The organism is Flavobacterium sufflavum (assembly GCF_004016525.1).
GTDB classification, from domain to species: domain Bacteria; phylum Bacteroidota; class Bacteroidia; order Flavobacteriales; family Flavobacteriaceae; genus Flavobacterium; species Flavobacterium sufflavum.
In genome coordinates, this window is sequence record NZ_SACJ01000012.1 from 1 (window position 1) to 115,343 (window position 115,343).

Annotated in this window: 112 protein-coding genes, 1 other RNA gene and 1 pseudogene (1 of these 114 running past the window's edge); 50 read left to right on the forward strand and 64 right to left on the reverse strand. The window is 33.1% G+C overall.

What is annotated here, in order from left to right; translation table 11 throughout:
• The 4 genes and pseudogenes from EOD40_RS18390 to EOD40_RS15090 form a co-directional block, all read left to right on the forward strand.
• Window positions 1-102, forward strand: a pseudogene (locus tag EOD40_RS18390) (IS982 family transposase); the annotation flags it as partial.
• A gap of 380 nt (window positions 103-482) precedes the next feature.
• The gene (locus EOD40_RS15080; RefSeq protein WP_128196936.1) at window positions 483-1,364 is read left to right on the forward strand and encodes a DUF4238 domain-containing protein; all 882 of its coding nucleotides are present in this window, start codon (window positions 483-485) and stop codon (window positions 1,362-1,364) included.
• Window positions 1,365-1,477: 113 nt separating this feature from the next.
• Window positions 1,478-1,831, forward strand: coding sequence for a lysozyme inhibitor LprI family protein (locus EOD40_RS15085; protein ID WP_128196938.1), 354 nt, complete (start codon window positions 1,478-1,480; stop codon window positions 1,829-1,831).
• Window positions 1,832-1,891: 60 nt separating this feature from the next.
• On the forward strand, window positions 1,892-2,293 hold the full coding sequence (locus tag EOD40_RS15090) for a hypothetical protein (RefSeq protein ID WP_128196940.1): 402 nt from the start codon (window positions 1,892-1,894) through the stop codon (window positions 2,291-2,293).
• A gap of 130 nt (window positions 2,294-2,423) precedes the next feature.
• On the opposite strand, the gene EOD40_RS15095 is transcribed toward EOD40_RS15090, so the two are convergent.
• Entirely contained in the window at window positions 2,424-3,296 is an 873-nt protein-coding gene (locus tag EOD40_RS15095) for an aldo/keto reductase (protein ID WP_128196942.1), read from the reverse strand.
• 237 nt (window positions 3,297-3,533) lie between these two features.
• Here EOD40_RS15095 and EOD40_RS15100 point away from each other — a divergent pair, with 237 nt between their 5' ends.
• On the forward strand, window positions 3,534-4,001 hold the full coding sequence (locus EOD40_RS15100; protein ID WP_128196944.1) for a hypothetical protein: 468 nt from the start codon (window positions 3,534-3,536) through the stop codon (window positions 3,999-4,001).
• Between the two features lie 21 nt (window positions 4,002-4,022).
• A complete protein-coding gene (locus tag EOD40_RS15105; protein ID WP_128196945.1) occupies window positions 4,023-4,559 on the forward strand; it encodes a dihydrofolate reductase family protein in 537 nt (178 codons plus the stop codon).
• Between the two features lie 76 nt (window positions 4,560-4,635).
• Here EOD40_RS15105 and EOD40_RS15110 read toward each other — a convergent pair whose 3' ends face one another.
• Window positions 4,636-5,325, reverse strand: coding sequence for a hypothetical protein (locus EOD40_RS15110; RefSeq protein WP_128196947.1), 690 nt, complete (start codon window positions 5,323-5,325; stop codon window positions 4,636-4,638).
• A 342-nt stretch (window positions 5,326-5,667) separates the two neighbouring features.
• On the opposite strand from EOD40_RS15110, the gene acs reads away from it, so the two are divergent.
• The 8 genes from acs to EOD40_RS15150 all read left to right on the forward strand — a co-directional run bounded on the left by acs (window position 5,668) and on the right by EOD40_RS15150 (window position 13,564).
• The gene (gene acs, locus EOD40_RS15115) at window positions 5,668-7,575 is read left to right on the forward strand and encodes an acetate--CoA ligase (protein WP_128196948.1); all 1,908 of its coding nucleotides are present in this window, start codon (window positions 5,668-5,670) and stop codon (window positions 7,573-7,575) included.
• A 109-nt stretch (window positions 7,576-7,684) separates the two neighbouring features.
• Window positions 7,685-8,824: an NAD(P)/FAD-dependent oxidoreductase gene (locus tag EOD40_RS15120; RefSeq protein WP_128196950.1), complete on the forward strand. Its 1,140-nt coding sequence runs from the start codon at window positions 7,685-7,687 to the stop codon at window positions 8,822-8,824.
• The gene (locus tag EOD40_RS15125) at window positions 8,818-9,531 is read left to right on the forward strand and encodes a methyltransferase domain-containing protein (RefSeq protein ID WP_128196952.1); all 714 of its coding nucleotides are present in this window, start codon (window positions 8,818-8,820) and stop codon (window positions 9,529-9,531) included. Before EOD40_RS15120 ends, EOD40_RS15125 begins: the two co-directional genes overlap by 7 nt.
• A complete protein-coding gene (locus tag EOD40_RS15130) occupies window positions 9,528-10,580 on the forward strand; it encodes a type III polyketide synthase (protein ID WP_128196953.1) in 1,053 nt (350 codons plus the stop codon). The genes EOD40_RS15125 and EOD40_RS15130 overlap by 4 nt, the downstream gene beginning before the upstream one ends.
• A 15-nt stretch (window positions 10,581-10,595) precedes the next feature.
• Window positions 10,596-11,024, forward strand: a complete 429-nt coding sequence (locus tag EOD40_RS15135) for a 3-hydroxyacyl-ACP dehydratase FabZ family protein (RefSeq protein WP_128196955.1) — start codon at window positions 10,596-10,598, stop codon at window positions 11,022-11,024.
• A 37-nt stretch (window positions 11,025-11,061) separates the two neighbouring features.
• The gene (locus EOD40_RS15140) at window positions 11,062-12,336 is read left to right on the forward strand and encodes a beta-ketoacyl-[acyl-carrier-protein] synthase family protein (protein WP_128196957.1); all 1,275 of its coding nucleotides are present in this window, start codon (window positions 11,062-11,064) and stop codon (window positions 12,334-12,336) included.
• A 15-nt stretch (window positions 12,337-12,351) separates the two neighbouring features.
• Entirely contained in the window at window positions 12,352-12,606 is a 255-nt protein-coding gene (locus EOD40_RS15145) for an acyl carrier protein (protein WP_128196959.1), read from the forward strand.
• A 472-nt stretch (window positions 12,607-13,078) separates the two neighbouring features.
• The gene (locus EOD40_RS15150) at window positions 13,079-13,564 is read left to right on the forward strand and encodes a 4'-phosphopantetheinyl transferase family protein (protein WP_128196961.1); all 486 of its coding nucleotides are present in this window, start codon (window positions 13,079-13,081) and stop codon (window positions 13,562-13,564) included.
• Window positions 13,565-13,580: 16 nt separating this feature from the next.
• Here EOD40_RS15150 and EOD40_RS15155 read toward each other — a convergent pair whose 3' ends face one another.
• The 6 genes from EOD40_RS15155 to EOD40_RS15180 all read right to left on the reverse strand — a co-directional run bounded on the left by EOD40_RS15155 (window position 13,581) and on the right by EOD40_RS15180 (window position 21,141).
• Complete coding sequence (locus EOD40_RS15155; protein ID WP_128196963.1) at window positions 13,581-14,180, reverse strand: 3'-5' exonuclease; 600 nt, start codon at window positions 14,178-14,180, stop codon at window positions 13,581-13,583.
• Window positions 14,181-14,184: 4 nt separating this feature from the next.
• The gene (locus tag EOD40_RS15160; protein WP_128196964.1) at window positions 14,185-16,089 is read right to left on the reverse strand and encodes a DUF294 nucleotidyltransferase-like domain-containing protein; all 1,905 of its coding nucleotides are present in this window, start codon (window positions 16,087-16,089) and stop codon (window positions 14,185-14,187) included.
• A gap of 359 nt (window positions 16,090-16,448) precedes the next feature.
• Complete coding sequence (gene fucP, locus EOD40_RS15165; protein WP_128196966.1) at window positions 16,449-17,804, reverse strand: L-fucose:H+ symporter permease; 1,356 nt, start codon at window positions 17,802-17,804, stop codon at window positions 16,449-16,451.
• 34 nt (window positions 17,805-17,838) lie between these two features.
• Window positions 17,839-18,762 carry a carbohydrate kinase family protein gene (locus EOD40_RS15170; RefSeq protein ID WP_128196968.1) on the reverse strand — a complete coding sequence of 308 codons (924 nt, stop codon included), beginning with the start codon at window positions 18,760-18,762 and terminating at the stop codon, window positions 17,839-17,841.
• Between the two features lie 24 nt (window positions 18,763-18,786).
• On the reverse strand, window positions 18,787-19,650 hold the full coding sequence (locus EOD40_RS15175; RefSeq protein WP_196781457.1) for a sugar phosphate isomerase/epimerase family protein: 864 nt from the start codon (window positions 19,648-19,650) through the stop codon (window positions 18,787-18,789).
• 78 nt (window positions 19,651-19,728) lie between these two features.
• Window positions 19,729-21,141 (reverse strand): carbohydrate porin, encoded by a 1,413-nt coding sequence (locus tag EOD40_RS15180; protein WP_128196972.1) that lies wholly within the window; start codon window positions 21,139-21,141, stop codon window positions 19,729-19,731.
• Between the two features lie 365 nt (window positions 21,142-21,506).
• Between EOD40_RS15180 and EOD40_RS15185 the strand changes: the two genes are divergently transcribed.
• Together EOD40_RS15185 and EOD40_RS17985 are read left to right on the forward strand one after the other, a co-directional pair.
• Window positions 21,507-22,241, forward strand: coding sequence for an NUDIX hydrolase (locus tag EOD40_RS15185; protein WP_128196974.1), 735 nt, complete (start codon window positions 21,507-21,509; stop codon window positions 22,239-22,241).
• 306 nt (window positions 22,242-22,547) lie between these two features.
• The gene (locus tag EOD40_RS17985) at window positions 22,548-22,691 is read left to right on the forward strand and encodes a hypothetical protein (RefSeq protein ID WP_164905490.1); all 144 of its coding nucleotides are present in this window, start codon (window positions 22,548-22,550) and stop codon (window positions 22,689-22,691) included.
• Here EOD40_RS17985 and EOD40_RS15190 read toward each other — a convergent pair.
• Window positions 22,681-23,133, reverse strand: coding sequence for a hypothetical protein (locus EOD40_RS15190; RefSeq protein WP_128196975.1), 453 nt, complete (start codon window positions 23,131-23,133; stop codon window positions 22,681-22,683). The two genes, EOD40_RS17985 and EOD40_RS15190, sit on opposite strands and share 11 nt — an antisense overlap.
• Window positions 23,134-23,171: 38 nt before the next feature.
• Here EOD40_RS15190 and EOD40_RS15195 point away from each other — a divergent pair, with 38 nt between their 5' ends.
• Window positions 23,172-24,059, forward strand: coding sequence for a hypothetical protein (locus EOD40_RS15195; protein WP_128196977.1), 888 nt, complete (start codon window positions 23,172-23,174; stop codon window positions 24,057-24,059).
• Window positions 24,060-24,404: 345 nt separating this feature from the next.
• Here EOD40_RS15195 and EOD40_RS15200 read toward each other — a convergent pair whose 3' ends face one another.
• The 5 genes from EOD40_RS15200 to EOD40_RS15220 all read right to left on the reverse strand — a co-directional run bounded on the left by EOD40_RS15200 (window position 24,405) and on the right by EOD40_RS15220 (window position 30,211).
• On the reverse strand, window positions 24,405-25,040 hold the full coding sequence (locus EOD40_RS15200) for an RDD family protein (RefSeq protein ID WP_128196979.1): 636 nt from the start codon (window positions 25,038-25,040) through the stop codon (window positions 24,405-24,407).
• A gap of 185 nt (window positions 25,041-25,225) precedes the next feature.
• Entirely contained in the window at window positions 25,226-26,494 is a 1,269-nt protein-coding gene (locus EOD40_RS15205) for an NAD(P)/FAD-dependent oxidoreductase (RefSeq protein WP_128196981.1), read from the reverse strand.
• Between the two features lie 59 nt (window positions 26,495-26,553).
• Window positions 26,554-27,894, reverse strand: coding sequence for a DEAD/DEAH box helicase (locus EOD40_RS15210; protein WP_128196982.1), 1,341 nt, complete (start codon window positions 27,892-27,894; stop codon window positions 26,554-26,556).
• Between the two features lie 136 nt (window positions 27,895-28,030).
• Window positions 28,031-29,578: a DEAD/DEAH box helicase gene (locus tag EOD40_RS15215; RefSeq protein ID WP_128196984.1), complete on the reverse strand. Its 1,548-nt coding sequence runs from the start codon at window positions 29,576-29,578 to the stop codon at window positions 28,031-28,033.
• Between the two features lie 105 nt (window positions 29,579-29,683).
• Window positions 29,684-30,211 carry a DUF6155 family protein gene (locus tag EOD40_RS15220; RefSeq protein ID WP_128196986.1) on the reverse strand — a complete coding sequence of 176 codons (528 nt, stop codon included), beginning with the start codon at window positions 30,209-30,211 and terminating at the stop codon, window positions 29,684-29,686.
• A 104-nt stretch (window positions 30,212-30,315) separates the two neighbouring features.
• Between EOD40_RS15220 and EOD40_RS15225 the strand changes: the two genes are divergently transcribed.
• The gene (locus EOD40_RS15225; protein WP_128196988.1) at window positions 30,316-30,612 is read left to right on the forward strand and encodes a DUF3817 domain-containing protein; all 297 of its coding nucleotides are present in this window, start codon (window positions 30,316-30,318) and stop codon (window positions 30,610-30,612) included.
• Between the two features lie 87 nt (window positions 30,613-30,699).
• Here the strand turns inward: EOD40_RS15225 and EOD40_RS15230 are convergent, their stop codons facing one another.
• The gene (locus EOD40_RS15230; protein WP_128196990.1) at window positions 30,700-31,086 is read right to left on the reverse strand and encodes an acyl-CoA thioesterase; all 387 of its coding nucleotides are present in this window, start codon (window positions 31,084-31,086) and stop codon (window positions 30,700-30,702) included.
• A 68-nt stretch (window positions 31,087-31,154) separates the two neighbouring features.
• Here EOD40_RS15230 and EOD40_RS15235 point away from each other — a divergent pair, with 68 nt between their 5' ends.
• The 6 genes from EOD40_RS15235 (at window position 31,155) to EOD40_RS15260 (ending at window position 36,905) form a co-directional block, all read left to right on the forward strand.
• On the forward strand, window positions 31,155-31,559 hold the full coding sequence (locus EOD40_RS15235; protein WP_128196992.1) for a glyoxalase: 405 nt from the start codon (window positions 31,155-31,157) through the stop codon (window positions 31,557-31,559).
• A gap of 299 nt (window positions 31,560-31,858) precedes the next feature.
• Window positions 31,859-32,572 carry an alpha/beta fold hydrolase gene (locus tag EOD40_RS15240; RefSeq protein WP_128196994.1) on the forward strand — a complete coding sequence of 238 codons (714 nt, stop codon included), beginning with the start codon at window positions 31,859-31,861 and terminating at the stop codon, window positions 32,570-32,572.
• A gap of 45 nt (window positions 32,573-32,617) precedes the next feature.
• Window positions 32,618-33,565, forward strand: a complete 948-nt coding sequence (locus EOD40_RS15245) for an ATP-grasp domain-containing protein (RefSeq protein ID WP_128196995.1) — start codon at window positions 32,618-32,620, stop codon at window positions 33,563-33,565.
• Window positions 33,566-33,583: 18 nt separating this feature from the next.
• Complete coding sequence (locus EOD40_RS15250) at window positions 33,584-34,690, forward strand: carboxylate-amine ligase (protein WP_128196997.1); 1,107 nt, start codon at window positions 33,584-33,586, stop codon at window positions 34,688-34,690.
• A gap of 44 nt (window positions 34,691-34,734) precedes the next feature.
• Window positions 34,735-35,565: a type 1 glutamine amidotransferase gene (locus EOD40_RS15255; protein WP_128196999.1), complete on the forward strand. Its 831-nt coding sequence runs from the start codon at window positions 34,735-34,737 to the stop codon at window positions 35,563-35,565.
• A 149-nt stretch (window positions 35,566-35,714) separates the two neighbouring features.
• Entirely contained in the window at window positions 35,715-36,905 is a 1,191-nt protein-coding gene (locus EOD40_RS15260; RefSeq protein WP_128197000.1) for a hypothetical protein, read from the forward strand.
• 111 nt (window positions 36,906-37,016) lie between these two features.
• Here EOD40_RS15260 and EOD40_RS15265 read toward each other — a convergent pair whose 3' ends face one another.
• From EOD40_RS15265 to EOD40_RS15350, 18 genes are all read right to left on the reverse strand, one after another.
• Window positions 37,017-37,952 (reverse strand): TlpA family protein disulfide reductase, encoded by a 936-nt coding sequence (locus EOD40_RS15265; RefSeq protein WP_128197002.1) that lies wholly within the window; start codon window positions 37,950-37,952, stop codon window positions 37,017-37,019.
• A 236-nt stretch (window positions 37,953-38,188) separates the two neighbouring features.
• Window positions 38,189-39,055 carry a carboxypeptidase-like regulatory domain-containing protein gene (locus EOD40_RS15270; protein ID WP_128197004.1) on the reverse strand — a complete coding sequence of 289 codons (867 nt, stop codon included), beginning with the start codon at window positions 39,053-39,055 and terminating at the stop codon, window positions 38,189-38,191.
• A 115-nt stretch (window positions 39,056-39,170) separates the two neighbouring features.
• Window positions 39,171-39,467: a hypothetical protein gene (locus EOD40_RS15275; RefSeq protein ID WP_128197005.1), complete on the reverse strand. Its 297-nt coding sequence runs from the start codon at window positions 39,465-39,467 to the stop codon at window positions 39,171-39,173.
• A 428-nt stretch (window positions 39,468-39,895) separates the two neighbouring features.
• Window positions 39,896-40,594: a DUF4240 domain-containing protein gene (locus EOD40_RS15280; protein ID WP_128197007.1), complete on the reverse strand. Its 699-nt coding sequence runs from the start codon at window positions 40,592-40,594 to the stop codon at window positions 39,896-39,898.
• 55 nt (window positions 40,595-40,649) lie between these two features.
• Window positions 40,650-42,305 carry a M1 family metallopeptidase gene (locus tag EOD40_RS15285; protein ID WP_128197009.1) on the reverse strand — a complete coding sequence of 552 codons (1,656 nt, stop codon included), beginning with the start codon at window positions 42,303-42,305 and terminating at the stop codon, window positions 40,650-40,652.
• Between the two features lie 49 nt (window positions 42,306-42,354).
• Window positions 42,355-43,569 carry an ATP-grasp domain-containing protein gene (locus tag EOD40_RS15290; protein WP_128197010.1) on the reverse strand — a complete coding sequence of 405 codons (1,215 nt, stop codon included), beginning with the start codon at window positions 43,567-43,569 and terminating at the stop codon, window positions 42,355-42,357.
• A gap of 4 nt (window positions 43,570-43,573) precedes the next feature.
• Complete coding sequence (locus EOD40_RS15295; protein WP_128197012.1) at window positions 43,574-45,004, reverse strand: leucyl aminopeptidase family protein; 1,431 nt, start codon at window positions 45,002-45,004, stop codon at window positions 43,574-43,576.
• Window positions 45,005-46,138, reverse strand: a complete 1,134-nt coding sequence (locus tag EOD40_RS15300; RefSeq protein ID WP_128197013.1) for an alpha/beta hydrolase — start codon at window positions 46,136-46,138, stop codon at window positions 45,005-45,007.
• Window positions 46,139-46,274: 136 nt separating this feature from the next.
• Window positions 46,275-46,874, reverse strand: coding sequence for a bifunctional phosphoribosyl-AMP cyclohydrolase/phosphoribosyl-ATP diphosphatase HisIE (hisIE, locus tag EOD40_RS15305; protein WP_128197015.1), 600 nt, complete (start codon window positions 46,872-46,874; stop codon window positions 46,275-46,277).
• A gap of 27 nt (window positions 46,875-46,901) precedes the next feature.
• Window positions 46,902-47,657: an imidazole glycerol phosphate synthase subunit HisF gene (hisF, locus tag EOD40_RS15310; protein WP_128197017.1), complete on the reverse strand. Its 756-nt coding sequence runs from the start codon at window positions 47,655-47,657 to the stop codon at window positions 46,902-46,904.
• A gap of 50 nt (window positions 47,658-47,707) precedes the next feature.
• On the reverse strand, window positions 47,708-48,433 hold the full coding sequence (hisA, locus tag EOD40_RS15315) for a 1-(5-phosphoribosyl)-5-[(5-phosphoribosylamino)methylideneamino]imidazole-4-carboxamide isomerase (RefSeq protein WP_128197018.1): 726 nt from the start codon (window positions 48,431-48,433) through the stop codon (window positions 47,708-47,710).
• 85 nt (window positions 48,434-48,518) lie between these two features.
• Complete coding sequence (gene hisH / locus EOD40_RS15320; protein WP_128197020.1) at window positions 48,519-49,100, reverse strand: imidazole glycerol phosphate synthase subunit HisH; 582 nt, start codon at window positions 49,098-49,100, stop codon at window positions 48,519-48,521.
• Between the two features lie 72 nt (window positions 49,101-49,172).
• Window positions 49,173-50,309: a bifunctional histidinol-phosphatase/imidazoleglycerol-phosphate dehydratase HisB gene (hisB, locus tag EOD40_RS15325; protein WP_128197022.1), complete on the reverse strand. Its 1,137-nt coding sequence runs from the start codon at window positions 50,307-50,309 to the stop codon at window positions 49,173-49,175.
• A 31-nt stretch (window positions 50,310-50,340) separates the two neighbouring features.
• The gene (locus EOD40_RS15330) at window positions 50,341-50,763 is read right to left on the reverse strand and encodes a DUF2846 domain-containing protein (RefSeq protein ID WP_128197025.1); all 423 of its coding nucleotides are present in this window, start codon (window positions 50,761-50,763) and stop codon (window positions 50,341-50,343) included.
• A 17-nt stretch (window positions 50,764-50,780) separates the two neighbouring features.
• A complete protein-coding gene (gene hisC / locus EOD40_RS15335; protein WP_128197027.1) occupies window positions 50,781-51,830 on the reverse strand; it encodes a histidinol-phosphate transaminase in 1,050 nt (349 codons plus the stop codon).
• A 110-nt stretch (window positions 51,831-51,940) separates the two neighbouring features.
• Window positions 51,941-53,230, reverse strand: coding sequence for a histidinol dehydrogenase (gene hisD, locus EOD40_RS15340; RefSeq protein WP_128197029.1), 1,290 nt, complete (start codon window positions 53,228-53,230; stop codon window positions 51,941-51,943).
• A 73-nt stretch (window positions 53,231-53,303) separates the two neighbouring features.
• A complete protein-coding gene (hisG, locus tag EOD40_RS15345) occupies window positions 53,304-54,161 on the reverse strand; it encodes an ATP phosphoribosyltransferase (protein WP_128197031.1) in 858 nt (285 codons plus the stop codon).
• 282 nt (window positions 54,162-54,443) lie between these two features.
• Window positions 54,444-54,941 (reverse strand): hypothetical protein, encoded by a 498-nt coding sequence (locus EOD40_RS15350; protein ID WP_128197032.1) that lies wholly within the window; start codon window positions 54,939-54,941, stop codon window positions 54,444-54,446.
• A 211-nt stretch (window positions 54,942-55,152) separates the two neighbouring features.
• Here EOD40_RS15350 and EOD40_RS15355 point away from each other — a divergent pair, with 211 nt between their 5' ends.
• Window positions 55,153-57,249 carry an LTA synthase family protein gene (locus EOD40_RS15355; RefSeq protein ID WP_128197034.1) on the forward strand — a complete coding sequence of 699 codons (2,097 nt, stop codon included), beginning with the start codon at window positions 55,153-55,155 and terminating at the stop codon, window positions 57,247-57,249.
• A 1-nt stretch (window position 57,250) separates the two neighbouring features.
• On the opposite strand, the gene EOD40_RS15360 is transcribed toward EOD40_RS15355, so the two are convergent.
• The 12 genes from EOD40_RS15360 to EOD40_RS15415 all read right to left on the reverse strand — a co-directional run bounded on the left by EOD40_RS15360 (window position 57,251) and on the right by EOD40_RS15415 (window position 70,148).
• Entirely contained in the window at window positions 57,251-58,192 is a 942-nt protein-coding gene (locus tag EOD40_RS15360; RefSeq protein ID WP_196781458.1) for a YeiH family protein, read from the reverse strand.
• 67 nt (window positions 58,193-58,259) lie between these two features.
• Window positions 58,260-60,287 carry a hypothetical protein gene (locus tag EOD40_RS15365; RefSeq protein WP_128197036.1) on the reverse strand — a complete coding sequence of 676 codons (2,028 nt, stop codon included), beginning with the start codon at window positions 60,285-60,287 and terminating at the stop codon, window positions 58,260-58,262.
• Between the two features lie 105 nt (window positions 60,288-60,392).
• Window positions 60,393-61,139, reverse strand: coding sequence for a 3-oxoacyl-[acyl-carrier-protein] reductase (gene fabG / locus EOD40_RS15370; protein WP_128197037.1), 747 nt, complete (start codon window positions 61,137-61,139; stop codon window positions 60,393-60,395).
• A 136-nt stretch (window positions 61,140-61,275) separates the two neighbouring features.
• Window positions 61,276-61,698, reverse strand: coding sequence for a hypothetical protein (locus tag EOD40_RS15375; RefSeq protein ID WP_128197039.1), 423 nt, complete (start codon window positions 61,696-61,698; stop codon window positions 61,276-61,278).
• Between the two features lie 203 nt (window positions 61,699-61,901).
• A complete protein-coding gene (sucD, locus tag EOD40_RS15380; protein WP_128197041.1) occupies window positions 61,902-62,774 on the reverse strand; it encodes a succinate--CoA ligase subunit alpha in 873 nt (290 codons plus the stop codon).
• A 168-nt stretch (window positions 62,775-62,942) separates the two neighbouring features.
• Window positions 62,943-63,875 (reverse strand): UDP-3-O-(3-hydroxymyristoyl)glucosamine N-acyltransferase, encoded by a 933-nt coding sequence (locus EOD40_RS15385; protein WP_128197043.1) that lies wholly within the window; start codon window positions 63,873-63,875, stop codon window positions 62,943-62,945.
• 91 nt (window positions 63,876-63,966) lie between these two features.
• Window positions 63,967-64,533 (reverse strand): elongation factor P, encoded by a 567-nt coding sequence (gene efp, locus EOD40_RS15390; protein WP_128197044.1) that lies wholly within the window; start codon window positions 64,531-64,533, stop codon window positions 63,967-63,969.
• Between the two features lie 128 nt (window positions 64,534-64,661).
• Complete coding sequence (lpxA, locus tag EOD40_RS15395) at window positions 64,662-65,447, reverse strand: acyl-ACP--UDP-N-acetylglucosamine O-acyltransferase (protein ID WP_128197046.1); 786 nt, start codon at window positions 65,445-65,447, stop codon at window positions 64,662-64,664.
• An 81-nt stretch (window positions 65,448-65,528) separates the two neighbouring features.
• A complete protein-coding gene (locus EOD40_RS15400) occupies window positions 65,529-66,920 on the reverse strand; it encodes a bifunctional UDP-3-O-[3-hydroxymyristoyl] N-acetylglucosamine deacetylase/3-hydroxyacyl-ACP dehydratase (RefSeq protein WP_128197048.1) in 1,392 nt (463 codons plus the stop codon).
• Window positions 66,913-67,959 carry a UDP-3-O-(3-hydroxymyristoyl)glucosamine N-acyltransferase gene (lpxD, locus tag EOD40_RS15405; protein ID WP_128197050.1) on the reverse strand — a complete coding sequence of 349 codons (1,047 nt, stop codon included), beginning with the start codon at window positions 67,957-67,959 and terminating at the stop codon, window positions 66,913-66,915. The genes EOD40_RS15400 and lpxD overlap by 8 nt, the downstream gene beginning before the upstream one ends.
• Window positions 67,960-67,986: 27 nt before the next feature.
• Window positions 67,987-69,228 (reverse strand): HD domain-containing protein, encoded by a 1,242-nt coding sequence (locus EOD40_RS15410; RefSeq protein ID WP_128197052.1) that lies wholly within the window; start codon window positions 69,226-69,228, stop codon window positions 67,987-67,989.
• Window positions 69,229-69,353: 125 nt separating this feature from the next.
• On the reverse strand, window positions 69,354-70,148 hold the full coding sequence (locus EOD40_RS15415; RefSeq protein WP_128197054.1) for a 3-keto-disaccharide hydrolase: 795 nt from the start codon (window positions 70,146-70,148) through the stop codon (window positions 69,354-69,356).
• Window positions 70,149-70,375: 227 nt separating this feature from the next.
• Between EOD40_RS15415 and EOD40_RS15420 the strand changes: the two genes are divergently transcribed.
• From EOD40_RS15420 to EOD40_RS15435, 4 genes are read left to right on the forward strand one after another with little or no spacing between them, the layout of a single operon-like run.
• On the forward strand, window positions 70,376-70,870 hold the full coding sequence (locus EOD40_RS15420) for a GbsR/MarR family transcriptional regulator (protein ID WP_128197056.1): 495 nt from the start codon (window positions 70,376-70,378) through the stop codon (window positions 70,868-70,870).
• Window positions 70,871-70,879: 9 nt separating this feature from the next.
• A complete protein-coding gene (locus EOD40_RS15425) occupies window positions 70,880-71,989 on the forward strand; it encodes an efflux RND transporter periplasmic adaptor subunit (RefSeq protein WP_128197058.1) in 1,110 nt (369 codons plus the stop codon).
• 21 nt (window positions 71,990-72,010) lie between these two features.
• Complete coding sequence (locus EOD40_RS15430; RefSeq protein WP_128197060.1) at window positions 72,011-75,178, forward strand: efflux RND transporter permease subunit; 3,168 nt, start codon at window positions 72,011-72,013, stop codon at window positions 75,176-75,178.
• Window positions 75,168-76,568, forward strand: coding sequence for an efflux transporter outer membrane subunit (locus EOD40_RS15435; protein ID WP_128197062.1), 1,401 nt, complete (start codon window positions 75,168-75,170; stop codon window positions 76,566-76,568). The genes EOD40_RS15430 and EOD40_RS15435 overlap by 11 nt, the downstream gene beginning before the upstream one ends.
• A gap of 92 nt (window positions 76,569-76,660) precedes the next feature.
• On the opposite strand, the gene EOD40_RS15440 is transcribed toward EOD40_RS15435, so the two are convergent.
• The 5 genes from EOD40_RS15440 to EOD40_RS15460 all read right to left on the reverse strand — a co-directional run bounded on the left by EOD40_RS15440 (window position 76,661) and on the right by EOD40_RS15460 (window position 80,461).
• Window positions 76,661-77,704, reverse strand: a complete 1,044-nt coding sequence (locus EOD40_RS15440) for a methyltransferase (protein WP_128197064.1) — start codon at window positions 77,702-77,704, stop codon at window positions 76,661-76,663.
• A gap of 124 nt (window positions 77,705-77,828) precedes the next feature.
• Window positions 77,829-78,956, reverse strand: a complete 1,128-nt coding sequence (gene chrA, locus EOD40_RS15445; protein ID WP_128197066.1) for a chromate efflux transporter — start codon at window positions 78,954-78,956, stop codon at window positions 77,829-77,831.
• Between the two features lie 145 nt (window positions 78,957-79,101).
• The gene (locus EOD40_RS15450) at window positions 79,102-79,581 is read right to left on the reverse strand and encodes a GyrI-like domain-containing protein (RefSeq protein ID WP_128197068.1); all 480 of its coding nucleotides are present in this window, start codon (window positions 79,579-79,581) and stop codon (window positions 79,102-79,104) included.
• A 67-nt stretch (window positions 79,582-79,648) separates the two neighbouring features.
• Entirely contained in the window at window positions 79,649-79,930 is a 282-nt protein-coding gene (locus EOD40_RS15455) for an antibiotic biosynthesis monooxygenase (RefSeq protein WP_128197070.1), read from the reverse strand.
• A gap of 3 nt (window positions 79,931-79,933) precedes the next feature.
• Window positions 79,934-80,461, reverse strand: a complete 528-nt coding sequence (locus tag EOD40_RS15460) for a hypothetical protein (RefSeq protein WP_128197071.1) — start codon at window positions 80,459-80,461, stop codon at window positions 79,934-79,936.
• Between the two features lie 349 nt (window positions 80,462-80,810).
• On the opposite strand from EOD40_RS15460, the gene porX reads away from it, so the two are divergent.
• The 5 genes from porX to EOD40_RS15485 all read left to right on the forward strand — a co-directional run bounded on the left by porX (window position 80,811) and on the right by EOD40_RS15485 (window position 85,496).
• On the forward strand, window positions 80,811-82,364 hold the full coding sequence (gene porX / locus EOD40_RS15465; RefSeq protein ID WP_128197073.1) for a T9SS response regulator signal transducer PorX: 1,554 nt from the start codon (window positions 80,811-80,813) through the stop codon (window positions 82,362-82,364).
• Window positions 82,365-82,446: 82 nt separating this feature from the next.
• The gene (gene tsaE / locus EOD40_RS15470) at window positions 82,447-82,854 is read left to right on the forward strand and encodes a tRNA (adenosine(37)-N6)-threonylcarbamoyltransferase complex ATPase subunit type 1 TsaE (protein ID WP_128197075.1); all 408 of its coding nucleotides are present in this window, start codon (window positions 82,447-82,449) and stop codon (window positions 82,852-82,854) included.
• 217 nt (window positions 82,855-83,071) lie between these two features.
• On the forward strand, window positions 83,072-84,271 hold the full coding sequence (locus tag EOD40_RS15475) for an alanine dehydrogenase (RefSeq protein WP_164905491.1): 1,200 nt from the start codon (window positions 83,072-83,074) through the stop codon (window positions 84,269-84,271).
• A gap of 37 nt (window positions 84,272-84,308) precedes the next feature.
• Complete coding sequence (locus EOD40_RS15480; protein ID WP_128197076.1) at window positions 84,309-84,686, forward strand: DUF4258 domain-containing protein; 378 nt, start codon at window positions 84,309-84,311, stop codon at window positions 84,684-84,686.
• A 210-nt stretch (window positions 84,687-84,896) separates the two neighbouring features.
• Window positions 84,897-85,496 (forward strand): hypothetical protein, encoded by a 600-nt coding sequence (locus EOD40_RS15485; protein ID WP_128197078.1) that lies wholly within the window; start codon window positions 84,897-84,899, stop codon window positions 85,494-85,496.
• Window positions 85,497-85,519: 23 nt separating this feature from the next.
• Here EOD40_RS15485 and ung read toward each other — a convergent pair whose 3' ends face one another.
• Window positions 85,520-86,194, reverse strand: coding sequence for a uracil-DNA glycosylase (gene ung, locus EOD40_RS15490; RefSeq protein WP_128197079.1), 675 nt, complete (start codon window positions 86,192-86,194; stop codon window positions 85,520-85,522).
• A gap of 169 nt (window positions 86,195-86,363) precedes the next feature.
• On the opposite strand from ung, the gene EOD40_RS15495 reads away from it, so the two are divergent.
• Together EOD40_RS15495 and EOD40_RS15500 are read left to right on the forward strand one after the other, a co-directional pair.
• A complete protein-coding gene (locus tag EOD40_RS15495; RefSeq protein WP_128197080.1) occupies window positions 86,364-88,529 on the forward strand; it encodes an endonuclease MutS2 in 2,166 nt (721 codons plus the stop codon).
• A gap of 235 nt (window positions 88,530-88,764) precedes the next feature.
• The gene (locus EOD40_RS15500) at window positions 88,765-89,166 is read left to right on the forward strand and encodes a thiol-disulfide oxidoreductase DCC family protein (protein ID WP_128197081.1); all 402 of its coding nucleotides are present in this window, start codon (window positions 88,765-88,767) and stop codon (window positions 89,164-89,166) included.
• Here the strand turns inward: EOD40_RS15500 and EOD40_RS15505 are convergent.
• Window positions 89,163-90,338: a proline dehydrogenase family protein gene (locus EOD40_RS15505; RefSeq protein WP_128197082.1), complete on the reverse strand. Its 1,176-nt coding sequence runs from the start codon at window positions 90,336-90,338 to the stop codon at window positions 89,163-89,165. The genes EOD40_RS15500 and EOD40_RS15505 overlap by 4 nt on opposite strands.
• Window positions 90,339-90,429: 91 nt before the next feature.
• On the opposite strand from EOD40_RS15505, the gene aroB reads away from it, so the two are divergent.
• The 6 genes from aroB (at window position 90,430) to EOD40_RS15535 (ending at window position 97,356) form a co-directional block, all read left to right on the forward strand.
• Window positions 90,430-91,497, forward strand: a complete 1,068-nt coding sequence (gene aroB, locus EOD40_RS15510; protein WP_128197083.1) for a 3-dehydroquinate synthase — start codon at window positions 90,430-90,432, stop codon at window positions 91,495-91,497.
• Between the two features lie 294 nt (window positions 91,498-91,791).
• Complete coding sequence (locus tag EOD40_RS15515) at window positions 91,792-93,186, forward strand: type III PLP-dependent enzyme domain-containing protein (RefSeq protein ID WP_128197085.1); 1,395 nt, start codon at window positions 91,792-91,794, stop codon at window positions 93,184-93,186.
• 106 nt (window positions 93,187-93,292) lie between these two features.
• Complete coding sequence (locus EOD40_RS15520; protein WP_035657553.1) at window positions 93,293-94,264, forward strand: deoxyhypusine synthase family protein; 972 nt, start codon at window positions 93,293-93,295, stop codon at window positions 94,262-94,264.
• Window positions 94,265-94,274: 10 nt separating this feature from the next.
• Window positions 94,275-94,679: a DNA primase gene (locus tag EOD40_RS17990; RefSeq protein WP_164905492.1), complete on the forward strand. Its 405-nt coding sequence runs from the start codon at window positions 94,275-94,277 to the stop codon at window positions 94,677-94,679.
• 81 nt (window positions 94,680-94,760) lie between these two features.
• Window positions 94,761-96,875 (forward strand): DNA helicase RecQ, encoded by a 2,115-nt coding sequence (gene recQ, locus EOD40_RS15530; protein ID WP_128197087.1) that lies wholly within the window; start codon window positions 94,761-94,763, stop codon window positions 96,873-96,875.
• A gap of 4 nt (window positions 96,876-96,879) precedes the next feature.
• On the forward strand, window positions 96,880-97,356 hold the full coding sequence (locus tag EOD40_RS15535) for a DNA-deoxyinosine glycosylase (RefSeq protein WP_128197089.1): 477 nt from the start codon (window positions 96,880-96,882) through the stop codon (window positions 97,354-97,356).
• Between the two features lies 1 nt (window position 97,357).
• Here the strand turns inward: EOD40_RS15535 and EOD40_RS15540 are convergent, their stop codons facing one another.
• From EOD40_RS15540 to EOD40_RS15555, 4 genes are all read right to left on the reverse strand, one after another.
• Window positions 97,358-97,873 carry a DinB family protein gene (locus tag EOD40_RS15540; RefSeq protein WP_128197090.1) on the reverse strand — a complete coding sequence of 172 codons (516 nt, stop codon included), beginning with the start codon at window positions 97,871-97,873 and terminating at the stop codon, window positions 97,358-97,360.
• Between the two features lie 9 nt (window positions 97,874-97,882).
• The gene (locus tag EOD40_RS15545) at window positions 97,883-100,465 is read right to left on the reverse strand and encodes a phosphoenolpyruvate carboxylase (protein ID WP_128197092.1); all 2,583 of its coding nucleotides are present in this window, start codon (window positions 100,463-100,465) and stop codon (window positions 97,883-97,885) included.
• A 112-nt stretch (window positions 100,466-100,577) separates the two neighbouring features.
• Window positions 100,578-101,057: an Lrp/AsnC family transcriptional regulator gene (locus tag EOD40_RS15550; protein ID WP_007139244.1), complete on the reverse strand. Its 480-nt coding sequence runs from the start codon at window positions 101,055-101,057 to the stop codon at window positions 100,578-100,580.
• Between the two features lie 76 nt (window positions 101,058-101,133).
• Window positions 101,134-102,288 (reverse strand): M14 family metallopeptidase, encoded by a 1,155-nt coding sequence (locus EOD40_RS15555; protein ID WP_128197094.1) that lies wholly within the window; start codon window positions 102,286-102,288, stop codon window positions 101,134-101,136.
• A gap of 314 nt (window positions 102,289-102,602) precedes the next feature.
• Here EOD40_RS15555 and EOD40_RS15560 point away from each other — a divergent pair, with 314 nt between their 5' ends.
• Window positions 102,603-103,073, forward strand: coding sequence for a helix-turn-helix domain-containing protein (locus EOD40_RS15560; protein WP_128197095.1), 471 nt, complete (start codon window positions 102,603-102,605; stop codon window positions 103,071-103,073).
• Between the two features lie 55 nt (window positions 103,074-103,128).
• Here the strand turns inward: EOD40_RS15560 and EOD40_RS15565 are convergent, their stop codons facing one another.
• Window positions 103,129-104,130 carry a hypothetical protein gene (locus EOD40_RS15565; protein WP_128197097.1) on the reverse strand — a complete coding sequence of 334 codons (1,002 nt, stop codon included), beginning with the start codon at window positions 104,128-104,130 and terminating at the stop codon, window positions 103,129-103,131.
• Window positions 104,131-104,297: 167 nt separating this feature from the next.
• Between EOD40_RS15565 and EOD40_RS15570 the strand changes: the two genes are divergently transcribed.
• Complete coding sequence (locus EOD40_RS15570) at window positions 104,298-104,963, forward strand: spermidine synthase (RefSeq protein WP_128197099.1); 666 nt, start codon at window positions 104,298-104,300, stop codon at window positions 104,961-104,963.
• Window positions 104,964-104,966: 3 nt separating this feature from the next.
• Here EOD40_RS15570 and kdsB read toward each other — a convergent pair whose 3' ends face one another.
• From kdsB to EOD40_RS15590, 4 genes are all read right to left on the reverse strand, one after another.
• Window positions 104,967-105,692: a 3-deoxy-manno-octulosonate cytidylyltransferase gene (kdsB, locus tag EOD40_RS15575; protein ID WP_128197101.1), complete on the reverse strand. Its 726-nt coding sequence runs from the start codon at window positions 105,690-105,692 to the stop codon at window positions 104,967-104,969.
• A 156-nt stretch (window positions 105,693-105,848) separates the two neighbouring features.
• Window positions 105,849-106,313, reverse strand: a complete 465-nt coding sequence (locus EOD40_RS15580; RefSeq protein ID WP_128197103.1) for a hypothetical protein — start codon at window positions 106,311-106,313, stop codon at window positions 105,849-105,851.
• A 34-nt stretch (window positions 106,314-106,347) separates the two neighbouring features.
• A complete protein-coding gene (ygiD, locus tag EOD40_RS15585) occupies window positions 106,348-107,178 on the reverse strand; it encodes a 4,5-DOPA-extradiol-dioxygenase (protein WP_128197105.1) in 831 nt (276 codons plus the stop codon).
• Window positions 107,179-107,292: 114 nt separating this feature from the next.
• Complete coding sequence (locus EOD40_RS15590) at window positions 107,293-108,168, reverse strand: SDR family oxidoreductase (RefSeq protein WP_128197106.1); 876 nt, start codon at window positions 108,166-108,168, stop codon at window positions 107,293-107,295.
• Window positions 108,169-108,289: 121 nt separating this feature from the next.
• On the opposite strand from EOD40_RS15590, the gene EOD40_RS15595 reads away from it, so the two are divergent.
• Window positions 108,290-108,652, forward strand: coding sequence for a winged helix-turn-helix transcriptional regulator (locus EOD40_RS15595; RefSeq protein WP_128197108.1), 363 nt, complete (start codon window positions 108,290-108,292; stop codon window positions 108,650-108,652).
• On the opposite strand, the gene EOD40_RS15600 is transcribed toward EOD40_RS15595, so the two are convergent.
• Window positions 108,649-110,070 (reverse strand): ATP-dependent DNA helicase, encoded by a 1,422-nt coding sequence (locus tag EOD40_RS15600; RefSeq protein ID WP_128197110.1) that lies wholly within the window; start codon window positions 110,068-110,070, stop codon window positions 108,649-108,651. The two genes, EOD40_RS15595 and EOD40_RS15600, sit on opposite strands and share 4 nt — an antisense overlap.
• A gap of 333 nt (window positions 110,071-110,403) precedes the next feature.
• Here EOD40_RS15600 and EOD40_RS15605 point away from each other — a divergent pair, with 333 nt between their 5' ends.
• Window positions 110,404-111,210 (forward strand): DUF3822 family protein, encoded by an 807-nt coding sequence (locus tag EOD40_RS15605; RefSeq protein WP_128197111.1) that lies wholly within the window; start codon window positions 110,404-110,406, stop codon window positions 111,208-111,210.
• Window positions 111,207-111,797, forward strand: coding sequence for an RsmD family RNA methyltransferase (locus tag EOD40_RS15610; RefSeq protein WP_128197113.1), 591 nt, complete (start codon window positions 111,207-111,209; stop codon window positions 111,795-111,797). The genes EOD40_RS15605 and EOD40_RS15610 overlap by 4 nt, the downstream gene beginning before the upstream one ends.
• Here the strand turns inward: EOD40_RS15610 and EOD40_RS15615 are convergent, their stop codons facing one another.
• Together EOD40_RS15615 and rnpB are read right to left on the reverse strand one after the other, a co-directional pair.
• Window positions 111,798-112,730 (reverse strand): ketopantoate reductase family protein, encoded by a 933-nt coding sequence (locus EOD40_RS15615; protein WP_128197115.1) that lies wholly within the window; start codon window positions 112,728-112,730, stop codon window positions 111,798-111,800.
• Window positions 112,731-112,831: 101 nt separating this feature from the next.
• An RNA gene (rnpB, locus tag EOD40_RS15620) (RNase P RNA component class A) lies at window positions 112,832-113,169 on the reverse strand.
• A 126-nt stretch (window positions 113,170-113,295) separates the two neighbouring features.
• Between rnpB and EOD40_RS15625 the strand changes: the two genes are divergently transcribed.
• The 3 genes from EOD40_RS15625 to EOD40_RS15635 all read left to right on the forward strand — a co-directional run.
• Window positions 113,296-113,595 carry a hypothetical protein gene (locus EOD40_RS15625; protein WP_128197116.1) on the forward strand — a complete coding sequence of 100 codons (300 nt, stop codon included), beginning with the start codon at window positions 113,296-113,298 and terminating at the stop codon, window positions 113,593-113,595.
• A gap of 87 nt (window positions 113,596-113,682) precedes the next feature.
• Entirely contained in the window at window positions 113,683-114,768 is a 1,086-nt protein-coding gene (dnaX, locus tag EOD40_RS15630; protein ID WP_128197118.1) for a DNA polymerase III subunit gamma/tau, read from the forward strand.
• A gap of 242 nt (window positions 114,769-115,010) precedes the next feature.
• Window positions 115,011-115,343, forward strand: the 5' portion of a protein-coding gene (locus EOD40_RS15635; protein ID WP_231129642.1) for a DNA polymerase III. Its footprint extends 42 nt past the window's final position; 333 of the gene's 375 nt are visible here — the first part of the coding sequence; its start codon is at window positions 115,011-115,013; its stop codon lies beyond the right edge, outside the window.

Below are 115,343 nucleotides of genomic sequence, written 5' to 3' on the forward strand. Positions count from 1 at the left end.
AATAATATTTTTTCCGCTCTGATTGCTTACAACTTTGCAGACAAAAAACCGTCTTTGAAAAATAATTTCCTAGACACAAAACAATTAGTACTTTTTCAATAAGTTTATATCGAACTCACGTTAATTAGAATTAGGAGCAGCACGATTGGATTTTCAAGAACGAATCCTCCTGCTGTCCGCTATATCTTTTTATTTTGTTCCCTGAACTTGTCGAAGGGAACAAAATAAAAAGGATGCCGCTACCATCAGGGCTAGTAATCACGAGTCATTTTCATAACAACAACCCCACATCATTCAGTCATTGCGAGGAACGAAGCAATCACATTAGCTAGGAAATAATTATTTATAAGATAAATTTTATATATTTGAGTAATTATAAATTAGTTAAAATTGAAACCATCTATACATATTGAGAGATAAACTCAATGACTGAGGGCAAAACTGAGCATATAAAGAACATATGAAGAAGTTGTAATTATATTATGAAAAATCCTAAAAAACAAAATCAGCATAAATTACCACAAGTTTATTTGAGGGAATTTGGTTATGATTTTAAAGGTCAAAAAAAAGTTTCAGTATTAAAGGTTGGAGAGAAATTTACAAGACAAAAAAGTATTGAAAGTTTTTTATCAGAAACTAATGTTTTTAAAATAAAGAGTATAAATCCTGAACTTGAAAACATTTTTGAAGAACTAAATGGATTACTTGAAAATGAATACTTAAATTTCATATCAGACTTAGATAATAATCACAGTTTGTCTGATAAATCATACGCTGTACTTCTACAATTAATCCCAAACTTACTTTGTAGAACTGATGAAATACGTGACTTAATATCTTATTTATTAAATTCAGATGCGAAAATAAATTTTTTAAAAATAATATGTATACATAGAGCTCAAAATATAGAAGATTTAATTGAAAAAGATTTCTATAAAATAATGGTAGTGCAATCCGTTAATGATAATGTGATTAATAGAGCACTAATTTTTCTAATGGAGCATATTTTCAGACGTATTGCACATTATGATATTGTTATTCTACAATCACAGGAAGACAAACCTTGGTTTACGACAGATAACCCAATAATTTTTGAAAATAGAATGGAAAATTTTGAAATTATGCTAAATGAAAGTGAAATTTATTTCCCCTTAAGTCCAAAATATTTAATTTATCTGCATCACAGAGAATCTAAAGACAAAGTAAATGAATTACGACAGCTAGAAAAAAACAAAATTCATCTTGTTAATGACAAACAAAATGTCAATTTACAATATAAGATTATGAAAAATGCAATTGAGTATGTCATAATTGAAGGAGAATTTAAGTATACTATTGGTGAAAATATAGATGATATAAAATAAATACGTTCAATTTGGTTCTCGTTTGTAACGAGAACCTACTTACTTTTAAAAACAAAATAGAGCGTTTGCAACGCGGCTAATTAAAAGAGAATTTTCAACCAAATTTTATCTAAATGAAAAACAAATATTATTTTATCGCTGCAATCCTGATATGTTTCAGTAATATTTCATTTGCACAAACGCAATCAGAAATGAATGTAACAGCAAATGCAAAATATAAAAAAGCTGATGCCGAACTGAATAAGGTTTACAAACAATTGATGGCAATTCTTGATCCAAATGAAAAGCCATTGCTGATTCAAGCTGAAAAAGATTGGGTTAAATATAGAGATTCGCATTGTAAGTTTGATACTTCACAATATGAAGGTGGAAGTATACAACCTTTAATATATTCAACTTGTTTAGAAGAACTAACAAGGAAAAGAATTGCAGAAATTAAAGCAAGTATAAAAGAGAGAAATTTATAATCTCAATCAGTTTCTCGTTTGCAACTCGATTTATTAAGAAAAGTAACTTAACCATATATTATGAAACCAAAATTTAAACTTTTTTGTATTTTAATCATTTCACTATGCTTTTACAATTGTTCAGCTAAACTGGAAAAACCCGAGTTTGTTGATAATGGAAAAACTGTTGACAGCTTAAAAAAAGCATATAATTGCGAAAACATTGATTTTGAGAATTGGGAAGACAAAAAAGTAACCGACTCCTGTTTGACTGTTCGTTTAATAAACAGCTCTAAAGTTCCATCAGCTGAATATTCGAACCCCGACAAAGAAAACTTGCCATTAAAAGAAATTGCTTCAGCAATAAAAAAATCATTAGTAAAACCACAAAACTACAAGTTATTTCATGTGATTTTTATCGAAAAGGTTGGTGATGTAGAAGCTTACTCTCTAGGTGAGGAAATACAAAGTAAAAATTTATAATTCCTCTGGTTCTCGTTTGCAACGAGAACCTACTTACTTTTGAAAACAAAATATAGCATTTGCAACCTATTAAAAAGAGCTCCTTGATGAAATTTTTTCTCCGTTAAGATGACAAGTTTGCGGAAATAGGTTAGGGAACATTTTTACCCATACTTTCAGTCCAGATGGCAAACCAGTCTTCTTTTTCCAATTCGAGTTCTACGGCTTTCATTAAAGACTGGATTCGGGCAATATTTACCGTTCCTGCAATAGGGATAGCTTTTGCAGGATGTTTTAAAATCCAGGAAAGCAGGATTGTATCGGAGCCTAAATGGTATTTGGAAACTAAAGTGGCCAATAATTTTTTCAAACGATGGGTTTGCGGAATGTCTTCCCTAAAGACACATCCCAATGGATTCCACGACATAGGACGTATGTTATGCATTTGCATATAGTCTAAACTTCCGTCCAGCATGGGTTCGAAATTAGTTGCCGAAAACTGAATTTGATTGTAGCTCACTTCTGTTTTTTGGCGAATCAATTCGGTTTGTGATGTTGTAAAGTTAGAAAGTCCAAAGTCAATAATTTTTCCTTCACTTTTCAACTTTGTAACTGCTTCGGCAATTTCGTCAGCTTGCATCAAAGGGCTGGGTCTGTGTAACAGAAAAACATCCAAATAATCGGTTTTTAAATTCTTTAATGATTGCTCGGCAGACTGTACGATATGTGATTTGGAATAATCATAATGCTTGATTTTATTTTGTCTGTTCTTTACAACCATCTGGATGCCACATTTAGAAATCAATTGCAGTTTTTCACGTGGGATTTTACTCGAGGCTAAAGCTTTTCCAAAATCAGCTTCGGTGGTATAATTGCCATAGATATCTGCGTGATCAAAAGTGGAGATTTTATTTTCTAAACAGATTTGAATCATGTTTTCCATTTCTTTCGTTACAAGGTTTTTACCCCAAACACCCCAGTTCATGGTACCGGCAATAATAGGTGATACGATTGTTTTACTCATGGCTATTTATATAGTGTTAAATTTTGTTATTCGTTAAATTCAGAATGTAATATTTAAAGTTCTTTAAAATATAAATACGATTACTATTTGTCCTTAAAATTAAGGGTTTTGTATAAGTTTTAATCATTTTTTTACATCGTTTCTTAAAAAATAATAAATTGCACTTCTCTCTGGTTCTGCTTATTTTTGAAAACAGGAGATAGCGTTTGCTACGCAGCTAATTGAAATCTAAATTCTATGGAAGCAAAATCGATTGATAAAAAGACCTTTCAATTAATTGAAAACGAACAATTGCTAGGAGAATTAGTTTATGCGGATTTATTTTATTCAAAAGCTGAAATTAAACTGCCCAATTCAGAAACATATCAAATCAAGCCTATTGGTATTTTTAGAACAACTACTGTAGTGACAAAAAAAGGAGCAGAAATAGCCAACCTAAAAATGAATTGGCGTGGACAAATGCTAATTGCTTTTCAAGACGGACAGGAATATGTGCTAAAAGGAAAAGGGATGTTTTATAGCAAATATGTCATTGTAAATAAAGAGCAGGAAATACTAATAGAATTCGATCCAAAGTTCAATTGGAAAAAGTTTCGTTATAATTACAATATCACATACAACAAAATACCAGAAGATATTTTATTGATTTTACTGGGTATTTATACTTCAAATTATATCATTAACGCTACATCAGCAACTATGTAGAAACGGTTTTAAAAAAGAATAATGCGAAAATTGATAATTTACATAGCAACAAGTTTAGACGGTTACATTGCAAAACCAAATGACGACCTTAGTTTTTTAAAATTAGTGGAAAAAGAAGGGGAAGACTATGGCTATGCTGAATTTACCGCTACTATTGATACTATAATTCTGGGTAGAAAAACATACGATTGGGTACTCAAAGAGATAGGTTCTTCTCATTATGACAATGGAGACCGGAATGTTTACGTTATCACAAGAACCCAAAAGGCAAGTGTTGGAAAAACAACATTCTATACAGGAGAATTAAACGAATTGGTACAACAATTAAAATCCCAAAACGGAAAAAATATTTATTGTGACGGTGGTGCCGAAATAATAAACGAACTTTTAAAAATGGACTTGATTGACGAGATGATAATTTCTGTTATTCCTGTACTGCTGGGCAACGGAACAAGATTATTCAAAGATGGCAGGCCTGAGCAATTGCTGGAACTACTAAGTACAAAAACATTTGAAACTGGTCTGATTCAAATGCATTTCAAGAGAAAGAAAGAATAAAGAAAAACCCTGAAATTGCTCAAAAAGAGTCAATTTCAGGGTTTGTTTCTTCTGATTTTTATAAAAAATAATTGTTTTATAATTTTCTGGTAGATGTCCAGGTTCCGGTTTCATGTTCTGTATTAACCCAGTTTCCTGAAACAGAATTTCCACTTACAGTACCTGTGATTGTAGCTTCTCCGGGAACTTCAGCTGTAATAATGTTGTTAGTTATTGTACCTACAATAAATGGTAAAACCTGACCATCTTTTGGAAGAACAACTCCTGTAACCTTATTTCCGTAAATAATTAAATTCCAGGTACCACCAATAGTACCACCTTCAGTAAAAGTACCCACATAGCAATAAACCTGAACATCAGACTCTTCTTTTCCAACACTAATTGTAGCATTTGGATGACCACTTATATGGACATTATAAATAGTAGGGCTAGTTCCATTGGCATTCACAGAAAAATCAAAATAATCATTGTTGTGATTAAACGTAATGTCTGTATTTGCACCTTCGGTCACAACATCTGTGGAAGTATAAACATAGGATACACCGTCAATTACCAAAGTTGCCGACAAGGTAGTTCCATTGTTTTTCAAATTGATCGTAACAGTTCCTGTTGATCCTACAAAAACACCTTTGTAAATCCCATAATTTTTGCTGTCGTAGCTAGCTGATGCAGTTGGGCTGTTTGACAAACTGTTGTCATCGTTGTCATCTTTAGAGCAAGAAAGAAGTAATGTACTTACAAGTAAGCTGAGTAATAGTTTTTTCATATTTTTCTCCTTTAATGATTAATAATTCTTACGAAGGTATATTTTTTGGAATAATTTAACAAGAAAAGTCGATGAACTGCAGCAAAATTTTAAAGCTACTGTTTTGTTGGATTTCCTGAAGCTTTTAGAATAGTTAATCAGAGTAAATCATTTTTTGGACAAAGACTGATTTCTAAATATTTGTGTTTTAGTGAAAAAGTGTTTTTAAAGGGGCTTTTTCAATAATTTGCATTTTTATTAGGTTTTTGTTTCGTTATTTTGATTAAATTGCGTCGATTTATGATTTATTTTTTCCAGAGAATAGATTGAGATTTAATATATTTATCAAAAATATAAAAAGGGATGAGCTACTATAAAATAGATAATTTAGAACAATATTTTAAGCATTACAATAAGTCAATTCGTGAACCAAGAAAATTTTGGGGAAAAATAGCCGAAGAAAATTTCACATGGTACCAACCATGGGATAAAGTGGTTGATTTTAACATGGCAGAAGCCAATGTTCAATGGTTTTCGGGTGCTAAAGTAAACATTGCCAAAAACTGTATTGACAGACACCTTAATAAAAGAGGAGATAAGACTGCTATTATTTTTGAACCAAATAATCCGGACGAAGAAGCATTACATATAACATATAATGAATTACACCAAAGAGTGTGTAAGATGGCTAATGTATTGCGTGAGCAAGGAGTTAAAAAAGGTGATCGTGTGTGTATCTATTTGCCAATGATTCCTGAATTGGCTGTATCTATTCTGGCTTGTGCCCGAATTGGAGCTATACACTCAGTAGTTTTTGCCGGATTTTCATCTAAAGCCTTAGCTACCAGAATTGTTGATAGCGAAAGTAAAATGGTGATTACTTCTGATGGAGGTTTCCGTGGAAATAAAACAATTGAACTAAAAGAAATTGTTGATGAAGCATTATTAAACTGTCCATCAGTAAGTACAGTTTTAGTTGCCAAAAGAACTAATACAGCTGTCAATATGAAAGAAGGTAGAGATATCTGGTTGCAACCTTTATTAGATGAAGCTTCTGATAATAGTGTGGCCGAGATAATGGATGCCGAAGACCCTTTGTTTATTCTTTACACTTCGGGTTCTACAGGGAATCCTAAAGGAATGGTGCATACTACAGCGGGTTATATGGTTTTTACAGCCTATACTTTCAAAAATGTTTTCAGCTATGAAGAGAATGATATTTTCTGGTGTACTGCCGATATTGGTTGGATAACAGGTCATTCTTATATTTTATATGGTCCTTTGTTAAATGGGGCTACCACTGTAATATTCGAAGGAATTCCTTCTTATCCTGATCACAGCCGTTTTTGGGAAGTAATTGAAAAACATAGAGTAAGTCAGTTTTATACGGCGCCAACAGCTATTAGAGCCTTGGCAAAAGAAAAATTGGAATATGTTCAAAAATTTCCTTTTAAAAGTTTAAAAGTAATCGGGTCAGTAGGGGAACCAATTAACGAAGAGGCTTGGCACTGGTTTAATGATCACGTGGGAGGTAAAAAATGTCCTCTTGTTGATACCTGGTGGCAAACAGAAACCGGAGGAATTATGATTTCGCCGTTGGCTTTCATCACACCTACAAAACCTACTTATGCTACTTTCCCATTACCTGGAATCCAGGCTGTTTTGATGGATGATAAAAGAAACGAAATCGAAGGCAATCAGGTAGTAGGAAGTTTGTGTATTAAGTTTCCTTGGCCGGGAATGGCAAGAACCATCTGGAACGATCACCAACGTTATGTAGATACTTATTTTTCTCAATATCCTGGAAAATTCTTTACAGGAGACGGTGCCTTACGTGACGAAGTAGGTTATTATAGAATCACAGGTCGTGTGGATGATGTTATCATTGTTTCAGGTCATAATTTAGGTACGGCTCCAATTGAAGATGCTATCAATGAGCATCCTGCAGTTGCGGAGAGTGCTATAGTAGGATTTCCACATGATGTAAAAGGAAATGCTTTGTATGGCTATGTGATATTGAAAGAAACAGGTGAAATTAGAAATAAAGAAAATCTTTTTATCGAAATCAACCAACACATAAGCGATCACGTAGGTCCAATTGCAAAATTAGACAAGATTCAATTTGTTTCGGGATTGCCAAAAACACGTTCCGGAAAAATTATGCGTAGAATTCTTAGAAAAATTGCTTCCGGAGATTTCTCTGATTATGGGGATACGACTACTTTGTTGAATCCGGAGATCATTGAAGAGATTCAAAACGAAAAGAAATAACACAAACTAAATATAAGTAACCAAACTGGAAAAGCTGTTTCATTATGAAGCAGCTTTTTTTGTATCAAAAAAGTTTTTTTTGAAAGAAATAGCCTAAATTAGTAATGCCATGAAAAAAGATAAAGCGATACTAATTGTAGGTGGAGGATTAGCGGGGCTTACCGCTGCTATTCATTTATCTAAAATTGGCTTGAAAGTTATTTTGATTGAAAAGAATGAATTCCCAAAACATAAGGTTTGTGGGGAATACATTTCAAATGAAGTACTATCGTATTTGAATTGGTTAAATGTAGATTGTGAAGATTTAAAACCGACACATTTTACTAGATTTCAATTTTCTTTTCTGGATGGGAAAACATTAGATAATAATTTACCTCTTGGAGGTTTTGGTGTCAGCAGGTATTTATTGGATGATTTTTTATGCAAAAAAGCAATAGAAAATGGATGCGAAATCATTCAGGATTCAGTTGAAAGTATTTCTTTTTCAGAAAATCAATTTACGCTGACTACTGCTGAAAATGCTGTTTTTAAATCTGAAATTCTAATTGGGGCTTTTGGTAAACGCTCTAATATTGATCAAAAGTTAGAAAGAGCTTTTATTCATAAAAAAGCGCCCTGGCTAGCGGTAAAAGCCCATTATTCAGGTGTTTTTCCAAATGATTTAGTGGGGCTTTATCATTTTGAAGGAGGTTATTGCGGGGTTTCTAAGGTAGAGAATGAAAGAATTAATATTTGTTATTTAGCTGATTATAAAACATTCAAACAGTATAAAAATATTGAAGAATATCAAATGAATGTAGTTTCAAAAAATCCTTATTTAAAGTCGATTTTGAATAATTGTGTACAACTATTTGAAAAACCTTTAACGATTAGCCAAATTTCTTTTGATAAAAAAAAAGCAGTAGAAAATCACATCCTGATGATTGGCGATACCGCTGGATTAATCCATCCGTTATGCGGTAATGGAATGGCAATGGCCATCCACAGTGCAAAAATAGTATCGGAATTGATTGGGAACTATTTTAATAACGAAATTAAATCGAGACAGGAATTAGAAACCAAATACCAAAAGGACTGGAATCGTAATTTTAAAAACAGATTAAGAATGGGACGCTTACTGGCTGCTGTTTTACAGAAGCAAAAATTAGCGGCTCTAATTATGCGAATCATAATTAAATTCCCGTTTTTATTAGCTGTAATAATAAGACAGACGCACGGCAAACCCATTTACATCGATCCAAAATGTTAATCAGCACTAAACATAGAACAGAGTTGCCTGAAATCATGGATGATTTTACCCTGGAAGGGGAAATTTTGCGTGATGCTTTGGATAAAATTGCCAAAATAAATCAACTTTTGGGAGGAAACAAGCTAACTTTACTAGGAGTCAAAACCTTGTTAAAAAATGTTGCTGTTGATACTGAAATTACAATTGTAGATGTAGGTTGCGGCAATGGCGATATGTTGAGAACTCTGGCTGATTACGGTTTTAAAAACAATTTTAAATTAAAACTTATTGGTATCGATGCTAATAGTTTTACGATAAATCATGCAGTTAATTTATCAAAAAAATATTCGAATATAAGCTATCGATGTGAGAACATATTTAATGAAGCTTTTACTGAATTAAAATACGATATTATACTGTCAACCTTGGTATTACATCATTTTAAAGAAGATGAAATTATTGAAATATTGACCGTGTTTTATACTAATGCACGCCTTGGAATTGTGATTAATGATTTACAAAGAAGTTTAATTGCTTATCGACTATTTCAGTTGATATGCTTTGTTTTCCAATTGAGTGAAATGACTAAAAAAGACGGATTAATTTCGATTCTAAGAGGTTTCAAAAAAGAGGATTTAATTCGGTTTTCTGAGAAATTAAATTTTAAAAAATATACCATTGAGTGGAAATGGGCTTTTCGTTACCAATGGATTATATCAAAAATATGAGCGTAAGAATACATACAGTTGCAAAACAACTACCTAAATTTTCAAGGACTACTGCTGAAATTATTCCATTTTTGGATATTTGGCTTCAGGGTCAGGAGGAACGTTTTATTCGAAAAGTAAAAAAAATATTTGAAGGGGCAGCGGTAGACAAACGCTATTCTATCATGGATCCAATTGAAGTGTTTACGAATACTTCTTTTGAAGAAAAGAACAACATTTATGTCCGTGAGGTCATTGATTTAGGTGAAAAAGTACTGGAAAAAGCATTGGCAAAATCCAAATGGAAACCGGAAGATTTGGATTATATCATAACCGTGAGCTGTACCGGGATTATGATTCCTTCGCTGGATGCTTATTTGATAAATAAATTGAATTTAAGACAGGATATTATACGACTTCCTGTAACCGAAATGGGCTGTGCAGCAGGAATTTCTGGAATTATTTATGCTAAAAATTTCTTGAAGGCTAATCCAGGGAAACGTGCAGCAGTAATTGCGGTTGAAAGCCCAACGGCGACCTTTCAATTGGATGATTTTTCGATGGCAAATATTATCAGTGCTGCCATATTTGGTGATGGTGCTGCCTGTGTTTTGCTTTCTTCACATGAAGACGATAACGGCCCGGAAATACTTGCCGAAGAAATGTATCATTTTTATGATAATGAGCACATGATGGGATTTAAACTGACTAATTCAGGCTTGCAAATGGTTTTAGATGTGGAAGTTCCTGATACAATTGCCTCTCATTTTCCTGATATTATTCATCCTTTTTTAGCAAAAAACAACTTAAAAATAGCCGATATAGACCATTTGATATTTCATCCCGGAGGAAAAAAAATAGTGCAAACCGTTGAAGATTTATTCTCGAATTTGGGTAAAAATATAGAGGATACAAAAGAAGTCTTGCGTTTATACGGAAATATGTCCAGCGCTACTGTATTGTATGTTTTAGAACGATTTATGGATTCTAATCCACAAAAAGATTCAATAGGACTAATGCTTAGTTTTGGCCCCGGATTTTCGGCTCAACGGGTTTTATTGCGGTTTTAAAATAAAAATAGAACAATGACGAATCAAAATATTTTATCCAAATTACCGTATTCCAAACCCTTTTTATTTGTTGATGAAATCATCCGTATTGATGAGAATGGAGTGGAAGGCAGTTACACTTTTGACGAAAATTTAGATTTTTACAAAGGTCATTTTAAAGACAAGCCTGTTACCCCGGGCGTAATTTTGACCGAAGTGATGGGGCAAATAGGAGTGGTGTGTCTGGGGATATTTTTGTTAAATGATACAATTAAAAAAGATACTGCAATAGCCTTAACATCAACAAATATTGAATTTTTAAAAGTGGTTTTACCTAACGAGAAAGTAACGGTGATTTCGGAAAAAATCTATTTCAGATTTGGAAAACTAAAATGCAAAGTGATGATGAAAAACACAAAAGAAGAAATAGTTTGCAGAGGTGAAATCGCAGGAATGATGATTTAATTAATTGATTATTGCCATTGAAATTGATATTGAATATATGAATAAACGTGTCGTAATAACAGGATTGGGCATTGTAGCTCCAAATGGAGTAGGACTTGATGCATTTACAAACGCCATTAAAAATGGAATTTCGGGTGTTAAAAAAGACGCTGAGTTAGAGCGATTACAGTTTTCCTGTCAAATTTCGGCCAAGCCTGAAGTTTCAACTGAATTAGCATTGCACTATTTTTCAGAATTAGAACTTAGAAATTTTAATTCCTCGGGAATTTTATATGGTGTTATTGCAGGAATGGATGCCTGGAAAGATGCGGGATTATCGATAGAAAACAATGATGAACCGGATTGGGATAGCGGAACTATTTTCGGAACGGGAACATCAGGAATTGATAAATTTCGCGAAAGCATTTATAAAATTGATGAATTACAAACACGCAAATTAGGCAGTACGGCTGTAGCTCAAACTATGAACAGCGGAATTAGCGCTTATCTGGGTGGAAAACTGGGATTAGGAAATCAAGTGACAACTAATTCATCGGCCTGTACCACTGGAACCGAAAGCATTTTGATGGCATACGACCGTATTAAATCAGGGCAGGCTAAAAGGATTCTGGCAGGAAGCACCAGTGATTCAGGGCCTTATATTTGGGCAGGATTTGACGCTATGCGGGTATGTACTTTTAAACACAATGAAACTCCCGAACAGGGTTCCCGACCTATGAGTGCCACTGCATCCGGATTTGTACCCGGAAGTGGAGCAGGAGCCATGGTACTGGAAGATTTAGAAACAGCCCTGGCTCGCGGAGCTAGAATTTATGCCGAAGTTTTAGGAGGAAATGTAAATTCAGGAGGACAACGCGGTGAAGGAAGTATGACCGCACCAAATCCAATTGCAGTAAAAAAATGCATTACGACTGCCATTGCAAATGCAAAAATCAGTGCTGATGATATCGATGCTATAAACGGTCATTTAACAGCTACTTCCAAAGACAGTTTGGAAATACAGAATTGGAGTGAAGCCTTGAATCGAAAAGGGAACAATTTTCCGTATATTAATTCGTTGAAATCTATGGTAGGACATTGTTTATCGGCTGCGGGCAGTGTTGAAAGTGTTGCTACGGTCTTGCAATTGCATCAGGGATTTATTTTCCCGAATACGAATTGTGAAGACTTACATCCGGAAATTAATAGTTTAATTGATGCGTCCAGAATTCCGCAACAATTAATTGAAACAGAATTAAATATTATTGCCAAAGCCAGTTTTGGTTTTGGAGATGTGAATGGATGTGTTATCTTTAAGAAATTTAAAGATTGAAATAAAAGACAAATTATGAATAAACAAGAAATAATTGGGCATTTAAAAGCTATTGTACAACCGTATATTCAGGATCAGACAGCCTTTGAATCATTGACGGAAGACACTGATTTTATCAACGATCTAAAGATAAATTCGGCCAATCTGGTGGATGTGATTCTAGATATTGAAGAAAAATTTGATATTATAATCGATAATCAAGCAATGGAAAAAATGATTAATGTTAAGGCTGCAATAGAAATTATTGAAATGCATTTGGCTGAAAAATAAGTATTGATTAATTTTTAGTCTGTTCGAGGTATATTTTTTATTCTAAAAAACAATATAAAATGACGTTTTATACTTGTATTCTATGTGTAAATTAAATATTGCTATTGTTTTGAGGTTTTAATGTCCTTAACTTCCGCAGTCGAGTGTCAAATGTTTGAAGAATGCGTAAAAAGAAAAGCTGTTTGAGCGTAGCGAGTTCTTTTCTTTTAGCATTCGAAAACTAATTTGACCGACGAGGAAGTGCAAGACTTGATTTTTTTGTTTCTTTTTTGATCAAGCAAAAAAGAAAATTAGTAAACCATAATTTCACATTTAATAAAAACGTCATTGGTTTGGATGGGACTATATCTAAAACAAGAAAAATTTCATTAAAAAAGGTTCTCGTTACAAATTTTCTGAAAAAGCTATTGCGTTTTCTGAAAATTCACTCGAACTGACGAGAAGTTGTAACGTCTTCGTAGCAAATTGAAAAATGATAGGAAACGATATCGTAGATTTGGCTTTAGCCCGAAAAGAAAGCAATTGGAAGCGAAAAGGTTTTTTGGATAAAATATTTAACCATGACGAACAATTGCTTGTCGCCAATACCGAAAACCCTGAAGTTATGGTTTGGAATTTATGGTCCAGAAAAGAAGCTGCTTATAAAGTTTACAATCGGGAAATAGGAATTCGGGGATTTATTCCGATGCAATTAATTTGTTTTTATGAAAATGAAATTAAAGGTACTGTTTCTTGTAATGGTCGTATTTATTATACGGAAACTATTGTTACAAAAGATTTTATCTACACTATCGCAACAGCCAAACCGGATCTTTTCAGTCAAATAAAAAAAATAAATTCAGATTGTAAAATCATTAAAACAAATGGAATTCCTTTTGTAATTGATGCTCAGACGGCTATTTTATCTCCCGTTTCCATTACGCATCATGGCCGATTTTGGGAGGGAATAACATTATAAAAATTCCTCTTATACTTTACTTTAATCCCAATTTAAACTTCAACTTTAAGAATAATAAAGCTATTTTGTATGCTTTTTCAGTGGCTGAATCAGCTGGTGTTTGTTTTATTTTATAATAATCAGTAAGTTCATCTAAAGACAATTCTTTATCATCGGTAATCTCATTCAATTTTCGATGCATAATGTCAATATCTAAAGCTTCGTTACGCAATTTTCCACACTCTAATCTTTCTAAAGTAGCGTTAATCATGGCAACACTTGATTCGATTTGATGCCCTACAAGGATTCCATTCCCCAAATATTCGATAAAAGTTTTTAAAGCCTCAGGTTCTGATAATTTGAGCAATCTGCTTTCGATAATGTATTCATTGGAAAGATGATTGTCATGTAAAAAGCGATATTGCAGCAATATGGTTTCAAAGCTGTCTTTAATCAAAATAGTGTCATTCACTACTGCAAAAGCGCTAATGTAAGTGATGACGTCCTTTTCAAGTGAATCCCCGGTGGCTTCAGTTGATAAAATCACATATCGGTTTGATTTTTTAGCAAATTTAGCCAAGTAATCTTTCCAGAAATCCGGATATTCTTTATTAATATGTTTTAGCCAGTCTAACATAGATTTATGAGAATTGAGTCAGTTGAAACTTATCTTTAATTAATTCTTCCAATTCTTTCATTGGATACAGGGCATTCTTCAATTTTTCCCTGTCATTTTTTGATAGCTCCTCTAAGTTAATATATTGTCCTGAATTTTCATTTTTTAAACCTTCCAAAGTTCTGATTCTGGTTAAAAATAAATAGGCTTCGGCGCAATTCAGATAAATTTCGGAATGCTTTGGATCGGCAATAGCCAATTGTTTAAATCGGGTATAAGTGTTGTTGATTCCTTTGATTTCATGACTCAAGGTAAAGAGTCTGGCGCCATCAATTAAAGGCATCAATGCTCTGGTTTTAATATCAAACTTGTCTTTGTGGATTCCTTCCTCTTCGACTATGAATTTTTTGAAAAAGCTTAAAGGAGAATTTTTTCTCAAGGCGTCATTTCCTAAGAAATCAAAAAACAAATTATTGTTATAGGCATTTTCAGAGATGATATTATTGATAGCGTTTTCAATTTTTAATTCTCCAATAACCAACTCACAATCAAAGAAAATACTACTTAGGTTATCTGAATTTTCTCTTGTAGCATTCATCCAGTTATTGTATTGTTTCAACCAGTCAGTCAGTGATTTACACCACATCATATTGCTACCCATGTGGCCGTTTGGACACAATTCATAACCTATTTTTTCCAGGGTTGCCGTTGTCTTTTTTCCAAGTTTCAAGAAGTAATCTTTTACCTCGATATATTTATCCTGAGCAACATCTTCAAAGACTAAAATGCTGTCCTGATCTGTTAGCAAAAGCTGCTCTTTACGGCCCTGACTACCTATACTCAACCAGGCAAAACGGGCAGGAGGGGAACCTAAATCTAAAATGGATAACTCAACTGCTCGTTTTAAAATTGCAAAATTAATTTCACTCGCAATATTAGTAATATGTGTTAACGGGATGTTTTTTTGAATCGAAGACTGGATTAAATTAGTCAATCGAGCACGAATTTCCTTAAGCTCATTTGAAGACAAGGAACGTTTTACCTCTTTGATTAACACTCCCGGATTACTTGCCTGAGCCGCAATTAAATCGTGTTCAGAAATAACTCCTTTAATAACCGATTTATCAGTTCCGTCAACCGTCACACATAAATGCGTAACATTGTTTTTAAGCATTAGCAATTGGGCTTCGGCCAAAGAAACATTTTCTAAAACAGTAACTACCGGAGAAGACATAATATTGCTTACCGGGATACTTACCGGATAACGACCTGTAGCTATTTTTGAAGCTAAATCAGCATGAGTTACAATTCCGATAGGGCCGTTTTTTTCAAAAATAATAACGTTATTCTTTAACGATTCAGCCATTAATTGGGCAACTTCCTGAGCTGTATTGTCAGAAGTAGCCAATAGTGGAGTAGTATTATACGCTAAAGTCTGGAAAAATTGTACTTCCGATTGTTTTTCGGTATAAAAACCGTCAGAGGCTATATTTCCTTGGGTTGAGCGGTCTTCGGGTAAATTGCTGGCGAAATTTTCCAAAAGAAAGTTCAAAACCTCTGAATTATTTGCCAATAAAGGTTTGAAAACAGCAATAGGAATGGCGTATACTAAACTTTCTTCTCTAGCTTTAGCCGTTGTTTTGTATTTGTTTTTGGCAAAAAACGGGCGTAAGCCAAAAATAGTTCCCTGATGACATTTATTAATGATACTTTCTTCGGCATCAGCAATCACTGAAATATTGATAACACCGGAAGCTACAACATAAAAACTGTCGTGTAAAGCATCATTAATTTTGAATAAAGTTTGCTTTTTTTCTAAATTAATCACACGAATATTGTTAGCAATTTCAGCTAATTGTTCAGATGTTAGCTGATTAAAAGGTGCGTAATTTTTTAAAAAATCTGCAATTTGTCCTGCAATTATATTCATGTGTTTTCAATAAATTAGTGCTGTAAAAATAATAAATAAATGAGTTAAAATTCATTTCATTTTTATCTAAAGTTGTTGTTTAACAAAAATGTTTTTTGTAGTATTTATTATAATTATACTTAAATTAAATAGAACAGTGGAATTTGATTAATATTATATGAAAAGGAGTCTTTTTCTACAAACGAAATATTCTATTTTACATAATATAAATTATAGTTCAAATTGTATAACTCGAAAAATATACTTTTGGTTATTTTCCAATGTCATTTCTTCTTTTTAAGTCAATCTTATAATAAACACAAAAACCGACACAAATCATTGATTTACATCGGTTTTTTAGCTGTTTTTAAAATATTAGTTTAATCAGTAACAAGTATATTTTTTGTTTTTTTATGTTTTACAGAAAGTTTATAAGTTGAATATCCATAATGAGTCACAACGGTCAAACAAATCAATGGCAAAATGAATGAAAAATTTACTTCGGGAATAAATCCTAAAATTTGTACATCTGAAAATCCTGATCCGCCCCAATCCAAAATACTTCCTTGTAGCACAGGCATTAACGCACCACCAACAATAGCCATCACCAATCCGGCAGAACCAATTTTAGCTTCGTCGCCCATGTCTTTCAATGCAATCCCGTAAATGGTTGGAAACATAATCGACATAAAAACAGAAATACTTATCAACGAAATCAATCCAGGCATCCCTTGAAATAAAATTGCGCCCAATGCACATAAAACACCTCCAATACCAAAAAACATCAATATTTTAGAAGGATTAACACTTTTCATCAAAGCGGTCCCAATCCATCTTCCTAATAAAAATAAAATCATGGCTGTGATATTGTAATAAGTCGCCGTTAATTCTAATCCGAATGTTTTATTGATATTATCCACGTATTGAAAAATAAATGTCCAGCACATAATTTGTGCACCAACATAAAAAGCCTGTGCAATAACACCATGTTTGTAATTTTTATTTGCTAATAATTTCTGGAAAGATTCTCCTATAGACATTTTGTCTTCATGAGCTGTTTTTGGCATTTTTGTCAAACAAATAATAACTAAAATAACCAATACAAAAAGCCCCAATCCGATATACGGAATACTGATAATTCCTAAGTCGTTTTCTCTAATACCGGCCAACTCATTTGAAGTTAAGGTTTTAAAAGCTTCCGGTGTATAATCGTCTGATTTTATTTCTTTGATAACTAAAAACTGAGCCATTACTAATCCTGTTATGGCACCAACCGGATTAAACGCCTGGGCTAAATTCAAACGTTGCGTAGCCGTTTCTTTATTCCCCAAAAATAAAATTAACGGATTAGAAGTTGTTTCTAAAAACGCTAATCCACAAGTGATTACCCATAAAGATACCAGAAAGAAATTATAACTTTGATAATGTGCCGCCGGATAAAACAAGAAAGCTCCCGTTGCATACAATAGTAATCCTAATATTATTCCTGATTTATAACTGTATTTTCTAATGAACAAAGCTGCCGGTAATGCCATAAAGAAATAACCAAAATAGAAAGCAAATTGTACCAATGAAGCTTGCATATTAGTGAGTTCAGGCATTACTTTTTTGAAAGTGGAAACCATTGGAGTCGTCAAATCATTGGCAATTCCCCACAATGCAAACAATATGGTGATGATAACAAACTGAAAAACGTATTCTTTACTGATTACGGGTATTTTTTTAGATAAATTCATGATTTTATTGGTTTTTGGTTATTTAATTAAGAACTTAAACGGTTTCATATTGAGACGATTTTTGACTAAAACCACACAAAAATTCGTCGATTTCTGATTGCGAAATGATTGGGTTTGCCCCTTCATTTTGTGCCACAATCGCCCCTATTGCACTGGCAAAATTGATGGCATATTGAGGATCTTCGCCACTAAGAAGCATTGTAATCAAGGAAGCCAAGAAAGAATCGCCTGAGCCTACCGTGTCCACAACATTTACTTTGAATCCACAATTGTGATAAAAAGTATCATTACAATAAAAAACTGCTCCATGAGACCCCAGAGTAACACAAACAATAGCAGTATTGGTTTCCTTGGCAATGAATTTTATATTTTGCTCTAATGACTTTTTATTCGAATGTAAATCTTCGCAAATTTCATTCAATTCATCATCATTGAATTTGATAAAATCGGCAGCATGTAATAATTCTAAAATATTTTTCTTTGTATAATGTGGCGATCTCAAATTCACATCAAATATTTTGTATTTGGCTACTTTCAAAAGTTCGTCCAGTGTATTTCTAGACACCGAATCTCTGGAAGACAAACTGCCATAAACAAAAAAATCAGCTTCTGCGACGATAGTAGTACTTATATTTGAAGGCTCAATTTTATCCCAGGCCGAAGGATAATGAATGTCATAAGAAGCATTTCCTTTTTCATTCAAAATAACATTGACTATTCCCGTTGGATAATTTTCTTTTACCTGAACGGCTGTAGTGTTTATCCCAACATCACTTAAATAATCAATCAATTTTACTCCATTGCTGTCGTTACCAATAGCACTAATCATGGCAACTTCAATACCTAGTGAACTCAATCTTGATGCAACATTTAGCGGCGCTCCTCCAATTTTTTTATGCTCCAGAAAAACATCAAAAAGGATTTCTCCAAAACACACTCCAGTTAGTTTCTTTTTCATTTTTTTATCTTTTTTAGTTAGGTTTTATTTGTATTCTGTTGGATTATCATACCATTTTGCGACCATCTTTTTCATAAATAACAAACTGCCTTTGGCCAATTCTTCCGAATTGTATTTAGAGGGTCTCCATAACGAAGTTGGTCCTATTAATTCGGTTATTTCAGATGAAAAATTCTCAAGAACCAATGGACCTTGGTAGTTAATTTCAGCTAAAGCTTTAAATAAATCATCCCAATGTACATTGCCTTCACCGGTCATTCCTCTATCGGATTCTGTAATATGCAGGTGATTTAAATTGTTTCCTGCCCGAATAATAGGATCATAAAAATTACGTTCTTCAATATTCATGTGAAAAGTGTCCAAATGCAATCCGATATTAGTCGTACCAATGCTTTCAATCATATTTAAAACTTCCTCAGCTGCTGTAAATACATAACTTTCGTAACGGTTAATGGGTTCGATTCCTAAGTTTATGTTTCGTTCTTTAGCATAAGCCGCAACTTCGGTAAATACTTGTTGGACAATTAATTTTTCATCCTTCGTACATGGATTTCCGGTAAATGTTCCAATAGCTGAATGTAAAACACCTCCCAAAAAATCACCATTCATTTCCGCCACTTTATCCAATGCCGATTTGATTATGGTTACAGCCTGTTCCGGATAAAAAGGAATGTGCGCATTTGCTGGTAAATTCAAGCTGCAACGTCCTGAAATACCGTATTGATCCAGTTGTTTTTGAGTGGTTTTAGCATCAAAATCCAATGAAGTTGGCAAGTTGATTTCGAGCATATCAAAACCATATTCTGCAGTTTTTTTTATAGCATATTCTCCTCCATCAGGAGTCCAGCCAGGTATAAATGATAAAATGGAAGTTCCGAAAATTGGCATAATTATTATTTATTTTAATTAAAGTGTGTTTTTAAGTAGTACTTATTAATCTTTTGTAAATTAGATTATAATGTGTTTTTAAAAAAGCCACCATTCTGTTTTTACCCCAATATAAGACCCCCAGCGTTTTTGATTAATTTGTAAAAAAGGAGAATAATTATGGCCTTTTGCGTAATCATTGTATCGGGCTACAGTGGCAACCAATCGAATATGAGGACGGCTCCACGGATCACGCTGCCCCAGCGGAACAATAGTTGGTGCTAAAGAGAATTTCCACATACTGGCTTCGGGATTGTCACCGTCTTTTCTAACGGCATAATGCACTTCCTGAATTAGGTGAAACCAATTGGTCACATAATAAAAGTTTCTTAAGCCAACAATAAAATCGGTTTTTCGATTATAGAGTTGGTTTCCATTGAAATATTCATCGGTGTTGGTACTTGATGATCCTCCTTTACTTTTGGTAAAAACTCCATAACCATTAATGCTAAATTTATTGGAGAGGTTCAATAAAAAATGCTCCACCATCGTAAAAGAATAGGCATTAGTGTATTTTCCATCGGCATCAGGCGCTCCATAAGTAGCCCAGGTAAAGGTGTTTCCGTTATCGCCACCATTAGCAATTCCAGAGCCGTAACGTGCTGAAATTTGGTTAAACGAACCTGGTTTCAATGTTTTAAACGGACTATTGTATTTGATTCCGGCTACCCATCCGTTGTCAGAAGGGAAGTTTTTAGAAGCTGCTGCCGAGTTTTTAGAAACATAATGAAACTCCCCTAAAAGTTTCATTACACTATTATTTTGAAAATAAATGCTGTGTTCACCTATCCAAACCATGCGTTGACGAATTGCTGGATTTGTTGCTCCGGCTACAGTAACCTGATAATTATATGGATAAACACCTGTAGAATCTGTTGAGGCAGGCATCAACATGGTTAATTCGGTGTTTTTATATTTCACCCCAAATCCTTGTGCCGAATGATCATCAAAGTAAAAATAATCACTAATATGAATGTCATCATATCTGCGAAAACGCGAACCCGCCCAGGCTGACCATTTGCTTCCCATGATATTTGTTGCTTCTACAAAAGCTTCCGGAAGGATAAAAGTTAATCCGTTATTAGAACGGCTGCTCACATTCCCTACAAACTGTCCGCTAGCCGAATACATTCCTAAACGGACTTGAAAAGTTACATTAGTGCTGTCTTTTCCAATTCTTTTAGGCATAAAATGAATTGCCGGTAATAAATCCACATAATCATTTTGCTCCATACGCCCACCTAAAGAACCTTGACCGGATAAATTCAACGGTTTCCACATATTTCCTTCCCCATTTGGCGAAAGCCCAACTCCTATTCTACCGGTTGTTCCTAAAGAAAAATTTGGATTTGTAATCACAACCTGGGCTTTTGTACTGATTGCAATACTGCACAATACTAAAATCCAAAGGGCTTTTTTATTTCTGTAATGGGAACCGAATTTATAAATCATTTTTATTCTTAGTGATTACTTTAGTAGGCATGATTATTAAGCGTCTTTTTGACTATTATTTTTCAAATGTATTGTTTTATTTTAATTAACAACAAAAAAAGAGTGATTTTTTTTCAGATAAAGCAGAATTAACTAAAATAAATTACGGATAAACAGCTATTTATACCAGATAAATATTGACTTTGGCTTAATTACTTAATAAAACGTTATAAATACGTTTAATTTTATTTTATAAAGTAATTTCGGTATGAAAGAATCGAAATTAATATTGTAATAGGCAACGTTTGGACTATATTTTATTTATGTTTGGGATAAATTGTTAAATTTGTTTGCTCCACAAAATCGATGGAATTAAACCCTAAAACATGAAAGCCGAAATAATTCCAAATATATCTGTAGACTGTGTCATTTTTGGATTTGACAATACCACAAAATCATTGAATGTATTATTAATCGAACGTGTTTTAAAACTGGAAAATGCTGCCCCTCCTGTCGTTAATGATTATGTACTCCGAGGATTCCATACTTATGAAAACGAGACCATAGACGACACGGCTAACAGGGTTTTGAAAGAGTTGACGGGTTTGGATAATTGGTACAAAAAACAATTCAAGGTTTTTGGTGATCCAAATCGTTTGAAAAATGAAAAAGACATAATTTGGGCCGAAAGCGAACATTTCAGTGAAAGAACCATCACCATTGCCTATTATATTTTATTACCAACGGATGTAGTCCAAAGAGCAAACAAATACAATCCGCAATGGTTTCCGGTAAATCAGCTGCCAGAATTGGGTTTTGACCATGAAAAAATCATTGCCGAAGCCTATGCCGATTTAAAAGAAGATGCCTTGTCTAAACCTATTGTTTTTGAATTACTTGCCGATAAGTTTACTATTAAAGACTTGCAGGATGCCTATGAGGCTATTTTGGGAGTTGAAATTGACAACAGGAATTTTAGACGAAAATTAATTACCAAAAAATACATCATTGCTTTGGATGAAAAACAAGTGGGGGTTTCTAAAAAACCGTCCCAATTGTATATGTTTAGCAAAGATGTGTATCAAAAAATCTATAAGGAGAGTTATTTGATTAATATTTAAATTTTCTTTTAGCCACAGACCTGTCTGCCGACAGGCAGGTTGCACGGATTTTCACGGATTACTTTTTTCCACAATCTTGTCATTGCGAGGAACGAAGCAATCTCAACAAGTTATTTTTAAATAAGCCGCATTACAAATGCTTTATTCTCTTTTAAAAAGTAAGCTGGTACTCGATGCAAACGAGCCCAGTTCGGGATGTTTACTCTATAAATATAGGAAAAATCTATAATTATATTATTTTATTTGTTAGATTTGAAAAGTAAAAAATTACTCATAGAACTGATTTATGACTAAATAAAAATAAAAATGGCAAAACAACAAACTCCTACGACCCCAAAACCTTCACAAAATCCACCATCAAGACCAACTATAAAACCGGGGCCAAGTTCGCCATCACCACGTAGAGGGCTAGAAGAACAAAAAGGAATGCCTAGACCTCCTAAAAAGTAATTGAAAAGTAAATAAGTAATAAGATTAACCCAAGAAACATAGCACCCATACTGAAATAATTCAAAATATTAGTAAGCTTAGAATATTTTTCAGAACAAATATCATATTGATTGGCTTCTTCTTTTAGAAGCTTTCTTTTACACTTTTTTAGGTTTTTATTATTTGCGTCAATTAATGATTCACACATTAAGTAATCCTGTTGATTGGATTTAAAACCAAAATGCTGAGAAAGAAAATTAAGAATGATACCCAACAGAAAAATTCCTCCTGCGATTTTAATCAAATAATCACAAGGCATTTTTTTTTCATTTAGAAATTTAATAGTTTCAAGGCAGACATATATCCCTGCTCCACAAAATGATACAATTAACAAATCAATTCGTTGAATACTATAAAACATTCCATCCCAAGATTGTTTTTTGCGTTCTATAATTTTTTCCATTAAATTTTTTTATAAAAATAAGATATTTTTAATAAACCATGACATTAGTAGATTTAATAAAAGATTGTCTAGACACAACCAAAGAGCGTCTTAAAACACCCATTTCAGGAGCTTTTTTGTGGTCGTTTTTAATATTTAATTGGCGACCTGTTTTTTTATTGCTGTTTTCAAATGAAACAATTGAGAATAAAATAATTGTAATTAATCATGAATATTGCACTTTTTGGGCACTGTTTTTTCCAGTTTTATTTGCAATTCTTTATACAATTTTAGTTCCTAAATTAATGTTAGAAATAGATAAGGATTTAGCTGAAACTAAGAAAAGTCGAATTGATAAAATATATGAGTCTAGGTCTCATACAATGGAAAAGAAAATTAAAATTGCGGAACAGGATTATACTTTAAAAAATGCTTTGTCAGGAAATAAAAAAATAGATGAACTTTTGGGACAAATTGACTCAATGAAAACCTCGAATGAAGTAATTAAGCAGGCAGACGAACTGAGAATAGTTGACTTAAGCTCAAAATTAAAAGAGGCTAATGATTTAAATGCTCAATTAAACGAAGATATAGCAAAATTGCAAACTAGAATTCAAAGTTCTTTTGAAGATAGGCAAAATTTTGTCGACTTAAGTGAAGACATTGAAGCAGGACTTTATAATTTGAATCCAGATTTACATAGTAAAATCGTAGATTTATCTCGATTATTAACTTTTGAGGATTATCAGTTAATGAGAGCAGTAAAAGTAGATACAAATGGGTTTATTAGTTTTGATTATAATTCAGTAATAGATAGTTTAAGTTTAAATCGTTTAATCGATTGTGAAATTTTAATTAATACCAAAGTAAAAAATAGAAATATTTTAAAATTCTCTGAAAACGGAAAAATTCTTTATAAAATAATTAATGGAAAACATGAAAATTAATTATTAATGCTAACTGATATAGATTACAAAAATCAATAAATTTTTAGGTAAATAATTCATAACTACAAATTTAAGGTACTAAGAAAGCCTTAATTTACAGTATGATAATTAATAATATAGTTATAAAATGGAAATTTGATTACAAAATGTGTCCGGAGGAACAGTAATTTTAAAAACAATACAAATCAGGTTTTAAATCAAGATTGACTAGATACTCTCTAAAGTATAAATTGAACAACTTTATTCAAAATAATCTATTTCTTATTCCTAAAAATATTAACATAAAAAAACCGATACATTTGCTCGTATCGGTTTTCTGTTTTCTAGAAATACAATAAAATAGTTTTAGTTTTCTATTGAGTTATCATTTTTTTCCGAATACATCACCTCGTTTATTTTGTTGATATAAACATTTCTAACAATCACAGTACCGGCAATAAAATCATGTGCAGCTCTTTTTCTGTCATTAGTCAGTAAAACGATGAATTCACCATAAATCCAAATATTGCTTGCCCATACATGTATCATAAAAGGAGTTTTAGCAAGAGACATTAAGTATTCTGATCGCTTAAGCCAATCCAAGCTTTTAAAAACAGTTTCATCTGCTTTCAATAAGCAGATAATCATTGTTATAATGCTGAAAATAGTTAGTGCTAATAAAACTGAATGCCTCAAAATAGCTTCTTTCCAACCAATTGGTTTGCCATTCATTTTTATAATTTTTATACCCGCAATTAATTTTCCAGGAGTTCCTCCATATTTCTTTGGAAGATAAATATTATACCAAATTCCAAATAATAAATTGGGGATTATTGTATAAAAATACATGTTTACTGAAAGTCCGTTTACATATAAAATTATAAAAATTATTGGCAACATAATTATTCCATCTAAAAGCATAGAACCTAATCTCACCCAAAATCCAGCATAAATGTTATTATCAATTCCCGGAATTGTAATAGGTATTTGTGTGTCGTTCATTTTGTTTAATTTTTGTTTATAGCTGAAGTTTGATTTTAAATCCTTCAGTTTTGGTTAAAAAGTCAGTTATTCTTTTCAAATATAACAACTTTATCTAAAGTAATCTATTTCCTATTCTAAAAAATAATTCCATAAAAAAACCGATACAATAGCTGTATCGGTTTCTATTAAGATTTGAAAAAATATTAACTCTCTTTTAATTTTTTATCAGGTCTGATAATCATTCGCAATGAATTGTCTTTAGAGAAATAAGCAATCATCCAGTTGTAGAATGTTTTTATTTTATTTCTATAAGTAATCAACGAAATCAGGTGAATGAACAACCAAATCATCCAGGCAAATGTCCCTTTAAAGTGCATTTTAGGTTTTGGTAAATCAACCACAGCCTTCGCTTTTCCAATGATTGCCATCGATCCTTTATCAACATATTTAAAAGGAACTAATGCTTTTTGTTGCATTTCGTTTTTAAAGTTTTTAGCTAAATTAATCCCTTGTTGAATAGCAACTTGTGCTACCTGAGGATGTCCATGAGGAAAACTTTCGTCATTAAACTGAATACAGGTATCTCCAATAGCATAGATATTTTCGGTGCGGTCAATTTTATTAAATGCATCTGTTGTCAATCGTTTTCCACGACCGTAACTTTCAGCAGGAATTCCTTTAAACTCACGTGCAGTGACTCCGGCTGCCCAAATTAAGTTTTTAGTTTGGATTGTTTCTCCATTGGAAAAATGAACCGTATCATCAACATAATCCACTACATTATTGTTCAATTTTACAACAACACCTAAATCGGTAAGCGCTTTATATGTATCTTCCTGAGATTCTTTACTCATAGGAGTCAGCAAAGCAGGTGCACCATCCACTAAATAAATATTACTTGCAGTAGTACCAAATTCAGGATACTCTTTTAAGAAGATATTTTTACGCATTTCGGCAAACATTCCTGAAATCTCCACTCCTGTAGGTCCTCCTCCGGCAACTACAATAGTCAATAGTTTTCTACGTTTACGGATGTCTTTTGTAATAGCCGCTTTTTCCAGGTTTTTAAGCAAAGTATTACGCATTACAATGGCATCGTTCAGCGTTTTCATTGGAATGGCGTTCTTTTTTACGTTTTCCATGCCAAAATAACTCGTCTCAGCTCCAGTTGCAAAAACAAGTTTGTCATATTGTAATTCGCCATTGCTTAAGATTACCTTGTTCTCAGCAGGCACTACTTCCATTAATTCTCCTAAACGAAATTGCAGATTCTTTTTCCCTGCGAAGAATTTTCTAAACGGATAACTAATACTTGATGGCTCTAAATAAGCCGTAGCTACCTGATAAATAAGTGGTGGAAAAAAATTGTAGTTGTTTTTATCAACCAGGGTTACGTGCACTCCGTCTTGATTCAATAATTCTTTTGCCAGATTCATTCCTGCAAAACCGCCTCCGATTATTACGATTTCCATATTTTACAATTTTAAAAAGTATCTCTTTTGTTAGTCACCAAAAGAGATTTTGAGTGTTTTTATTTTTTTTGTTTTAGTTTTTTTACTGGTTTTTCTACAACTTGGTTTTTATTTTGTAATAAATGGTTGGCTAGTATTTTTTCAATTAATTCATCCTTGGTTAAATGATGAAAAATGGTTTTTATCTTCGTTTTTAATTCGGCATCAACCTCATGGTTGGGCTTGGTTTTAAAAATTTGTTTTGCCCAAAGCAAGGTGTTATTGTCTTCAATACTGGCAACTGAAGGTTTTGCAAATAGTTTGAATTGGATACCTAATTCCTTTTCAAAATCAGCAATTTCTACTTCTTCTTCGGCTTGTAAAACGGTTAATGACAATCCGTTTGCCCCTGCCCTGGCGGTTCTACCACTTCTATGAACATAATTTTCATAAGTATCAGGCAAGTGATAATTGACTACATAAGCAATTTCTTTTACGTCAATTCCTCTGGCAGCCAAATCAGTAGCGACTAATATATTGATGTGTCCTTCGCGGAATTGTTCCATAATTCGGTCACGAATTCCCTGAGACAAACTTCCGTGCAATGCCCCGGACGAAAAACGATTGATAGCTAAGTTTTTAGCCAATTTATTTACAGCTGCTTTTGTTTTGCAAAAAATAATTCCACGTTGTCCTTCTCTGGAATTCAAAAAGTGCATTAAAACGTCTAATTTCTCAATAGGATCAACAATAATATATTGGTGATCAATACTTTGATTTCCTGAAGTTTCCATATTGGCACTTATTTGCACCACATTTTTATGCAAATAGTTCTGAATCAGCTGTTTTATAGTTCCTGGCATAGTAGCCGAAAACAAAAAAGTACGGTGATTTTTAGGCAATTCGGCAACAATTTCGTCTAAGCTTTCTTTTAGAATGCTTACCATTTCATCGGCTTCATCCAATACTAAAAATGAAGTTTCTTTTAGACTGATGGCTTTTCGTTGCAACAAATCAATTAAACGTCCCGGAGTCGCTACGACAACATGAGTGGGATTGCTTAATCGTTCGATTTGTGGTTTTATTGGAATTCCTCCGCAAACAGCAGCAATTGAAACTGCCGGTAGATTTTGAGCAAAAGCTTCTAAATTTTTAAAAACCTGTTGTCCTAATTCTCTGGTTGGAACTAGTATTACGGCTTGTACATTTGGCTTTGAGCTATCAATTAATTGTAAAATTGGCAGACCAAAAGCGGCAGTTTTTCCCGTTCCCGTTTTTGCTAATCCTACCAAATCGGTTTGATTTGCTAAAAGCAACGGAATCACTTGTTCTTGAATGGCTGTAGGCACAACAAGATTCAATTGGGTTAAGTTTTGTACTAAAGCTGTCGAAATTCCTAAATCTGAGAATTGTTTGGACATTGTTTTGTTTTATTATTTGTATGAAAAACAGTTTTCCTAGCCCCGATGGCAGTGAAAATCCTTTTACTTTTTTCTTTAAAAAGTAAAAGATTGCAACGAAAGCAGGTTCCGATAGCTATCGGAATAGCTCCTTATTTTAATCTTCATCATCAGGTTCGTTCATGATTCTTTCACGATACTTTTTCCCTAATAACAAGGTTAATTTTTGTTTGTAATCATCTACAAGCCATTCGCGGTAGTTTTTACTGCATTGGCTTAAGCATTTTGCGTAACGTTTGATACGGCATTCGATATCATCATCTAATTCTTTAGATAATAATTTGGCTTCTTGTAAAGTTTCGGTGTTGTACACACACATCGTAGCGTGCTGATCCAGCGATTTATCAAGAACAACCTTAGAACGTAAATTTTGTTTTATAGCCAATTTATGTTCTTCGTCAACATCAAAAGTAACATCTTCAGTATTGCTGAATTTAGCTCTTAATTCTGGCGGCATGGTGTATTTAAAATACAACTCAATTTCAGCATCGTCACGTAAATTTTCCAAATAAAATTCAGGTGATTTGAAGATGTGCTGCCAGTTTACAGGCTCACTCCAAAGTCCAAAACGCGCCGCATTATTACCTAAATCGATAACGGTAAACTCATCTTTATGAGGCAATTTTCTCGAACCACGTCCAATCATTTGATAATATAATGTCAATGATTTTGTGGCACGGTTTAATATAATGGTTTCTACTGTAGGTTCATCAAAACCAGTTGTCAAGATCCCTACCGAAGTAAGAATAGCGTCTTTAGTATGCTTGAACCAATGTAAAATTTCTTTTCTTTCTTCGTTGCTGCTGGTGTTGTCCAGATGGCGGATTTCATAACCTGCTTCTCTAAAGGTTTCATATACATATAAGGAAGTATTGATACCATTATTGAAAATCAAGGTCTTTTTACCTAAAGATCTTTCGGTGTAGGCATGCAATAATTTTTCCTGCATTAATGTATTGGTATACAAATCATCGGATGATTTTACGGTATAATCTCCGTTGATACCCACCTTAAGCGAAGTCAATCCCACATCATAGCTATAGGTAGTGGCTTTAGCCAAAAATCCATTTTCAATTAATGAACTAATAGTATCTCCCACTATTAACTCATCGTAGCTTTGGTTCATTGGCAATTTTATATTAGAACTCAACGGCGTAGCAGTTACTCCTAATATAAAAGCATTGGCAAATGAATTTAATAATTTTCTGAACGAATTATAATGCGCCTCATCAATAATAACCAAACCTATATTATCCAGAATCAATTTCTCGTCATTGATACGGTTTTTAAGGGTTTCTACCATGGCCACAAAACAAGAATATTCGTTTTGATCCGGTAAATCTTTTACTTTAGAATTGATGATTTTATTTTTAACGCCAAAACCTTTTAACATCTTAGAAGTCTGCTTACACAACTCAATTCGGTGTGTTAAAACAACAACTTTTTTATCGTGTTTAGATAGGTAACGACGAACAATTTCTGAGAATATTACTGTTTTTCCACCACCTGTAGGCAATTGATACAGTAGATGGTGTTTTTCAGGACCATTATCGATGCGCTCAAAAATGGCATCAATATCACCCTTTTGGTAGGCATAAAGTTCTTTTTTTTCTTCTTTTTCTATTTCTATCGTACTTTCGAACATTGCTTTTTGTTGAATTTTTGCAAAAATACGTCTAAAAAACAGTTATCTTGTTATATTTAATTTAAATTATTAACTCTATATGAAATAATTTGATTTACAAGGGACTTATTCACTAATTTGCTCCATTATTAGCAAGAAATCGCTTCTATTTTTCCATTTTTGTTCTATAATCTCTTCGTAAATTGCTTTTATTCGACTTTTAAATTCACTCAAAATGCCATTTGCGATTAAAAATTGAACGGCCTGCTCAAAAGAATTGTGCATACTTTTATAAAATGCTTCTTGTTTTATTGGATTTTCAGCCGAAAAAGTCTGTGCAATTTCAATGGTATACAACATCACATCGGCAATTACAAAAGAATCGACACCTAAAGTAATAAAGTGTTTAATGATTTTTTGAGCTACTGAACGACGCATCTTAGGTTTTCTCCTTTTTCCGCTGGTAGAAACGGGAAAATATTCATTGGAGATTTTGAGTTTCGCTTCCTGCAGTCGTTTTTCTTCTTTTGGGTTAAAAACAAAATCATAATATTCCTTTACAGCAGTAAATTTTTCATACAGCTCGATAAGTTGCTCCTGAAGTTGTTCTTTATCGAGTTCGCCCAAATATTTTTTTAAATCTCTTTTACTCATTATGAAAAATTTATGATTACAAAAGTAAATTACTTTGCGTTTTAACACCAATAAAATCAATGATTTTACTTAATTTTGGCGCGTAAATATTTAAAATAATATCCATGCTCAAAATTTTTAAAATCACTGCTGTCCTTGAGGGAATATCCTATTTAGTTTTATTCTCAAATATGCTTTTTATAAAACCTAACAATTTCGAATTGTACCACTCACTATTGTATCCTATAGGAATGAGCCACGGAATTCTGTTTATAGGCTATATTGTTTTGGCATTTTTATTGAAAAACGCACAAAATTGGAATCTGAAAGATTTTGGAATTATTTTAATTGCTTCTTTGTTGCCGTTTGGTACTTTTTACGTAGAAAAGAAATACTGCAAAAATCTGATTTTAGCAAAATAATAAAATCGGACTATAAAAAAACAACCGCCAATTTGTAAACTAATTTAAAATCTACAAATTGGCGGTTAATTTTTAAGACCTATTAATTTACTCCAAACGGTCTTTTACAAATTCAATCTCGGTTTTTCCATGCGCTTTTGGTTTTCCATCCTCACCCAGATTAACCATTACCGTTTTATCTATAGTAATAATCGTTTCTCGTGTCATCATATTGCGGACTTCACATTCTAATGTAATAGAAGTATTTCCAAAACGAACCACATCTATTCCTATTTCGATAATATCTCCTTGTTTTGCTGAACTTTTAAAATTAATTTCAGACATATATTTAGTGACCACCTTGGAATTTTCAAATTGAATAATGGTGTATAAAGCCAATTCTTCGTCTATCCAGGCCAATAGTTTTCCTCCAAATAAAGTTCCGTTAGGATTGAGGTCTTCGGGCTTTACCCATTTTCTGGTATGAAATCGCATATTTTAAAATTATTTATGCTAAAATAGAACTTCCTTGATAATTTTTTTCCTATTTTTAAGAAAAAAAGATGAGCCAGAGAGATAGTTTTTTAAGTGAATTCAGAGGCGAGGCTATCGGGAGTGTTAGTTCGCAATCTTCAGCAGATGAAATTTTTCAAAATGAAGTTTTGAGACCCATATTAAAACTACAGAATGATTTATTCATTGCTTCTTTTCATAATTATATCAGCAAATACAAACGGGATTTTTATTCGTTAAGCGTAGAAAAAAAATTAGCTACAATTGAAAATGCAATTCAAAAAGACATCAAGTTCAGGAATGCTTTAAAAGGAATGATTATCGCCTTGTTTACTGTTGATGAATATTTGCAGTACATACAAAACTCATCAAGTTTGAACAAGCGGATGATGAATATGCTCATTGAAAGATTAAAAAATCAAGTCCAACTATTTGAAAAAAGTCTGGTCGAATAAAGCTCTAAATCTTTTTAAGCTAAAATTTAGCTTCTTCAAAAATTAATTTCAATCCCTATACAGATTAATTTTTAAAGAGTCAGGTTTTTGTTGGTCTATGCTGTAATTGATTTTAACCAACATGCTTGATTTTCCGTTCTTATATTATGTTATCAAATTGGTTTAAAACAATGTGTTTTAGGGCAAAAAAAATTAAATTTTATTAACAATAGCTGAGAGAGTATTATTTTTTCGTTAAAAGTAAAATACTACATTTTTTGGTATTGTTTATTTCATTATAATTGTTAAAACCAAAATTTATGCAAGAAAACTATTTCAAGTGGTATTCACCAAATTTGAGTAGAGATACAGAAATGCTCGTTTTTGGACATTCAGGTTATCCTGTGGTCTTATTTCCTACTTCTATGGGAAGTTTTCATGAAAATAAAGACATGGGATTGATCGAATCGGCAAGGTGGTATCTCGAACAAGGATTAATACAAATTTATTGTCCCGATAGTATCGATAAGGACAGTTTTTACAACAAACACATTCATCCTGTACATCGTATAGAAAATCACGATTGGTACGACAAAATGATTTGTCACGAGGTGGTAGAAAAGGTAAGACATAATACTCCTTCGGGAAAAGTAGTTATGGCGGGTTGCAGCTTTGGTGGTTATCATGCGGCCAATTTTGCTTTTAGACATCCCGGTTATGTGAGTCATTTGTTTAGCATGAGTGGTATTTTTAATATCAAAAGTTATTTAGATGGTTTTCATAACGACACCGTTTTTTATCACACTCCCGATGATTATTTAGAAGGATTGAACGATTATGAATTGTGGAATATGGACATTGCCCTGGGAACTTCTAACTGGGATATTTGTTTTGATGCCAATTTAAAAATGAGCAAATTATTAGCTCATAAAAACATGGAGCATTGGCTCGATATCAGACAAGACAAGCAACACGATTGGCCACTTTGGAAAGAAATGTTTCCTCATTATTTGTCCCGAATCAATTTTTTCTGAAACTAGCTTACAGCATTATATAAAAAAAGAAACAATACATAAAATATGAAAAAGATTGGAATTTTATTTGGAATGGAAGACACCTTTCCACAGGCTTTTATTGATAGAGTAAATTCAAAAAACGAAAAAGAAATTATAGCCGAAGCGGTTTCTATTGATAAGGTTATCCAAAACAAAGGCGGTGAATATGCTGTAATTATAGATAGAATTTCGCAAGATGTCCCTTTTTACCGCGCCTTTCTTAAAAATGCTGCCTTAACAGGAACGAATGTTATTAATAATCCTTTTTGGTGGAGTGCCGACGATAAATTTTTCAATAATGCCTTGGCTGATACACTTGGAGTTCCACTGCCTAATACGGTAATTCTTCCATCGGCCGAACATCCTACGGATACGACCTCTAATTCCTTTAGAAACTTGACATTTCCATTGGACTGGGAAGGAATTTTTGACTATGTAAAATTCCCGGCTTATATGAAACCCTATGCTGGTGGCGGATGGAAAAATGTATATCGACTGGAAAATAAAGAAGAGTTTTGGGAAAAGCACAGGGAAACAGGACAATTAGTAATGTTGTTGCAAGAGGAAATTGTTTTTACTGAATATTTCAGGGTTTATTGTCTCGGTGGTAAAGCGGTTAAAATTATGCAATACGAACCTAGAAATCAGCCACATTTGCGTTATGTACTTGACGGACCAGCTGTAGATAAAAAGTTATTAGCCACTATCAAAGACTATACTATTCGTCTTTGTAAAGGTTTGGGATACGATTTTAATACCGTGGAATTTGCTGTTCGTGATGGGATTCCGTATGCCATCGATTTTGGAAATCCTGCTCCCGATGCCGATATCAATTCGGTAGGAGCTGAAAATTTTGAATGGGTTGTTGAAGAAGCCGCTAAAATGGCGATTGCAGCTGCAAAAAAACAAAAACCGGGAAAAATTAACCTAACCTGGGGAACATTTATAAAAGATGCTGTTGGATTAAAATAAATAATTGGAATAATTTAAATGAAGAAATTGCCTGTTTTTACACTGGGTATTGAAGAGGAATACCAAATTATAGATCCCGAAACCAGAGATCTACGCTCCCATTTGTCAAAAATTGTTGATGGAGCTAAAATATTATTGAATGAACAGGTAAAAGCCGAAATGCACCAATCGGTTGTGGAAGTAGGAACTAATATCTGTAAAAATGTTAAAGAAGCCGAATGCGAAATTAAATTCTTAAGGACTAAAATTGTCGAATTAGCCGATAAACAAGGTCTTATTGTGGGTGGAGCAGGAACGCATCCGTTTTCAAAATGGCAGGATCAACCCATAACAGACGATCCCCGTTATCACAACATTATTAACGAATTACAGGATGCAGCCCGTTCTAATTTGATTTTTGGGATGCACTGTCATGTGGGAATTGAAAATCGCGAAATTGGCTTACAATTAATCAATCAGGCTTGTTATTTTTTACCTCATATTTTTGCTTTATCTACCAATTCCCCTTTTTGGGAATGCAGACAAACGGGTTATAAATCATATCGAACAAAGGTTTTTGATAAATTCCCAAGAACTGGTTTGCCTGAATATTTTGATTCCTTATCTTCTTATGATAACTTTTTAGAGACTTTGGTAAAAACCAATTGTATTGATAATCCAAAGAAAATTTGGTGGGATTTGCGTTTGCATCCTTTCTATGATACAATAGAATTTCGCATTTGCGATATGAGTTTAACGGTTGAAGAAACCATGTGTATTGTTTCTATAATTCAGGCGGTTGTAGCCAAATTATATCGAATAAATTCGCAGAACATGAGTTTCAATATTTACCGATTGGCATTGATCAAAGAGAATAAATTTCGTGCAGCGCGCTATGGAATTGAAGGACAAATGATTGATTTTGGACTTCAAAAAGAAGTTGAAACAAGAATGCTGATCTTGGAATTGCTTGATTTTATTGAAGATGTTGTGGATGAATTAGGCAGTAGAGAGCACATTAATTTTGCTCACCAAATCCTGAAAAATGGTACCGGAGCCGATAAACAATTAGCTGTTTTTGAAAAAACAAAAGATCTGACTAAAGTGGTTGATTTTATAACTTCAGAATTTACTAAAGGCTTATAAAATAATAACTTATCTTTGGATAATTATTTTAAAAAGTTGGACTAATGAAAAAGAAAAGCATAACCGTAGCAATATTAGACATGTACAATGGCGAGCCTAATCAGGGAATGCGATGTATTATTGATGTTGTTAACCGATTTACGCCTTTTGTGTGTTTTAAAATATTTGATGTAAGAGGAAAATGTGAGCTACCGGAAATTGACCAATTTGATATCTATATATCTTCAGGAGGTCCCGGAAATCCATTGGAAGGCGACGGAATTTGGGATAAAAAATATTATGCTTTTATTGATGCTATAGTAAAATGGAACAATGAAAATCCGATAAAAAAACACGTTCTGTTTATCTGTCATTCTTATCAAATGGCTTGTAAACATTTTGGTTTGGCCGAAATTACCAAAAGACATGATACCTCATTTGGTGTAATGACCATTCACAAAACCAAAGATGGTCTCAAAGATTTGTTATTCGAAGGTTTATCTGATCCATTTTATGCTATCGACTCCAGAGATTATCAGGTAGTTCAACCAAAATTGAGTGTTTTTGCTAAAAAAGGAGCCAAAATCATTTCTCTGGAAAAAATAAGAGATCATGTACAATACGAAAGAGCTATCATGGCTGTGCGTTTTACGGATCATTTAGTAGGAACACAATTTCATCCCGAAGCCGATCCAATCAGTTTTCTTTCGCATCTAAGAAATAAGGAAGTAAAAGACAAAATAAGAAAAATGAAGGGCAAAAGAAAGTTTAGAAACATGCTCGAAGATTTAGTAGATGATGATAAAATATATCGAACTAATGAGACTTTGATTCCAAATTTCCTTCGTTCTGCCATTACCGACCTGATGAAATCTAAAAAAATCATGTCCAATTAATCAATAATAATATTTAGGATCACAGAGCTGTCTGCCGACATGCAGATTAAGCAGATTAAAGAAATTATCGCGAATTGCGATTAAAAAAAATCTTTTTATTTATCCAATTAATACTATCTGTGTTCCACTTTTTTAATAATTAAGTCTATATGATTTCTAAATATCGAAAATTATTTAACGAGCAATTTACTGCAGAAAAATACCAGGCTTTAAAAGAAGACATCGCTTCCGATTTTGATTACACTCCTACTTTCAGATTAGGAGAAACCCCTTTTTTTATTTCCAACGAATTAAAAGAACAACTTATCGAAGGCTGTAATGACGTTATAGCTTTAATTCAACAAGAAAACTTTAAAGAACTTACAGATAAAGCATTAGAATTAAACAAAAAAGTTCCTAATGAAGACAATCACAGTACTTTTATAGCTATTGATTTTGGAATTTGTGAAGAAGACGGAGCAATTATTCCTAAATTAATTGAAGTACAAGGTTTCCCCTCTTTGTTTAATTATCAAATTAATTTATACGAAAAATTCCAAAAGCAATATACTTTTTTAAAGGAGTTGACACCATTTTTAAACGGCCTGACACCGCAGGAATATCTTGAAAATTTGAAAGCTGTTTTTTGCAACAATCATCCCGATGAAAATGTTGTGCTGTTGGAAATAGAACCCGAAAAACAAAACACCACAATTGATTTTTATTATTGCAAAAGAGACCTTGGATTATCCATTGTTTGCGTTACTGAAGTAATCAAAAAAGGGAATCAATTGTTTTATAAAAATGAAAAAGGCGAAGAAATCCAAATAAAACGCATTTACAACAGAGTCATTTTTGACGAACTGAACCTACGCACCGATTTAAAATTGAATTTCAGTTTCTCTGACGAATTAGATGTAGAATGGGCGGGTCATCCCAATTGGTTTTTCCGAATCAGTAAGTTTATTTTGCCTTTGCTAAAAGGAAAATATTTTATTGAAACCACCTTGCTAAGTGAGTTAAAAGAAATTCCTGAAGACTTAGAAAATTATGTTTTAAAACCACTTTTCTCTTTCTCTGGTTCGGGTGTAATTTTTCATGTAAAAAAAGAAGACATCGAAGCTGTTGTGGACAAAGAACTATATATTCTTCAGAAAAAAGTCAATTATTTACCTATTGTACAATCGCCTGACGGAAAAGTGAAAGCCGAAGTGAGAATGCTTTGTACCTGGAAAAAAGAGGATGCGGCTCCTACTCTACTTTGTAATTTAGTGCGTTTGAGCCGTGGTGAAATGATTGGTGTGAAATACAATCAGGACAAAGACTGGGTTGGCGGAACTATTGGTTTATTTGAACGATAAACCAATTGTCAGATTTTTAATTGATATGCTAATTGAATTTTTATGATACTTTTTAAAATCCATTGAATGAAATTACGTTTTGATAATTCAACTTAACAGTCTCATAGTTATTTAATTTCCAATTACATCACTAAGTTTCGTTTCTAATTCTTTCATATTTATTTCGCCCGAATTTTTCCATTTTCCAATTATAATTCCGGCCTTATCAATTAAAACATAATGAGGAATGGCACTTACAAAATAATTAACATCTACAGAATGTTTCTTTTGGGGCAAATCATTGGTACAGATATTTAAATCACTTTCAATGCATACTTGTTTCCAAATATTTGTTTTATGCTTTAATACAGTATTTTTCCATTTTTCTTTATCAGTATCTCTGGAAATACTTATAATTTCAAAATCTTTCTGGCTAAATCGTCCGTATATCTTTTTCAAATATTTCTGATCTACTATGCAGGGAGCGCACCAACTAGCCCAAAAATCTAGTAAAATATACTTTTTACCTCTAAAATCATTTAAGCTCAATTCTTTTCCATTTATATCTATAACGCTAAAATCAGGTGCAACACTTCCTACTTTACTTTGTTTAAAATACTTCAGCTTTTCAGTCATTTTTTTCCCTTCTTCGCTGGCTTTTACTTCTTCTGAGAAATTGTGAAATATTTCTTCATATTTATCATAAAGACCTAATCCTTCCTGAGTTTGTACTTTGTTTAATAGCAATTTTAGACAAGAAAGAGAATTAGGGTGCAACTTAGCAAAATCCAGATCTTTTAGCGCTTCTTCTCTTAAACTCATATCATATATGTCCCATAAATAAGTGAGTTTTTTATTTAGTTTTTCTTTTGCAATGAGATCAGAAGCTTTTTCAATCTCCAAATCACAAACTTTAATAAGAGCACCAACTGAATCTTGTGCTTTTTTCAGGTCCTTATGAAGAGCAATTATTTGTTTTTGGATCACAATTTCTTGCTCCTGAGTTTGACAATTTATGTTTAATGAAACAAAAATTGCTAAAATTAGTGTGAGTTTTTTTATATGCATTTTACTGTTTTTGTAATCTATTTATATTTATTATCTAGCAATTCGTTTTTAAGAAATCCAAATAGTAACTTAAATAAGTTCTTGGAAAATAATTTTTATTTATGAAAAGTATTTAGTAGTCCCTTAAAATTCTTTCGGTCCAAAACCATATGGGATACTTGGGCAAAATTTAAGGAATCTACTTTTCTAAAACTACAACAATATCAACATTCATTGTCCATTGCTTTTTTATATTATTATCCATAAAATCGGGTAAATGGTTCAAAGTCAAATTTATTTTCATATCTACATCTACTCCAAGATGTTTTAGGATAGAGTTCTTTCTTTCCTGAAAACCCCATGTTTGGTCCAATAAAGGCAAATGATTGCTTTGGATTTATATATTTTGCATTTATTAATTCAACACCTTTACAAACACCATTTTCAGGAAAATTTATTTGTAAAGAATCTAAATCAATTTTTAATAAATACGTTTTGTTTTCCAGTTCTATAATGATGTTTTTATTATAAATTTCGGTATCTGGTCTCCCTTTTTTATCGTTATAATTATAAAATTTAATATTATAAGCCGCTAAATAGTCAACCTTGTACTTTTTGTTTACTAAATAACCCTTAGTTTTTTTTAAATCTAAACTTATAGATTTTATTTTACCTTTTTTTTTATATGGATTTTCTATAAAAGTACAATTTTCTGTTCCAAATTGAAATCCCATAATTACTTCATTTTCACGTTTCGTTTTCAAAACCTTTTCCCAAGTATATTCTGTTTTTTTATTCTTAATTATAACCTCCTTTAATTGTTCAATTTTAGGACTTAAATAAAAAACAGTTTCATATATTTTTTGATTATTAAAATCCGACAGAAGTATACTTTTGTTTTTATAGCCAATTGCAGAAATTGATAAATTGTCTTTAGGGTTAGTAATATTTATTTTAAACCTTCCTTGTGTGTCAGAAAAAACACCAAAACGAGTACTGATAAAAGTTATGTTTACACCATCTATAGCCTTATGCGTAATACTATCAAGAATTTGCCCCGACAGAATTTGTGCATCCGAATAGTTAAAAAATAAACTTAGTATTATAATGAGAAATCTTATCATAAAGTTATTTTTAAAAGCATGGAATGATTTAATATTCCATGCTTTTTGATTTTACCGATTCTTACTCAAGAATAAAACATTCTTTTCTAGAAAACTCACTTTCCGCTTTTTAAAATTAATTTTTAATTAGTTCTATTATTCTATTTTCTCTATCCACATTGACAGAATAATTCTGCTTATTTAAAGTTTCTAAAACCAAATTTATTTTTGATTTTTCTATTTTCTTTTTATCAATTATTAACGTTATTGAAGTTGTATCAATCGAATTATAAATTGATTTTAAATCATTATTAGTTTGATAACTGGCATTCAAATTAGTTCCTTTTATATTATTTTTTCTTATTTTTTTATCCGCATTACAAGAATTAAATAAGATCAAAAAGAGGAACCCAAAGATTGTTATTTTTTTCATTTCAATTGAATTTTATAAAATTTGTAAGACCAAAACAATAGCTAAAACAAGTAAGATTTTTTTTAAAAATATACAAAAAAAATCATCTTTTACAAAATTAAAGAAAAAACTTATTTTAAAATTTTATTATTTTTTTATAACTATCGAATTATTTAAAAACTAATTTTATAATTCTCAGGATTTAACTACTAAAAAAACACCCTCAATTCTACAAATTAATCAATATTAATTTGTAGAATTGAGGGTGTTTAATAAAGCTATATAAATTTAGATTTTTTTCAAATTTTATTCAAATGACTTTCTCATTCTAACTTTCTGTCACCTGAACTTGTCGAAGTACTTACTTGTTATTTCAAGAGGTATATTGTAAGCTTAAACTTATATAAAAAATAATTCAAATAGAGTTCTTAATCTTTTCAGTCTAAAACTTATTTTTTCCAGAATTTTTTAAATAAAACAGGACAAACTTTTTCCATTGTTTTAGGATCATCAACATTCCAGTTGAATTCTAACAATGGATAATTTTCATCGGTTGTTTTAAAATTTTCGTAGTCAATATAAGTTTCAGCTTCTTTATTGGTAAGGTTTTTAAAAGCATTATTTGCTACATACCAAAAACCTTCAAAATCATAAGCATGTGGTTCATTCCCAACCAAATTAACTAAGTAATCCGGGTTTTCCTGTGTTTTATAATAGGCTTCTTTACCTCTTGAAATCAACCAACATCTGAAATAATCAAAACCATCATCTGCAACTCCATTACTGATTATATAATTAGCACACCATAAATTAGAAGTATAGGAGTCAAACATGAGTTTGTCAGTTCTCAAACGAAAACCAATTATTTCCTTTGGAGAAAGTTTCTCTAAAGCCGAAGAAAGAAAAAGCTCCTGATCTTCCTGGTTTGTAGTTTCTTTTAATGAGTTTTCAATAATTTTCCAATAACTTTCTTCGTCTAACATTTCACTTGATGGTGCAAAATGAATCGAATCCAGATTGATTTTTGGAGCCGCTTCGATAGAATCAGTACTTGCTTGCAGCGTATCTATGTTGGGCTTAGTATTTTGACCATAATTAATACCAGATAGTACCAGAAAAAAAGACAGGAAGAAGTTATATTGTCTCATGTTTTTAGAATATTCGATTAGACAGTGCTGAATAACTTGATAAAATTAGTCTATTTTATTTTGTAATATTGATTCCGGATACATAAAAATTAGCATCAATAATCAATTTTGGATTTTCCTCAGTATTTACTTCATTTTTCCAAGTTGTTTGGGGTTGTATCCACTTTTCAACACCGTTAATGCTAACTTTTATAGGTATATTAAACCCGGAAACACAATTTGTCCAATGGTAAAAAAACTGATGGTCTTTAAAATAATATTCTAATGTTGGAATCCTAATATCTCTCAAATATTGATTAAAAAACGGATTCAAATCCATTGCTGTTTGTTCACTTAGGTAATCCTCTATTTGTTTTGTAGTCACTGTTTGATGGTAAAAAGTAGTGTTTAAACCTCTCAAAATAGCTCTCCATTTGCTGTCATTATTTACGATTTGGCGCAAAGTATGTAGCATATTTCCACCTTTTGGATACATATCGTCTGAACCTTTGTCGTTTACATCATACTTTCCAATAATTGGAAAATGATTAGCAATACCTTTTCTTGTCCCAATAACATATTCAGATCCGGCTTTTTTGCCATAATAGTATTCCACAAAAAGACTTTCGGCATAATTAGTAAAACTCTCATGAATCCACATATCAGCAATGTCTTTGTAAGTTATATTATTAGCAAACCATTCATGTCCCGATTCGTGAACAATAATAAAATCGAATTTTAGCCCCCAGCCTGTACCGCTCATGTCATGCCCCAAATAACCATTTTGAAAACCATTTCCATAAGTTACAGAACTTTGATGTTCCATACCTAAATAAGGAACTTCAACCAACTTGTAACCGTCTTCATAAAAAGGATAAGGTCCAAACCAGTATTCGAAAGCTTTTAACATTCTGGGAACTTCCTTGAATTGTTTTTTGGCTTTCGCCAAATCGGCTCTCAAGACATAATAACTACAATCTAAAATTCCTTTTTCTCCTTTATACTTTTCTGAAAAAGAAACATAATCACCAATGTTGATATTTACTCCATAATTATTGATAGGATTGGAAACATACCAATTATAAGTTTTGGTACCGTTTTTTTGTTTTTTGACACTAAGCAAACGGCCATTGGAAACATCCATCAAATCTGACGGAACATTTACACTAATGTACATATCGTCCACTTCGTCATACATGTGGTCTTTATTAGGCCACCAGATACTGGCTCCAATTCCCTGACAGGAAGAAGCAATAAATGGCTTTCCATTTTGGTCTTTTTTCCAGGTAATTCCACCGTCCCATGGTGGACTGATGGCTACCCTAGGTTTCCCTTCATAAAAAACAGTTAACTCTTTTATTGTACCGATTTTTTGCGAAGAAAGTAAATCAACAAAATAAGCATTGCCTTCTCTACGGTATTTTAATTCTAATCCGTCCTGGGTAATTTTGCTGATTTCTAAAGGATTTTGCAAATCAATTTGCATTACATTGTATTCCTGTAATACTTTATATTTAATTACATTAAAACCTGTAATTGTGCTATCTAAAGGATTTACTTTTATATCTAGGCGATATTGTTTTAAATCCCACCAAGATCTTTCTTTAGTAATACTTCCACGCAAACTATCCTGTCTATCAAACAAAACTTTTTTTGTATTATAAAATGATTGAGCTTTTATTGGATTCGAAAAAATGAATAAAACAAAAATGATAAATGAAAGAATTCGCATAAATTTTAAGTCTTTGGGTAAACTTTTTTAAAGGAAATAAATTAATAATTTAGTGCAAATTAGTCACTTTATTTTGTTCCACAACCACAGTATAATCGGCAATTAGACGGTCTACATAATTGTTTAGTAATTCCAGAACTCTTTCGCTTTTATCCGATTTTACAATTAATCCCGCATGGTAATCCAGTGGAACCCTAAAACAAACTTCAGGATCTGAGAAAGAAGATAAATCAGGATGTTGAAATTTAGATAAAGTCAAAACAATGCCGGCATATTCTTTTTTTACTTTTGGCAAATTGTATTCTTTTTCGTTGACCAAAGCATCTTCAATTGTAGCCCATTCTTTCCAAAGATTAATATTAGAAGCCGCTTCGACCATTTCGGCAATATGAGCGCCACCTACGCGAGAGGAAGTTTCCAGAAAATAGATTTTTCCGTCTTCTTTGCATTTTATAAATTCTGTATGAGCAGCACCATTTTTTAAACCAAAGCTTTTCAGAACTTGTTCGTTTACTTTTTTGATTTCGGTATCATCTTCTGAGTCATAAGGAATATTCGAACTTCTAAAAACGCCACCACCTTGCGAAATTTCCATTGGCGTAGCCAAATATTTTGAAGTTAGGCTAAATAGAATTTTTCGGTCTACAAGCAAGCTGTCACAATGGTAAACATCGCCAGGTTTAAATTGTTCCAATAAATATTTAAAACGGTTATTACCCATTTCGGTAATGTGAATCCACAAAGTTTCTTTGTCAAAAACCTTAATGATTCCTGAGACAGAAGCTTCTGAACGCGGTTTTAAAACCCAGGGAGGCGAAACAGTATCGGCAAAAGTGTTGATGTCATGGTCATTGAACAAAGAACAAAATACAGGAATAGAGATTCCGCAACTTTTAGCTCTCATGCGCATCGCTAATTTATCCCTAAAATAACGTCCTGTAGTTTGCCCCATTCCGTCAATGCGAAGATTTTCTCTGAGATAAGTCGCTTTTTCAACATCGAAATCATCTAATGCTACTATGCCGTCAATCGTATTCGATTTCATCAAATTGCCAACACCTAATAATAAATGCTCTAAATTCCATTCGGTATCCGAACCTTGCATATAGAAAATTTCGTCTATATACTCATGAGGCCAGGGCTTATCTCTTAGTTTTTCACTAGTTACAAGATAGACCGTATTACCTAGTTTTTTTAACTGAATTAAAAAATCAGTTCCTTTAAAATAATTTGAAATACAAACGAAGCTTTTAGCACTTTCCATAAAGTCATAAATTTTCTATGAATTTAGTTAATAAATGTACACCATAAGCAGTTGCATGTTTACTTTTTGCAAATTCATCATCACCAAAGGCAACTCCGGCAATATCCAGGTGCGCCCAGGCAGCATGTTCCTTAGTGAAAAACTCTAAAAACTTGGCTGCACTGATGGCTCCGGCTACTGGTTTTCCACTGAAATTCTTAACATCGGCAATATCACTTTCGATATCTTTTTTATAATCATTCCATAATGGCAAAGGCCATAAACGTTCTCCAATAGACTCACCCACTTCCTGCATTGTTTTAGAAATAGCTTCGTTATTGGTGAACAAAGCACCACATTCGTATCCAAAAGTAGCTACACTACTTCCTGTAAGCGTGGCAATGTCTACAATATATTCTGGATTGAAATTTTTAATTAAATAGGACAATCCATCGGCTAAAACCAAACGCCCTTCGGCATCGGTATCGATAATTTCAATCGAATTTCCACTATAGCTATGAATGACATCACTAGGTAAAAAAGACTTGCTATCGACTGAATTTTCTGCGCAAGGAACAATCGCAGTCACTTTTATAGGTAATTGTAAATCGGCAATTAATTGCATTGCTCCAAAAACAGCAGCTCCGCCAGCCATATCACATTTCATGTGTACCATTCCTGTCGTTTTGATATTCAATCCTCCTGTATCAAATGTGATTCCTTTACCCACTAAACCAACATGCTTTAAATTAGGAACAGCGTCTTTAGGACTGTAATTCATAATTACAAATTGAGCTTCATTTTCGCTGCCTTTCCCAACAGCTACAAAAGCACCTAAATTTTCTTTTTTGGCAGCTTCTAATCCTAATATTTTGACATCAAAACCAAACTTCTTTCCTTTTTCTTGCGCCCATTGCGCCAAATATTTCGGAGTAACTGTATTGGGAGGTAAATCAACAAGAGCAAAAGTTTCCAGTTGCGCCCGTGCAATTTTTATAGCCTTACTAATTGATTCAGAATAATCTTTGCCAGATAAATGTTTGAGTTCAAACTCCGCATTTAAAAACGGATGTATTTCCTTTTTTTTATAATGCCCTAGATTATAAGTTCCTAAATATAATCCGGAAATAGCAGCTTCTACTTGCTCTTCAGTAAAAACTTCCGGTAAAAATAAAGACACATTATTGCTAAATGTGTCTTTTTCTTTAAATGTAATTTTTCTGAATATTGTTTTTAACGACTTATAATCAATCGTTTTTCCCAGTCCAATAAAAATATAGATTGTATCGTTTTTTTCGACTAAATAATGGGTGTCTTTTTTTCCTGAAAAAACCTTTGGAGCTACTTCCACTCCATCAAATTGGATAGGAGCCAAATTCTTAGCAGCGGTTTCAAAAACGGGAATTAAAACGGTTCCTGAAAAGTTTTCTAAACTATCAATCTTTGTTGTTTTCATTTAATTGTCTTTAGTATTAAAAAAGAGCCATTCTATTGCTTTAGGAAACTCATCACTCCAATAGGTTTCATTATGTTTCCCTAATTTATTGATACTTAAATTAATTTTCATTTTATCATCAACAAATTCGCTTTCCAGTATTCTATTTTTAAAAGTTTCCACATGTTCAATCATGGTTTCACTTTCATCACCTCCTGCATATAAATAGATTTTAGTGTCTCCAAAATCCTTATCATTTTTAATTTTCATTTTAGGGGCAACCCAAAGTGAAGGTGAAAAAATCATCAATTTACCAAAAACTTCGGGATATCTCAAACCAGAAAAAATACTCACTAAAGCCCCCATTGAGCTACCACCGATTCCGGTAAATTCTCTTTCTGTTTTGGTTCTGAAATTACTATCCACATAGGGTTTTAGTGTTTCAACTAAAAATTTAATGTATTTTTTACCCTGTCCTTTTCCTAAAACAGTTTTCCCAACATTGTATTCTCTTACCCGGTCTTCCTCGGCATGTTCAACTGCAATAACGATAATTTTACCTACTTTATACTCTGACATTACCGCTAATTTTTTGTCAATTTCCCAATTGCCATATTCAGCATTTTCATTGAATAAGTTCTGAGCATCCTGCAAATACATTACCGGATAATTTTCGTTAGAAAAATCATAATCATGAGGTAAAAGCGCCCAAACTTTACGTGTAGTATTCAATTGCGGAATTTCAAATTCATCCGAAATCAATTGAATTTGAGGCAAAAAATTAGGTTTAAAAGGCAACCAATTTTTTCTCCAACGAAAAACATGCTCCTTTTGAATACCGGTATGCTTAGAGGTAGAACGATTTTCTGTTCGTTCTTCATTAGCACCAATCTCTACCGCACTCCAGTCTCCTTTAGTAAATTTGTACAATAAGGTTTCCGGATAATCAAAATCATGAGTGAATTTGTAATGATACAATCCGGCACCTACTTTTTCCATTACAAATTCTTTGTCCTGGGTAAGCCAATTATTAAAATTACCGGATATATATACCGGACGTGAATCGTCTTCGTCAGTGGTTAATATAATATGAAGTCCTGTTTTTATTTTGGTAGCCATTAAGTCTTCTGAAAAATGAGTTTGATCAAAAATCATAAGTTGTTTTGTAATGATTAATTTCTTTGGTAAATATAACGGATTGCTTTTTTTTGAAAAAGGAAAAACGAGTCTAGAGATGAATTTTATTCTCTAATAGACTCGTTTTTATATAAATTAACACAAAAAAAGGTTGTTATTTCTGACGACTTTTTAAAACCTTAATAACATCGTCGAGTTTATATCCTTTAGCTTGTAACAAAATCAAATAATGAAATAATAAATCGGCACTTTCACTCAAGAATAAATCATCATTGGTATCTTTAGCTTCAATCACTACTTCTACCGCTTCTTCTCCAACTTTTTGAGCAATTTTATTGATTCCTTTTGCGAAAAGAGAAGCTACATAACTTTGCTCTGAATCGGCATTCTCTCTTCTTGAAAGAATAGTACTTTCTAATTCTGAAATAAAACCATAGCTGCTCTCGTTAGGAGTTTGCCAGCAGGTATCAGTACCGGTGTGACAAGTTGGTCCTACAGGATTGGCTTGCACCAAAAGTGTATCACCATCGCAATCATTTTTAATATCAACTAAGTTTAAAAAATGACCGCTTTCTTCTCCTTTAGTCCAAAGACGTTGCTTAGAACGGCTGAAAAAAGTTACTTTTCCTGTTTCAATTGTTTTTTGATAAGCCTCGTCGTTCATATAGCCTAACATCAAAACATTTTTAGTTTCGCTATCTTGAATAATGGCAGGAATTAATCCGTGTGCACTTTTTGAAAAATCTATTTCCATTTTATTTTAGATTTTAGAATTCAGATTTTAGATTCTGACTTCTATATTATTATTTTTTAATTCGTTTTTCAAAGTTTTGATTTCAATTTCCTTGAAATGAAAAACACTTGCTGCCAATGCTGCATCGGCTTTTCCTTTAGCGAAACTATCTACAAAATGTTGAATGTTTCCGGCTCCACCCGAAGCTATAATTGGAATATTGACTAAACCTGATAATTTAGCCAAAGCTTCATTAGCAAATCCGTTTTTAGTTCCGTCATTATCCATTGAGGTAAAAAGGATTTCTCCTGCTCCTCTCTGTTCTACTTCCTGTGCCCAGTCAAAAAGATTCAATTCTGTAGGTACTTTTCCACCTACTAAATGAACAATCCATTGTCCGTCAATTTGCTTGGCATCAATAGCTACCACCACACATTGGCTTCCAAATTTCTGCGCCAAATCATTAATCAACTGCGGATTTTTTACCGCCGATGAATTAATAGAAACTTTATCCGCACCATTTTGCAACAGCACCTCTACATCTGAAACTGCCGAGATTCCTCCACCTACTGTAAACGGAATATTAATTGTTGCGGCTACTTTTCGAACCAAATCAACCAAAGTTCGTCTTCTTTCCTCAGTTGCCGAAATATCTAAAAACACCAATTCATCCGCACCTTCGTCCGAATAAATTTTAGCTAATTCCACCGGATCTCCTGCATCTCGCAAATCTACGAAATTAACGCCTTTTACAGTACGTCCGTTTTTGATATCGAGGCAAGGAATTATTCTTTTAGTAAGCATTGTTTGTTGTTTATGGTTTTTAGTTTATTGTTTTTACTACAAACAACAAACTATAAACTAATTATATAATTCTCTAACTGTTTCAAAGAAATTCTTCCTTCGTAAATTGCTTTACCAATGATTGTTCCTTCGCAACCAATTTCAGCTAATTTAGGTAATTCATCAAAAGTAGAAATTCCTCCTGAAGCGATTAATTTTAATCCGTTAGCAGCTGCCAAAATCTTAGCATACAAATCAAAACTTGGACCTTCCAGCATACCATCTTTAGCAATATCAGTACAAATTACGTACTCAATTCCTTTGGATTGATAATTTTGGATAAACGGAACTAAATCTTCATTAGAATCTTCTAACCAACCAGAAACTGCAACTTTTTCGTTATTAGCATCAGCTCCTAAAATAATTTTATCAGCACCGTATTCAGCAATCCATTTTTCGAAAATAGCACGGTTTTTTACCGCAATACTTCCTCCTGTAATTTGGTTAGCTCCACTTTCGAAAGCAATTTTCAAATCAGAATCGGCTTTTAATCCACCTCCAAAATCAATTTTCAATTTGGTTTGTGAAGCAATTTGTTCCAATATTTTATAATTGACAATTTTGCTTGATTTGGCTCCGTCTAAATCCACCAAATGCAAATATTCGATTCCGTGTGCTTCAAATTCTTTAGCAACCTCTAGCGGATTTTCGTTGTATATAATTTTGGTATTGTAATCCCCTTTAGATAAGCGAACACATTTTCCGTCGATGATGTCTATGGCTGGTATTATTCTCATTTTTTTGTCATTGCGAGGAACGAAGCAATCTCATTCCACTGATTTTCTAAAATTGAAATTGATTTTTGATATTGTTATTGAAATTTTAAAGTTTCAAGAAATTCCCAAGGATTTGCTCTCCCACATCCCCACTTTTCTCCGGGTGGAATTGCGTTCCGTAAAAATTATCATTCTCTAATGCCGATGAATAAGGTAATTCATAATCGGTAGTAGCAATGGTTTCATCACAAATAGGCGCATAAAAACTATGTACTAAATACATGTATTCTTTTTCAGTGATATCCTTGAACAATTCTGATTTTAGATTGTAAATGGTATTCCAACCCATTTGTGGCACTTTTACTTTTGGGGTGAACTTAATCACATCCACGTCAAAAATACCTAAACCAGTCGTATTTCCTTCTTCAGTATGTTTACACATCAATTGCATACCAAGACAAATTCCTAAAACAGGTTGTGTCAAAGTTGGAATCAAAGTATCCAATCCGCTTTCCTTTAGCATTTTCATGGCATAACTCGCCTCACCCACACCTGGAAAAATTACCTTGTCCGCTGCTTTGATTTCTTCAGGATTATTGGTTAACACAGCAGTAAAACCAAGCCTTTCTATAGCAAATAGAATACTTTGAATGTTTCCTGCTCCGTAATTTATGATAACTATTTTCATTACTTTAAGTTAGAAAACTGAAGTTAGAAATTAGAAGTTTCAAACTTCCCTCTTCTGACTTCCAGCTTTATTTTACAACATTCCTTTCGTTGAAGGCAAAATCATTTTTTCGGTATCGCGTTTTACAGCTACTTTTATCGCTTTCGCAAAAGCTTTAAAGATGGCTTCAATCTTGTGATGCTCATTATCACCTTCTGCTTTGATATTTATGTTAGCTTTCGCTCCATCAGAAAATGATTTAAAGAAGTGGAAAAACATCTCTGTTGGCATTTTACCCACCATTTCGCGTTTGAATTCGGTTTCCCAAATCAACCAGTTTCTTCCACCAAAATCGATAGCCACCTGTGCCAAACAATCGTCCATTGGCAAACAGAAACCGTAACGTTCAATACCTAATTTATTTCCTAAGGCTTTCGCATACACTTCGCCTAAAGCAATTGCAGTATCTTCTATTGTGTGGTGTTCATCAACTTCTAAATCTCCTTTTACTTTGATATCCAGGTCCATTTGTCCGTGACGCGAAATCTGATCTAACATATGGTCGAAGAAAGCGATTCCTGTATCGATATTGCTTTTTCCGGTTCCGTCCAGGTTTAACTTGATGTAAATATCAGTTTCGTGCGTTTTTCTGGTAATCGAAGCCGTACGTTCTTCTAATTTCAAGAACTCATATATTTGTTTCCAATCAGTAGATTGTAGCACTATTGTAGCATCTAATTCTTCTCTTTTAGCACTGATTTCTTCACTTCCTGCACCATCGGTCGTATTCATAAAGATGGCTTTTGCTCCTAGATTTTTAGCCAATTCCACATCGGTAAGTCGGTCACCAAGAACAAATGAGTTTGCCAAATCGTAATTTGGATTGTCAATGTATTTGGTTAACATGCCTGTACGTGGCTTGCGTGTAGGTGCATTATCTTCCGGAAAAGAACGATCGATGAAAATATCGTCAAAAAGCACTCCTTCGTTTTGAAACGCTTTCAGGATAAAATCCTGTGTTGGCCAAAAGGTGTCTTCAGGAAAACTAGCTGTTCCTAAACCGTCCTGATTGGTTACCATTGCTAATTCATAATCCAATTCGTTAGCAATTTTAGCCAAATATTGAAACGCTTTCGGATAAAACTCTAATTTCTCCAAGCTGTCTAATTGGTATCCTTCCGGTTCTAAAACAATCGTTCCATCACGATCTATAAAAAGTACTTTTTTCATTATATTTTCTAAATTATATCTTCTATTTTGATTAAAGACATTTTGTGTCTTCAACTAATATCTCCATTTTCTTTTTAGCAGTATTTTCGGTCACTTCTTCACAATAAATATTATTTATAAAAAGCCCCGTTTCAAAAACAAGTTGTACATAAGTTATTTTTCCTGGTTCTACTACAACTTCAAATTTTTCCGCTTTTTCTTTAGATTTTGTTCCTCCAAATTGTACAGAACATTCATGTTTTCCTACAGGAACTTCATGAATTGAGTATTTTTTATTATTCAATCTACAAACAAATTCTCCATCAATAAAAGCTTTAAATGCAACTGCAGAGCCTTGAAAACCTGTAGATCTCAAAAAATAAATTTTACCAGTTTCTAATGTTTCTTTTTCTTGTGCAGTTGTAAATGAAGTAACTATTATGGTGACTAAAAAAGTAAAAATTATTCTTTTCATTTTATTGTTGTTGTATGTTAATTCAATTCTGTTAATGCAGACATCAACTTCTTATTCTCCTCTTCCGTTCCAATGGTAAAACGCAAGCAGTTTTCACATAAAGGCTGCGTAGTTCTGTTTCTGATTACGATTCCTTTAGCTATTAATTCATCATAACGTTTGTTGGCATCATCCACTTTTACCAGAATAAAATTAGCCTCCGTTGGATAGATTTTCTCAACAAAAGATACTTTGTCCAAAACTTGCAATAAAGCTTCTCTTTGTGCTATAATTGAGGCGATTTCGTTGTCAATTTTTGATTGATCTTTTAATCTTCCCAAAGCTCTTTGTTGTGTCAATTCGTTTACGTTATACGGTGGTTTTATTTTATTCAAAACCGCAATCACTTCAGGCGAACCGTAACAAATCCCTAAACGAATTCCTGCCAGACCATAAGCTTTAGACAAGGTTTGTGTAATGATTAAATTAGGATATTGATCTAATTTGGCTAACCAACTTGCCTTATCTGAAAAGTCAATATAAGCTTCGTCAATTATCACAAAACCATTGAATTTTTCTAATAATGTTGTTACACTTTCTTCGGTAAAGGAATTCCCGGTTGGGTTATTTGGCGAACACAAAAAGATCATTTTAGTGTTTGCTGTCACCGCTTCTAAAATAGCTTCCACTCTTGGTTGGAAACTTTCAGAAAGTAAAATTTCTTTGTGTTCTACATTGTTGATATTCGCCAAAACACCATACATTCCGTAAGTAGGCGGCAACGAAATCACATTGTCTTCTTTTGGTTCACAAAAAGCTCTGAACAACAAATCCAATACTTCATCACTTCCGTTTCCTAACAAAATTTGCTTTGGACTCAATCCTTTATTTTTAGCCAAAACCACTTTTACACTCATTTGTTGTGGGTCTGGATAACGGTTTACTCCGTTCTCATACGGATTTTCATTGGCATCCAAAAATACCATCTGAGCCGTATCAAAATCTTCAAATTCATCTCTCGCCGACGAATACGGTTTTAAAACCTTAACGTTATCACGGACAAGAGTATTTATATCAAAATTTTTCATTTTTTTTATTTCAAAAAGAGTACAGAATAAAGAAAATTGAATATAGACTTGCTAAACAAAATCTCAATTAATATTCTTTCTCTTTTCTATTCTCTATGTTCTATTTTCTATTATACTTTTTCTATCTGAGCTAATCTCAAAGTAACTGCATTTTTGTGCGCTTGCAATCCTTCAGCCTCTGCCATGATTTCAATTGCTTTTCCTATATTTTGAATTCCTGTTTCTGAGATTTTTTGGAAAGTCATTGATTTCATGAAACTATCCAGATTCACACCACTGTAATTCTTGGCATAACCATTCGTCGGCAAGGTATGATTGGTTCCTGAAGCATAATCTCCGGCACTTTCCGGTGTATAATTCCCTATGAAAACCGAACCTGCATTCTGGATTCCATCTACATAAAAATCATTATTGGCAGTACAAACAATAAAGTGTTCCGGCCCGTATTCGTTGATTAAATCCAATGCAATAGCATCATTCTCAATAAAAATCAATTTGGAATTAGCTATGGCTTTTTCGGCAATGGCTTTACGAGGTAATACTTCTAATTGAGATTGAATTTCGTTTTCAACAGCATCCATCATTTCTTTGGAAATTGAAACTAAAATTACCTGACTATCCGTTCCGTGTTCAGCTTGCGATAATAAATCAGAAGCTACAAAAGCAGGAACAGCCGTATCATCAGCCACAACCAATAATTCAGATGGTCCGGCAGGCATGTCAATCGCCACACCAAATTGGGTTGCCAATTGTTTAGCTACAGTCACATATTGGTTTCCAGGTCCAAAAATTTTATATACTTTAGGAATCGCTTGGGTTCCAAAAGTCATTCCTGCAATAGCCTGGATTCCTCCTACTTTGATAATTTTAGTTACTCCACATAAGTTGGCAGCGTACAAAATCGCAGGATTGATATTTCCGTTTTTATCAGGTGGAGAGCATAAAACAATTTCGTTACAACCAGCAATTTTAGCAGGAACAGCCAGCATTAATACTGTAGAGAATAAAGGAGCTGTTCCTCCTGGAATGTATAAACCAACTTTTTGAATTGGTCTTTTTTCCTGCCAGCATTGCACGCCTGGAGCAGTTTCAACTGAAACGCGTGATGTTTTTTGCGCCTGGTGAAACTTTTCTACATTAGCTTTCGCCAAAGCAATTGCTTCTTTCAATTCATTTGGCAAACTCGCAACAGCAGCATCGATTTCGGTAGCCGTTACTTCGATGTTATCAAAACTTACACCATCAAACTGCTTTGTATAGTTGGAAACAGCTACATCTCCGTCTTTTTGAACAGCAGCAAAAATTTCTTTTACCGTTTGTTCTATATCGTTTACCGTTTTAGTTGGTCTTTCTAAAATAGAAGCCCAAGTATCGGGTGTTGGATTATATATCTTATTCATTTTTATTCAATTGAATAAATTCCAATCTGATGAAATTTGGAATTTTGGATTTTCACTATTGGAATTTTTAAATTTAAAGTACCATTTTCTCAATTGGGCAAACCAAAATTCCTTCAGCACCAGCTGCTTTCAATTGATCAATTACTTCCCAAAAAGTATCTTTGTCAATTACGGTGTGAACACTACTCCAACCTTCTTGAGCCAATGGCATTACTGTGGCACTTTTCAATACTGGAAGAATACTGCTTACAGCCTCGATTTTATCGTTAGGCACATTCATCAAAATATATTTTGATTTTCTAGCTCTTAAAACCGATTCGATTCTGAATTTTAATGTATCAATGATTTTTTGAGATTCAGCAGAAACTTTTGGAGAAACAGCCAAAACAGCTTCACTTTTAAAGATTACTTCTACCTCTTTCAAATTATTTTTAAACAAGGTACTTCCGCTGGAAACGATATCTACAATTGCATCAGCCAGTCCAATATTTGGTGCAATTTCTACCGAACCTGAAATTTGGTGGATATCAACGGTTACTCCTTTTGAATTACAATAATCAATTACCGTATTTGGGTAAGAAGTCGCAACACGCAAACCGTTCAAATCCTGAATAGAATTGTATTGAAACGCCTTAGGTACAGCAATAGAAACTTTACATTTAGAAAAACCTAATTTTTGGATTACTTCAATGTTTTTTCCTTTTTCAACCAATAAATTGTCTCCTACAATAGCAATATCCACAACTCCATCAATCAAATATTGAGGAATATCGGAGTTTCTTAAATACAAAACTTCCAATGGAAAATTTGATGCTTCAGCCTTTAACTGATCAATACCATTGTTGATAGAAATTCCTGCATCTTTTAAGATTTGGATACTATCTTCGTTTAATCTACCTGATTTTTGAATTGCAATTTTTAGCGTACTCATTGTTTTGTTTTTTTTATGTTTTATTGAATGTGTTTGAGTACAAAGGACTTAACACACAATGAAAAACCCGTTTGATGTACTCAAACGGGTTTATTAATATGATGACTTACACGCATACCATTAACACATCGCTTGAGAGCAATAATGTGAATGATGATGATGCAATTGATTTGATAACATTATGATTTTGTATTAATCTTAATTTTGTGATGCAAATATAAGTTATAAAATAGTTACAACCAAATTTTTAATTTAACTAAATGTTTCAAAAATATTAAAAAATCAGTACTCATTGTTTTCTGATTTTGGACTTGCAGCATTACTATTTTGATTCACTGCTTCAGAACGAATTTCGGTATGACGAATTTCTCCTCCCGAAGTTCCTACTTTTGTTGACAAAAACACAGCTACGGCAGCAATAGCAACTATTGCGTAAGAAAAGAATGTGGCTTTAGGATGATTTCTAATATTAGTAATCAAGCCTATCACCGAAACCACTCCCAATAAATACAAAACAATAGCAAATTTCTCGGCTAATTCTTCATGATTATGAATAATTTCATGCCCAATAGTTGGCATATCTTCCACTATTTCTTCCGCCCCTTCACCGGTTGACATAGAAAAAACCGTGAAAACAGCGGCTATTATAAATAAAAAATAAGCGGTATTTTTAATCGAAATACTTCTAAAATAAACACCTCCAATCAAAATTATTAATCCTAAAATAGTTCCAACAATCGGGAAATGATTAACCAACATGTGTAAATGGGCGTCGTTCATAATATTTGTTTTAATTGGTTTCCTACTCTAAAAATAAAATATTTAATATTATCTGGCAAACAAAACTCCTGTTAATCGAGTTAATTTTATCTAGTTTTCAGCTTTTCATTATTATATAAAACTGAAATGAATTTTCATTTGACAAAACGATGTTAACTAGTCTTAATTATTGTGTTAAAATACCTAATTTTGCGAAAAATAAATTTAAAATATGTTCCCCACAAAAAAACTAGCACCGTTTTACAATCTTACTTTTTTTTATATAGCTATCAGTATCATTCTTAGAATTGTACTCATTTTTCATCCTATCACTCAATCTTCTTTTTCAGGTTTAGAAATTGCAAAGATTTTTTCACTGGGTCTAATTTCTGATTTACTCGTTTTTATTGTAGCCAGTGGATTCTTGTGGTTGTATCTTATTTTTATTTCTAATGCCAAATATCAAAAGCCTTACGGATACATTCATCTGGGAATATTAGTAGCTTTACTAATCTATATCGCTTCAGGAAAAACCATCCTTTCTGAGTACGGAGGAGCTTTACCAACAATAGGATTAATATTTGTAGGGATTAAAACCCTGTTGTTTTCATTATTACTTTTTTTACCTAAAAAAAGAGATAAAATCAGGTATTGGCTTTTTGCTTTTGTGATGTTTCTATATGTTGTTTTAATCCTTCAAAATGCAATTAGTGAGTACTTTTTCTGGAACGAATTTGGAGTAAAATACAACTTTATTGCTGTTAATTATCTGGTTTACACCAATGAAGTTATTGGGAACATCATGGAATCTTATCCTGTAATCCCTATTTTTTCATGCTTGTTTATCATTGCTGGAATCATCACTTATTTTATCATTAAAAGATCCAAGATTTACATTGAAAAAATCCCTTCTGTTTTTGAAAAAATCCAAATCTCATTTATTTATTTTCTTTTGTTTGGACTTGCACTTTGGAGTATCCCGAAGTTAGCAAAGACTGAAAATGCTCCTAATGTATTTACCAATGAATTGCAGGCAAATGGTATTTATCGCTTTTACCTGGCTTTCATGAATAGCGAATTGGATTATTTTAAATTCTACAAAACCTTACCCGAAAACGAAGCTTATGCTTTGTTAAACAAGCAAATTCCTAATATACAAGGATTTTCTACAACCCGAAACATTCAATCAGACAGTGCCGAAATACATAAGAATGTTGTGTTGATAACAATCGAAAGTTATAGCGCCGATTTCATGAAAATGTACGGTAACAAGGATAATATCACACCATTTTTAGACGATTTAGCGACTAAAAGTTTAGTGTTTACCAATTTATACGCTTCAGGAAACAGAACCGTTCGTGGATTAGAAGCTGTTACTTTATGCCTTCCTCCTACTGCCGGAGAAAGTGTGGTGAAACGAAAAGACAACAAAAACAAATTCTCTACAGGAAGCATTTTTAAATCCAAAGGATACAATGTAAAATACCTTTACGGAGGAGATGCATTTTTTGATAATATGCAGGATTTCTTTACCGGAAACGGCTATGGTATTGTCGATAAAAAAACCTTCAAACCTGAAGAAATTACTTTTTCTAATATTTGGGGAGTTTGTGATGAAGACATGGTGAATAAAGCAATCAAAACCATGAATACTGAAGCACAATCAGGGAAGCCATTTTTTAATCATTGGATGACGGTGAGTAACCACAGGCCTTTTACTTATCCTAATGGGAAAATAGATATTCCCGGAGACTCAAAATCAAGAGAGGGCGGTGTAAAATATACCGATTATGCAATGAAGAAATTCTTTGAAATGACCGAAAAACAGCCTTGGTTTAAAAACACAATCTTTGTAATTATTGCAGACCACTGTGCTTCCAGCGCCGGAAAAACACAACTTCCTTTGGACAAATATAGAATTCCTGCTATGATTTATGCACCTGGATTTGTTAAACCACAGCATTATACGCAATTAATGTCTCAAATTGATATTATGCCTACTGCTTTAGGATTATTGAACTTTAATTACCAATCGAAATTTTTCGGGCAAGATGTGCTGAAAGCAGATTATAAACCAAGAGCTTTAATTGCTACTTATCAGGATTTAGGATTGATTAAAGACAATGTTTTAACTATTCTTTCCCCTAAACAACAAGTAAAACAATACGCACTTACATTAGACCCAAAAGAAGGAATTGAAGCTGATTTTCAGTTGTATTACACCCAAAAACTTCTGAAAAACGAAAGAACTGATTTAGTAAATGATGCGATTTCGTTTTATCAAACTGCTTCTGACATTTTGAAGAAAAAGAAATATCAAAAACAATAAATTAGTTCAAATATAAAATTGTCAATAAAGCCATTGAAGCAATGAATGCCCATAACAAAATTCCTTGTATCAATGGTTTTATTCCAACGGCAAGTAATACCGAACTGCTGAGTCCTGAACCAATAAAAAACAAAGTAACTGTTAATCCAATTTTAGCAACAGCAACAATATAAGGAGTAGCAATTGCCACTTGAGGAACATAAGTATTTGCAATCATAGCCAGAATAAAAAATCCTATGAAATAAGGGATTTTTATTCTGCTTGCTTTGTTTTTAAACAGGAAACTTGTCAATAAAACAACTGGAATAATCCATAAAGCACGAGCTAATTTTACGGTAGTTGCAATCACCAAAGCTTCAGCACCATATTTATTAGCCGCTCCCACAACCGAACTGGTATCATGAATAGCTAAGGCGCACCACAACCCAAAATCTTCCTGAGATAAGTTTAACCAATGCCCAATAGTTGGAAACAAAAACAAGGCAATAGAATTTAAAATAAAAATAACTCCTAAAGCTACTGAAGTCTGTTTCTCATCCGATTGAATAACCGGAGTAATTGCTGCGATGGCACTTCCACCACAAATGGCAGTTCCGCACGAAATTAAATGCGAAGTTTTTTTATCGGTATTGAGCCATTTTCCTAAAATTCTTCCCAGAAAAACAGTACTAAATATTGTGGCAACCGTGAGTATAAAACTTTCTTTGCTAGACAATAAAGCATTAGTAACATTCATTCCAAAACCCAAACCTACAACGGAAACCTGAAGTAAAACACGAATGATTTTATGGTTTAAATGCAACCAGGGATGTCCTGAAATATTAGCAACAAGCAAACCCAATAATAATGCAATAGGCGGAGTAATTATTCCTGTCAAACAAACCAATAGCAAACTGACAAAAATCACCTGCTGCGTTCTGCTGTGTTTTTCTAAATTAAAGATTCCGTTTTCAGGGAAAATTTTGGATTGTTTTTTCAAGAGAAATCTTTTTATTAAAATTTAAAATTGCCTACAACAAACCGTTGTATTTTCGAACAAACCATTCAATTGCAAAAAAGCTGCAAATAAACACCAACAGCCATTTCCAGTCAATCAAAGGAGAACGTTTGATGTTGTTTTTTTCAATCGTTTTATAATTCTCATCGGCTAAAAGCGATTGGATTAAAGTATCTATTTGATTCGGATAATAAACTTTTCCCTGTGTCAAAGTAGCTAGTTGATTCAAACGGTCCAAATCAGGATTTACAAATTGCTTTTCGATATCAAAATCTAAAATTTCAAAATGACTTGAATACGCAGCATTTGAATTCAATTCTTTCACTGTAAACTGATAATTTCCGGCAGCTAATCCGTCAAGATTTACCTTGTAGGCATTGTTTCCTTTTAGTAAATCGTAATTTTTAGTTTGCTTAGTTTTAGAATTAACTAGCGCAATTGTCAAATGTGCTTTTTCATCAAATTCATAATTCTTATTGAAATATTGAGCTGTGATTTCGATAGCATCTCCTGAATTGTAAAAACTTTCGTGATTGACCACCAAAGATTTTTTAGCATTATTTGTTGCTAAAAACTGAATAATTTTATCAATAAAAACATCATATTTTTCAAAAGATTCGTTTGTAATATGACTTTCTAAACGCCATTTCCAACTGTTCTCTCCTAAAAGAAAAGCCAAACGATTTCCCTGATTTTCGCTAAAAGCAAGCAAGGGTGCCTGAATGTCAATATTCCTGATTTTTGAAGAAAGTAAAACAGAGGTGTTTCCATTTACCTTGATTTTTCCATACGGATTTTGCAAAGGAGGAAAATTTTCGAAACCAATATTATCAATAGCAAAAAGATTAAATTGCAAATTATATTCAGCCAGATAATCTTCTTTTTGAGAAGTCATTTTAAATTCTAAATTACTTTGCTGTTGATTTAAAAATTCAAAATCAGTATGTGTTCCGGTAATAAAAAAAGAATTAATTCGGGCTGATTTATTAGCATCAAAAACTGATTTGAATTCAGATGTAGGTTGATAAAAAACCAAAACATTGTAATCTCTTAATTCATTGACTTGTTTTGGGTTAACTACAGTTGCTTTACGTTGTGCATTAGATTCAATTGCTCGTTTTAAAGCAGCAATATCAGGATGGTTTATTGATGAAATTATGGCAACATTGGTCTTTTGATCTATAATTTCTACAGCAAAATTTTTATGGTTATTATAGCTATTTTTTTCTTTTTCATTCGAAACCAAACTCGCTTTATACAACTGCGTCCCTATTTTATTTGCAGGCAACAAAAGAGAAATAACGGCTGTATTTTTAGCTGCTGAAAAAGAAACTTTCTGTTTACTTAAAACTGAATTTCCTTGCGAAATCTGAAAATTGGCAGCGGTGTTTTTTGTGCCTGAATATTGCAAAAACACTTCTACTGGAAATTTATTCTTTAGAAAAGCATATTTATTGACGTTCAGCTGATTAATTTTTAAATCAAAAACGGTAGTTGTATCTCCTAAAACTATTGGAAAAACTTTATTGGAAGCATCAAAACTATACACATAATCATTGCCTGAAGTTTGGTTTCCATCACTAATAAGCACCGTAGGAAACAAGCTGTTTTTGTTAATTGCTTTTAAATCTTTAGCAGCTACATCCAGATTAGTTTGGGAACCTTTGAAATTTAATTTTTCCAAAAGAGAAAACTCCGAGTCAAATTGATACGATTGAATATTGAATTTTTCATTCAATTCTTTATTGTTTTTTAGCTTCAAATACAATTCAGAAGCTGTTTTTTCAACTTTTAAAAAAGATATGGAACTGGAATTATCAACCACCACAGCAAGCGGAGGCTTAATTATTTCTGTATTATTGGTTGTAATTATTGGATTTACCAACAATAATAATATTCCAAAAATGCTCAAAAAACGCAAAAAAGCCAAAAATAAATTGATCTTTAATTTATTTTTGGCTTTGTAATAATATTGAAAATAAGACAACCCAACTGCTATTAATAATGAAAGTAATAATAATAGAATGGTGTTTGTTGTCATATTTTTTTAGTAATCAGTGGTCAGTTTTTTTTAGTGATCAGACAAGTTTTAGCGGTCAATTTTCAATATTCACTGAATACTAAAAATCTGAACACTGAACACTTCTTATGTAAGCATTCCTCCGCAAACATTCAATACTTGTCCTGTAACATAAGCACTCATATCTGAAGCTAAGAATAAACAAGCATTTGCAACATCTTCAGTAGTTCCACCGCGTTTCAATGGAATTCCTTCTCTCCATCCTTTTACAACATCTTCGCTTAATTTAGCAGTCATTTCAGTTTCAATAAATCCTGGAGCAATAGCATTGCAACGAATATTACGAGAACCTAATTCTAAAGCTACTGACTTTGTAAATCCAATAGCGCCAGCCTTAGAAGCTGCATAATTAGTTTGTCCTGCATTTCCGGAAACTCCTACTACAGAACTAATATTGATGATTGAACCTGCACGTTTTTTCAAAAATGTTTTTTGAATGGCTTTAGTCATATTGAAAACCGATTTCAAATTCACATCAATTACCTGGTCAAAATCAGCCTCTGACATACGCATTAACAGATTGTCTTTTGTAATTCCGGCATTATTGATAAGAATATCAACTGTACCAAAATCAGCTAAAATAGTATCTACTAAAGTTTGTGCTTCATTAAAATCGGCAGCATTGGATTTATAACCTTTAGCTTTAACACCTAAAGCGTTCAATTCATTTTCCAACACTTGAGCTGATTCAGCAGATGAGCTGTATGTAAAAGCCACATTAGCACCGTTTTTTGCAAAAACTTCAGCAATTCCTCTTCCAATTCCGCGACTTGCGCCTGTTATAATAGCTACTTTTCCTTCGAGTAATTTCATATTATGATAATAAGTTTATTTTCTAAATTGAGGTACAAATATAAACGATTTAGATGTTTTATAAAATTTATGCTATAAAAAAAGCCTTACCGAAGTAAAGCTCTTAATAATAATATTTTATTGCACTGAAAATGAATTAGAAAGCTACATTCCATCTTGGCAATTTTGCATTTTTACTTAAAAAATTTTGCAAAATCTGAGCTTCAACAAAAGTAGGAATCACTTTAGTATCATCGTTAAATGTTTCGTACCAAACTACTTCTAAACGGCTAATTTCTTCTTTTTTCATTTGTGCAGGCCAAGAATATTTTCTTCCTGTTTTTGCAAATTGGTGACCGTTTACAATTTTGTCATACAATCCGCCATTTTTAGTTTTCAAAGTACCATCATTTTGTACTGTTCCTGTAGAGCCTACCATGATTAATTCTTTTTCATCGGCAACATCAAAAACTAAAAATACCCCAGAACCTTCAGAGGCATTACAAACTTCTTCTAAGCTATCTTCGATTGTTAATGAAAATTGATTTTTAACTTCGAATCCTTCTAATTCCTTATACATAGTATTTTCTTTTGAATTGATTTTTCAAAAAGCATAAAGAAAAGCACGCTTTTTAGAAACCAATTATTAATTTTTAATTTGTTTTAAGTAAAATTAGCACTCCTAATTTTAATCGAGTGCAAATGTATTTCTTTAATTCTGTTTTATACTAAAAAAGCCCCACAAATGTGAGGCTTAATTTATTTAAAATTCGGTTTTATAGATTATCCTAAAACTTCTTTTACTTTTTTACCAATTTCAGCTGGTGAATCAACAACGTGGATTCCGTTGTCTCTCATAATTTGTTTTTTAGCAGCAGCAGTATCGTCAGAACCTCCAACAATAGCACCAGCATGTCCCATAGTTCTACCAGCAGGAGCAGTTTCTCCAGCGATGAAACCAATTACAGGCTTACGGTTACCGTCAGCTTTGATCCATTTAGCAGCATCAGCTTCTAATTGACCTCCAATTTCACCAATCATGATGATAGCTTCAGTTTCTGGATCGTTCATTAACAATTCAACTGCTTCTTTAGTAGTTGTTCCAATGATTGGGTCTCCACCAATACCGATAGCGGTAGTGATTCCTAAACCTTGTTTTACAACTTGGTCAGCAGCCTCATAAGTTAAAGTTCCTGATTTAGAAACGATACCTACAGTTCCTTTTTTGAAAACGAAACCTGGCATGATACCTACTTTAGCTTCACCCGGAGTGATAACACCTGGACAGTTAGGTCCAATTAATCTAGCGTTTCTTTCTTTAGCGTAGTTGTTAGCGTTAATCATATCAGCAACAGGAATACCTTCAGTAATTGCAATGATTACTTTAATTCCGGCATCAGCAGCTTCCATAATAGCATCAGCAGCAAAAGCTGGTGGTACAAAAATAATAGAAGTATCAGCTCCTGCTTGCTCAACTGCATCTTTAACAGTGTTAAAAACAGGAAGATCTAAGTGAGTTGATCCTCCTTTTCCCGGAGTTACACCACCTACAACGTTAGTACCATATTCAATCATTTGAGAAGCATGGAAAGTACCTTCGCTTCCTGTAAATCCTTGTACAATTATTTTGGAATCTTTGTTAACTAAAACACTCATGGTATATATTTTATATGATTTTTAAATTTGTGATGCAAAAATAAGGTTTTCGAAATTATTCTGAGCGGTTTTCTTATCAAAAAAAAGATTGATATTCCACCCATTTTGTTAGCTTACACACAAACTATTGACTTTTTAAACAAAATCGATAATTTACAGTAACTTTTTTTATTGTTTTAATTTATCAAGAATTTCTGGAATTTTTTTGATATTGGCTAATTGCTTTAATTTTTCTCTGGATTCCTGAATAGGTGTTCCAAAATAAGTTTTCCCTCCTTCTACTGATTTAGTCACTCCGGTTTGTCCCATAACAACAGCTTTTCCTCCAATTGTAATTCCGCTGGTTGTACCAACTTGTCCCCAAAGTGTAACTTCGTCTTCAATGATTACACAACCTGCAATTCCGGTTTGAGAAGCTATTAAACATTTTTTTCCAATCACAGTATCATGACCTACATGAACCTGATTGTCAATTTTTGTTCCTTCGCCAATGGTAGTATCACCAGTAACACCTTTATCAATAGTACAAAGAGCTCCAATACCAACATTGTTTTTAATGACAACGCGACCTCCTGAAAGCAATTGATCAAAACCATCAGGACGTTTTTTATAATAAAAAGCATCTGCTCCAAGAACTGTCCCTGCATGGATAATCACATTATCTCCTATTATTGTATGATCATAAATAGAAACATTAGAATGAATCAAACAATTTTTCCCAATGACAACTCCATTTCCAATAAAAGAATTAGGCTGGATTATAGTTCCTTCACCAATAACAGCAGTTAGCGAAATAGCAACTCCTGAAAACTGAAAAGGTTTGAAATAATGAGTTAGTTTGTTGAAATCGCGGAATGGATCATCAGAAATAAGAAGTGCTTTTCCTTCAGGACAATCCACTTCTTTGTTAATCAAAACAATTGTAGCTGCCGAGTTTAGTGCTTTGTCGTAGTATTTAGGATGATCTACAAAAACAATATCTCCTTTTTCTACCACATGAATTTCGTTCATGCCCAAAACTTCAAAATCTTCATTACCTACAAATTCACAATTAAGTAAATTTGCGATTTCTTTTAAAGAATATGCTCTTGTAAATTTCATATATTTAGTATTCAGCCTGCCTTTAGGTAGGCAGGTGTTCAGTTTTCAGTGTCCAGTCTGATTTTCAAACTGGAACACCAAACTCTGTAAACTATTCTTTAACACGCTCCATATAAGAACCTGAAGCGGTATCAATTTTGATTTTATCACCTTCATTAATAAACAAAGGTACGTTAACTGTAGCTCCTGTTTCAACAGTTGCCGATTTAGTAGCATTTGTTGCTGTGTTACCTTTTACACCAGGCTCAGCATAAGTTACTTCAAGAATAATTGAAGCCGGCATATCTACTGATAATGGCAAGTCAGTTTCAGTATTAATCTGAACCATTACATTAGTTCCTTCTTTCAATAAATCCGGAGCGTCAAGAATGCTTTTGTTCAAGGTGATTTGCTCAAAAGTTTCATTATTCATGAAATGAAATTGATCTCCTTCGGCATATAGATATTGGTAAGTATGTGTTTCTACACGTACATCTTCAATTTTATGTCCAGCCGAAAATGTATTATCCAATACTTTTCCAGTAGTTAAACTTTTCAATTTTGTTCTTACAAAAGCAGGTCCTTTTCCTGGTTTAACATGTAAAAATTCGATAATTTTATAAATATCGTGATTGTATTTAATACAAAGTCCGTTTCTAATATCTGATGTAGATGCCATTGTTTTAATTTTTGATTTAAGATTTCTGATTGTAGGTTTAAATCCAAATCAGTCTTCTATATTTATTTTTTAATGTTTGTTATTCTATAATATTAAATGAATTCAGGTTAGAAATCTAAACTCTAAAATTAGTAGTTTCCTGAATATCCTTTCATAATACCACGAGATGAATTTCTAATAAAATCGATAATTTCATCTCTTTCAGGAGTTGCTTCCATTTCGGCTTCGATAATCCCTAAAGCCTGAGTGGTATTGTAATTCTTTTGATATAAAATTCTGTAAATATCCTGAATCTCTCTTATTTTTTCGGTTGCAAAACCTCTTCTTCTTAATCCAACAGAATTTATACCTACATAAGACAATGGTTCTTTGGCCGCTTTAGTATAAGGAGGAACATCTTTACGGATTAATGAACCACCTGAAACCATAGCGTGATCTCCAATATTGATAAACTGATGCACGGCAGCCAAACCACCTAATACGGCGTGTTTACCCACAATTACGTGACCACCTAAAAGAACACCATTTACAATAATAGCATTATCTCCTACTACACAATCGTGAGCAATATGAGCCGCTGCCATTATTAAACAATTATTTCCAATAACAGTTTGCCCTGAAGCACTTGTACCTCTATTAATTGTTACACATTCTCTAATAGTACAGTTGTCACCAATAATTGCCAATGAATCTTCGCCACCAAATTTTAAATCTTGAGGAACTGCCGAGATAACAGCTCCAGGAAAAATATTGCAATTTTTTCCAATTCTTGCACCTTCCATGATGGTTACATTTGAACCGATCCAAGTACCATCACCAATTACCACATTGTTGTGAATGGTTGTAAAAGGTTCAATAACCACATTTTTGGCGATTTTTGCGCCAGGATGAACATATGCTAATGGTTGATTCATCTATTTTTTGTTTTTATAATTAATTACCTTAATTACTATTAAAAAAGCCTTTTATAGTAACAGGGAGGGAACTGTTTCTATCTATTGTTGTTTTTTTGCAATTTGAGCCATTAATTCAGCTTCAGCAACTAATCTTCCATTAGCATAAGCATTAGCTTGCATGTGGCAAATCCCTCTTCTAATAGGAGTTATCAAATCACACTTAAATATTAAGGTGTCTCCAGGTAATACTTTATGTTTGAATTTTACATTATCCATTTTCATGAAATAAGTCAAATAATTCTCAGGATCCGGAACAGTGCTTAATACTAAAATACCGCCTGTTTGTGCCATTGCTTCTACAATTAAAACACCTGGCATAACCGGGGCATCAGGAAAATGTCCTACGAAAAAACTTTCATTCATAGTAACATTTTTCATACCTACAACATGATTTTCAGACATTTCGATGATTCTGTCAATCAACAAAAATGGAGGTCTATGAGGTAATACCGACATGATTTTATGAATATCCATCAATGGTTCTTGATGTAAATCATAAGATGGAACAAAATTTCTTTGTTCGATTTTAATCATCTTAGCCATTTTTTTAGCAAATTGTGTGTTTACAAAATGCCCTGGCTTATTAGCTATAATTTTTCCTTGAATTTTTGTTCCAATTAAGGCCAAATCTCCAATTACATCAAGCAATTTGTGTCTTGCAGCCTCATTTGGATAGTGTAAAGTAAGGTTATCTAAAATACCATTTGGTTTTACATTGATTGTGTCTTTACCAAAAGCCACTTTTAAATTTTCCATTGTTGTAGTAGAAATTTCTTTGTCTACATAAACAATTGCATTATTTAAATCACCACCTTTAATCAAACCATTATCTAAAAGAGACTCTAATTCGTGTAAAAAGCTAAAAGTTCTTGATGATGCAATTTCAGTTTTAAAATCGCTTATACTTTTAAGAGTTGCATTTTGTGTACCTAATATTTTAGTACCAAAATCAACCATTGTAGTTACACTATAATGGTCACTAGGCATTACCAGAATTTCGCTACCGCTAGCTTCATCAGTAAAAGAAATAACTTCTTTTACTACATAAACATTACGTTTAGCATCTTGTTCTTCAACACCTGCTTTTTCTAAAGCTTCAACAAAATATTTTGAGGAACCATCCATAATAGGAAGTTCTGAAGCGTTTAGTTCAATGATAACATTATCTAAATCACAACCTACTAAAGCTGCCAAAACATGCTCAGGAGTTTGAATTTTAACGCCTAATTTTTCTAAATTTGTTCCTCTTTGAGTGTTTACAACATAATTTGCATCTGCCTCAATTACCGGATGTCCTTCAAGATCCAACCTAACAAAAGTAAAACCATTATTTGCAGGAGCAGGCTTAAAAGTCATTTTAACTTCCTTACCAGTGTGTAACCCAACTCCCGTTAACGAGATTTCTGTTTTGATGGTTTTCTGTTTAACCATTGTTTCCATTTTTTTGGTTTAATATTTGTTTTTTTAATTCGTCAATTTCTGCAATTATTTTAGGGAAATTTTTAAAATGCACATAGGATTTACTAAAGTCATTATAACCAAATGTAGGGCTACCCTGTAAAACTTCGTCATCTTTGATATTCCTTGCCACCCCTGATTGTGCCTGGATTCTAACATTATTTCCAATTATCAGATGTCCTGATATTCCTACCTGTCCGCCAATCATTCCGTTTGTACCTATTTTAGTAGAACCGGCAATTCCGGTTTGTGCGGCTATAACTGTGTTTTCGCCTATTTCAACATTATGGGCAACCTGAATTTGATTGTCTAATTTTACACCTTTTCTAATTCTTGTAGAACCTAATGTGGCTCTGTCAATTGTGGTACAAGCCCCTATTTCTACATCATCTTCAATAATCACATTCCCTATTTGAGGGATTTTCTTGTATGTCCCATCCTGATTAGGTGCAAATCCAAAACCGTCTGAACCAATTACCGTTCCTGCGTGAATAGTACAATTATTACCTATTATAGTTTCAGAATAAATCTTGGCACCCGCAAAAATAGTCACATTATTACGAATGACAACATTATCCCCAATAAAACAATTAGGATAAATTTTTACATTATCTCCAATGACCACATTAGTACCAACATAGCTAAAACTACCTAAATATAAATTTTCACCATATTTTACGTCTTCAGAAAGTACTGTATGAGATTCAATGCCTACTTTAGCGGCTTTTCTCGCCTGATCGTAAAATTCTAACAATTTGGAAAAAGCCATATAAGCATCGTCAACCTTGATCAAAGTGGTTTTCAAATCTGATTCAGGGACAAAAGTTTTGTTTACAATGGTTATTGTAGCCTCGGTAGTGTAGATATAATTATTGTATTTAGGATTAGATAAAAAAGTTAGCGAACCTACTTTTCCCTCTTCTATTTTAGATAGCTCGTGTACTTCAGCCAGAGGATTCCCCACGACTTCACCTTCTAAAACACCCGCTATTTGTTCTGCTGTAAATTTCATTCCGACAAAAATATAAAAAAATAGATTTTAAATGTGGATTTCTGCTAGTTGTTTTGGGAAACAAATATAATACTTGGTTACCGATTTTGATAAAGATTTCAAATTCAATTGATCTGATGACTCTATAACATCCTCGACTGTACGGTCTTTTTTCAAGATTCGTATGGGTTCAGCTTCCTTATCGTAAGCCTGATTTTTTATTTTTCCTTTAAAAATAAAATAATTTGCATCGGCTATACTGATATCGTTTTCTAATGCAAAACGTTCTTTTAGCGGATTCAAATCATCAATAGCAACTTTTTCACTAGTTAATTGAATTTTCAATAAATCCCTGTTGATAATCATTTTGCTCAAAGAAGACAAAATAAAATCATCGTGTGTTTGCCAGGATTTTAATGCGCTAATTATATCAAAGTCATCTAATTGAGAAAACAAATCCAAAGTGGTAGTATCGAATGATTCTAATATAACTTTATTTTGCATAAAAAATTGTAATGGCTCACTACAAGGCAAAATAAATCCTTTTAAAGTCAGTTCTTTAGCACGTTTTAAGATTTTTGTCAAAATCAATTCGCCCACTAAACTGGTTTTATGTAAATAGGCCTGCCAGTACATCAATCGGCGGGACATTAAAAATTTTTCAACCGAGTAAATTCCTTTTTCTTCTATAACTAAAAAGTCATCTTCAACATTCATCATCTGAATTAAACGTTCTGAATTCACATTTCCTTCGGCCACACCCGAATAAAAACTATCGCGTTTTAAGTAATCCATTCTATCCATATCCAATTGACTTGAAATCAATTGCAACATGAATTTTCGATGATAATCCCCTTCAAATATTTTAATTGCCAGACTCAATTTTCCTTTAAACTCCACATTCAATTGTCGCATGAACAACAGCGAAATTTCCTCGTGATGCACATTTTCCACAATACTCTTTTCCATAGCATGTGAAAATGGCCCATGACCAATGTCGTGTAACAAAATTGCAATATAAAGTGCGTTTTCTTCTTCTTCTGAAATAGAAACTTCCTTAAAACGCAAGACATCCACCGCTTTTTGCATCAAATGCATACAGCCCAAAGCATGATGAAAACGAGTATGATTCGCTCCCGGATAGACTAAATATGATAAACCCATTTGCGTAATTCGACGCAAACGTTGAAAATAAGGATGCTGTATTAAGTCGTATATTAAGGCGTTAGGTATGGTAATGAACCCGTAAATAGGGTCGTTGAAGATTTTTAGTTTATTGATTTGACTCACTACAACTTGAATTTTAGGTTGACAAATATAAGTAAATTAGATTTTAAAAACAGAAAAATTACTAATTGAGGTTTGCCACTCTTAAACAAAAAGGAGTATTTCCACCACTCCTTTTACATCTTTTTTTAGAGCTTTCTAATCCAAATGTTTCTGAATTGATTTTTAGAATCATGATCTTGAAGCGAGATGACATCATCACTATGAGACGCCGGATAATTATGCAAACCTATATAAAGTGTCAAGCCATTTATTGTTACATTATTTTGTATCAAAACACCATTTAAAAGTACTGTAATTCTGGCTGGATTATCAATTTTACCATCTGATTTGAATCGTGGCGCAGTATAAATCACATCATAAATATTCCATTCTAATGGCGTTTTCACTGCATTTACCAATGGTGGATGATCTTTATAAATACTTCCCGCCTGACCATTACTGTAAGTTCTATTATTATAAGAATCTAATATTTGTAATTCATATCTGTTTTGGAAAAACACACCACTGTTCCCTCTAGCCTGCCCTCTATCTAAAACTTCATCCGGTGTACTCCATTCCAAGTGCAACTGACAATCTCCAAAAGCCATTTTAGTTTGGATTCCACCTGAACCAGGAACAACTTCCATGTAGTCTCCGTCAACAATTTTCCATGCTGCAGGTTTGTTGACATCTTTTTTGCTCACCCATTGATTTAAATTTTTACCGTCAAATAAAATAATCGCATCCGAAGGTGCATTGCCAAGGGTTTTAGCAGGCGTAATTATTTTTACTTCCGGTTCCCAAATTTCAGTCATTTCAGGTTTCATTGGCATTGGGGAAACTTCCGGCGGTGTGTTCACAAATTTATGTTGTGCCACAGCTACAGTAGCAGAAAATAAGGCTATCATTAAAAAAGACTGCTGTAAAAATTTATATTTCATGGTTAAATATTTTTGGTTTGTTAAAGGTGTTATCAATATTAAGCATTTTTTTAGGAACTAACTTTTAATTAAAATGAACTATTTGATAGTTGCTTTAGATTTTACAATAAAACATTTTAGCTCTATTGTAAATTCAATAAAAACAGCTTGTTAAAAAAATTAACATAAAATTAAGTTCGGTTAGTTCGGTAATCACCGAACCAATTGTAAATTTGCAAAAAAATATCATGGATTTTAATACAGAAAGAGAAGAAATCATTGAATTGTACGGAAATCATTTTGAGAAACTATACAATATTCCTCCTCTAGCGGCAAGAATTTTAGGTACACTAATAATTGACGGATGTAAGACAGGATTGACATTTGAATCTTTAGTCGAAAAATTAAGTGCCAGCAAAAGTTCTATTTCTACCAATTTGAACTTACTCTTAAAAATGGACAAAATATCATATTTTACCAAAGCTGGAGATCGAAAAAAATATTTCAAACCAGCTAATTTAAGTGAACGATTAGCCAATTTTCATAAATTAATTGATTCTGAAATGGTCATTATTGATCGAATGATTGATTACCGGGAAGCAACGGCCTCTTGCCCTGAAGAAAAATGCAATTTAGAAAATGTAAAAGCTTACAGAACTCACCTTATCGAAGTTGGAAAAGTGTTTACCAAGACAACCAACGAGTTTAAACAAATAGAAATCAATAATAATAACAATAAATAATCCATCACAATGAAAAAACTTTCATTAACCATTATAAGTTTAGTACTATTAGTAGCTTGTGGAAAAAAAGAAGAACAGGCAGCTCCTCCTGTAATGCCTTACAAGGTGGTTGAAATAACAAAATCCAATACCACTTTATTGGCTGAATATCCTGCTACTTTAGAAGGAATTACAGATATCGATATTCGTGCAAAAGTGGATGGATATATTGAAAAAATATATGTTCAGGAAGGTCAGGAAGTAAAAAAAGGACAACTGCTTTTTAAATTAGAGACACAAACGGCAAACCAGGAAGCTGCTGCAGCAAAAGCCAAAGTAGCCGCCGCCCAAGTGGAGGTAAATCGTTTGAAGCCATTAGTAGAGCGTAATATCATTAGTGATGTACAATTAGAAACGGCTAAAGCTAATTTGGCAAGTGCCAAAAGTACTTACCAAAGTATTGTTGAGAAAATAAATTATGCATCTATCAAAAGCCCTGTAAACGGAATTGTTGGGACTTTGCCATTAAGACTAGGAAGTTATGTAAGCAGCCAGACAGCCGAACCTTTGACCCGTATTTCAGATGTGAGTACTATTTATGCTTATTTTTCAATGAATGAAAAACAACAGCTGGATATTACAATGAATGCCGAAGGGAAAACATTTCAGGAAAAAATTGCTAAAATGCCTGGTGTCAACTTAATCTTAAGTAATGGAATGGAATATGAACAAAAAGGAAAAATTGAAACTTTTAGCGGACAGGCCAATACACAAACCGGTTCTTTTAATGTAAGAGCCAGTTTTCCAAATGCCAATAAAATATTACGTTCCGGAGGAAGCGGAAGCATTCAGATTCCAACCCATTTAAGCGATGTTATCTTAGTTCCTCAAAATGCCACTTTAGAGATGCAGGATAAGCGTATTGTACTTATTGTAGATAAAGACAATAAGGTAAAAGCTGTTCCTGTTGAAGTGCGAGCTGTACCGGGAGGACAATTTTTTGTGGTGGATAAAGGATTAAACGTAAAAGATAAAATTCTTATTGAAGGTGTGGGGATAATCTCTGAAGGAACAGCTATAAAGCCGGAACTGGTTGATTATGCTAGTATTATTAAACCTGAAAAGAAACAAATTAACTAACAACTGAACAAATAATAGCTTATGTTTTCAAAATTCATTGACAGACCCGTTTTGTCAACGGTAATTTCTATTATCATTGTCATATTGGGTATATTAGGGTTAGTTGCACTTCCCGTTTCGCAATATCCCGAAATAGCGCCTCCTACAGTAACCGTTTCTGCTAATTATCAGGGAGCCAGTGCCGAGGTAGTGATGAACTCGGTAGTAATTCCTTTGGAAGAGCAAATTAACGGTGTGGAAGACATGACTTACATGACTTCAACCTCAAACAATGATGGTTCAGCATCGATAAACATTTATTTTAAATTAGGAACCAATCCTGATTTAGCTGCCGTGAATGTACAAAACCGTGTCGCACGTGCCACCTCATTATTACCACAGGAAGTTACCAAAGCCGGAGTTACCACATCAAAAAAACAAAGTGATAACATCTTGATTTTATCCTTGTATAGTAAAAATCCGGATTATGATATTACGTTTCTTCAAAACTATGCCAATATTAATATTTTACCAAAAATTAAGCGTGTAGCCGGTGTTGGTGACGCTATGATATTTGGTCAAAGGGATTATTCTATGCGTATTTGGTTGAAACCGGATGTCATGGGAGCTTATGGTTTGGTACCTTCAGATATTACAGCCTTACTTGCCGAACAAAATATTGAGGCAGCACCAGGACAATTGGGTGAAAGCAGTGACCAGTCTTTTCAATATACCTTAAAATACAAAGGACGTTTACAAAGCACGAAAGAATTTGAAGAAATTATCGTTCGTTCAACCCCAAACGGCGAAGTGCTAAAATTAGGTGATGTAGCCCGAATTGAGCTTGGAGCGGTCAATTATGCAAGTAAATCATTTACAAATGGGAACCAATCTGTTGCTATTGCCATTGCGCAAACAGCGGGTTCAAATGCTCAGGAAGTAATTGAAGGCTCTTTGAAAGTAATGGACCAATCGGAGGTTAATTTTCCTAAAGGAGTAAAATACACTACCTTAATTAATGCTAATGATTTTCTGGAAGAATCAATTTCTAAAGTAATTCACACCTTAATTGAAGCATTCTTACTGGTTTTCGTTGTGGTTTTCATCTTTTTACAGGATTGGAGATCTACACTTATTCCGGCTATCTCAGTGCCTGTCGCTATCGTAGGAACTTTCTTTTTCCTAAGTTTATTTGGTTTTACTATTAACTTATTGACCTTATTTGCATTGGTACTTGCTGTTGGAATTGTAGTTGATGATGCCATTGTGGTTGTGGAAGCAGTTCATGCCAAAATGGAAGCCGGGGAACATGATCCTAAAAAAGCGGCACATAGTGCCATGAACGATATCAGTAGTGCAATTATTTCTATCACCCTGGTAATGTCGGCGGTATTTATTCCGGTTTCGTTTATTAGTGGTTCGGCAGGAGTTTTCTACAAACAATTTGGATTGACATTAGCCATTTCTATTGTATTGTCAGCAATTAATGCCTTGACACTTTCACCAGCCTTGTGTGCTATTTTCTTAAAAGAGCATGGGACAAATAAGAAAAAAGGATTTTTAGAACGTTTTTACGCTGCTTTTAATGCAGGATTTGAAACCACAACTAAAAAATACAAGAAATCGGTTGAGTTTTTTATCAAGCGAAGATGGTTGGCTTTTGCAGGAATTGCTCTTTTTGCCGGATTATTTATTTTATTAACCAATATTACTCCAAAAGCTTTTGTTCCCAGTGAAGACACAGGAGCCATTCTTTCGGATGTTTCATTGGCACCTGGAACTTCATTAAAAAGAACGGAAGAGGTATTAATCCAAATCGAAAATCAAGTAAAAGACCTTCCTGAAATTCAAGAAGTACTTCGTATTTCCGGTCGTAGTTTGATTAGTGGTACCGGTAGTAACTACGGAATGGTAATCGTAAAATTAAAACCTTGGGCTGAACGTAAAGAAGCCAATCAGGAAGTTAACGCTATCATTCAGGAATTATTCAAACGCGCCGCTACTGTAAAAGATGCTAAAGTATTGTTTTTTGCACGCCCTACCTTAGTTGGTTTTGGTTATTCCAATGGTTTTGAAATGCAATTACAGGATCAAAAAGGAGGAACAGTTCAAGAATTAAGTAAAGTGAATAACCAGTTCCTGGAGGCTTTAAACAGTCGTCCTGAAATTAAATATGCAGCAACTTCATTTTCTGCAAATTATCCTCAATATCGAATTGATTTAAACGTAGCTGCTATTAAAAAAGCAGGACTTACGGTTACTGATATTTTAGGAACCATGCAAGGGTATTATGGAGGGGTTTATGCTTCAAACTTCAATAAATTCGGGAAACAATTCCGTGTGGTTTATCAATCGGAACCACAATTCAGAAGTGATCCTGAATCCTTGAATAATGTATTGGTTCGAAATAATAGTGGTCAAATGGCTCCTATTTCACAATTTGTAAAACTGGAAAAAGTATTTGGACCACAAGCAATTGAACGCTTTAACTTATTTACTTCCGTTAAGATTACGGGAGCTCCAAAAGACGGATATAGCTCAGGTGACGCCATTAAAGCCGTTCAGGAAGTTGCCAGCCAAAAACTACCATTAGGCTATGGTTATGAATTTTCGGGAATGACCCGTGAGGAAATTAATGCCGGCGGACAAACCGTGTTTATTTTCTTATTGTGTTTAGTATTTGTTTATTTCTTATTGGCAGCCCAATACGAAAGTTACATTTTACCTTTCGCTGTATTGTTTTCATTGCCAATTGGGTTAGCAGGTTCTTATATTTTTGCTTATCTATTAGGAGTAAGTAATAATATTTACCTCCAAATCACTTTAATCATGCTTATTGGATTATTAGCAAAGAATGCCATTTTGATAGTGGAATTCTCCGCCGATGCCAGAAGAAAAGGTTATAGTGTTACTCAGGCAGCCATGCAGGGAGCGGTAGCTCGTTTACGACCTATTTTGATGACCTCTTTTGCATTTATCTTAGGATTATTACCATTAATGTTAGCCAAAGGTGCTGGAGCTGTAGGAAACAAAGCCATTGGAACAGGAGCTATTGGAGGTATGTTAATTGGTACTGTTTTAGGAGTTTTTATAATTCCGGTATTGTTTATTGTTTTCCAAAATTTACAGGAAAAAATTTCGACAAAACCACTACCTACTCCAATTGATGAGTCAGATGTTCAATCTTTAGAAGAAGAAAATGAAAAATAAAAGATATAAAATTGCCTTATTGGCAATAACAGCAATCCTATTGCAATCGTGTTTTATAGCCAAAGATTACAAGCGTCCGGATGTAAAAACAGAAAATTTATACCGCTCCGAAAAAGCATCGACAGATACTCTTTCTTTGGCGAATGTAAGTTGGGACAAGATTTTTACCGATCCAATTTTACAAGGCTATATCAAAAAAGGATTGGAAAGTAATTATGATGTTCGCATTGCCATGCAAAATTTAGCCGCTGCACAAGCCACTATGTTGCAGGGAAAAGCAGGCTACTTCCCTACTCTGACAGCCACCGCCGACTGGACGCATCAGGAATTATCCCAGAACAGCCAAATGGGTTCTATTGTTCAAAACAGAAGTACTAATCAGTATCAATTGACTGGAACTTTAAGTTGGGAAGCGGATATTTGGGGTAAAATTCGAAGTAACAAACGCGGTACTAAAGCGGCTTATTTACAAACCAATGCTGCCAATCAAGCTATCAAAACACAATTGATTGCCAGTATTGCATCAACTTATTACCAATTATTAGCTGTAGATGAGCAAATTAAAGTAGCGGAAGAAACTTTAATCAATAGAAACAAAAGTATCGAAACCATCAAAGCCTTGAAAAAATCAGGAACGGTAACCGAAGTTGGTGTAAAACAAACTGAGGCACAAAAATATACTACCGAATTGATTATTGCCGATTTGAAAAACAACCGAATTTTATTGGAAAATACCCTGAGTGTTCTTTTAGGTCAGGCGCCAGCAAAAATTGAACGCAGCAGTTTTGAGGCTCAAAAATTACAACCTACCATTACGTTGGGAGTTCCTGCAAGTTTGCTTCACAACAGACCTGATGTTATTGCTGCCGAATACAATTTGATTAACAATTTTGAGATGACTAATGTTGCTAAAAGTAGTTTTTACCCATCGTTTAAAATTACGGCTACCAGCGGACTGCAAAGCATTGATTTAAAAGAATGGTTCAGTGCCAATTCTATTTTTGCTAATATTGTAACGGGTTTGACACAGCCTATTTTCAATCAAAGACAGCTTAAAACCAAATATGAAATTGCAAAAGCCAATCAGGAAAAAGCCTATTTGCAATTTGAGCAATCGCTTTTAACAGCAGGAAAAGAAGTTTCGGATGCATTAGCTCAATACAACAACGAAACTTACAAAATCACGGTTCGTGAGAAACAAGTAGATGCACTTAAAAAAGCCGCTAGTTTTTCAGATGAATTATTGACCTATGGACTAGCCAATTATTTAGAGGTTTTGACTTCTAAAAATGATGCTTTGAACGCCCAATTAAATTTGGTAGATAACAAATACCAACAATACAAAGCCATTATTCAATTATACAGAGCCTTAGGTGGTGGCTGGCAATAAGCTTAATTCTTATACCGGAATTAAATTAGGTTATATATTCAAAAAGCCATTAAGTACTGAACTTAATGGCTTTTTTGTGATTATTTTTCAAATTATTTATAAGCAATTGCAGCACTTGTTGGACCCGTCAAAGCTAATAATGAAGTTGATTTAAAACCTATTTGCGTGGCCCATTTATTAAAATCATCAAATGTATAATCAAAACCATCTCCTGTTTCAATCAACATGTTTAAACTCATCATTAAGCCAAAAGAATTTTGTTTTCTTTCGTTGTCAATTACTGATTCAATAGCAATGAAAACGCCACCATCAGGTAGGGCATCATAAGCTTTTTGCATCAACATTAATTTATTTTCTTCATTCCAATCATGTAAAATATTCCCCATAGTCACCACATCCGCTTTAGGAAAAGAATCGGCAAAAAAATCTCCACTAACGGCTTTTACCTGATTCGAAACTTCAAATTTTTGAATGGTCTCCTTTGCCATAGCTTCTACTGCCGGTAAATCAAAAGTAGTACAACTCATATTCGAATTGTGTTTTGCAACCATCGTAGACAAAATCCCTGCAGAACCTCCTACATCTAAGAAAGTTTTGTGTTTCGAAAAATCAAACTTTTGTGCCAAAGCCATAAAATTCCCAATTTGGATTCCCGTCATAGCATTGACAAAACCTTTTAACAATTCGGGATCTTTATATAAATTCACAAAAATAGGCTCATTTCCATTTTTGGACTCATTTTGAACCAATCCTGTTTTTAAACCGTCTTCCAGATTGCCCCAAAAACCATAAAGACGATCGTTCATCATCTCCAGCATTCCGCCTACATAAGTTGTCTTAGCTTTATCTAAAAACAGTTCCGTATCCAGACTATTAGAATATTTTGCAGTTTCCAATAGTCCATCGCGTTTCAAAAAGCCAAAGCTAAATAAGGCATCTAAAAAATCAAATAAATGCCTATCGGTGCAATTCAATTTCAGCAGGCTTTTAATTTCCTTAGCTGACAAACTTCCTTCTTTAGCCAAATGAGTAAATAATTCAAATTTTACTGCTGAGAGTAAAATTTTTGAAGCCCAAAATCCAGAACCAATTTGCATAATACTTGCCGGAGATGGCTGATTTGTTTGATTTTCCATTTTGAAATATTTTAAATTTAGAACTACACAACTAACTACAAGTCAATTATATAAAAGTAAACATAATCTATTTCATAAGAAAGCAAATAATACAATTTAATCGGTTTATACTTTATAAAACAAATCAAATGAATGTTAGCAAATAACCTAAAAAAGCCCCACCAATAACAATAAAAGCACTATTTACTTTTTTATAATTAAAAGCGATAAAAACACTCACCAGCGCAATAAAAACAGTACGCCAATCAGTGATGGTATCTCTTCCCATTTGGATACAAATCGAAATAATTATAGCAACTGAAGACACATTAACCGCATCTAGAAATACCGAAAAAAGTTTCAAATTTCTCATTTTGTTAACCAAAGGATTCAGCAAGCCTACAAAAATAAAAGAAGGTAAAAATACCGCCAAAGTAGCCACCATAGCTCCCGAAATCCCATTGATTTGATAACCCACAAAAGTCACCGATGAAAAAACCGGTCCCGGAGTAAATTGTCCCACAGCAATGGCATCAATCAATTCGGTGCGGCTAAGCAAACCTTTGGCGACCAATTCGGCATCCAAAAAAGCAAATAAAACATAGCCACTTCCATACAAAATAGCTCCTATTTTAAAGAATATCAAAAATAAATTCCAATTACTGGCTGCTACCAAAGTAGTTTTAGAAACAGGCAAAAGACCAAGCGGAATCCAATTGCTTTTTATCAAACTTCTGCTTTTTATGGAAAACCAAAATAAGGATAAAAATCCGGCTCCAAAAAGCAAGGCGATTTCGTTAAAATGCAATAATGAAAGTGCTAAAACTATAACACCAATAATTCCTAATGAAATGGTTTTACAGGATTTTTTTGCCAATGGTAAAATCGCTCCCAGAATAATGGCAATAATTGCAGGTTTAATACCGTATAAAAAGGGTTGCATTTCTGGTAATTGCCCGTATTCTTTATAAAGCCAGGCAAAAAATCCGGTCAAGATTACCGCGGGCAGAATAAAACAAAGTCCAGCCACTATTAAGCCCTTCACTCCTGCTCTTTCATGGCCAATGTGAATCGCCATTTCGGTGCTGTTAGGTCCCGGAATTAAGTAAGTAGCCCCTAATAAATCCAGAAAATGCTGTTCGTCGAGCCATTTTCGTTTTACGACCACTTCGTTTTGCATCATCGCTAAATGTACCGCAGGGCCGCCAAATCCGATAATTCCTAATTTTAGAAAAAGTTGGGCAAGTTCTTTTAAACGTTCTTTTTCATTCATTATGACTGCTATTTTTCATACTTAATTTAGAAGCCAAAATAAACTATTCTTTTAAAAAAGTAATATTAAATTTTGAACACAGATTGAAGAAATCCGTTTTAATTTTTAAAAATTTCTTTAATCTGTATTCTAAAAAAATAGAAGATTATTTCAGTCTAACAGGAATCCAGATTTCCTCTTCCGAATTAGGATCACCTTTCTTGTATTTACTACCTAAAATTTCAAAATGTGGTCTATCATCCACAATGTAAGCCGAATTAGGAAACCAGGTGCCAAAAATAGATTCAAAAAAGGCCGGGGCATCACTCCCATCACCTTTATAATCAAAAACGGCATACCAACCACCCGGAATCACTAAAGAATTCATATTTGCAGGAATACTGTCAAAATCAGTCACTTCAACCGCTGCCCATTTTTCAAACGCAGTTTCAGGGTTAAATTTATTCCAAAAACCTTCCGGAAATTGCTGTACCGAAAACAAATCAGTACTTACTGTATTTGTAATTTCCTTTTTTATAGGCATAAAACTTTGCCATAACAAAACAGGATTGTAAGCCGCATAATTCATGTTTTGCTTACAACCAATTAGCTTTTTCTCTGTAAGTGTGGTGATTCTAGGTTTCATTTTTTATTAGGTTTGGTGTTTATTTTTTTTTTTTTTTTCATCAGCTTGAAAAATTTGAAAGGAATTTTTATAAAACGCCAACTTCAAGTTCGTCGAGATAAATAAAATCAGGTGACTTAACTCCTGCTTCTTCTCTAATTTGCACTAGTTTAGGAGACTCAAAAAAGTTCTTCGCATCTTGATGTGAAGTCCATTTAGAAAAATGTACAATTTTATTAGAATCCTTCTCGTAATTTAAAACTTGATAGGACAATTCACCTGCCTCTTTCCTTATTTTTGAAGCAGAATCAAATACTTTTTTCCAAGCACTATAATCAGCAACTTCATGTATAATTAGTACGTATTTCATAATTTATTTCTTGGCGTTTTCTTTTCTCTTTGCTATAAATTGTTCTTTATTCGCAACGAGATGATTTTTCAAACCTATTAATCCGTTAATTACCTTTTCATAATTTTCAGGACTCTCTTTTATAGAATAAAATTGATAATCACTTTGCTTACTATAATCAATAGTTGCTTCAACAATTTTAATATAGTTTTCTATATTTTCGCCTAATTTATAATTTATTTCTTGCCCTAAAACGTTAGTTAAAGAAGCAAATATTGCTTTATCTCCATCTGGTTTTGTATCTGGATGAGCTAAAATGTAATACCTATATCTTAACTGACCAACATAAAACAATAAAGCCGATTCATTTACATTGCCATTTTTATAATATTTCCGTGCTTCTTCAAAAAAAGATACTGGATGTGTTTTCTCAAGCGTGGCTATTTTAGTTATTACTTTCTGATTAAACAACTCAGGATGAAAAGCTTTATTTTCTTGAGCAAACAAAGAATTCGTAATAATAAATACAGTTATAACTACTATTTTTTTCATGTTTTTTATTTAAATTTCAATAAGTAAATGTAGGATAATTTCGTAAATACAAAACATAAGAGTTATCAATAATACTAAAATTAATTATTAGCTCTCTGTTTTTCTATATTCTGTTATCTAATTTCTATATTCTTTCTGCAAACTGCCTTCTGCTTTCTGAATACTACGTACTCGTTCAATACAACTAAGGACTAATTACTAAGCACCAAGGACTTTTTATCAAAAACAGAAGAAAGAAATTTTATCATAATATTAGGAACTTGGAGTATATAAAAACTGTAATTTGCACAATGAACTGGAGTTTTTAACGTTCCAATAGACTATTCATTCGATTACTATTTATATAAATATGGACAAGATAAAAATACTTTGGGTTGACGATGAGATTGATTATCTAAAACCACACATCCTTTTTTTAGAGAAAAAAAATTACGAAGTTACTACCTGTAATAATGGGCTTGACGCTATTGAAATATTTGAAAACGAGAACTTTGATATTGTTTTCTTAGACGAAAATATGCCCGGAATGAGCGGCTTGGAAACCCTTTCGGAGATGAAAGAGAAAAAGAGCGCTATTCCGATGATTATGATTACCAAAAGTGAGGAAGAATACATCATGGAGGAAGCCATTGGCGCTAAAATTGCCGATTACCTTATTAAACCCGTGAATCCAAACCAAATTTTACTGAGTTTAAAGAAAAATTTGGACAATTCGAAGCTGATTTCTCAAAAGACCACTTTGGATTACCAAAAGGAATTCCGAAAAATTGCGATGGAAATGGGCATGGTAAACAGCTACGAAGATTGGATCGAATTGTATAAAAAACTATTGTTTTGGGAACTACAACTAGAAGATATCAACGATCAGGGTATGATTGAAATCCTGGAATCTCAAAAAGTAGAAGCCAACTCGCAATTTGGGAAATTTATTGAGCGTAATTACGAAGATTGGTTTGAGCCTAAAGCCGATAAACCCATTCAGTCACACACTCTATTCAAGGAATTAGTGGTTCCTGAACTTAAGAAAAAAGAAAGACCTGTATTGTTTGTGGTCATTGATAATTTGCGTTACGACCAATGGAAATCCTTTGAAAGCGTGGTGTCTGATTATTACAAACTGGAAAAAGAAGTGCCCTACTACTCTATTTTACCTACCGCAACCCAATATGCCAGAAATGCTATTTTCTCAGGTTTATTGCCGGTAGAAATGGAGAAAAAACATCCTGATCTTTGGAAAAACGATCCTGATGAAGGCGGAAAAAACTTATTTGAAGCCGAATTTCTTGAAGCTCAATTAAAGCGTTTGAGTTTGAATATTAAATCGGATTATTTCAAGATTACCAATATGGCTTCGGGCAAAAAACTCCTTGAGAATTTCAGGGCCTTAAAAGACAACGATTTAGTTGCTGTAGTCTATAATTTTGTAGATATGCTTTCGCACGCAAAAACTGAAATGGATGTGGTAAAAGAACTCGCTCCTGACGACAAGGCTTATCGTTCGCTAACCTTGAGTTGGTTCAAGAATTCGCCATTGTTAGAGATTATTCAGCAGGCACAAAAACTGGGTTTCAAATTGATTCTAACTACCGATCACGGAACCATCAACGTCAAAAATCCATCAAAAGTAGTAGGTGATAAAAACACCAGTTTGAATTTGCGTTACAAAACCGGTCGCAGTCTTACCTATGAAAGCAAAGATGTTTATGCAGTAAAAGACCCAAAAAAAATTGGCTTACCTGCTATTAATATGAGTAGTTCTTATATTTTTGCAAAAAATGATTTGTTTTTGGCTTATGTCAATAATTACAATCATTATGTGAGTTATTATAAAAATACCTATCAGCATGGCGGAATTTCTCTCGAAGAAATGATTATTCCATGTTTGATATTTAATCCTAAATAGTGATTTAGTTCTTAGTCCCAAGTCCCTTAGCATCTATGCTAAAAACTAGGGACTAAGGACTAGGTACTAATAAACTAAGAATATGGAAATCACTTTTTCATTAGACGAAATAGGCAATGTTGCCGAATTGATTGTAGCGGCTCAACCGAATAAGATTTTGCTTTTTAACGGTGAAATGGGTGCCGGAAAAACTACTTTTATCAAGCAATTATGTAAAACTCTGGGGGTAACAGCAGCTACAAGTAGCCCTAGTTTCTCTTTAGTTAATGAATACGAAACATCAGACAATCAAGTTGTTTACCATTTTGATTTTTATCGTTTGAAGAATGAAACAGAAGCTTTAGATATGGGCGTGGATGATTATTTGTATTCCGGAAATTGGTGTTTTATCGAATGGGCCGAAAATATTGCTAATCTTATTCCTGAAACACATTCGACAATTACCATTGAAGCACTTCCTGATGGAAAACGTTTTTTGAAATTGAACTAGATTACTTAAAAAAAATAAATATTATTAGTTGATTTTCAGTGTTTTATAGTTTTGTTTTTGAGAGTGAATTCCGAAAATACTTCTAAATTATTTCTATAAAAACTTGAAAAATACAACTTAATGTTAATAATTAAACTCAATTGTATTTTTATCAAAAAAGAAAGCTTATTTTTTTAATCTTTTTGTGTAATTTTACTTTTTAATTGTACCAAAAACGATGTCAATATCAATAACTCCATTCACAAAACAACAGTTATTACCTCAAGAAGAGAAGCTGGAAGTAGCTAAAAAAAAGGGCGAACTATTTATTGGTATTCCTAAAGAAACTAGCTATCAAGAACGTCGCATTTGTCTAACACCAGATGCAGTCAGTTCGTTAATATGTCATGGACATCGAGTGATGATTGAATCGGGTGCCGGGGAAAGCGCCAGTTACTCAGACAGAGAATATTCTGAAATAGGTGCTGAAATGACTAAAGACACCCAAAAAGTCTTCGGTTGTCCAATAATTTTAAAGGTAGAACCTCCTACAGTTGCCGAAATCAAAATGATGAACAATCAGGCGATACTTATTTCGGCAATCCAATTAAAAACCAAAAAAAAAGAATATTTCGAAGCTTTAACTAAAAAGAAAATTACTGCACTTGCTTTTGAATACATTAAAGATGTCGATGATACTTACCCTATTGTCAAATCTTTAAGTGAGATTGCAGGCACGGCTTCTATATTGATTGCTGCCGAGTTAATGATTGCTAATTCTCATGGAAAAGGACTCCTTTTTGGTAATATTACCGGAGTTCCTCCTACCGAAGTTGTTATTATTGGTGCTGGAACGGCAGGAGAATTTGCGGCAAGAACCGCTATTGGTTTAGGTGCTAATATCAAAGTTTTTGATAATTCAATTACCAAATTAAGACGACTACAAAATAGTTTAAATCAACGCATTTTTACTTCGACGATACAACCTAAAGCTTTAATGAAGGCGCTGAGACGTTGTGATGTTGCCATTGGGGCCATACGCGGTCTGGAACGTTGCCCGGTAGTGGTTACCGAAACTATGGTGGAACACATGAAAAAAGGAGCTGTAATTGTGGACGTAAGCATTGATACCGGTGGTTGTTTTGAGACTTCTGAGGTCACTACGCACGAAAAACCAACGTTTATAAAAAGTAATATCCTACATTATTGTGTTCCTAATATCCCTTCCCGCTATTCTAAGACAGCCTCGCTTTCTATTAGCAATATTATCACACCTTATTTATTGAAAATTGCTGAAGATGGCGGACTCGAAAGTGCTATTCGTTGTGACAAAGGCTTGAAAAATGGTATTTATACTTACCATGGAATTCTTACCAACAGAGCTATTGGTGACTGGTTTGATTTACCTAACAACGACATCAATTTAATTGTGTTTTAAGTAAACTTTCAATTACCTTTGCCCAAAAAATAAATTCATGAAGTTTGTACAACGTTTTGCCTATTATCTTATAGGCTTAGTAATAGGCTGCTTTTTTGTAGCTCTTGTTTTTAGTGGAAAAGATACCCGCTGTAATTATTTTCCCAATGCCAGGGTTTTAAACGACATAAGAAACAAACCTTTTGAATATTCTGCAAAAGCATCTCAGGCTTTGGCAGAAAAATGGGTTGACACCTCCGATGTTAGGAAAACATTAGAATTTGGCGATGTTGATTTTGATAAAAGTGATACTGATTTTGGTAAAAAAGCAAAACTTTACGTAATTGAAGGAAAAACAGCTAAAAATATCGAAATAATTCTGACTGTAAAAAACGAAGAGAATAAAGCTACTTTAGAGAATATTATAAAAAAATAATTTTAGCTTCTTAATATCATAAAAAGCCATTTGAATTTCTTTTTGAAATTTAAATGGCTTTCTTTTTTATAACATCTCAACAAAATAATAAAACAAGTAAATAACCTACAAAAACAAATAATTTATTTTATATTTGAGAAAATATTTCAAAACCTCTACTGGGAATACCAAGTATTTATAAACCAACTAACCAACCTTAATAAATTGATCATGAAAAAAATTACATTATTAACAATAGGATTTTTTCTACTTCTTCTTACTTCATTCACAACCCAAAAACTACCTTCTGAATTTCAAGAAAAATTACTCAAAGCTAAGATGAACTTTGAAACTCCTAAAAACTTTAAAGAAGTACCAATTATCTCTAACAATCAAATGAATTATGATTATGCTATCAAACATGTAGAAAAAGACTTTGAAGTTAGATTTGCGCTACATCCATTAGTAGATAGGTTAAAAGACTATAATGAAAAAGAAAAAAATAAACAACCTGGCGAAATAAACAGGAGCCCAAATAAACTTTATCAGGGTTCTTTCGTTGCAATTGCTTTCAATATTTCTGGAGGTAAAATACTTAAAGGCTCTTCTATCTTCCCGCCAGAAGCAATTAAAGCTGAATTTAATGCTGATTGGGGAGCGATGACAATGGTTGAAGCTGGAAAGGAATTTGGACAAGACTATAAATACTGTGTAATGGTAGCCATACACAAAGATGATGTTGCAGATGCCTATTATTTTTATTTAGCAAATGACCAACAAACAATAAAAGAACAAATGCAACCCGTTTTTCATTCTCTAAAATTCAATTAACAATTTTAAACAGGCTTTAAAAACTATAAAATCCAATCAATTTCTGATTTATTATTCGCTTTCAAATATTGATTGGTTTGGCTAAAATGCTTGTTCCCAAACCATTTCCCCTGATTAGCACTCATAGGCGACGGATGTCCTGATTCTAAAACCAAGTGTTTGTTTCTATCTATTTTGCTTCCTTTTTTTTGTGCAAATGAGCCCCAAAGTAAAAATACGACATGCTCTTTTTTTTCTGAAATTTTCTGAATCACCGCATCGGTAAACAAATTCCATTTTAAGTGTTTATGACTATTAGGCTTGTCTTTTCGGACTGTAAGTGCCGCATTCAACAATAAAACGCCTTGTTTGGCCCAATGTTCTAAATTTCCAGTTGTCGGAAAAAAAATAGAATCCAAATCTTCATTTATCTCCCGAAAAATATTGCGTAATGAAGGCGGAATTTTCACCCCGTCATTAACCGAAAAACACAAACCATTTGCTTCTCCATCGCCATGATAAGGATCCTGACCAATAATGACCACTTTCAAATTAGATAAATCACAATAATTAAAAGCCGAAAAAATCAAGTCTTTTGGTGGAAAACACACAAACTCCTGATATTCTTTTTCTACCTCCTGCAATAAATCATTAAAATATGTTTTTTGTAATTCTTCAGATAAAATGGTTTGCCAATCAGGATTTAAGGAAATTTGCATCTTTATTTTAAATTTGTTCCGCAAAGATACACAGAGTAAACACAAAGACACACCAAGATAGTTTTACAATTAAGTAAATCTTTATGAATCATAGCGAAATCTTTAAAAATCTTCGTGAAAGAATCTCTACTATTACCTATTTTTGCATAAAAAGAAGCACGCACAAAGAATGATATCCATCACCGAAAAAACATTACAAGACCTACAATTTCCAACGATTCTCGAAACCATTTCAGAGATATGCAATACCGAAATTGGAAAAGAAAAAGCACTCCAAATTACTCCTTTTAGAGATAAAGAAAGTCTGATGCAAGCTTTGTTACAAACCTCTGAGTATGTTTCTTCTTTTCAAAATAATAATGCGATTCCTAATCATGGTTTTGATGCGATAACACACGAAATAAAATTCCTGGCAATTGAAGACAGTTTCCTTGAAGTAGGTAGTTTTAGAAAAATTGCTACGCTTTCTTCAACGGTAAATTTCTTATTGAATTTCATGAGAAAATTTGATGATTACTATCCAAATATCAATGCCAGAGCTTCACGCGTTGAGCTCACTAAAGAAATTGTAACTCTTATTGATACTGTTGTCGATAAATATGGCGAAATAAAAGACAATGCTTCTCCTGTTTTGTCAGATATCCGTAGAAATATGAATTTGGTTCGCGGCAAGGTTAATCAGAGTTTTGGTGTTGCTCTGACTCAATACAATGGTTTAGGATATTTAGATGATATTAAGGAAAGTTTTGTGCAAAACCGCCGTGTTTTAGCCGTATTATCAATGTATCGTCGAAAAGTAAGAGGAACCATTTTAGGAAGTTCGAAAACAGGAAGTATAGCTTATATCGAACCTGAAATGACGCTGAAATATTCAAGAGAATTAAGCAATTTAGAATACGAAGAAAAAGAAGAAATCACACGTATTTTAAAGCAATTATCGAATGCTATTCGTCCATTTTTACCTTTATTAAAAGAATATCAGGACTTTTTAAGTGATGTTGATGTAATTGCTGCCAAAGCAAAATATGCTGAAAGAATCAACGGAATTTTGCCAAACATAACAGAGGAACGTCGTTTGTATTTTAGAGACGCCTTCCATCCTATTTTATATTTGACTAACAAACAAAAAAAGGAAGTCACTTACCCACAAACAATAGAATTACAGCAAGAAAACCGGATTATTGTCATTTCGGGACCTAATGCAGGAGGAAAAACCATTTCGTTAAAAACGGTGGGATTACTCCAATTAATGCTACAATCAGGAATGTTGATTCCGGTTCACGAACGTTCAGAAACTTTTTTATTTGACAGAATCCTGACCGATATCGGAGATAATCAATCTATTGAAAATCATCTGAGCACCTACAGTTACCGACTAAAGAACATGAACTACTTCCTGAAGAAGTGTAACCGTAAAACCATGTTCCTGATTGACGAATTTGGTACTGGTTCTGACCCAGAATTAGGTGGTGCGCTGGCTGAAATTTTCCTGGAAGAATTCTACCATCGGGAAGCTTTTGGAATTATTACAACACATTACGCTAATTTAAAAATCCTAGCTAACGAACTGCCTTTTGCTACCAATGCTAACATGATGTTTGATGAAAAATCATTGGAGCCCATGTATAAATTGGCTTTAGGACAGGCAGGAAGTTCATTTACCTTTGAAGTTGCTCAGAAAAACGGAATTCCCTTTGGCTTAATCAATCGCGCCAAAAAGAAAATCGAAGTAGGCAAAGTACGTTTTGACAAAACCATTGCAACCTTACAAAAAGAGCGTTCTAAACTCGAAAAAACTTCTCAGAACCTAAAAGAAGAAGAAATAAGAGCACGTGAAGAAGGTAAAAAGATGGAAAACATCAATGTAAAAATTAAGCAAAAACTGGAAAGCTATCAGGAATTGTATGACAGCAATCAGAAAACAATTTATATTGGCCAAAAAATAGAAGATATTGCCGAGAAATATTTCAACAATAAGAATAAAAAAGAGTTGATTGGCGAGTTTTTGAAAATAGTTGAAATCGAAAATTCGAAACGCAAAAAAGCCACTCCAAAAGAAACTAAAGCTATCGAGGCTAAGAAAAAAGAAGTCATCGAAGAAGTTAAAGTTCAGGTTGAGGAAATTAGAAAAGAAAAGAAAGAGAAAAAACTTAAACCTGTTATTGAAAAACCAAGACCTATCCTAAAAGTGGGTGATCGTGTACGCATGCAAGACGGAAAAGCTGTTGGAAGTATTGATGCTATTGAAAAAAACAAAGCAATTGTTAATTATGGTATTTTTACTTCTAAAGTGAGTTTGGATGAATTAGACTTGGTGGAAGCGGTTAAGAAGTAATCAGTTTGCAGTCCCCAAAGTCATTGCGAGGAACGAAGCAATCACACTAACACAAGTAAATGCAGTATACAAAAATACTCTCTCAATTTTGTCATTTCGACAAAGGAGAAAACTCCGTTAGATATTCCTCAAACTAAATAAAAAAATGAATGGATTGTGGAGCTACCAGATGAGATTCCTCCTTCGTCGGAATGACAAACTAAACCAAAAATCAAATCTGTAACCTGATCAAAAAATGCAAAAACTACCCATCCTCTTTGATGGTGTTTGCAATTTGTGCGATTCGGCAGTGCAGTTTATCATTAAACACGATAAAAAAGATGTATTTAGTTTCGTGGCTTTACAGTCTGATTTAGGAAAGGAAATTTGTAGTTACATTGGTGTCGATCCAAAAATAAGCGATAGCATCATCTTGTACGAACCCGGAATTGCTTATTACCATAAATCAGAAGCGGCTTTTAAAATAGCATCTCAATTGGGCGGTTTCTATGAATTTCTGGCAATTTTCAATGTTTTTCCAAAGAAAATTAACGACTCTATTTACGATTATATCGCTAAGAACCGCTATAAATGGTATGGTAAAAAAGACCTGTGCATGATTCCTACACCTGAATTGAAAGCAAAATTTTTAAACTAAGACTGAGTGTTTTTTCTGCGATTTCGTTCTTTAATAATCATTTCCAGCTCGCGGCTCGTTTGTCCGGTAACAGCAGTATTTTCCTGGGCACGACGAATTAAATAAGGAACCACTTCTTTGACTGGTCCAAAAGGAAGGTATTTAGCAACATTATATCCATTTGCTGCCAAATTAAAACTCATAGTATCACTCATGCCATACAATTGCCCAAACCAAATTCGGACATTATTAGTTGCAATATTTTTTTGCTGCATTAATTCCATCAAATAATAAGCACTGGTTTCGTTGTGTGTGCCTGCAAAAAGAGAAAAAACATCTAAATTATCAGTAATAAAACGCAAAGCAGCGTCATAACTTTCATCTGTTTTTTGCTTAGTCGAACAAATAGGCGACGCATAATTGTTTTCTTCGGCACGTTCATTTTCTTTTTCCATATAGGCACCGCGAACTAATTTAATTCCTATAAAAAATCCTTCTGCTTTAGCTTTTTGATGCATTTCCTTCAAATAATCCATTCGATCCCAACGGTACATTTGCAGGGTATTAAAAACAATGGTTTTTTCTTTATTGTATTTGTGCATCATTTCCAGAATCAATTTGTCAGCGGCTGTTTGCATCCAACTTTCCTCGGCATCAATCAAAATAGAAACATTTTTTTGATAAGCTTCTTTGCAAACCCAATCAAAACGCCCCACTACTCTATTCCATTCATCTTGTTCTGAATCAGTTAAAATTTCCTGATTTCCAATTTTTTCATACAAATCAATCCGTCCAAAACTCGTTGGTTTAAAAACACTAAAAGGAATTGCCTGACGTTCTTTGTCAAATTCAATGATTTTTAACACTTTTTGGAGCGCATTATCAAACTCGCTTTCGTTAGCTTTTCCTTCAACAGCATAATCCAAAACAGCCGAAACGCCTTTAGTATCAAGAATATCAACCACTTTAAGGCAATCTTCCTCATTTATTCCTCCGCAAAATTGATTAAAGATGGTTTTTCGAATTACATTTTCGACAGGTAAATTTAATCGCAAGGCCAAACCGATAATTTTGGTTCCTATTTTGACCAATGGTTTTAGAGCCATCATTTTAAAAAGAAAATAAGACGCATTCAATTGGCTATTGCTTTTCAAAGCAAATGCGATTTGGGTATTATCGAATATCTTTTTCATTTTTTTTGCTATTTAAAACAAATATAGCCAGAGTTATGGACATTAATTACTAGAAATTACCTTATTTTGCATTTCAAAATAATTAATGACAATGCAGACAATTCAAGCCAATAACTACCCAATCTATTTTAACGAAAAAGCATACGAAGCTTTAAATCTTCATATAAGTAACAACAAATATTCTAACATCTTTATTATTGTAGATAGTAATACAAATGAGTTTTGTTTACCAAAATTACTACCTAATATTGAAACTGATTTAAATGTAGAAATTATCGAGTTTGAAGCAGGTGAAGAAAATAAGAATATTGAGACCTGTGTTGAAATTTGGAAAATACTTACTGAACTTGGAGGAGACAGAAAAAGTCTTGTACTTAATTTAGGTGGTGGAGTTGTTACTGATCTTGGTGGTTTTGTAGCATCAACATTTAAACGTGGTGTTGATTTTATCCACATTCCTACGACTTTGCTTTCTATGGTTGATGCTTCGGTAGGTGGAAAAAACGGAGTAGATTTAGGAAATTTAAAAAACCAGATAGGTGTTATCAATGTGCCTAACATGGTTCTTATTGATACACAATTTCTAGAAACCGTTCCTCAAAACGAAATGCGTTCGGGTCTTGCCGAAATGTTGAAACACGGTTTGATTTACGATAAAAAATACTGGGAAGAATTTCTGGATATTTCAACAATTGATTTTGACTCTCTTGACCAATTAATCTACAGATCAGTCGAAATTAAAAATGAGATTGTAAAGCAAGATCCAACCGAGAAAAACATTCGAAAAGCTTTGAATTTTGGACATACTTTAGGTCATGCCATTGAAGGATATTTTCTTGAAAGCGAAACTAAAACAACCTTACTTCACGGAGAAGCTATTGCTGTGGGAATGATTCTTGAAAGCTACATCTCTTTACACAAAGGATTAATTTCTAAAGAAGAATATACTCAAATCAAGCACGTACTTAAGTCAATCTATGAAGATATTGTTTTTGAAAAAGAAGACATCGATCCTATCCTAGAGTTGTTAATTCACGATAAAAAAAATGAATATGGAAGTATTCAATTTGCATTAATCGAAGGTATCGGAAAAATAAAAATCAATCAAGCTGTTGAGAATGAATTAATTCTTGAAGCCTTTGAAGATTATAAATCTTAACTATTTTTTTTATAAAAAAGGATTGCATCACTTATATATTATTTTTTACATTTGCCGCAATGAAAAAAGTTCAAAAACAAAGAAATTATAACACAGACCAGAGCGTTAACAATAGTTCTTTCTTAAGAATATTGAAGCGTTTTAATTTGGTTATAAGTTCATTTAATTTTGATGTTTTTCAATACTTAAAAGCAGAAAACGAAAAGTTGCAAATTATATATGCAAACATTAGGGTTTGAATTATAGCTTAATTTATCTTAATTAATCTATAACACACAAAACTCTAAAAGCAAAATGAATACAAAATATTCTGATCTAATCAATCAAACATACTATTTCCCTCAGGAAGAATTCAAACTCAACAAAGACAATCTTCATTTTCACAATATCGATTTGATGAAATTGGTTGAAAAGTATGGCACTCCTTTAAAATTTACTTATTTACCTCAAATTTCTAACAACATCAACAAAGCCAAAAGCTGGTTTCGTAAAGCGATGGAGAAAAACAAATATGAGGGAAAATACTATTACTGTTATTGCACGAAAAGTTCTCATTTTGAATTCGTTATGAATGAAGCTTTCAAAAATAATATTCATGTTGAAACTTCATCTGCATTTGACATTAATATTGTTGAGAACCTTTTAGAAAATGGTAAAATCAACAAAAGCACTTATATTTTATGTAACGGTTTCAAAAGAGATCAATACATCGAAAATATTGCCCGTTTAATCAATAACGGACATAAAAATACTATTCCAATTATTGACAACTATGAAGAATTAGATTTACTTCAATCGGAAATCAAAGGAAAATTCAAAATCGGTATCCGTATTGCTGCCGAGGAAGAACCTAAATTCGAGTTCTATACTTCAAGATTAGGGATTGGTTACAAAAACATTGTTTCTTTTTACAAAAAACAAATCCAGGAAAACGATAAATTGGAGTTGAAAATGCTTCACTTTTTTATCAATACCGGAATCAACGATACCGCTTATTACTGGAACGAATTGGTAAAGTGTATCAAAGTATATATCGCTCTTAAAAGAGAATGTCCTACTCTGGACGGTTTGAATATCGGAGGAGGTTTTCCAATAAAAAACTCTTTGGCATTCGAATACGATTATCAATACATGATTGACGAAATCATCAATCAGATTAAAATTGCCTGTGACGAAGCCGAAGTAGATGTCCCTCATATTTTTACAGAATTTGGATCATTTACTGTAGGTGAAAGTGGCGGAGCAATTTATCAGGTTCTTTATCAAAAACAACAAAACGACAGAGAAAAGTGGAATATGATTGATTCTTCATTCATCACTACTTTACCGGATACCTGGGCTATAAATAAGCGTTTTATCATGTTAGCCGTAAACCGTTGGAACGACACCTACGAAAGAGTATTATTAGGTGGCCTTACTTGTGACAGCGATGACTACTACAACTCTGAGCAAAACATGAACGCCATTTATTTACCAAAATACAACAAAGAAAAACCACTTTATATCGGATTTTTTAATACTGGTGCTTATCAGGAAACCATTGGAGGATACGGAGGATTGCATCACTGCTTAATCCCGCAACCTAAGCATATCCTAATAGATAGAGACGAAAATGGTATTTTGGCTACAGAAGTATTTTCGGAGCAACAAACCTCTGAAGATGTATTAAAAATATTAGGTTACAAATAAAAAATAATTAACAAAACACACAATTAGTAGATTTATAATTTCATTATATTTGAGCCGTTTTAGATTCAAATACACATAAATTTACAAAATATTTAAAACCCTTAAAATGAGTAAAGGACCGATCAGTCAGTTTATTGAAAAGCATTATCTACATTTCAATTCTGCATCTTTAGTCGATGCCGCAAAAGCTTACGAACAACAATTAGCCAATGGTGCTAAAATGATGGTAAGTATGGCTGGAGCAATGAGTACAGCAGAAATTGGAAAAATCTTCGCCGAAATCATACGTCAGGATAAAGTTCAGATTATCTCCTGTACAGGTGCAAACCTTGAAGAAGACATCATGAACCTGGTAGCACATTCTCACTATGAAAGAGTGCCTAACTACCGTGATTTAACGCCTGAAGACGAATGGGCTTTATTAGAAAGAGGATTGAACCGTGTGACTGATACTTGTATTCCTGAACACGAAGCTTTCCGTAGATTACAAAAACACATCTACAAAATATGGAAAGATGCTGATGATAAAGGAGAGCGTTATTTTCCTCATGAATTCATGTACAAAATGTTACTTTCGGGAGTATTAGAAGAATATTACGAAATTGACTTAAAAGACAGCTGGATGTATGCTGCTGCTGAGAAAAATTTACCTATTATTGTTCCTGGATGGGAAGATAGTACAATGGGGAATATTTTTGCTTCTTATGTTATCAAGGGAGACCTTAAAGCTTCAACAATGAAATCAGGTATTGAATACATGACTTTTTTAGCTGATTGGTACCCAAAGAATAGTGAAAATGGTATTGGTTTTTTCCAAATTGGTGGTGGTATCGCTGGAGACTTCCCTATTTGTGTTGTTCCAATGTTGTATCAGGATATGGAAATGCACAACATTCCGTTCTGGAGTTATTTCTGCCAAATTTCAGATTCTACAACCAGTTATGGTTCGTACTCTGGAGCAGTTCCAAACGAAAAAATCACTTGGGGTAAATTAGATATCACAACTCCTAAGTTTATTATTGAATCAGATGCTACTATTGTAGCACCATTAATTTTTGCTTATTTATTAGATTTATAATACCATTTTTATGAGAAGAATTATTGTTGAGTATGCTAAACTGACAAATGAAATTTTAAACTTATTGGTTGAGAAATTTCCTGATGGATATGACGATGAAGATATTATTCGTTTTAAAAATGCTAAAAACGAATTAATAGAAGCAGTTGAAGTCCGCACTGAAGACACAATCTACTTAGTAAAAGTAAGTACTAAACTTGCTGATAGAATAGAAAATTTTGACGAAGATGATGAAGAAATAGATGATGTTATCGAACCAATCGCACCAATTAAAGGTTTAGATTTGGATGACGACATTAGTGATGATGACGATGATGATGACGATACTGACAAACCAGATTTAGACGACGATGATGAAGATTCAGATGACAAAGGTGGTTCAGATGATGACGATGACGAAGATGATGAAGACTAATTCATAAAAACACAAAAGGAACTCAAAAAAGAGTTCCTTTTTTAATTTCCAAAAACACAATTCGAAATTCGAACTCTAAAAATGATTACTTCCCAAATATTACATACTACACTTAAAGAAAATTTTGGATTTGAAAAATTCAGAAGCAATCAGGAAGAAATTATAAATACTATTTTAAACGGTAATGATACTTTAGCCATCATGCCTACAGGTGGTGGAAAATCCATTTGTTTTCAATTGCCAGCATTATTGTTTCCCGGAATTACCATCGTGATTTCGCCACTTATTGCGTTAATGAAAGATCAGGTAGACAGTTTAAAAGCCAATGGAATTGCGGCTTGCTTTATTAACAGCACTCAAACAGAAACTGAACAACAGCAACATATTGAAAACCTAAAAAACAACAAAGTAAAACTGGTTTACATTGCACCCGAAAGTTTATCCTACCTAGATAACGCTTTTAGTGTACTTACCATAAGCTTGATTGCTATTGACGAAGCGCATTGTATTTCGTCATGGGGACATGATTTTAGACCTGCTTATACCAATTTAGGCTATCTTAAAAACCGCTTCCCTTCTACCCCAATCCTTGCTTTAACTGCAACTGCTGATAAAGCTACACGTCAAGATATTAGCAACCAATTAAACTTACGAAAACCCACTGTTTTCATTTCTTCTTTTGATCGAAAAAATCTAAGTTTAGAAGTTCGTCCAGCTTTAGACAGAGTAAAGCAAATTATTGACTTTATCGAATCAAAACCAAACGATTCCGGTATTATTTATTGTCTCAGCCGAAAAACAACCGAAGATCTTGCCGAAAAACTCAGCAAAATAGGAATCAATGCTAAAGCCTATCACGCTGGTTTAGACAGTGAACTTCGTTCAAAAACTCAAGACGAATTTATTAACGACCAATGTCAGGTGATTTGCGCCACCATTGCATTTGGAATGGGAATTGACAAGTCTAATGTGCGCTGGGTGATTCATTACAACCTACCTAAAAATATTGAAGGTTATTACCAGGAAATTGGTCGTGCAGGTCGTGATGGATTGGCTTCTGAAACTATTTTATTCGAAAGTTATGGCGATTTGATTCAGTTGCAAAAATTTGCTTCGCAGGGACAAAATGCCGAAATCCAATTGGCAAAACTCGAAAGAATGAAACAATATACTGATGCACTGAGCTGTCGCAGAAAAATATTGCTTTCTTATTTTAGCGAGATTGTTACCGAAAACTGTGGCAATTGCGATATCTGCAAAAATCCACCCGCCTTTTTTGATGGAACCATTATTGCTCAAAAAGCACTTTCGGCTATTATCAGACTTCAGGAATCTGAACCATTAGCTGTAATTGTTGATTTTTTACGAGGCTCTAAAAACGCCTATATTTACGAGAAAGAATACCAAAACTTAAAAACATATGGCGTAGGCATTGAAACCTCCTGGCACGATTGGAATCAATACCTGATTCAATTAATTAATCTTGGGTATTGCGAAATTGCTTTTCACCAACAAAACAAAATTAAACTTACTCCTTTGGCTAGAAAAGTACTATTCGAAAACGAAAAAGTACAACTCAACACCGTACAAAAAGCAAATACCAGTAAAACTGAAACCAAGGAAACTAAAACAAAAGTAGTAGCCAATTCATTGTTTGAAAGCTTACGCAAGTTGCGTTATGAAATTGCAAAAGAAGAAGATGTGCCAGCTTATGTTATTTTTAGCGATGCTGCTTTACGCCAAATGGAAATCAATCGTCCAATGAGTGAAGAAGAATTGATTGCGATTGACGGTGTTGGAAAAGCCAAATTAGAAAAGTATGGCGATGCCTTTATTAAAACCATTATTGCTTTTCAAAAAGACAAAAAAGTAAAATCTAAAAAAGAGTCCAGCACCTACAAAGAAACTTTAGCTTTGTACCAAGAAGGTTTTTCTACCGAAGAAATTGCTGCAAAACGAAAATTAGGATTAAGTACAATTATGTCTCATTTGGCAAAATTATATTCTGATGGAACTTCAATTGATTTACACCAATTTATTTCAAAAGAAGAAGTGAATTTAATAGCAGCTGCCCGTTTAAAACTAGAAAAACCCGCTGCTTTAAAACCTTATTTTGATTATTTCGAAGAAAAAATAGGCTATGAAAAAATTCGAATTGGTTTAGCAATCATTGAAAAAGAAGAAGCTAATACTTAAAACTATGATTTACTCCTTCCCTCCTTTTGTCAACACCGAAACCGAAATTCTAATTCTGGGAACCATGCCCGGAATTGCTTCGTTAGAAAAACAGGAATATTATGCGCATCCACGCAATCATTTCTGGAAAATAATTTACACTATATTTGATAAATTACCTGTTGCTACCGTTTTCGAAGAAAAAATAAAAGTATTACAAACTAACAAAATTGGAATTTGGGATGTTCTGGAAAATTGCGAACGCAAAGGAAGTTTAGATATTCACATCAAAAATCATAAGCCAAATGATTTTGAAGACTTATTCAAACAATACCCAAAAATCAAAAGAATCATCTTTAACGGAAAAGAGAGTCACCGTTATTTTATTAAGAATTTCGGGCAAATAAAAGGCATTACTTATTATGTAATGCCTTCTACAAGTCCCGCTAATACGATGTCTTTTGAAAACAAGTTGAAAATTTGGTCTACTTGTTTTTATTAGTTTACAGGTATCTTTCCTGAAAAACTTTTTGATGGTGCTTTTGATGTCCAATGATAATAAAACCTATTGCCCGCACTGAAAGTTCATGATTAGAAGCAGTCCCAATTCTTCTTAATTGTTCTTCTGAAAAACTCTTAAAAAGTACCAAAGTACTTTGACGAACAATTGACAATTCAGTCAATAAACTCTGCAAATGTCTGTCGTTAGCATTTGTATTTAAAGCAAAAGCATTTTCATCAAATCCCGGTAATGGTGTTTTGTCATTTCTCGAAATTCGCAAAGCCCGATAAGCAAAAACACGTTCGGTATCGATGATATGCTGGATAATTTCTTTGATAGTCCATTTGCCCAAAGCATAGCGATAATCAAATTTATCCATTGGAATATCCTGAACAAAACGAATAAAATCATGAAGACTTATTTCTAAGTCTTCATATAAATCTCCATCTCCTGCCGCTTTTACATAAGTAGCATTAAATATGGAATATTCGTTTTCCGGGATATCAGTGCTTTTCATAATCAAAGATTAAGCTGAGTTTCTACTTGCGTTAGTGTTTCCAAATAAAGAACGCATTACGATTTTCTCGTACACTTTGATCAATTTATCATTTGGAACACTTTCTTTATTCAATTCGTTAATTCGCAATAAAGCATATTGTTGAATAGTCAATAATGGCAATACGATACGCTCTCTAATTTGAATTGAAGCCATTCCATCAGGATAATTTTCCATCAGTTGTTTATGACCGGCAATTTTCAACAATAATCTTTTGGTTTCCAAAAATTCATCGTAGATGTTTTGCCAAAACTCTCCAAATTCAGGATCGTTTTTCATGTAAGCCGTTAATGGGAAGAATGATTTTGCCAATGACATCATACTATTCTCTAACAAAGTCTTGAAAAACATTGAACTATTGTATAAATCCTGAACCTTATCCCATTGATTTGTATCCTCAAAATATTTCAAAGCAGTTCCAACACCATAAAATCCAGGAACATTTTGCTTTAACTGACTCCAAGAACCTACAAACGGAATCGCTCTTAAATCTTTAAAATCTAGTTTTTCAGATTTACTTCTTTTAGAAGGACGGCTTCCAATATTAGTTTTTGCATAATATTTCAACGTACTCATTTTCTCCAAGTACGGAATGAATTTATCATGATTTTTGAAACTTAAATATTTCTTATATCCTAAATCAGATAATTGATTTAAAATCGCTTGATCTTCATCTGATAATTTATTCAAATCCTTATTAAATACCTGATTTGTAACCCCGGCACTTAACAAGTTTTCCAAATTATGACGACAAGAATCTAAAGTACCAAAATTAGAACTAATAGTTTGTCCTTGAACTGTCACTTGAATTTCTTTGTTTTCGATATTTGGTCCTAAAGAAGCATAGAATTTATGTGTTTTCCCTCCTCCACGAGCTGGCGGTCCACCACGTCCATCAAAGAAAATAACTTTTATGCCATATTTTCTAGACATAGCAGTAAGCTGTTCCTTAGCCTTATAAATACTCCAGTTAGCCATTAAATAACCACCATCTTTTGTACCATCAGAGAATCCAAGCATGATAGTCTGTTTCATTCCTCTGCTTGCAACATGTGCAGCATAAACCGGATTAGTATACAATTGCTCCATTACATTATGTGCATTTTGCAAATCGTCTACTGATTCGAATAAAGGCACAATATCAACCGAAGGATGTTCCCAATTGTTCAATCTAAACAAAGCAAATGCTTCTAAAACATTCACCGCATTTTCGTTATTACTGATAATATAACGGTTAGCTCCTAACTCACCATTGCTTTCCTGAATTTGTTGAATTGCACGTATAGACTCAAGAGTCGATTGTGTCATTTCATTTTTAAAATCAACAGGATTTAAATCGCCTTTTGCATTTGCTAAAACTTCAATTTTTTCTGTTTCTGATAATTCGTAATAGTTTTTAGGAAAAACATCTTTACCATTTTCTAAATAATAATCGAATACATCTTTAAATACAGCATCATGGATTTTACTGTTTTGACGAATGTCTAAAGTAGCAAAATGGAAACCGAACAAATTAATTTTAATAAGCAAAGCTTCTAATTCATCAAGATACAAAGACTGATGTTGCTCAATAATAATGGTTTTTATTTTGTTTAACTGTGATTTGAATTCATCTAAAGTGATGTAGATTTCACCTCTTGAATAAAAAACAGAACGGTATAATTTGTTTTCAAGTTCAGCAACTAAAACATCCACTCCCGGGAAAGTTAATTTTCTTTTTAAGTTTCTCATTTCGAAATAGTAACATTTCAAAATAGAAGTTCTTAAACGCTCGGCAACTTTTAAGGTAATATCTGTAGTTACAAATGGATTTCCATCTCTGTCTCCTCCTGGCCAAAATCCAAGTTGGATAATAGGATTTTTAATTCCCTCAGGAGAAATATTAGTTTCCAGATAATGCATCATATCACCAGCGGTGTCATAAAATACATTTTCTAAATACCAAATCAAACTTACTGCCTCGTCAAAAGGATTAGGTTTTTCATTTTTGATAAATGGTGTCTTACCTAATTGTGCTAAAAGTTGTTTGATTTGAAGTAAGTTATTATCACGAATTGCCTGAGTCAAATCGTTGATAATCCCTAAAACAGCACCAGGATAAAACTGTGTAGGATGCGCTGTTAAAACCGTTCTTACATTAAAATTTTCTAAAAACTCAACTAATTCCTCATTTTTTCCTCTAGCATCCGCTTTTTCTTTGATATCTCTCAAAGAACCACGTCCCTCCATGTTATTTACAATAGGAAATGCAGCGTCTTCTATAGCATCAAACAACACAATTTGACGTTCGATATACTGGATAAAACGAAACATTAAATCGATTTTATCAGCCTCTACATCAGTATGTAAATATTTTTTTGAGAAAAACTCAAATATTTCCTTTGGTGTTTCCATTTTTCTAAAACCTGTTTCACAAACTTCTGTGAACAAAGGCAGTAAAGCACCTGTGTTGTCTATAGAATCAAAAGGTAAAGTAATGAAAACGCTGTTGTAAATATTGTATTTAGAAAGAACATTTTGTTTAAAACGTTCAATTTTAGGGAGCGTATACATAAATTATGTTGAATTATTTTGTTAATTATGTTGTGTTGTTGTTTTTTAAAAAAAATAACCCCAAGAGTCAACTTGAGGTAATATTTTTTAAAATAACATTCAAGTTCTTAGATTACATATTTTTGAAGATAGTATGCATCAAACGCTTTTTGTCGTTTATGCTTTCCTCAAGAGAAATCATTGTTTCAGTTCTGTAAACACCATCGATATCGTCAATCATAAAGATAACATCCTTAGCATGTTTAGTGTCTTTTGCTCTGATTTTACAGAAAATATTAAATTTTCCTGTAGTAACAGAAGCAACAGTAACAAATGGAATCTCATTAATGCGTTGTAAAACAAACTTAGTTTGAGAAGTGTTATTCAAGAAAACACCAACATAAGCAATAAAAGAATAGCCTAATTTATCATAATCAAGAACCAATGATGATCCCATTATGATTCCAGCATCCTCCATCTTCTTTACTCTAACATGCACTGTTCCAGCAGAAATCAATAATTTTTTTGCAATATCCGTAAACGGAACTCTCGTATTGTCAATCAACATGTCTAATATCTGATGATCTACTTCATCTAAACGGAACTTACTCATATTTCTCTAATTATATTATTAATTGTCATTTTAAGGCATAAAAATATACATAAAAATGATAAAGTCGTACAAAAAATTACTTTTTTATCAATCCATTAACAAATTTAAGTTTTTTATCTAAACAAAAATTTGCTTTTTGATCTAGTTTTGGAATATTTCCTTCCTCATCTTCATAAGCAGCCCCCTGAGCATCATATACTTCATGACCGAAAAACCCCTCTAATTCATCAAGCCTTGCAATATAAGCGTTAAAATGGATTGCTCCATCAACCAACTCTTCCTTATACTGTGCAGCAAAATTCGTTATTTTTTCATTACCGTCATAATTTATTTTAATCTTTTTGTATATAAAATCATAAAAAACGACTTTATTTTGAGGAATATTCAAATAATCCTCCGTTCTATTAACTTCTATAACGTTTTCGTTAAGTATTGTGAAACTCGAAACCAAAGCCATAAAAACATATTTTCGGGTAATTTCTCTTTGATAATCCCCCGGAAAATGTCCGGCCTCAAACAAAATAGTCGGCACTCCTAAATACTGAAAGGTATCTCCAATACAATTAATATTAAACGAATCATCAAATCGCCCAATTTGACCAGGAATAAATTCCTGTAAAACCGCATTCATGCCTGCAATCAAATTAATTGCTTTTTGCCTGGAATCATTTATCTCTCTTTCTTCATTATAAGAAGGCGCTAAAAACGACACAGTTGCTGGTTTTCCAGTATCCGCAACACCAAAAATAGTACGCTGATCATGAAGATTATAACAAAAATCAGGTTTAAACTCCTCAAAAACCGCTCGCAAAATCTTACTTTCTGGCTGAGTAAGATCTTGAGAATCCCTGTTTAAATCAATTTCATTGGCATTTGCACGAGTATACAAAGTCGCTCCATCTGGATTCAACATTGGCAAACAGCAAAAAGTAAAGTTAGCCAAAAACGCTTTAGCTAAATCTGAACCGCTATGTAACACATTTAAAAAATCAAATAATGCTTTTGTAGTGGTACTTTCGTTACCATGCATTTGTGACCAAAGGTAAATTTTAGTTTTTCCGATACCAATAATATACTTATAAATTGGTCTTCCCTGAACCGATTCTCCAATAACCGAAAGTTGATTATCTGTATTAATTCTTTTCAAAATAGGCTCAATAGACTCTAATGTCAAATACCTACCTTCAATCGTTTTTTCCTTGTTATCAAGAAACAACTGCTCTAAATTCATAATCTAATATATTTGATTTACAAAAGTAAACATCTTTATTTTTACATTTGTAAACTGTTTTAAATGCGGATTTTTTATAATTGTAAACACAGTATTCAATCTTTTCGATTCTGCTAACCTCTTGATTATTAACAAATGTTATTTTTATATTTAAAGTAATTCAATTATTTTGTTTTCAGATGATTAACATATTTTACTTAAACCAGATTAACTAGTAAAAACCCCCTGATATTGCTAGTTTACAACTGTAATTTTGCTAATTTGAATATTTTTGATTACATTTGTAAATACAGGATTCTAAACTGTAATTTACAATGGTAAACACTGACGATTTTATAAAAAGACTTGAAATTATACTCGATTATTACAGCATCAATGCTTCTGCATTTGCCGATAAAATTGGTGTGCAACGCTCTAGTTTATCTCATCTCCTTTCGGGAAGAAATAAACCAAGTCTGGATTTTATCCTCAAAATTCTGGATGTGTATCCTGAAGTAGATTTGTATTGGATTTTAAACGGTAAAGGTAATTTTCCTAAAAACAATTCAACAACAACTGAATCAGAACCAACAACCAACTCCACTTCCATTCCTTTATCAATAAATCCAAGCCCTGCTATTGCTGAAGATTTATTTTCGAAAAGTATTGTTGAAGAAACAAAAACTACTTCACCCAAACATTCAAATGAAATGATTAAAAATTTATTTGAAGAAGATATTGAAAAAATAGTGTTTTTCTATAAAGACGGCACTTTTAAAACCTTTAATCCAAATCAAAAAAAATAGCCCTAAATGCTTTTTTATTCACATTTAGGGCTATTCAAACAAATAAAACCAATTATTATTTTCTTATAACAAAAATTGAGGTTACGCCAGCTTCTGACCTTACAGTCAAAGGTGTAGCGTCAGCAGATACTGTTGCTTTAGCAAAGCTCAAAACCTTTCCTCCTCCATTTAATCGCTCTGCCACATAAGTCGTATTGGTGACGTAATCATACCCCACATCTACTGGATTTCCTAATTGCGAATTAGGTCCATAAATTCTAATTTGGTTGCTCATAGCAATCGTTCCCATATTAGCTGTTGAAGCAAAAAGACTCATGAAGTTTTTAATGAACACCAATCCTCCATCAGAATCAGATGCTGCACTACCTACATCAGTAAGAATCATTAAATCATCCTTGGCTGAATACGTAATTCCGTGAGTACGAATAATTCCTTCTATAGTCACTCGTTTAGTAGCTGTTACAGCTCCAGAAGCATTGCCCATAAAATTTTTAAACTGAACAATATCGCCAGTTAAATCTACAACCGCATACAAATCGTTTCCTTCCATGTGAATTCCCCATAATTTAAAATTAGTAGTATAGGAATTCAAAAGGGTAAAACCAGTCGATGTTTTTTGGTAAACCAATAATTTATTAACCAAGCCATTTGAAGCCAACTGATCCTGTGCCACTACAATTTTATCTCCTGAAACAGCAGTTTCTCTCGCATTTGTAAAATCAAGATTGGAACCACTCAATGATAATGTTAACGATGTTGAACCTGAAGAAGCTGCAGTTTTTACCCCTGAATAAGATTCTAGCCTGTTATTGGTTCGTGAAGCTACAATAATATTATCAGCACTTGGATCATACGAAATACCTTCTGCATCTAAAGACGAAATTGTAAAAGAAGAAACCATAGCAGATGGTTCTAATAAATTGATATAAGTTACTTTACCAGAAGTATTACTTGAAGTAACCATTGTCAGTTCGGGATTACTCATTGAATTATCATCATTAGAACATGATGTCATTGCCAAAGCTATAATAGCACAAGAGATAAATAAATTTTTCATAACTATAAGTTTTAAATGTTACCCTATTTACGATAAAACAAATCCCTTGGTTTTAGAAAATCAATATTTTTTTAAAATTATTTTTTGTAAGTATAATTGACAGGTATTTTTAGTTTTAATATCTGGTTTTTCAGAATATAAAAGCTATTTTTGAAAAAAAGCCATTCATGATTAAACGATTACTTAGCTATTTCTACCCTATAAAAATTTATAGCCAAAAATCGGCTTTGAGCCAATCTATAGAAATTACCTGGGCTAATGGTGATTTAGTTATGGATTCCCAAAACACTAATTATTCATACGGAAGTTTACAACGCATTTTGAAGCTAGGTTTGAAAAATATTGGCTTCGCCAAAATTAAAAAGATGGAATCCATTTTAATACTTGGTGTTGCCGGAGGAAGTGTCATCAAAACTTTAATCGATGACATTCATTTTACAGGAAAAATTACAGGAGTTGAAATTGATGCCGAAATTATAAAAATAGCAAATCAATATTTTAAATTGGATAAAATTCCGCAACTCAACATAGTAATTGATGATGCTTTTGAATTTGTTTTGAAAACCAAAGAAAATTACGATTTAATTATTGTTGATATTTTTCAGGATACCAAAATGCCTAATTTTTTATTTGAAACTTTTTTTATCGACAGAATTTGCTTTTTATTAAAAAATAAAGGTTTCATACTTTTTAATACGATGCTTTTAAATAAAAAAGAAAATCTTCGAAATTATAAATTGATCAGCGAATTCAAAAAAGAGAATTTCACAATCAAATCAATTCCAAGAGTCGAAAAACACAATGAATTAATTGTTATCGAAAAACTGGTCTAAGAATTACACAATCTTTCTGGCTTTTTCCAAATCTTCTTTAGTATCGATACCAATTCCCGCATGAGTAGTTTCGACCATTTTGATTTGTTTGCCAAATTCCAAATAACGCAATTGTTCCAATTTCTCAGAAGCTTCCAAAGATTTCATTGGTAAATGATAAAAATCCAATAAGGCTTGTTTTCTAAAAGCATACACCCCGATGTGTTTCATATAACGCACACCTACATTTTGCTCTCTTGGATACGGAATTACCGAACGTGAAAAATACAAGGCAAAATTATTCTGATTCACCACCACTTTCACATTGTTAGGATTATTGATTTCTTCCTCGTCTTTGATTTCATACATTAACGAAGCCAAATCGACTTTTTTATCCAAATCATTCTTGAAAACTTCAATTACCTCTTTTAAAGGTTCGGCATTGATGAAAGGTTCGTCTCCCTGAACATTGATAACAATATCCACATCCAGATTTTCTACCGCTTCAGCAATTCGGTCACTCCCCGATTCATGTTCCTTGATACTCATAATGGCTTTTCCGCCATGAGTAACAATTTCGTCAAAAATTAAATTGGAATCCGTAACTACAAAAACATCATCAAACAACTTTGTGTTTACTGCGGCTTGATACGTTCTTAAAATGACTGTTTTTCCTCCAAGATCCTGCATTAATTTGGCGTGAAATCTTGTTGAGGCGTAACGGGCGGGAATGACTGCTATTATTTTCATGTTATGACTGTTTGCCACAAAGGCACTAAGGCGCAAAGATATATTTTTTATTTTTTGTTGATTCAAAAAATAAAAATCGAATCACAAATAAATATATTAATTCTTATAATATCCTAAATAAGGTAGATTTACTTCAATAATTTTATTAAGAAAAATTTATTTTTTCCCAATACCATATGTGTTTTTCAACCAAATACCAATTCTCTTATTTTCAATATTTTTAAAAACATTATCCATACCTCGGACTATTATATATAGACCACCTCCTAATTTTACATAAACTTCTATATCTAAAACTCTTGATTGATTATTCATATTTTCAAATAATGAAATTATTGTTAGTAAACCAACAATAATCTCTAAAATACCATAACCCAATCTATAATTTTCTCTATATAAAAATAGGAGAAATCCAAATAACAAAGAAATTCCGACGAGGCTAATAGTAGAAATATTATTTTTAAGATATTGAAGGTTTTGAACATTTTCAAGAAAAAAACAAAAAGTACTAAAAAAACCTAAAAAATAAAAAATAGGACGAATCTGATTTATCAATTTGAGTGAATTTTTCACTTGTCTTTCTAATTTTTCAATATTTTTTTTATAATCTATATCATCCATTTTTTTATTTTTTTTATTTAAAAACAAAACAACTTTACACAATCTTCACCGAAGTCATACTCAAAGAACCTCCTAGTAATTTGTCATTAAACAAACTCAGTTCTTCTTGTTTTTCTTTTAGTCCCAAAGTATAAATCAAAGGCAAATAATGTTCCGGTGTAGGAATGGCAAGTTGCAAAGCTTGTCCATGTTTTTCATAATCAATCAGGGCTTGGAAATTACCGTCTAATAAATAAGAATTCACTTTTTCCCTGGCTTCTATGGCCCAATCAAAACCATAATTGTCTATGTCCATATTATAAAAATCAACCAAGCGTAAATTGTGTACAATATTTCCACTACCTATAATAAGGATGCCTTTATGTCGCAAAGCACTTAATTTTTGTGCCAACTCAAAATGGTATTGTGGCGATTTTGAATAATCAATACTCAACTGAATCACCGGAACATTCGCTTCGGGATACAAATGTTTAATTACACTCCAGGCACCGTGATCCAAACCCCATTCGTGATCGAGTTCTACTTCGGTTGGCAATAATAATTCTTTGGTAGCAATGGCTAAATCGGGATTACCTTGGGCAGGATATTGTACCGCAAACAATTCTTTAGGAAAACCACCAAAGTCGTGAATGGTTCTTGGCATTTCCATCGCGGTGACTTTAGTTCCTTTGGTAAACCAATGTGCTGAAATACACAAAATGGCATTTGGCTGCGGCAACGTTTTAGCCATATTTCTAAAACCCGCCACAAACTGATTTTCTTCAATCGCATTCATCGGGCTTCCATGTCCTAAAAATAACACCGGCATTTTTTCGGTATTCGAAAAAGTGCTTGAAATTTTATGTAGGTCGTTTAGTGTGTTCATGACTCCTTAATTATTATAGGTATTAAATATAAACATCTTTTTCTTCTTAAAATTTATTTTATAAAAAAACGGACTTTCCTAGTCCGTTTTTAAATTTAAGTTTGTCCTTATATATTATAGGTATACTTGTTTTAAAAAATCACTTAGACTTGCTGGTTTTCTACCTAATAATTTTTCTAAATCACTCGATTCGGTATGGAACTCTCCTTGTTTTATGGCTTCCCCAAAACCTACAAACATTCCGATGTATTCTCCGGGAACACCCGCATTTTTCAAAACATCTGAATATACTTCAGCACTTGGACTGGCATAATTCACCGTTGAATTGGTAATTTCACTCAAGGCATCCGCTACGTTTTTCATCGAATAATTTTCTACATTATTCATGGCGTATTCTTTATTTTCGTGTTCACCAGAAATCAATACATTGGCAGCTGCTTCGGCTAAATCATTTCTCGAAACATAAGCGGCCTGACCTTCTCCTGCAGGAAAAAAGATTCCCTGTTCCAGTACTTTTTCTCCTAAAAACATCGGCAGTACATCCAAATATAAATTATTTCTAAAAATAGTATAATTGATTCCACTTGCTTTGATAGCATTGTCTGTATCAATATGCGATTGGGCTAAAAATGCAATCGGAGAAGTTTCAGTCTCATTCTTACGTTCAAAACTCGTATATAAAATATGTTTGACTCCAGCTTCTTTTGCCGCTTTAACCGCATTCAATTGTTGCTTGCTTCGGTTAACCAAATCAGTTCCTGAAACCAACAACAATTTATCTATCCCCTGAAATGCTGCCAGCAAAGAATCGTAATTATCATAATCCCCTATTCTCAGGTTAATTCCTTTTTGCTTTAAGTCAGATGCTTTTGCTTCATCTCTAACCAAAGCCGAAATATCAGCCGCAGCAATTCCTTTATTCAATAAAAAATCGATTGTTAATCTTCCGAAATTTCCCGTAGCCCCAGTAACTAAAATTTTTGCACTCATTATTTTTAAGATTTTATGATTAATTATTATTCAAAGTTAACTACATTTGCTATACAAAATATACTAAAGTACTAAAATATATCGATATACTTTTGTATAGTGACAACAAAATCAACAGATTATGAAAAGCACAATCAGTTTCAAAGAAGCCAAAGCATGCCCGATTCAGTTTGTATTAGCCGTTAATGATACTTTAAATGTAATTAGTGGTAAATGGAAGTTACCTATTATAGGTTCGTTATTATTTGAGAAAAGACGTTTTACAGATATTCAACGAAATATCCCGAAAATCACTCCCCGGATGTTATCCAAAGAATTGAAAGATTTAGAAATAAATGGAATGGTCAAACGTACCGTTTATGACACCACTCCAATTATGGTTGAATACGAGTTGACCGAATCAGGAAAATTATTGAGTGATGTATTGGACAAAATGCTGGAATGGGGTTTGCAACATAGAGAAGCAACGATTGCTAAAAATTAATCGACAAAACTTTCGTCTTTAAATCCTATCAGATATAATTTATTTTTGGCACGGGTCATGGCGGTGTACAACCAGCGGATGTAATCCCGGTCAATTCCGTTAGGCAAATAAGGTTGTTCAATAAAAACCGTGTTCCACTGCCCACCTTGCGATTTGTGACAAGTGATGGCATAAGAAAATTTTACCTGAAGTCCGTTGAAATATTCGTTGGCTTTTACTTTTTGGAATTGCTTGAATTTGGTTTCACCTTCGTAATCTTTTAAGACTTCCTGATACAATCGGTTTGATTCTTCGTAGGTCAATGATGGCGATTCACTTTTTATCGTATCCAACAACAAAACAGTTTCAAACGGAATCTGATTGGGATAATCAACCATTCGAATTTTTACTTTGGCAAACTTAAATCCGTACAATTCGACAATTTTAAAAATCTCTAAAATTTCGATAATATCACCATTGGCAATAAAACCGGCTTCATCAGATTCTTTCAACCAAAAATAGTTGTTCTTAACCACCATCAAAAAATCTCCCGTAGACAATTCACTTTCTTTATCCAATATTTTAGATCTGATTTGCTCATTATATTGATTCGCCCTTTTATTCGAACGAACAATAAAGGCGGTATCTTCGATACTATAATTACTGTAAGCCGAATTGATTGCATCTTGAATATCATATCCATCTACCAAACGAACAATATCTTTGAATTTTCGAACATTAAACTGAAAATCGGTAATGAAGGAATCTTTCAATAATTCCCGAAGTTCAGTAGCATTATGCAAAATTCCGGAACTTTCTTCCTGACGCATGACTTCGTCGAGTTCAATATAATCTACTTCCTTATTATAGTTCATACTTAATGTACGAATGTCTAATGCGGGACTGATATCTAAATTTACAGGAGGCAACTGGGCGGTATCTCCCAAAAGAATCATCTTACAATTGGTTCCTGAATACACATACGAAATCAAATCGTCAAGCAAGGAACCATTGGCATACATCTTTGAATCGGAATCCACATCTGAAATCATCGAAGCTTCATCGACTATAAAAACAGTATTTTTATGTTTATTCTGTTGCAATGTAAAAGACAGGCCACCACCCGAATTTTTCTTAGGAAAATAAATTTTCTTATGAATGGTAAAAGCAGGTTTGTTCGAATAATTAGCAATTACTTTAGCTGCACGACCTGTTGGAGCCAACAAAACATATTTTTTATTAATCTCTAAAAGGTTATTTACAATTGTTGAAATGACTGTAGTTTTCCCGGTTCCAGCATATCCTTTCAAAACAAAAATGCTGTCATTAGTTGTTTCTGTCAAAAAGATGGCAATCTTCTGAAAAAAAATATCCTGATTGTAAGTGGGAGAAAACGGGAATTTCTTTTTTAAAAGACTGTAAAACTGGGAGGAAATCATGTATTGTATTTTAACTTCAAAGATAGTTTTTTAGCACGCAGATTTAGCAGATTTTTACAGATAAATGTTTCTAAACTGAAAATACTTTTTAAACCATATAAGTCATTTAAGTTTTTTGAAATATTACAAAAAGAAAAGCTAAAAGCATAAAGTAAATATAAGTTTTTCTAATTTGTGTAATTTGTGGTTATAAAAAACTTAGCGAATCTTTGCGATTCCTTCGAGACTCTTTGTGGTAAAATTTTCGGCAACTACATTATATTGAAATTGATTTTTGACATTGTTATTGCTATTTAAATTTGTAAGTTTGCCATTCAGAAAAAATCTTCATTAATGGACATTACCGAAAAGAAATATAAAAAACTCTCCATTCAGGTTTCCTTGACCGGACTTTCTTTTTGCTGTTTTGACACTCTTAACAATACCGTTTCTTCATTCAAGGAAATCCATTTTGACCATTTTGACAAAAATTTAAAAATAGAAGATTTGTTTGCGAATGCTTTTGCAGAACATCCTGAACTGAATGAACAATATGATGACGTTATTGTCATTCACAACAACAATCTATCAACTTTTGTTCCGGCTCCACTTTTTGACGAAAATTATCTGGGAAGCTATTTGCAATACAATACTAAAGTTTTTGAAACTGATTTTTTTGCTTTCGACGAAATCAGCAATTACGAAATCAATGCCGTTTATATTCCGTATGTGAATATGAATAATTTCTTCATAGACAAATTTGGTTCTTTCGAATACAAACATGCTAACAGTATTTTGGTCACTAAATTATTAGATGCTTCTAAAAATGTTGACACTAAAAAAATGATGGTTCATTTTAGTTCCACTCATTTTGAAATTGTAGTGATTCAAAATCAAAAGTTGTTACTTTTTAATTCTTTTGAATACCAAACTCCCGAAGATTTTATTTATTACATTTTGTTCACTGCCGAACAACTGAATCTAAATCCAGAAAATTTTCCTTTGGAATTAATTGGGAACATTACTACCGAAAGTCCTTTTTTTAAAATGGCTTACAAATACATCCGTAATGTTTCACTACTTGATGTGGAAGATTTACGATGGAACAATTATTTTTCTGAGGCCGAAAACAGAAATCATTTTATACTTTTCAACTCATGAGAATCATTTCAGGAAAATACAAAGGAAGACGCATTAGCCCACCAAAAGGTTTACCTGTTCGACCTACAACCGATATGTCCAAAGAAGCTTTGTTCAATGTTTTAAACAATCATTTTAGTTTTGACAGTTTAAAAGTGTTGGACTTATTTGCCGGAACTGGAAATATCAGTTACGAATTTGCTTCTCGCGGAAGTTCACCTATTACTTCTGTTGATGGCGATTTTGGTTGTGTAAAGTTTATCAAACAAACGGCTACCGAATATGATTTTCCTATTGCTGCGACCAAAAGTGATGTCTTTAAATTTCTCGAAAAATGCAATGCTTCGTTTGATATTGTTTTTGCCGATCCTCCTTATGGATTAGACCAGGCTACTTTTGAAAAAGTGGTGTTACTTGTTTTCGAAAGAAACATTCTTAACCAGGATGGAATGATGGTTATTGAACATTCTAAATATACTAAGTTAGACCACTTGCCTAATTTCTCTTTTCAAAAAAGTTATGGCGGTTCGATTTTTAGTTTTTTCGAATTTGAATCGGAACAAGAATTAGAAGGTGATTCTTTAGAAAATGATGGCGAAGAAGAATAATTAAGAATTCAAACCTGAAGATAGTTTATCAAAAACCAACTGATAGGTTGGCGTCTCCACTTCATATTTTGCTCCTTCTTTAATTACAAATTCAGTTAAAGAAACTAATTCTGATTTATGTCCAGCTAAAATATCGCGGTGCATTGACGAAGTAGCATCTTGAGGTGATTTTTGTAATTTTTGAATGGTTTGCAAAATAATGTCATTCGGAATAGCCAAACCTTTTACGGCAGCTACCAAAGTAATTTCATTTAGTAAAGCAACATAGAATTTTCTATTCGATTCCGAATTGACAATTTCACCAATATTTTGATTGAGATAAGAAGTCGCCGAAGCCAAAGGGGATATAAAAATGAATTTCTCCCAAACAGTTTCCTCAATAGTATCCGATAAATGACTTTGAATTCCCGCATTTTCAAAAATAGATTGCAGTGCATTCAATTTAGAAAGTGGAGCCGTCATAGAACCAAAGAATAATTTTTCAAAATGTCCTAACTTTCTAATTACACCCGGAGATTTTATATAGGAAACAATATAAGCACAACCTTGTAAAACTTCGTTATCCGAAAAAAGGGTCTGAATGCGTTCGGGAGCATCTACACCATTATATAAAGGTAGAATGACAGTACTTTTTTTGATACATTTTTGGATAGAAAGCAAACTTTCTTCGATATCATAGGTTTTGGTTGCACAAATGAGATAATCTAATTTACCAATAACTTCAGGATCATTAGAAACTAATTTTGGAAAAGCAACAAATTCACTTTCATCTGAAATGACTTTTAATCCATTTGCAGCAATTGCTTTTTGAGTTTCTGCACGAGCAATAAATACAATCTCGATTGATTCAGATTCAGCATAGGCTTTAGCTAAAAGTCCGCCGAAATAACCACCTACTCCACCCAATCCTAAAATTCCAATTCTTATTTGCATAATACAATATCAATTAAAAAAATAACCATTAAGAAATTTAGAAAATTAAGCCTTTTGACTTAATGAAACTTAATTTCTTAATGGTTTTATTTTTGTTTTAAATAAAAAACAGACCTATAAGCCGGATTCTGTATTCGCCGAGGCGAACCCTTATCATTTATCTAGCCTTGTTGTTACCAACAAGATCAAGCTACCTACCCTTCAGCAACGGACGAGAAATCCTTTTTATCCCGATAGCTATCGGGAGCTGATATACTTGGTATTTCACCGCATAGAGTTTACCTGGTTTCACTACAGCATTACCTGTACATACTTTCTGTTGCACTTGTCCTATCTCGTCCCGAAAGACGAAATGACGGGTGTTACCCGCTATGCTTCTCTGTGGTGTCCGGACTTTCCTCTCTCCGCCAAGGCGAACAGCGATAAGGCGGTCTGTGCGGCAAAAGTACAATAATTAAACCATGGTAACAAGTCTGGCAAAACTACTTTAACAAGCATTTTGCAACACATTAAAAATAAAATGGTTATATTTAAGTATGTTTTAACCTTTAAAATATTTAACATCATGGACACTATATATCACTACGATTCAGTTTCAAAAGCCTTGGACGAATTGAACGAAAATGGATTTAATTACGATTTCAATCAACATGAAGATGATATTCTGAAAAATCCCGACAATTATGAAATCAGACATATCTATCGTTATGAAGGAGAATCCAATCCTGACGACGAAGCGATTGTTTTTGGTATCCAATCAAAGTCAGGAAAAAAAGGAGTTTATGTGGCCGGATTTGCTGCCAATTCGATAAACGAAACCGCTCAACTTTTATTAAACATCAGTATAAAAGCCCGAAGAAAATAGAAAAACGAATCTATTCTTTTTATTTGGAATTCGGAATTTGGTTTTTGGTTTTTCAAATCCTATATTTGCTTTCGAATTACAATTTCTATGGAACAATTTATAGTATCAGCCCGTAAATACCGCCCACAAACATTTAATGATGTTGTAGGACAAAAGGCAATTACTAATACATTGCTCAACGCCATAGATAACAACCATTTAGCTTCGGCACTCTTATTTACAGGACCACGTGGTGTTGGAAAAACTACTTGTGCCAGAATTCTGGCTCGAAAAATCAATCAGCCTGGTTATGATGATCCTAACGAAGACTTTGCTTTTAATGTTTTCGAATTAGATGCTGCATCAAACAACTCTGTTGACGATATTCGTAATTTAATTGACCAGGTTCGTATTCCGCCACAAACCGGAAAATACAAAGTCTATATTATAGATGAGGTACACATGTTGTCATCGGCAGCTTTTAATGCTTTTTTGAAAACATTAGAAGAACCACCAAAACATGCCATTTTTATTTTGGCTACGACCGAAAAACACAAAATCATTCCAACGATTTTATCGCGTTGTCAAATATTTGATTTCAAAAGAATTACCGTAAAAGATGCTAAAGAACATTTAGCCGAAGTAGCACAAAGTCAAGGGATTGTTTTTGAAGATGATGCTTTACACATTATTGCTCAAAAAGCTGATGGTGCTATGCGTGATGCTTTGTCTATTTTTGACAGAGTGGTTTCTTATTGTGGAAGCAATTTGACCCGTCAGGCCGTTACCGAAAACCTGAATGTTCTGGATTATGAAACTTACATTAGTGTAACCGATTTAATCTTAGAGAATAAAATTCCTGATTTATTGATGGCTTTCAATGATATTCTTTCAAAAGGATTCGATGCGCATCATTTTGTAGCCGGATTAGCTTCACACTTTAGAGATTTATTGGTAAGCAAAACACCTTCCACCTTAAGCTTATTAGAAGCGGGTGAACAGGCTCAAAAAATGTATGGCGTTCAGGCTCAAAAATGCTCTCAGGAATTTCTTTTACAAGGAATTGCAATTGCCAATGAATGTGATTTAAAATACAAATTAAGTCAAAATCAGCGTTTACTTGTAGAACTTTGCCTGATGCAATTAGCCTCTATCACTTTTGATGGAGAAAAAAAAAAGCTGAGTCCTTTATAATTCCACCTACTTATTTTAGAAGAAATGATTATTCAATAGTAGATCAATCTAAAGCTATAGAAAAAGCAGTTTCTGCTCCTGCAATTCCTCAAAAAGAAGTTGCAACTGAAACTCCAGCTGCTGTAATTCCTAAAAAAACTGAACCAACAGGACCACAATTTTCTGCATTATCATTATCCAGTATTCGTGCCAAAAAAGCATTAGAAGACAACAAAAAAGTTGTAGTAAGAGAAACCGTTGATTTGCCAACTGAAGCTTTTACGGAAACAGAAATGCTTCTGCAATGGACAAATTACGCTAAAAGACTAGGTGACAAAGGTTTCAGAATTATGGAATCTTTATTACTTATTAACGATCCTGTTTTAAACGGAACAACCATTAACATCGAATTACCAAATGAAGGTTCCAAATTGGATTTCGAGAAAGAAATGAATGCTCTTTTAGGACATCTTAGAGGACATCTTCACAATCATAATATCAATATTGAAGTGATTGTAAACGAAAATGTGTCCATTAAAAAAGCTTTAAACGATCAGGACAGATACAATCGTTTACATGAAATTAATCCAAATATT

Bases quoted from the DNA above. Each gene is read 5' to 3' on its own strand.
- lpxD (WP_128197050.1), bottom strand. From the start codon at position 67,959: ATGAAATTTACAGCAGAACAAATAGCGGGTGTTTTAGAAGGTGAAGTC.
- EOD40_RS15135 (WP_128196955.1), top strand. From the start codon at position 10,596: ATGACGAATCAAAATATTTTATCCAAATTACCGTATTCCAAACCCTTT.
- hisC (WP_128197027.1), bottom strand. From the start codon at position 51,830: ATGAAAAATTTTGATATAAATACTCTTGTCCGTGATAACGTTAAGGTT.
- EOD40_RS15220 (WP_128196986.1), bottom strand. From the start codon at position 30,211: ATGAGTAAAAGAGATTTAAAAAAATATTTGGGCGAACTCGATAAAGAA.
- EOD40_RS15235 (WP_128196992.1), top strand. From the start codon at position 31,155: ATGAGCCAGAGAGATAGTTTTTTAAGTGAATTCAGAGGCGAGGCTATC.
- EOD40_RS15605 (WP_128197111.1), top strand. From the start codon at position 110,404: ATGGACATTACCGAAAAGAAATATAAAAAACTCTCCATTCAGGTTTCC.
- EOD40_RS15375 (WP_128197039.1), bottom strand. From the start codon at position 61,698: ATGTATAAGGAATTAGAAGGATTCGAAGTTAAAAATCAATTTTCATTA.
- EOD40_RS15210 (WP_128196982.1), bottom strand. From the start codon at position 27,894: ATGTCCAAACAATTCTCAGATTTAGGAATTTCGACAGCTTTAGTACAA.
- kdsB (WP_128197101.1), bottom strand. From the start codon at position 105,692: ATGAAAATAATAGCAGTCATTCCCGCCCGTTACGCCTCAACAAGATTT.
- hisD (WP_128197029.1), bottom strand. From the start codon at position 53,230: ATGAATAAGATATATAATCCAACACCCGATACTTGGGCTTCTATTTTA.
- EOD40_RS15520 (WP_035657553.1), top strand. From the start codon at position 93,293: ATGAGTAAAGGACCGATCAGTCAGTTTATTGAAAAGCATTATCTACAT.
- sucD (WP_128197041.1), bottom strand. From the start codon at position 62,774: ATGAGTGTTTTAGTTAACAAAGATTCCAAAATAATTGTACAAGGATTT.
- EOD40_RS15130 (WP_128196953.1), top strand. From the start codon at position 9,528: ATGAGCGTAAGAATACATACAGTTGCAAAACAACTACCTAAATTTTCA.
- EOD40_RS15625 (WP_128197116.1), top strand. From the start codon at position 113,296: ATGGACACTATATATCACTACGATTCAGTTTCAAAAGCCTTGGACGAA.
- EOD40_RS15500 (WP_128197081.1), top strand. From the start codon at position 88,765: ATGCAAAAACTACCCATCCTCTTTGATGGTGTTTGCAATTTGTGCGAT.
- EOD40_RS15515 (WP_128197085.1), top strand. From the start codon at position 91,792: ATGAATACAAAATATTCTGATCTAATCAATCAAACATACTATTTCCCT.
- EOD40_RS15190 (WP_128196975.1), bottom strand. From the start codon at position 23,133: ATGGAAAAAATTATAGAACGCAAAAAACAATCTTGGGATGGAATGTTT.
- EOD40_RS15540 (WP_128197090.1), bottom strand. From the start codon at position 97,873: ATGAAAAGCACTGATATCCCGGAAAACGAATATTCCATATTTAATGCT.
- EOD40_RS15425 (WP_128197058.1), top strand. From the start codon at position 70,880: ATGAAAAAACTTTCATTAACCATTATAAGTTTAGTACTATTAGTAGCT.
- EOD40_RS15450 (WP_128197068.1), bottom strand. From the start codon at position 79,581: ATGAAACCTAGAATCACCACACTTACAGAGAAAAAGCTAATTGGTTGT.
- EOD40_RS15185 (WP_128196974.1), top strand. From the start codon at position 21,507: ATGAAAGCCGAAATAATTCCAAATATATCTGTAGACTGTGTCATTTTT.
- recQ (WP_128197087.1), top strand. From the start codon at position 94,761: ATGATTACTTCCCAAATATTACATACTACACTTAAAGAAAATTTTGGA.
- acs (WP_128196948.1), top strand. From the start codon at position 5,668: ATGAGCTACTATAAAATAGATAATTTAGAACAATATTTTAAGCATTAC.
- ung (WP_128197079.1), bottom strand. From the start codon at position 86,194: ATGCAAATTTCCTTAAATCCTGATTGGCAAACCATTTTATCTGAAGAA.
- EOD40_RS15460 (WP_128197071.1), bottom strand. From the start codon at position 80,461: ATGAAAAAAATAGTAGTTATAACTGTATTTATTATTACGAATTCTTTG.
- lpxA (WP_128197046.1), bottom strand. From the start codon at position 65,447: ATGAATCAACCATTAGCATATGTTCATCCTGGCGCAAAAATCGCCAAA.
- hisIE (WP_128197015.1), bottom strand. From the start codon at position 46,874: ATGGAAATAGATTTTTCAAAAAGTGCACACGGATTAATTCCTGCCATT.
- EOD40_RS15590 (WP_128197106.1), bottom strand. From the start codon at position 108,168: ATGAGTGCAAAAATTTTAGTTACTGGGGCTACGGGAAATTTCGGAAGA.
- EOD40_RS15430 (WP_128197060.1), top strand. From the start codon at position 72,011: ATGTTTTCAAAATTCATTGACAGACCCGTTTTGTCAACGGTAATTTCT.
- EOD40_RS15455 (WP_128197070.1), bottom strand. From the start codon at position 79,930: ATGAAATACGTACTAATTATACATGAAGTTGCTGATTATAGTGCTTGG.
- EOD40_RS15570 (WP_128197099.1), top strand. From the start codon at position 104,298: ATGATTAAACGATTACTTAGCTATTTCTACCCTATAAAAATTTATAGC.
- EOD40_RS15550 (WP_007139244.1), bottom strand. From the start codon at position 101,057: ATGAGTAAGTTCCGTTTAGATGAAGTAGATCATCAGATATTAGACATG.
- hisH (WP_128197020.1), bottom strand. From the start codon at position 49,100: ATGAAAATAGTTATCATAAATTACGGAGCAGGAAACATTCAAAGTATT.
- EOD40_RS15435 (WP_128197062.1), top strand. From the start codon at position 75,168: ATGAAAAATAAAAGATATAAAATTGCCTTATTGGCAATAACAGCAATC.
- EOD40_RS15255 (WP_128196999.1), top strand. From the start codon at position 34,735: ATGAAAAAGAAAAGCATAACCGTAGCAATATTAGACATGTACAATGGC.
- EOD40_RS15215 (WP_128196984.1), bottom strand. From the start codon at position 29,578: ATGTTCGAAAGTACGATAGAAATAGAAAAAGAAGAAAAAAAAGAACTT.
- EOD40_RS15480 (WP_128197076.1), top strand. From the start codon at position 84,309: ATGAAGTTTGTACAACGTTTTGCCTATTATCTTATAGGCTTAGTAATA.
- EOD40_RS15085 (WP_128196938.1), top strand. From the start codon at position 1,478: ATGAAAAACAAATATTATTTTATCGCTGCAATCCTGATATGTTTCAGT.
- EOD40_RS17985 (WP_164905490.1), top strand. From the start codon at position 22,548: ATGGCAAAACAACAAACTCCTACGACCCCAAAACCTTCACAAAATCCA.
- EOD40_RS15295 (WP_128197012.1), bottom strand. From the start codon at position 45,004: ATGAAAACAACAAAGATTGATAGTTTAGAAAACTTTTCAGGAACCGTT.
- EOD40_RS15330 (WP_128197025.1), bottom strand. From the start codon at position 50,763: ATGAAAAGAATAATTTTTACTTTTTTAGTCACCATAATAGTTACTTCA.
- EOD40_RS15400 (WP_128197048.1), bottom strand. From the start codon at position 66,920: ATGGTTAAACAGAAAACCATCAAAACAGAAATCTCGTTAACGGGAGTT.
- EOD40_RS15600 (WP_128197110.1), bottom strand. From the start codon at position 110,070: ATGATTTCCTCCCAGTTTTACAGTCTTTTAAAAAAGAAATTCCCGTTT.
- EOD40_RS15505 (WP_128197082.1), bottom strand. From the start codon at position 90,338: ATGAAAAAGATATTCGATAATACCCAAATCGCATTTGCTTTGAAAAGC.
- EOD40_RS15555 (WP_128197094.1), bottom strand. From the start codon at position 102,288: ATGAATTTAGAGCAGTTGTTTCTTGATAACAAGGAAAAAACGATTGAA.
- EOD40_RS15275 (WP_128197005.1), bottom strand. From the start codon at position 39,467: ATGAAAAAAATAACAATCTTTGGGTTCCTCTTTTTGATCTTATTTAAT.
- EOD40_RS15105 (WP_128196945.1), top strand. From the start codon at position 4,023: ATGCGAAAATTGATAATTTACATAGCAACAAGTTTAGACGGTTACATT.
- hisG (WP_128197031.1), bottom strand. From the start codon at position 54,161: ATGAGTACGCTAAAAATTGCAATTCAAAAATCAGGTAGATTAAACGAA.
- EOD40_RS15565 (WP_128197097.1), bottom strand. From the start codon at position 104,130: ATGAAAAATTTATTTATCTCTTGTGCTATTATAGCTTTGGCAATGACA.
- EOD40_RS15200 (WP_128196979.1), bottom strand. From the start codon at position 25,040: ATGAACGACACACAAATACCTATTACAATTCCGGGAATTGATAATAAC.
- EOD40_RS15245 (WP_128196995.1), top strand. From the start codon at position 32,618: ATGAAAAAGATTGGAATTTTATTTGGAATGGAAGACACCTTTCCACAG.
- EOD40_RS15495 (WP_128197080.1), top strand. From the start codon at position 86,364: ATGATATCCATCACCGAAAAAACATTACAAGACCTACAATTTCCAACG.
- EOD40_RS15145 (WP_128196959.1), top strand. From the start codon at position 12,352: ATGAATAAACAAGAAATAATTGGGCATTTAAAAGCTATTGTACAACCG.
- aroB (WP_128197083.1), top strand. From the start codon at position 90,430: ATGCAGACAATTCAAGCCAATAACTACCCAATCTATTTTAACGAAAAA.
- EOD40_RS15250 (WP_128196997.1), top strand. From the start codon at position 33,584: ATGAAGAAATTGCCTGTTTTTACACTGGGTATTGAAGAGGAATACCAA.
- EOD40_RS15285 (WP_128197009.1), bottom strand. From the start codon at position 42,305: ATGCGAATTCTTTCATTTATCATTTTTGTTTTATTCATTTTTTCGAAT.
- EOD40_RS15180 (WP_128196972.1), bottom strand. From the start codon at position 21,141: ATGATTTATAAATTCGGTTCCCATTACAGAAATAAAAAAGCCCTTTGG.
- hisA (WP_128197018.1), bottom strand. From the start codon at position 48,433: ATGAGAATAATACCAGCCATAGACATCATCGACGGAAAATGTGTTCGC.
- EOD40_RS15150 (WP_128196961.1), top strand. From the start codon at position 13,079: ATGATAGGAAACGATATCGTAGATTTGGCTTTAGCCCGAAAAGAAAGC.
- tsaE (WP_128197075.1), top strand. From the start codon at position 82,447: ATGGAAATCACTTTTTCATTAGACGAAATAGGCAATGTTGCCGAATTG.
- EOD40_RS15415 (WP_128197054.1), bottom strand. From the start codon at position 70,148: ATGAAATATAAATTTTTACAGCAGTCTTTTTTAATGATAGCCTTATTT.
- EOD40_RS15270 (WP_128197004.1), bottom strand. From the start codon at position 39,055: ATGATAAGATTTCTCATTATAATACTAAGTTTATTTTTTAACTATTCG.
- EOD40_RS15350 (WP_128197032.1), bottom strand. From the start codon at position 54,941: ATGAACGACGCCCATTTACACATGTTGGTTAATCATTTCCCGATTGTT.
- fucP (WP_128196966.1), bottom strand. From the start codon at position 17,804: ATGAATTTATCTAAAAAAATACCCGTAATCAGTAAAGAATACGTTTTT.
- EOD40_RS15230 (WP_128196990.1), bottom strand. From the start codon at position 31,086: ATGCGATTTCATACCAGAAAATGGGTAAAGCCCGAAGACCTCAATCCT.
- EOD40_RS15100 (WP_128196944.1), top strand. From the start codon at position 3,534: ATGGAAGCAAAATCGATTGATAAAAAGACCTTTCAATTAATTGAAAAC.
- ygiD (WP_128197105.1), bottom strand. From the start codon at position 107,178: ATGAACACACTAAACGACCTACATAAAATTTCAAGCACTTTTTCGAAT.
- EOD40_RS15090 (WP_128196940.1), top strand. From the start codon at position 1,892: ATGAAACCAAAATTTAAACTTTTTTGTATTTTAATCATTTCACTATGC.
- EOD40_RS15290 (WP_128197010.1), bottom strand. From the start codon at position 43,569: ATGGAAAGTGCTAAAAGCTTCGTTTGTATTTCAAATTATTTTAAAGGA.
- EOD40_RS15160 (WP_128196964.1), bottom strand. From the start codon at position 16,089: ATGAATATAATTGCAGGACAAATTGCAGATTTTTTAAAAAATTACGCA.
- EOD40_RS15365 (WP_128197036.1), bottom strand. From the start codon at position 60,287: ATGACAACAAACACCATTCTATTATTATTACTTTCATTATTAATAGCA.
- EOD40_RS15560 (WP_128197095.1), top strand. From the start codon at position 102,603: ATGGTAAACACTGACGATTTTATAAAAAGACTTGAAATTATACTCGAT.
- hisB (WP_128197022.1), bottom strand. From the start codon at position 50,309: ATGAAAAAAGTACTTTTTATAGATCGTGATGGAACGATTGTTTTAGAA.
- EOD40_RS15355 (WP_128197034.1), top strand. From the start codon at position 55,153: ATGTTCCCCACAAAAAAACTAGCACCGTTTTACAATCTTACTTTTTTT.
- dnaX (WP_128197118.1), top strand. From the start codon at position 113,683: ATGGAACAATTTATAGTATCAGCCCGTAAATACCGCCCACAAACATTT.
- EOD40_RS15170 (WP_128196968.1), bottom strand. From the start codon at position 18,762: ATGAAAAAGAAACTAACTGGAGTGTGTTTTGGAGAAATCCTTTTTGAT.
- EOD40_RS15195 (WP_128196977.1), top strand. From the start codon at position 23,172: ATGACATTAGTAGATTTAATAAAAGATTGTCTAGACACAACCAAAGAG.
- EOD40_RS15385 (WP_128197043.1), bottom strand. From the start codon at position 63,875: ATGAAATTTACAAGAGCATATTCTTTAAAAGAAATCGCAAATTTACTT.
- EOD40_RS15140 (WP_128196957.1), top strand. From the start codon at position 11,062: ATGAATAAACGTGTCGTAATAACAGGATTGGGCATTGTAGCTCCAAAT.
- EOD40_RS15225 (WP_128196988.1), top strand. From the start codon at position 30,316: ATGCTCAAAATTTTTAAAATCACTGCTGTCCTTGAGGGAATATCCTAT.
- EOD40_RS15615 (WP_128197115.1), bottom strand. From the start codon at position 112,730: ATGCAAATAAGAATTGGAATTTTAGGATTGGGTGGAGTAGGTGGTTAT.
- EOD40_RS15595 (WP_128197108.1), top strand. From the start codon at position 108,290: ATGAAAAGCACAATCAGTTTCAAAGAAGCCAAAGCATGCCCGATTCAG.
- porX (WP_128197073.1), top strand. From the start codon at position 80,811: ATGGACAAGATAAAAATACTTTGGGTTGACGATGAGATTGATTATCTA.
- EOD40_RS15280 (WP_128197007.1), bottom strand. From the start codon at position 40,594: ATGAGACAATATAACTTCTTCCTGTCTTTTTTTCTGGTACTATCTGGT.
- EOD40_RS15175 (WP_196781457.1), bottom strand. From the start codon at position 19,650: ATGCCAATTTTCGGAACTTCCATTTTATCATTTATACCTGGCTGGACT.
- EOD40_RS15535 (WP_128197089.1), top strand. From the start codon at position 96,880: ATGATTTACTCCTTCCCTCCTTTTGTCAACACCGAAACCGAAATTCTA.
- EOD40_RS15155 (WP_128196963.1), bottom strand. From the start codon at position 14,180: ATGTTAGACTGGCTAAAACATATTAATAAAGAATATCCGGATTTCTGG.
- EOD40_RS15580 (WP_128197103.1), bottom strand. From the start codon at position 106,313: ATGGATGATATAGATTATAAAAAAAATATTGAAAAATTAGAAAGACAA.
- EOD40_RS15440 (WP_128197064.1), bottom strand. From the start codon at position 77,704: ATGGAAAATCAAACAAATCAGCCATCTCCGGCAAGTATTATGCAAATT.
- EOD40_RS15265 (WP_128197002.1), bottom strand. From the start codon at position 37,952: ATGCATATAAAAAAACTCACACTAATTTTAGCAATTTTTGTTTCATTA.
- EOD40_RS15240 (WP_128196994.1), top strand. From the start codon at position 31,859: ATGCAAGAAAACTATTTCAAGTGGTATTCACCAAATTTGAGTAGAGAT.
- chrA (WP_128197066.1), bottom strand. From the start codon at position 78,956: ATGAATGAAAAAGAACGTTTAAAAGAACTTGCCCAACTTTTTCTAAAA.
- EOD40_RS15095 (WP_128196942.1), bottom strand. From the start codon at position 3,296: ATGAGTAAAACAATCGTATCACCTATTATTGCCGGTACCATGAACTGG.
- hisF (WP_128197017.1), bottom strand. From the start codon at position 47,657: ATGCTTACTAAAAGAATAATTCCTTGCCTCGATATCAAAAACGGACGT.
- EOD40_RS17990 (WP_164905492.1), top strand. From the start codon at position 94,275: ATGAGAAGAATTATTGTTGAGTATGCTAAACTGACAAATGAAATTTTA.
- EOD40_RS15610 (WP_128197113.1), top strand. From the start codon at position 111,207: ATGAGAATCATTTCAGGAAAATACAAAGGAAGACGCATTAGCCCACCA.
- EOD40_RS15260 (WP_128197000.1), top strand. From the start codon at position 35,715: ATGATTTCTAAATATCGAAAATTATTTAACGAGCAATTTACTGCAGAA.
- EOD40_RS15120 (WP_128196950.1), top strand. From the start codon at position 7,685: ATGAAAAAAGATAAAGCGATACTAATTGTAGGTGGAGGATTAGCGGGG.
- EOD40_RS15110 (WP_128196947.1), bottom strand. From the start codon at position 5,325: ATGAAAAAACTATTACTCAGCTTACTTGTAAGTACATTACTTCTTTCT.
- EOD40_RS15475 (WP_164905491.1), top strand. From the start codon at position 83,072: ATGTCAATATCAATAACTCCATTCACAAAACAACAGTTATTACCTCAA.
- EOD40_RS15205 (WP_128196981.1), bottom strand. From the start codon at position 26,494: ATGGAAATCGTAATAATCGGAGGCGGTTTTGCAGGAATGAATCTGGCA.
- EOD40_RS15300 (WP_128197013.1), bottom strand. From the start codon at position 46,138: ATGATTTTTGATCAAACTCATTTTTCAGAAGACTTAATGGCTACCAAA.
- EOD40_RS15080 (WP_128196936.1), top strand. From the start codon at position 483: ATGAAAAATCCTAAAAAACAAAATCAGCATAAATTACCACAAGTTTAT.
- EOD40_RS15485 (WP_128197078.1), top strand. From the start codon at position 84,897: ATGAAAAAAATTACATTATTAACAATAGGATTTTTTCTACTTCTTCTT.
- efp (WP_128197044.1), bottom strand. From the start codon at position 64,533: ATGGCATCTACATCAGATATTAGAAACGGACTTTGTATTAAATACAAT.
- EOD40_RS15545 (WP_128197092.1), bottom strand. From the start codon at position 100,465: ATGTATACGCTCCCTAAAATTGAACGTTTTAAACAAAATGTTCTTTCT.
- EOD40_RS15125 (WP_128196952.1), top strand. From the start codon at position 8,818: ATGTTAATCAGCACTAAACATAGAACAGAGTTGCCTGAAATCATGGAT.
- EOD40_RS15420 (WP_128197056.1), top strand. From the start codon at position 70,376: ATGGATTTTAATACAGAAAGAGAAGAAATCATTGAATTGTACGGAAAT.
- fabG (WP_128197037.1), bottom strand. From the start codon at position 61,139: ATGAAATTACTCGAAGGAAAAGTAGCTATTATAACAGGCGCAAGTCGC.